This window comes from Sphingomonas sp. PEI4 (genome assembly GCF_056679955.1).
Genome location: NZ_CM155258.1, coordinates 1,679,653 through 1,791,255 on the forward strand (window position 1 = coordinate 1,679,653; position 111,603 = coordinate 1,791,255).

114 protein-coding genes (2 of these 114 cut by a window edge) are annotated in these 111,603 nt (G+C 65.6%); 49 read left to right on the plus strand and 65 right to left on the minus strand.

Features of this window, described 5'->3' with window-relative positions; translation table 11 throughout:
• Both thrB and rnhA read left to right on the plus strand, forming a co-directional pair.
• Positions 1–70, plus strand: the final stretch of a protein-coding gene (thrB, locus tag AC1MLZ_RS07630) for a homoserine kinase (protein WP_480961106.1). The gene continues 881 nt to the left of window position 1, outside the view; the window shows 70 of its 951 coding nt (coding positions 882–951); its start codon lies beyond the left edge, outside the window; it ends in the stop codon at positions 68–70.
• Entirely contained in the window at positions 67–531 is a 465-nt protein-coding gene (gene rnhA, locus AC1MLZ_RS07635) for a ribonuclease HI (RefSeq protein WP_132735670.1), read from the plus strand. Before thrB ends, rnhA begins: the two co-directional genes overlap by 4 nt.
• A gap of 111 nt (positions 532–642) precedes the next feature.
• Here the strand turns inward: rnhA and AC1MLZ_RS07640 are convergent, their stop codons facing one another.
• From AC1MLZ_RS07640 to AC1MLZ_RS07650, 3 genes are all read right to left on the minus strand, one after another.
• A complete protein-coding gene (locus AC1MLZ_RS07640) occupies positions 643–867 on the minus strand; it encodes a hypothetical protein (protein ID WP_480961107.1) in 225 nt (74 codons plus the stop codon).
• Between the two features lie 62 nt (positions 868–929).
• On the minus strand, positions 930–2,030 hold the full coding sequence (locus AC1MLZ_RS07645; RefSeq protein ID WP_480961108.1) for an NAD(P)/FAD-dependent oxidoreductase: 1,101 nt from the start codon (positions 2,028–2,030) through the stop codon (positions 930–932).
• Complete coding sequence (locus tag AC1MLZ_RS07650; RefSeq protein WP_480961109.1) at positions 2,027–3,031, minus strand: alpha/beta hydrolase; 1,005 nt, start codon at positions 3,029–3,031, stop codon at positions 2,027–2,029. The genes AC1MLZ_RS07645 and AC1MLZ_RS07650 overlap by 4 nt, the downstream gene beginning before the upstream one ends.
• A gap of 19 nt (positions 3,032–3,050) precedes the next feature.
• Between AC1MLZ_RS07650 and AC1MLZ_RS07655 the strand changes: the two genes are divergently transcribed.
• The 8 genes from AC1MLZ_RS07655 to AC1MLZ_RS07690 are packed head-to-tail and all read left to right on the plus strand — an operon-like array spanning position 3,051 to position 10,677.
• Positions 3,051–3,524, plus strand: coding sequence for an A24 family peptidase (locus AC1MLZ_RS07655; protein ID WP_480961110.1), 474 nt, complete (start codon positions 3,051–3,053; stop codon positions 3,522–3,524).
• 49 nt (positions 3,525–3,573) lie between these two features.
• A complete protein-coding gene (cpaB, locus tag AC1MLZ_RS07660; RefSeq protein ID WP_480961111.1) occupies positions 3,574–4,626 on the plus strand; it encodes a Flp pilus assembly protein CpaB in 1,053 nt (350 codons plus the stop codon).
• A gap of 1 nt (position 4,627) precedes the next feature.
• Positions 4,628–6,250 (plus strand): type II and III secretion system protein family protein, encoded by a 1,623-nt coding sequence (locus AC1MLZ_RS07665; RefSeq protein WP_480961112.1) that lies wholly within the window; start codon positions 4,628–4,630, stop codon positions 6,248–6,250.
• Between the two features lie 34 nt (positions 6,251–6,284).
• Entirely contained in the window at positions 6,285–6,914 is a 630-nt protein-coding gene (locus tag AC1MLZ_RS07670) for a CpaD family pilus assembly protein (protein ID WP_480961113.1), read from the plus strand.
• Entirely contained in the window at positions 6,914–8,203 is a 1,290-nt protein-coding gene (locus AC1MLZ_RS07675) for a CpaE/TadZ family protein (protein WP_480961114.1), read from the plus strand. Before AC1MLZ_RS07670 ends, AC1MLZ_RS07675 begins: the two co-directional genes overlap by 1 nt.
• 56 nt (positions 8,204–8,259) lie before the next feature.
• The gene (locus tag AC1MLZ_RS07680; protein WP_480961115.1) at positions 8,260–9,231 is read left to right on the plus strand and encodes a type II secretion system F family protein; all 972 of its coding nucleotides are present in this window, start codon (positions 8,260–8,262) and stop codon (positions 9,229–9,231) included.
• A 10-nt stretch (positions 9,232–9,241) separates the two neighbouring features.
• Positions 9,242–10,234 (plus strand): type II secretion system F family protein, encoded by a 993-nt coding sequence (locus AC1MLZ_RS07685; protein WP_480961116.1) that lies wholly within the window; start codon positions 9,242–9,244, stop codon positions 10,232–10,234.
• A 53-nt stretch (positions 10,235–10,287) separates the two neighbouring features.
• Positions 10,288–10,677 carry a hypothetical protein gene (locus AC1MLZ_RS07690; RefSeq protein WP_480961117.1) on the plus strand — a complete coding sequence of 130 codons (390 nt, stop codon included), beginning with the start codon at positions 10,288–10,290 and terminating at the stop codon, positions 10,675–10,677.
• A gap of 252 nt (positions 10,678–10,929) precedes the next feature.
• On the opposite strand, the gene ppdK is transcribed toward AC1MLZ_RS07690, so the two are convergent.
• The 3 genes from ppdK to AC1MLZ_RS07705 all read right to left on the minus strand — a co-directional run bounded on the left by ppdK (position 10,930) and on the right by AC1MLZ_RS07705 (position 17,213).
• Complete coding sequence (gene ppdK / locus AC1MLZ_RS07695; protein WP_480961118.1) at positions 10,930–13,593, minus strand: pyruvate, phosphate dikinase; 2,664 nt, start codon at positions 13,591–13,593, stop codon at positions 10,930–10,932.
• 73 nt (positions 13,594–13,666) lie between these two features.
• Positions 13,667–16,147: a glycine--tRNA ligase subunit beta gene (glyS, locus tag AC1MLZ_RS07700; protein WP_480961119.1), complete on the minus strand. Its 2,481-nt coding sequence runs from the start codon at positions 16,145–16,147 to the stop codon at positions 13,667–13,669.
• 226 nt (positions 16,148–16,373) lie between these two features.
• A complete protein-coding gene (locus AC1MLZ_RS07705; protein ID WP_480961493.1) occupies positions 16,374–17,213 on the minus strand; it encodes a glycine--tRNA ligase subunit alpha in 840 nt (279 codons plus the stop codon).
• A gap of 189 nt (positions 17,214–17,402) precedes the next feature.
• On the opposite strand from AC1MLZ_RS07705, the gene AC1MLZ_RS07710 reads away from it, so the two are divergent.
• The 4 genes from AC1MLZ_RS07710 to AC1MLZ_RS07725 all read left to right on the plus strand — a co-directional run bounded on the left by AC1MLZ_RS07710 (position 17,403) and on the right by AC1MLZ_RS07725 (position 20,576).
• Positions 17,403–18,269 carry a TraB/GumN family protein gene (locus AC1MLZ_RS07710; RefSeq protein WP_480961494.1) on the plus strand — a complete coding sequence of 289 codons (867 nt, stop codon included), beginning with the start codon at positions 17,403–17,405 and terminating at the stop codon, positions 18,267–18,269.
• A gap of 250 nt (positions 18,270–18,519) precedes the next feature.
• Entirely contained in the window at positions 18,520–19,209 is a 690-nt protein-coding gene (locus AC1MLZ_RS07715; RefSeq protein ID WP_480961120.1) for a 50S ribosomal protein L25/general stress protein Ctc, read from the plus strand.
• 192 nt (positions 19,210–19,401) lie between these two features.
• Complete coding sequence (pth, locus tag AC1MLZ_RS07720) at positions 19,402–19,974, plus strand: aminoacyl-tRNA hydrolase (protein WP_480961121.1); 573 nt, start codon at positions 19,402–19,404, stop codon at positions 19,972–19,974.
• Entirely contained in the window at positions 19,971–20,576 is a 606-nt protein-coding gene (locus AC1MLZ_RS07725; RefSeq protein WP_480961122.1) for a TIGR02466 family protein, read from the plus strand. Before pth ends, AC1MLZ_RS07725 begins: the two co-directional genes overlap by 4 nt.
• A gap of 160 nt (positions 20,577–20,736) precedes the next feature.
• On the opposite strand, the gene AC1MLZ_RS07730 is transcribed toward AC1MLZ_RS07725, so the two are convergent.
• Positions 20,737–21,804 carry an NAD(P)-dependent alcohol dehydrogenase gene (locus tag AC1MLZ_RS07730; protein WP_480961123.1) on the minus strand — a complete coding sequence of 356 codons (1,068 nt, stop codon included), beginning with the start codon at positions 21,802–21,804 and terminating at the stop codon, positions 20,737–20,739.
• Positions 21,805–22,139: 335 nt separating this feature from the next.
• Here AC1MLZ_RS07730 and ychF point away from each other — a divergent pair, with 335 nt between their 5' ends.
• Positions 22,140–23,237, plus strand: coding sequence for a redox-regulated ATPase YchF (gene ychF / locus AC1MLZ_RS07735; protein ID WP_480961124.1), 1,098 nt, complete (start codon positions 22,140–22,142; stop codon positions 23,235–23,237).
• A 22-nt stretch (positions 23,238–23,259) separates the two neighbouring features.
• Here ychF and AC1MLZ_RS07740 read toward each other — a convergent pair whose 3' ends face one another.
• The 4 genes from AC1MLZ_RS07740 to AC1MLZ_RS07755 all read right to left on the minus strand — a co-directional run bounded on the left by AC1MLZ_RS07740 (position 23,260) and on the right by AC1MLZ_RS07755 (position 25,204).
• A complete protein-coding gene (locus AC1MLZ_RS07740; protein ID WP_480961125.1) occupies positions 23,260–23,661 on the minus strand; it encodes an excalibur calcium-binding domain-containing protein in 402 nt (133 codons plus the stop codon).
• Positions 23,662–23,772: 111 nt separating this feature from the next.
• Positions 23,773–23,964: a hypothetical protein gene (locus tag AC1MLZ_RS07745; RefSeq protein ID WP_480961126.1), complete on the minus strand. Its 192-nt coding sequence runs from the start codon at positions 23,962–23,964 to the stop codon at positions 23,773–23,775.
• A 111-nt stretch (positions 23,965–24,075) separates the two neighbouring features.
• The gene (locus AC1MLZ_RS07750; RefSeq protein ID WP_480961127.1) at positions 24,076–24,816 is read right to left on the minus strand and encodes a hypothetical protein; all 741 of its coding nucleotides are present in this window, start codon (positions 24,814–24,816) and stop codon (positions 24,076–24,078) included.
• A gap of 148 nt (positions 24,817–24,964) precedes the next feature.
• Positions 24,965–25,204 (minus strand): hypothetical protein, encoded by a 240-nt coding sequence (locus tag AC1MLZ_RS07755; protein ID WP_480961128.1) that lies wholly within the window; start codon positions 25,202–25,204, stop codon positions 24,965–24,967.
• Between the two features lie 98 nt (positions 25,205–25,302).
• On the opposite strand from AC1MLZ_RS07755, the gene AC1MLZ_RS07760 reads away from it, so the two are divergent.
• From AC1MLZ_RS07760 to AC1MLZ_RS07775, 4 genes are all read left to right on the plus strand, one after another.
• Positions 25,303–25,671, plus strand: coding sequence for a hypothetical protein (locus AC1MLZ_RS07760; protein ID WP_480961129.1), 369 nt, complete (start codon positions 25,303–25,305; stop codon positions 25,669–25,671).
• Positions 25,672–25,722: 51 nt separating this feature from the next.
• On the plus strand, positions 25,723–27,432 hold the full coding sequence (locus AC1MLZ_RS07765) for a hypothetical protein (protein WP_480961130.1): 1,710 nt from the start codon (positions 25,723–25,725) through the stop codon (positions 27,430–27,432).
• Positions 27,433–27,591: 159 nt separating this feature from the next.
• Positions 27,592–28,896 (plus strand): alkaline phosphatase family protein, encoded by a 1,305-nt coding sequence (locus tag AC1MLZ_RS07770; protein WP_480961131.1) that lies wholly within the window; start codon positions 27,592–27,594, stop codon positions 28,894–28,896.
• Positions 28,897–28,910: 14 nt separating this feature from the next.
• Positions 28,911–29,372: a MaoC family dehydratase gene (locus AC1MLZ_RS07775; RefSeq protein WP_480961132.1), complete on the plus strand. Its 462-nt coding sequence runs from the start codon at positions 28,911–28,913 to the stop codon at positions 29,370–29,372.
• Between the two features lie 259 nt (positions 29,373–29,631).
• Here AC1MLZ_RS07775 and AC1MLZ_RS07780 read toward each other — a convergent pair whose 3' ends face one another.
• The 5 genes from AC1MLZ_RS07780 to petA form a co-directional block, all read right to left on the minus strand.
• Entirely contained in the window at positions 29,632–30,327 is a 696-nt protein-coding gene (locus AC1MLZ_RS07780; RefSeq protein ID WP_480961133.1) for a hypothetical protein, read from the minus strand.
• 253 nt (positions 30,328–30,580) lie between these two features.
• Positions 30,581–31,129 (minus strand): adenine phosphoribosyltransferase, encoded by a 549-nt coding sequence (locus AC1MLZ_RS07785; RefSeq protein WP_480961134.1) that lies wholly within the window; start codon positions 31,127–31,129, stop codon positions 30,581–30,583.
• Positions 31,130–31,277: 148 nt separating this feature from the next.
• Positions 31,278–32,120 (minus strand): cytochrome c1, encoded by an 843-nt coding sequence (locus AC1MLZ_RS07790; protein WP_480961135.1) that lies wholly within the window; start codon positions 32,118–32,120, stop codon positions 31,278–31,280.
• A gap of 21 nt (positions 32,121–32,141) precedes the next feature.
• A complete protein-coding gene (locus AC1MLZ_RS07795) occupies positions 32,142–33,464 on the minus strand; it encodes a cytochrome b (RefSeq protein WP_480961136.1) in 1,323 nt (440 codons plus the stop codon).
• Between the two features lie 10 nt (positions 33,465–33,474).
• Complete coding sequence (petA, locus tag AC1MLZ_RS07800) at positions 33,475–34,041, minus strand: ubiquinol-cytochrome c reductase iron-sulfur subunit (RefSeq protein WP_480961495.1); 567 nt, start codon at positions 34,039–34,041, stop codon at positions 33,475–33,477.
• A 203-nt stretch (positions 34,042–34,244) separates the two neighbouring features.
• Here petA and AC1MLZ_RS07805 point away from each other — a divergent pair, with 203 nt between their 5' ends.
• The 3 genes from AC1MLZ_RS07805 (at position 34,245) to AC1MLZ_RS07815 (ending at position 36,323) form a co-directional block, all read left to right on the plus strand.
• Complete coding sequence (locus AC1MLZ_RS07805; RefSeq protein WP_480961137.1) at positions 34,245–34,694, plus strand: tRNA (cytidine(34)-2'-O)-methyltransferase; 450 nt, start codon at positions 34,245–34,247, stop codon at positions 34,692–34,694.
• Positions 34,695–34,882: 188 nt separating this feature from the next.
• The gene (hemF, locus tag AC1MLZ_RS07810) at positions 34,883–35,725 is read left to right on the plus strand and encodes an oxygen-dependent coproporphyrinogen oxidase (RefSeq protein WP_480961138.1); all 843 of its coding nucleotides are present in this window, start codon (positions 34,883–34,885) and stop codon (positions 35,723–35,725) included.
• A gap of 4 nt (positions 35,726–35,729) precedes the next feature.
• Positions 35,730–36,323, plus strand: a complete 594-nt coding sequence (locus tag AC1MLZ_RS07815; protein ID WP_480961139.1) for a GNAT family N-acetyltransferase — start codon at positions 35,730–35,732, stop codon at positions 36,321–36,323.
• 122 nt (positions 36,324–36,445) lie between these two features.
• Here the strand turns inward: AC1MLZ_RS07815 and AC1MLZ_RS07820 are convergent, their stop codons facing one another.
• Both AC1MLZ_RS07820 and AC1MLZ_RS07825 read right to left on the minus strand, forming a co-directional pair.
• Positions 36,446–37,186: a hypothetical protein gene (locus AC1MLZ_RS07820; protein ID WP_480961140.1), complete on the minus strand. Its 741-nt coding sequence runs from the start codon at positions 37,184–37,186 to the stop codon at positions 36,446–36,448.
• Between the two features lie 8 nt (positions 37,187–37,194).
• Positions 37,195–38,016, minus strand: coding sequence for a hypothetical protein (locus AC1MLZ_RS07825; RefSeq protein ID WP_480961141.1), 822 nt, complete (start codon positions 38,014–38,016; stop codon positions 37,195–37,197).
• A 118-nt stretch (positions 38,017–38,134) separates the two neighbouring features.
• Here AC1MLZ_RS07825 and lipB point away from each other — a divergent pair, with 118 nt between their 5' ends.
• The 3 genes from lipB to AC1MLZ_RS07840 all read left to right on the plus strand — a co-directional run bounded on the left by lipB (position 38,135) and on the right by AC1MLZ_RS07840 (position 40,131).
• Entirely contained in the window at positions 38,135–38,803 is a 669-nt protein-coding gene (gene lipB, locus AC1MLZ_RS07830) for a lipoyl(octanoyl) transferase LipB (RefSeq protein WP_480961142.1), read from the plus strand.
• An 88-nt stretch (positions 38,804–38,891) separates the two neighbouring features.
• On the plus strand, positions 38,892–39,158 hold the full coding sequence (locus tag AC1MLZ_RS07835; RefSeq protein WP_055881015.1) for a hypothetical protein: 267 nt from the start codon (positions 38,892–38,894) through the stop codon (positions 39,156–39,158).
• A gap of 268 nt (positions 39,159–39,426) precedes the next feature.
• Complete coding sequence (locus AC1MLZ_RS07840; RefSeq protein ID WP_480961143.1) at positions 39,427–40,131, plus strand: hypothetical protein; 705 nt, start codon at positions 39,427–39,429, stop codon at positions 40,129–40,131.
• Positions 40,132–40,253: 122 nt separating this feature from the next.
• Here AC1MLZ_RS07840 and queE read toward each other — a convergent pair whose 3' ends face one another.
• From queE to parE, 7 genes are all read right to left on the minus strand, one after another.
• Positions 40,254–40,886: a 7-carboxy-7-deazaguanine synthase gene (gene queE / locus AC1MLZ_RS07845; RefSeq protein ID WP_480961144.1), complete on the minus strand. Its 633-nt coding sequence runs from the start codon at positions 40,884–40,886 to the stop codon at positions 40,254–40,256.
• 2 nt (positions 40,887–40,888) lie between these two features.
• Positions 40,889–41,590, minus strand: a complete 702-nt coding sequence (gene queC, locus AC1MLZ_RS07850; RefSeq protein WP_480961145.1) for a 7-cyano-7-deazaguanine synthase QueC — start codon at positions 41,588–41,590, stop codon at positions 40,889–40,891.
• A gap of 186 nt (positions 41,591–41,776) precedes the next feature.
• Positions 41,777–42,679 carry an Hsp33 family molecular chaperone HslO gene (hslO, locus tag AC1MLZ_RS07855; protein ID WP_480961146.1) on the minus strand — a complete coding sequence of 301 codons (903 nt, stop codon included), beginning with the start codon at positions 42,677–42,679 and terminating at the stop codon, positions 41,777–41,779.
• Positions 42,680–42,854: 175 nt separating this feature from the next.
• Positions 42,855–43,772 (minus strand): ornithine carbamoyltransferase, encoded by a 918-nt coding sequence (gene argF / locus AC1MLZ_RS07860; protein WP_480961147.1) that lies wholly within the window; start codon positions 43,770–43,772, stop codon positions 42,855–42,857.
• Between the two features lie 139 nt (positions 43,773–43,911).
• A complete protein-coding gene (locus AC1MLZ_RS07865) occupies positions 43,912–45,102 on the minus strand; it encodes an acetylornithine transaminase (RefSeq protein ID WP_480961148.1) in 1,191 nt (396 codons plus the stop codon).
• 112 nt (positions 45,103–45,214) lie between these two features.
• The gene (locus AC1MLZ_RS07870; RefSeq protein WP_480961149.1) at positions 45,215–46,408 is read right to left on the minus strand and encodes a hypothetical protein; all 1,194 of its coding nucleotides are present in this window, start codon (positions 46,406–46,408) and stop codon (positions 45,215–45,217) included.
• Positions 46,409–46,416: 8 nt separating this feature from the next.
• Positions 46,417–48,423 carry a DNA topoisomerase IV subunit B gene (gene parE / locus AC1MLZ_RS07875; RefSeq protein ID WP_480961150.1) on the minus strand — a complete coding sequence of 669 codons (2,007 nt, stop codon included), beginning with the start codon at positions 48,421–48,423 and terminating at the stop codon, positions 46,417–46,419.
• Between the two features lie 159 nt (positions 48,424–48,582).
• Here parE and AC1MLZ_RS07880 point away from each other — a divergent pair, with 159 nt between their 5' ends.
• Positions 48,583–49,437, plus strand: a complete 855-nt coding sequence (locus tag AC1MLZ_RS07880) for an outer membrane protein (protein WP_480961151.1) — start codon at positions 48,583–48,585, stop codon at positions 49,435–49,437.
• A 703-nt stretch (positions 49,438–50,140) separates the two neighbouring features.
• Here AC1MLZ_RS07880 and AC1MLZ_RS07885 read toward each other — a convergent pair.
• A complete protein-coding gene (locus AC1MLZ_RS07885; RefSeq protein ID WP_480961152.1) occupies positions 50,141–50,902 on the minus strand; it encodes a GcrA family cell cycle regulator in 762 nt (253 codons plus the stop codon).
• Between the two features lie 65 nt (positions 50,903–50,967).
• On the opposite strand from AC1MLZ_RS07885, the gene AC1MLZ_RS07890 reads away from it, so the two are divergent.
• Both AC1MLZ_RS07890 and AC1MLZ_RS07895 read left to right on the plus strand, forming a co-directional pair.
• Entirely contained in the window at positions 50,968–51,822 is an 855-nt protein-coding gene (locus AC1MLZ_RS07890) for an ABC transporter permease (RefSeq protein WP_480961153.1), read from the plus strand.
• Positions 51,804–53,093 (plus strand): serine hydrolase, encoded by a 1,290-nt coding sequence (locus AC1MLZ_RS07895; RefSeq protein ID WP_480961154.1) that lies wholly within the window; start codon positions 51,804–51,806, stop codon positions 53,091–53,093. The genes AC1MLZ_RS07890 and AC1MLZ_RS07895 overlap by 19 nt, the downstream gene beginning before the upstream one ends.
• 161 nt (positions 53,094–53,254) lie before the next feature.
• Here the strand turns inward: AC1MLZ_RS07895 and AC1MLZ_RS07900 are convergent, their stop codons facing one another.
• From AC1MLZ_RS07900 to AC1MLZ_RS07985, 18 genes are all read right to left on the minus strand, one after another.
• Entirely contained in the window at positions 53,255–53,782 is a 528-nt protein-coding gene (locus AC1MLZ_RS07900; protein ID WP_480961155.1) for a GNAT family N-acetyltransferase, read from the minus strand.
• A 41-nt stretch (positions 53,783–53,823) separates the two neighbouring features.
• Entirely contained in the window at positions 53,824–54,606 is a 783-nt protein-coding gene (locus AC1MLZ_RS07905; RefSeq protein WP_480961156.1) for a LysR family transcriptional regulator, read from the minus strand.
• 157 nt (positions 54,607–54,763) lie between these two features.
• Positions 54,764–55,162 carry a Co2+/Mg2+ efflux protein ApaG gene (apaG, locus tag AC1MLZ_RS07910; RefSeq protein WP_480961157.1) on the minus strand — a complete coding sequence of 133 codons (399 nt, stop codon included), beginning with the start codon at positions 55,160–55,162 and terminating at the stop codon, positions 54,764–54,766.
• Positions 55,159–56,364 carry a trans-sulfuration enzyme family protein gene (locus AC1MLZ_RS07915; RefSeq protein WP_480961158.1) on the minus strand — a complete coding sequence of 402 codons (1,206 nt, stop codon included), beginning with the start codon at positions 56,362–56,364 and terminating at the stop codon, positions 55,159–55,161. The genes apaG and AC1MLZ_RS07915 overlap by 4 nt, the downstream gene beginning before the upstream one ends.
• Positions 56,365–56,572: 208 nt before the next feature.
• Positions 56,573–57,670: a glycosyltransferase family 2 protein gene (locus AC1MLZ_RS07920; protein WP_480961496.1), complete on the minus strand. Its 1,098-nt coding sequence runs from the start codon at positions 57,668–57,670 to the stop codon at positions 56,573–56,575.
• A gap of 7 nt (positions 57,671–57,677) precedes the next feature.
• Entirely contained in the window at positions 57,678–58,724 is a 1,047-nt protein-coding gene (leuB, locus tag AC1MLZ_RS07925) for a 3-isopropylmalate dehydrogenase (RefSeq protein ID WP_480961159.1), read from the minus strand.
• A gap of 40 nt (positions 58,725–58,764) precedes the next feature.
• Positions 58,765–59,496: a DNA repair protein RecO gene (gene recO, locus AC1MLZ_RS07930; RefSeq protein ID WP_480961160.1), complete on the minus strand. Its 732-nt coding sequence runs from the start codon at positions 59,494–59,496 to the stop codon at positions 58,765–58,767.
• 58 nt (positions 59,497–59,554) lie between these two features.
• The gene (locus tag AC1MLZ_RS07935; RefSeq protein WP_480961161.1) at positions 59,555–60,532 is read right to left on the minus strand and encodes a polysaccharide deacetylase family protein; all 978 of its coding nucleotides are present in this window, start codon (positions 60,530–60,532) and stop codon (positions 59,555–59,557) included.
• A 78-nt stretch (positions 60,533–60,610) separates the two neighbouring features.
• The gene (gene uvrC, locus AC1MLZ_RS07940; RefSeq protein ID WP_480961162.1) at positions 60,611–62,536 is read right to left on the minus strand and encodes an excinuclease ABC subunit UvrC; all 1,926 of its coding nucleotides are present in this window, start codon (positions 62,534–62,536) and stop codon (positions 60,611–60,613) included.
• A 313-nt stretch (positions 62,537–62,849) separates the two neighbouring features.
• Entirely contained in the window at positions 62,850–63,170 is a 321-nt protein-coding gene (locus tag AC1MLZ_RS07945) for a DMT family transporter (protein ID WP_480961163.1), read from the minus strand.
• Positions 63,171–63,326: 156 nt separating this feature from the next.
• Entirely contained in the window at positions 63,327–63,899 is a 573-nt protein-coding gene (locus tag AC1MLZ_RS07950; protein ID WP_480961497.1) for a F0F1 ATP synthase subunit B family protein, read from the minus strand.
• Positions 63,900–63,936: 37 nt separating this feature from the next.
• Positions 63,937–64,431: a F0F1 ATP synthase subunit B family protein gene (locus AC1MLZ_RS07955; protein ID WP_480961164.1), complete on the minus strand. Its 495-nt coding sequence runs from the start codon at positions 64,429–64,431 to the stop codon at positions 63,937–63,939.
• Between the two features lie 57 nt (positions 64,432–64,488).
• Entirely contained in the window at positions 64,489–64,716 is a 228-nt protein-coding gene (locus AC1MLZ_RS07960; RefSeq protein ID WP_055873230.1) for a F0F1 ATP synthase subunit C, read from the minus strand.
• 39 nt (positions 64,717–64,755) lie between these two features.
• On the minus strand, positions 64,756–65,514 hold the full coding sequence (locus AC1MLZ_RS07965; RefSeq protein ID WP_480961498.1) for a F0F1 ATP synthase subunit A: 759 nt from the start codon (positions 65,512–65,514) through the stop codon (positions 64,756–64,758).
• Between the two features lie 70 nt (positions 65,515–65,584).
• The gene (locus tag AC1MLZ_RS07970; protein ID WP_254686477.1) at positions 65,585–65,905 is read right to left on the minus strand and encodes an AtpZ/AtpI family protein; all 321 of its coding nucleotides are present in this window, start codon (positions 65,903–65,905) and stop codon (positions 65,585–65,587) included.
• Between the two features lie 445 nt (positions 65,906–66,350).
• Complete coding sequence (locus tag AC1MLZ_RS07975) at positions 66,351–66,710, minus strand: YdbL family probable chaperone protein (protein WP_480961165.1); 360 nt, start codon at positions 66,708–66,710, stop codon at positions 66,351–66,353.
• 37 nt (positions 66,711–66,747) lie between these two features.
• Positions 66,748–66,924 carry a YnbE family lipoprotein gene (locus AC1MLZ_RS07980; protein ID WP_082444354.1) on the minus strand — a complete coding sequence of 59 codons (177 nt, stop codon included), beginning with the start codon at positions 66,922–66,924 and terminating at the stop codon, positions 66,748–66,750.
• A 47-nt stretch (positions 66,925–66,971) separates the two neighbouring features.
• A complete protein-coding gene (locus AC1MLZ_RS07985) occupies positions 66,972–70,127 on the minus strand; it encodes an intermembrane phospholipid transport YdbH family protein (protein ID WP_480961166.1) in 3,156 nt (1,051 codons plus the stop codon).
• A gap of 86 nt (positions 70,128–70,213) precedes the next feature.
• On the opposite strand from AC1MLZ_RS07985, the gene radC reads away from it, so the two are divergent.
• The 3 genes from radC (at position 70,214) to AC1MLZ_RS08000 (ending at position 71,681) form a co-directional block, all read left to right on the plus strand.
• Positions 70,214–70,918 (plus strand): RadC family protein, encoded by a 705-nt coding sequence (gene radC, locus AC1MLZ_RS07990; RefSeq protein ID WP_480961167.1) that lies wholly within the window; start codon positions 70,214–70,216, stop codon positions 70,916–70,918.
• An 82-nt stretch (positions 70,919–71,000) separates the two neighbouring features.
• A complete protein-coding gene (locus tag AC1MLZ_RS07995; RefSeq protein ID WP_480961168.1) occupies positions 71,001–71,213 on the plus strand; it encodes a hypothetical protein in 213 nt (70 codons plus the stop codon).
• Positions 71,214–71,279: 66 nt separating this feature from the next.
• Positions 71,280–71,681, plus strand: coding sequence for a BLUF domain-containing protein (locus tag AC1MLZ_RS08000; RefSeq protein WP_480961169.1), 402 nt, complete (start codon positions 71,280–71,282; stop codon positions 71,679–71,681).
• Positions 71,682–71,751: 70 nt separating this feature from the next.
• Here AC1MLZ_RS08000 and AC1MLZ_RS08005 read toward each other — a convergent pair whose 3' ends face one another.
• Complete coding sequence (locus tag AC1MLZ_RS08005) at positions 71,752–72,204, minus strand: EF-hand domain-containing protein (protein WP_480961170.1); 453 nt, start codon at positions 72,202–72,204, stop codon at positions 71,752–71,754.
• A gap of 231 nt (positions 72,205–72,435) precedes the next feature.
• On the opposite strand from AC1MLZ_RS08005, the gene purB reads away from it, so the two are divergent.
• Complete coding sequence (gene purB, locus AC1MLZ_RS08010) at positions 72,436–73,734, plus strand: adenylosuccinate lyase (RefSeq protein ID WP_480961171.1); 1,299 nt, start codon at positions 72,436–72,438, stop codon at positions 73,732–73,734.
• 583 nt (positions 73,735–74,317) lie between these two features.
• Positions 74,318–74,581: a hypothetical protein gene (locus AC1MLZ_RS08015; protein ID WP_480961172.1), complete on the plus strand. Its 264-nt coding sequence runs from the start codon at positions 74,318–74,320 to the stop codon at positions 74,579–74,581.
• A 216-nt stretch (positions 74,582–74,797) separates the two neighbouring features.
• On the opposite strand, the gene AC1MLZ_RS08020 is transcribed toward AC1MLZ_RS08015, so the two are convergent.
• The 3 genes from AC1MLZ_RS08020 to dnaK all read right to left on the minus strand — a co-directional run bounded on the left by AC1MLZ_RS08020 (position 74,798) and on the right by dnaK (position 78,785).
• The gene (locus tag AC1MLZ_RS08020; protein WP_480961173.1) at positions 74,798–75,250 is read right to left on the minus strand and encodes a TM2 domain-containing protein; all 453 of its coding nucleotides are present in this window, start codon (positions 75,248–75,250) and stop codon (positions 74,798–74,800) included.
• Positions 75,251–75,625: 375 nt separating this feature from the next.
• Complete coding sequence (gene dnaJ / locus AC1MLZ_RS08025; RefSeq protein ID WP_480961174.1) at positions 75,626–76,756, minus strand: molecular chaperone DnaJ; 1,131 nt, start codon at positions 76,754–76,756, stop codon at positions 75,626–75,628.
• A 121-nt stretch (positions 76,757–76,877) separates the two neighbouring features.
• On the minus strand, positions 76,878–78,785 hold the full coding sequence (gene dnaK / locus AC1MLZ_RS08030; protein WP_480961175.1) for a molecular chaperone DnaK: 1,908 nt from the start codon (positions 78,783–78,785) through the stop codon (positions 76,878–76,880).
• Between the two features lie 168 nt (positions 78,786–78,953).
• Here dnaK and AC1MLZ_RS08035 point away from each other — a divergent pair, with 168 nt between their 5' ends.
• Positions 78,954–79,391 (plus strand): copper chaperone PCu(A)C, encoded by a 438-nt coding sequence (locus AC1MLZ_RS08035; protein ID WP_480961176.1) that lies wholly within the window; start codon positions 78,954–78,956, stop codon positions 79,389–79,391.
• A 41-nt stretch (positions 79,392–79,432) separates the two neighbouring features.
• Complete coding sequence (locus tag AC1MLZ_RS08040) at positions 79,433–79,852, plus strand: vgr related protein (RefSeq protein ID WP_480961499.1); 420 nt, start codon at positions 79,433–79,435, stop codon at positions 79,850–79,852.
• A gap of 159 nt (positions 79,853–80,011) precedes the next feature.
• On the opposite strand, the gene AC1MLZ_RS08045 is transcribed toward AC1MLZ_RS08040, so the two are convergent.
• The 5 genes from AC1MLZ_RS08045 to hrcA all read right to left on the minus strand — a co-directional run bounded on the left by AC1MLZ_RS08045 (position 80,012) and on the right by hrcA (position 83,465).
• On the minus strand, positions 80,012–80,251 hold the full coding sequence (locus tag AC1MLZ_RS08045) for a hypothetical protein (protein WP_480961177.1): 240 nt from the start codon (positions 80,249–80,251) through the stop codon (positions 80,012–80,014).
• A gap of 107 nt (positions 80,252–80,358) precedes the next feature.
• Positions 80,359–81,582, minus strand: a complete 1,224-nt coding sequence (locus tag AC1MLZ_RS08050) for a threonine synthase (RefSeq protein WP_480961178.1) — start codon at positions 81,580–81,582, stop codon at positions 80,359–80,361.
• A 130-nt stretch (positions 81,583–81,712) separates the two neighbouring features.
• The gene (locus AC1MLZ_RS08055; RefSeq protein ID WP_480961179.1) at positions 81,713–81,838 is read right to left on the minus strand and encodes a hypothetical protein; all 126 of its coding nucleotides are present in this window, start codon (positions 81,836–81,838) and stop codon (positions 81,713–81,715) included.
• Between the two features lie 17 nt (positions 81,839–81,855).
• Positions 81,856–82,395, minus strand: coding sequence for a nucleotide exchange factor GrpE (grpE, locus tag AC1MLZ_RS08060; protein ID WP_480961180.1), 540 nt, complete (start codon positions 82,393–82,395; stop codon positions 81,856–81,858).
• A gap of 26 nt (positions 82,396–82,421) precedes the next feature.
• A complete protein-coding gene (gene hrcA / locus AC1MLZ_RS08065; protein ID WP_480961181.1) occupies positions 82,422–83,465 on the minus strand; it encodes a heat-inducible transcriptional repressor HrcA in 1,044 nt (347 codons plus the stop codon).
• Positions 83,466–83,683: 218 nt separating this feature from the next.
• Between hrcA and rph the strand changes: the two genes are divergently transcribed.
• Both rph and rdgB read left to right on the plus strand, forming a co-directional pair.
• Entirely contained in the window at positions 83,684–84,400 is a 717-nt protein-coding gene (gene rph, locus AC1MLZ_RS08070) for a ribonuclease PH (protein ID WP_056055360.1), read from the plus strand.
• Entirely contained in the window at positions 84,397–85,032 is a 636-nt protein-coding gene (gene rdgB, locus AC1MLZ_RS08075; protein WP_480961182.1) for an RdgB/HAM1 family non-canonical purine NTP pyrophosphatase, read from the plus strand. The genes rph and rdgB overlap by 4 nt, the downstream gene beginning before the upstream one ends.
• A 30-nt stretch (positions 85,033–85,062) precedes the next feature.
• On the opposite strand, the gene AC1MLZ_RS08080 is transcribed toward rdgB, so the two are convergent.
• Entirely contained in the window at positions 85,063–85,620 is a 558-nt protein-coding gene (locus tag AC1MLZ_RS08080) for a CAP domain-containing protein (RefSeq protein ID WP_480961183.1), read from the minus strand.
• Between the two features lie 43 nt (positions 85,621–85,663).
• Here AC1MLZ_RS08080 and hemW point away from each other — a divergent pair, with 43 nt between their 5' ends.
• Positions 85,664–86,836: a radical SAM family heme chaperone HemW gene (gene hemW, locus AC1MLZ_RS08085; RefSeq protein WP_480961184.1), complete on the plus strand. Its 1,173-nt coding sequence runs from the start codon at positions 85,664–85,666 to the stop codon at positions 86,834–86,836.
• A 76-nt stretch (positions 86,837–86,912) separates the two neighbouring features.
• On the opposite strand, the gene AC1MLZ_RS08090 is transcribed toward hemW, so the two are convergent.
• Positions 86,913–88,127, minus strand: coding sequence for a penicillin-binding protein activator (locus AC1MLZ_RS08090; protein ID WP_480961185.1), 1,215 nt, complete (start codon positions 88,125–88,127; stop codon positions 86,913–86,915).
• On the opposite strand from AC1MLZ_RS08090, the gene rsmI reads away from it, so the two are divergent.
• From rsmI to AC1MLZ_RS08110, 4 genes are all read left to right on the plus strand, one after another.
• Positions 88,126–88,989: a 16S rRNA (cytidine(1402)-2'-O)-methyltransferase gene (gene rsmI, locus AC1MLZ_RS08095; protein WP_480961186.1), complete on the plus strand. Its 864-nt coding sequence runs from the start codon at positions 88,126–88,128 to the stop codon at positions 88,987–88,989. The two genes, AC1MLZ_RS08090 and rsmI, sit on opposite strands and share 2 nt — an antisense overlap.
• A 116-nt stretch (positions 88,990–89,105) precedes the next feature.
• Positions 89,106–89,504 carry a YraN family protein gene (locus AC1MLZ_RS08100; protein WP_480961187.1) on the plus strand — a complete coding sequence of 133 codons (399 nt, stop codon included), beginning with the start codon at positions 89,106–89,108 and terminating at the stop codon, positions 89,502–89,504.
• A 176-nt stretch (positions 89,505–89,680) separates the two neighbouring features.
• Entirely contained in the window at positions 89,681–90,634 is a 954-nt protein-coding gene (gshB, locus tag AC1MLZ_RS08105; RefSeq protein WP_480961188.1) for a glutathione synthase, read from the plus strand.
• A 142-nt stretch (positions 90,635–90,776) separates the two neighbouring features.
• Positions 90,777–91,382: a DedA family protein gene (locus AC1MLZ_RS08110; protein ID WP_480961189.1), complete on the plus strand. Its 606-nt coding sequence runs from the start codon at positions 90,777–90,779 to the stop codon at positions 91,380–91,382.
• A 2-nt stretch (positions 91,383–91,384) separates the two neighbouring features.
• Here AC1MLZ_RS08110 and AC1MLZ_RS08115 read toward each other — a convergent pair whose 3' ends face one another.
• Positions 91,385–92,284: a tyrosine recombinase XerC gene (locus tag AC1MLZ_RS08115; RefSeq protein WP_480961190.1), complete on the minus strand. Its 900-nt coding sequence runs from the start codon at positions 92,282–92,284 to the stop codon at positions 91,385–91,387.
• 62 nt (positions 92,285–92,346) lie between these two features.
• Between AC1MLZ_RS08115 and AC1MLZ_RS08120 the strand changes: the two genes are divergently transcribed.
• From AC1MLZ_RS08120 to AC1MLZ_RS08130, 3 genes are read left to right on the plus strand one after another with little or no spacing between them, the layout of a single operon-like run.
• Complete coding sequence (locus AC1MLZ_RS08120; RefSeq protein ID WP_480961191.1) at positions 92,347–93,807, plus strand: diguanylate cyclase domain-containing protein; 1,461 nt, start codon at positions 92,347–92,349, stop codon at positions 93,805–93,807.
• 42 nt (positions 93,808–93,849) lie between these two features.
• Positions 93,850–96,021, plus strand: coding sequence for a primosomal protein N' (locus AC1MLZ_RS08125; protein ID WP_480961192.1), 2,172 nt, complete (start codon positions 93,850–93,852; stop codon positions 96,019–96,021).
• Between the two features lie 46 nt (positions 96,022–96,067).
• Complete coding sequence (locus AC1MLZ_RS08130) at positions 96,068–97,144, plus strand: acyltransferase family protein (protein ID WP_480961193.1); 1,077 nt, start codon at positions 96,068–96,070, stop codon at positions 97,142–97,144.
• A gap of 6 nt (positions 97,145–97,150) precedes the next feature.
• On the opposite strand, the gene AC1MLZ_RS08135 is transcribed toward AC1MLZ_RS08130, so the two are convergent.
• The 6 genes from AC1MLZ_RS08135 to AC1MLZ_RS08160 all read right to left on the minus strand — a co-directional run bounded on the left by AC1MLZ_RS08135 (position 97,151) and on the right by AC1MLZ_RS08160 (position 102,732).
• Entirely contained in the window at positions 97,151–97,405 is a 255-nt protein-coding gene (locus AC1MLZ_RS08135; RefSeq protein ID WP_480961194.1) for an ATP synthase F1 subunit epsilon, read from the minus strand.
• A 133-nt stretch (positions 97,406–97,538) separates the two neighbouring features.
• Entirely contained in the window at positions 97,539–99,014 is a 1,476-nt protein-coding gene (gene atpD, locus AC1MLZ_RS08140) for a F0F1 ATP synthase subunit beta (protein ID WP_480961195.1), read from the minus strand.
• Positions 99,015–99,018: 4 nt separating this feature from the next.
• A complete protein-coding gene (locus AC1MLZ_RS08145; RefSeq protein WP_480961196.1) occupies positions 99,019–99,582 on the minus strand; it encodes a hypothetical protein in 564 nt (187 codons plus the stop codon).
• Positions 99,583–99,596: 14 nt separating this feature from the next.
• Positions 99,597–100,502 (minus strand): F0F1 ATP synthase subunit gamma, encoded by a 906-nt coding sequence (locus AC1MLZ_RS08150; protein WP_480961197.1) that lies wholly within the window; start codon positions 100,500–100,502, stop codon positions 99,597–99,599.
• A 141-nt stretch (positions 100,503–100,643) separates the two neighbouring features.
• Positions 100,644–102,173 (minus strand): F0F1 ATP synthase subunit alpha, encoded by a 1,530-nt coding sequence (gene atpA, locus AC1MLZ_RS08155; RefSeq protein WP_480961198.1) that lies wholly within the window; start codon positions 102,171–102,173, stop codon positions 100,644–100,646.
• A 4-nt stretch (positions 102,174–102,177) separates the two neighbouring features.
• Positions 102,178–102,732, minus strand: a complete 555-nt coding sequence (locus AC1MLZ_RS08160; RefSeq protein ID WP_480961199.1) for a F0F1 ATP synthase subunit delta — start codon at positions 102,730–102,732, stop codon at positions 102,178–102,180.
• Between the two features lie 313 nt (positions 102,733–103,045).
• Here AC1MLZ_RS08160 and AC1MLZ_RS08165 point away from each other — a divergent pair, with 313 nt between their 5' ends.
• Positions 103,046–103,723, plus strand: coding sequence for a dienelactone hydrolase family protein (locus AC1MLZ_RS08165; RefSeq protein WP_480961200.1), 678 nt, complete (start codon positions 103,046–103,048; stop codon positions 103,721–103,723).
• 260 nt (positions 103,724–103,983) lie between these two features.
• Here the strand turns inward: AC1MLZ_RS08165 and AC1MLZ_RS08170 are convergent, their stop codons facing one another.
• A complete protein-coding gene (locus AC1MLZ_RS08170) occupies positions 103,984–104,829 on the minus strand; it encodes an oxidoreductase (RefSeq protein ID WP_480961201.1) in 846 nt (281 codons plus the stop codon).
• Between the two features lie 113 nt (positions 104,830–104,942).
• Between AC1MLZ_RS08170 and ada the strand changes: the two genes are divergently transcribed.
• Positions 104,943–105,971 carry a bifunctional DNA-binding transcriptional regulator/O6-methylguanine-DNA methyltransferase Ada gene (gene ada, locus AC1MLZ_RS08175; RefSeq protein ID WP_480961202.1) on the plus strand — a complete coding sequence of 343 codons (1,029 nt, stop codon included), beginning with the start codon at positions 104,943–104,945 and terminating at the stop codon, positions 105,969–105,971.
• A 3-nt stretch (positions 105,972–105,974) separates the two neighbouring features.
• Here ada and AC1MLZ_RS08180 read toward each other — a convergent pair whose 3' ends face one another.
• Positions 105,975–107,537, minus strand: coding sequence for a hypothetical protein (locus tag AC1MLZ_RS08180; protein WP_480961203.1), 1,563 nt, complete (start codon positions 107,535–107,537; stop codon positions 105,975–105,977).
• A gap of 101 nt (positions 107,538–107,638) precedes the next feature.
• Positions 107,639–109,141: a S1C family serine protease gene (locus AC1MLZ_RS08185; RefSeq protein WP_480961204.1), complete on the minus strand. Its 1,503-nt coding sequence runs from the start codon at positions 109,139–109,141 to the stop codon at positions 107,639–107,641.
• 135 nt (positions 109,142–109,276) lie between these two features.
• Here AC1MLZ_RS08185 and AC1MLZ_RS08190 point away from each other — a divergent pair, with 135 nt between their 5' ends.
• Together AC1MLZ_RS08190 and AC1MLZ_RS08195 are read left to right on the plus strand one after the other, a co-directional pair.
• Positions 109,277–110,827 (plus strand): TadA family conjugal transfer-associated ATPase, encoded by a 1,551-nt coding sequence (locus tag AC1MLZ_RS08190; RefSeq protein WP_480961205.1) that lies wholly within the window; start codon positions 109,277–109,279, stop codon positions 110,825–110,827.
• Between the two features lie 478 nt (positions 110,828–111,305).
• Positions 111,306–111,603, plus strand: the beginning of a protein-coding gene (locus tag AC1MLZ_RS08195) for a hypothetical protein (RefSeq protein ID WP_480961206.1). 923 nt of this gene lie beyond the right edge of the window; only the first 298 of its 1,221 coding nucleotides appear in the window; the start codon lies at positions 111,306–111,308; the stop codon falls past the right edge of the window.

Below are 111,603 nucleotides of genomic sequence, written 5' to 3' on the forward strand. Positions count from 1 at the left end.
GACGCGCAAGGATCCGCTGGCGTACTGGCGGCGGTTCGAGGCGTATCGCAAGGACGATCTATTCGCATGACTGACGACACCGACGTTTCCATCACCAAGGTCGAGATCTTCACCGACGGCGCGTGCAAGGGCAATCCGGGGCCCGGCGGCTGGGGCGCGGTGATCCGCATGGGCGCGCACGAGAAGGAGTTGTCGGGCGGCGAGACGCCGACGACCAACAACCGGATGGAGATGACCGCAGCGATCGAGGCGCTCAACGCGCTGACCCGGCCGTGCGCGGTGACACTGTATACCGACAGCAAATACGTGATGGACGGCCTCACCAAGTGGGTGAAGGGCTGGCAGCGCAACGGCTGGAAGACCGCCGACAAGAAGCCGGTGAAGAATGCGGAGCTGTGGCACGCGCTCCTGGCGGCGGTGGCGCGGCACAAGATCGAGTGGCAATGGGTCAAGGGCCATGCCGGGCATCCCGAGAACGAGCGGGCGGACAAGCTGGCGAGCGATGCTGCGGTGGCTGCCGGACGACGCTAGGCCCGTCGCTGCCCCCTCCGTCACCTTCGCGACACCTCCTCCTGGCGGAGAGGATTGTGAGGGTTACGCGCCTACCACGTCGCCGAATTGCGTGTCCGTGCGCATGTCCCGTCATGACGGATCGCGGTTCATCGTCAGGCTGATGATGACGATGCCGGCATGCGGCGGCCTTGCCGGACGTGGCAGGCGGACGATGCGGCGGCCTGAACGATACGCTGCCAAGGTCGTTGCCTTCGCGCGCCGCGTCGCGTCGACGGCATGCCAGCCGACCACTGCGAGCGCGACTTGCGCGGCATCGATGATCGCGACGCTCGACTGACGGCCGCGATCCCGCATCCTTTCCCAGGACCGCTGCAACCCGGTTTGCATCATATCAATCGACGGCAATTTCGCTGGATTTAGCGGTGCTCTTGAAAACGACTTGGCGAGTAGCGAGTCGCATCGATCGCCGCGATCGCGGGATCCGGGGTGGTACGGAGCAGGAGACTCGCGGCGAGCAACGATGCACCGGGCGCGGTCTGGATGCCGAAGCCGCCCTGCCCTGCGCACCAGAAAAACCCGGGCATGCAGGCGTCGAAGCCGTAAACAGGCAGGCGATCGGGTGCGAACGTGCGCAGCCCTGCCCAACGTCGCTCGACCGCGGCGACACGCCAGTCGACGACCTTTTCGAACCGGTCGACCGCGATGGCGATGTCGATTTCCTCGGGCGCGGCGTCGCACGGGTCGGTCGGGGTTTCGTCGTGCGGGCTAAGCCATAGCCGGCCACCGGGTTCGGGTTTGAAATAGAAGCGGCCGGCGATGTCCGCGACGTGCGGCAAGCCAGCGGGTGCGCCGGGATCGGTGCGGAGTTGCGCCATCGTACGACGATACGCTTGCAAGCCTAGCGGACGTACGCCGGCACGGACAGCGACCGTATCGGCCCAGGCGCCCGCCGCGTTGACGAGCGTGCTCGCACGGAAGCGGCCGGCCTTCGTCTCGATCGTCCAGACGCCATCCGCGCGCGTTGCGGCGATCAATGCGGCATCGGTGACGAAATCCACGCGCGCACGCCGAGCCGCGGCGATGCCGTCAGCATGCAGACGAGCGACATCGATATAGGCGCAACTCGCCTCCTGCACGCCGAGCGTCCATGCGGAGCGAAGGCCGGGGATGAACGCGGCCGGATCAACGCGGTGAAGGACGACATCGCTATCCGCGAACTCCGCGAGGAACGCGTCCATCGCGGCCTCGTCGTCGGCGCGCCCGATATGCAGCGACCCGAGCGGTGCCAGATGCCCCCCGGCCTGGAGGAACGAGCCCGAGGCGGTGGTAAGCGGCTGGATATCGGGGCCGCCATAGGTTTCCGACCAGAACGCCGCCGAACGTCCGGTCGCGTGATAGCCGGGCGCATCCTCGGCCTCGAGAACGAGCGTGCGTGCCTGCGATCCGATCGCCGCAGCGAGGCTGGTGCCCGCCATGCCGGCGCCGACGATCGCGATATCGTACACGGCCGCCGTCATCGCGACGACACACACGCGGCCAGGAACGAATCGATCGCCGACAGCGCGCGATTGCGCACCGGATCCGCCTCCCGCAGGATTTCGTGCGCGGATTCCGGGCCGAAGCGAACGACTTGCGCGTCCGGCAAGCGGGCAGCGAGGCGGAGCGCGGCGCGTGAATCGACCAGCTTGTCGGCCTCGGCGACCAGCATCAGCACCGGCGTCTCGATCGACTCGACGCGCGGATCGACGGCAAGTGCGGCGGCGCCCGCGAACCCTTGTGCGAGCCACGCCCAACTCGGGGGGCCGAGCACCAGTTCGGGATGTTGCCGCTGCCACCAGCCTTCGTCGGCGTAGCGGTCGACGTCGTGCGTCAGCAGCGTTTGTCGCGACGCGACCGAACCGGGGCGCTCGTTGCTGCGCCATGCCGCGCGGGCCGGGTCGCCGCGCATTGCCATCCAGTGTGCGACCATACCGCTGAACGCCGCTCCGAGTGGCGCTTTCAGTCCGATCATCGGCGCGACGAGGATCGCGGCATCGGGCCGGATCGTGCGATTCGCGAGCGCCCGCATCACCATCATGCCACCCATCGAGTGACCGAGTATGGCGCTGGGCAGGTCGCCGTCCGCGATCCAGTCCGCCCAGAACGCGGCGAGATCCGCGTCGAACACGCCGTAATCGCTTGCATGGCCGACATGTGGATTGGCCGACAACCGTCCCGAACCACCCTGCCCGCGCCAGTCGAACGCAGTGACCGACCAGCCTTCGGCATGGAAATGTGCGAGCGTCTCCAGATATTTCTCGAAGATATCACCGCGACCGGTCTGGAACAGCAGGCGCCCACGGGGGCTGGCCGCGGGCCAGTCAAAACGCCGCAGTTTCCAGCCATCGGGCGCCGTCCACCACCCCACGCGCGCATCGCCGGGAATCGCACGACGCACGACCTGGAGGGCGTCCGACCCGGCGAAGGTCCCGGAACTGGGAAGGAAATTACCGGGGACGGTTACTTTTTCGAAAGCCATCTCCGTTAGGACCTAGCCGATGGGGTGGAACATTGCTCTTCCAATTTTGATCGTGATACTCGGTGGCCTGCTGGTTTCCGCCGGGATCCAGGACGTGCGGACGCGCGAGATCGCCAATTGGAAGAACGCGGCGATCGCGCTGCTGGCCCCCGCCTGGTGGTACGCGAACGGCCTGGACGTCTGGCCGGGCATGGCGCTCCAGGTCGGTTGCGCGCTGGTGGTGTTCGCCGTGTTCCTGCTCGCATTCCACTTTGGGATGATGGGTGGCGGCGACGTGAAGCTGATCGTCGCGCTGGCGCTGTGGCTTCCGTTCCCGGCATTTCTGTCGATGCTGATGGTCATGTCGATCGCAGGTGGCGTCGTCACGATCGTGATGATGATCGAACACAGAATCAAGAAAAACTCCGGACAGATCGAAGTTCCATACGGCGTAGCGATAGCATTCGCTGGGCTTCTTTCGATCCGCGAACCACTCCTTAATCAGTTTCAGTGATGATTAATGTCGGAACACACTCCCGGCGCCTGAAAGGCACGATGTAGTCATGGATAGTCGCAAGATCGTTTTGCTGGTTGGTGCGCTGATAGTCGCAGCCATCACGGCATTCTTTGCCAGGACACTCATCGCCGGGAGCTCGGCGCCGCAAGCGGGTGCCGCCGTGGTCGCCGCGCCGGTCATCGACGGGCCCGAAGTTCTGGTGGCAACACGCTCGCTGCCGGTCGGGACGATCCTGGATGCGACGGCGCTGAAATTTCAGCCCTGGCCAAAGGAGCTGGTCGACAACGCCTATTACCTGAAGGACAAGACCAACCTCCAGTCGCTGCAAGGCACGGTGGTGCGCAGCATCATCACGGCAGGGCAGCCGGTGACGCAGGGCTCGCTGGTGAAGCCCGGTGACCGTGGGTTCCTGGCCGCCGCACTCGGACCGGGCATGCGGGCGGTGACCGTCCCGGTGTCGGCGCAGGCTGCGGTCGCTGGCTTCGTGTTTCCCGGTGACCGGATCGATCTGGTCCTGACCCAGACGGTCGCCGGTGGTGGCGAAGGCCAGCCGCTGAAAGTCTCCGAGACGATCATGCGCAACATCCGCGTGCTCGCCACCGACCAGCGCACAGACAACCTGGTCGGCGAGGACGGCAAGACGAAGGTGCAGGCGTTCTCCAACGTGACGATCGAGGCGACGCCGAAGATGGCGGAGCAGGTCGCGGTCGCACAGACGCTGGGGACGCTGTCGCTGTCGCTGCGCTCGATCGCGGACAATTCTGCCGAACTCGAAGAGGCAATCGCCTCGGGTGCGGTGACGGTACCGGACGGCAACGATCCCAAGGCCGAGAAGGCGATGATGGTTCGGCTTGCGAGCCAGCCCTCCGCCGGCGCCGCCACCTACCAGACCGGAGCTGACGTCTCGCGTTATCAGCGCAGCAGCGTACCGGGCAAGGAGGCTCAGGGTGGTGGGATGAGCGGCGGGATGGGTGGACCGCCGATGCAGGGCGTGCCGGTCGCGCCATCCGCTGGCGGCGCGGTTGCCGTCCAGGGACCGGTCGTGCGGGTCGCCCGCGGCAACGCATTGACCGTCGTTCCGGTCGGGGGGAAGAATTAAGATGCGTATTGCAACCACGCTCCTCGCAACGCGGCTCGGCAAGCCCCTCGGTTGGCCGCTCGCGGTCGCCCTGGTCGCAGCGACGGCAGCACCGTCCGTTCCTGCCCTGGCGCAGCGCGGCAGGGGGATCACAGCCGCAGCCGGATCGCCGATCGTGCAGGTCAACACCGGCCGCGGGCGGCTGGTGACGTTGTCGCAGCCGATGACCGATCTGTTCGTTGCCGATGATGCGATTGCCGATGTCCAGGTACGCTCGCCGACCCAGCTCTACGTGTTCGGCAAGAAGACCGGCGAGACCACGATCTCGGCCACCGCAAGGGGTGGTGCCGTCGTGTATTCGGCAACCGTCCGCGTCGGCAATAACCTCGATTCGGTCCAGCAGATGCTGGGCCTGGCAATGCCCGAGGCACAGGTCGTCGCGACGCCGATGAACGGACTGATCCTCCTGACGGGCACGGTTGCGGCACCCGAGGATGCGGCCGAGGCCGAGCGTCTGGTGCAGGCGTTCGTGGGCGAGTCGACCAAGGTGCTGTCGCGCCTGAAGACCGCGACACCGTTGCAGGTGAACCTGCAAGTGCGCGTCGCCGAAGTCACACGCAGCTTCGTCAAGAACATCGGGGTGAACGTCCAATCCTTCGATCGGACCGGTGGATTCAAGTTCGGACTGGGGCAAGGACGAGACGCCACGATATTTGCACCTGGTGGCGGAATGTTCGTTGGCGGCGCGACACCGTCGGCCGGCAACACGGGTGTGGCCAAGGGCGCGTTGGGGTCTACATTCGGCCTTGCCGGCAGATTGCTGGGTGTCGACCTGCTCGCCGCGATCGACCTGGGCGAGACACTGGGTCAGGTGACCACGCTCGCCAACCCGAACCTGACTGCCTTGTCGGGTGAGACCGGCACGTTCCTGGCAGGCGGCGAAATCCCGATCCCCCTGGCGCAGGCGCTTGGCACGATCTCGGTCGAGTACAAGCAATACGGGATCAGCCTGGCCTATACGCCGACTGTGTTGTCCGATGGCCGCATCTCGTTGCGCGTGCGTCCGGAAGTGTCGCAGCTCGATTATGCGAACGCCATCACATTGAGCGGTACGCGCGTCCCCGGCATCACCACGCGGCGGACCGAGACCACCGTCGAACTCGGGTCGGGCCAGAGCATGATGATCAGCGGCCTGCTGTCGAACGGCAACAACAACACCTATGACAAGACTCCCGGCCTCTCGAACCTGCCGATCATCGGCGCGCTGTTTCGCTCGAACGCCTTCCAGCGCAACGAGACCGAGCTGGTCATCGTCATCACGCCGTATCTGGTGAAGCCGGTCAACAACGCCAGCGACATCGCCTTGCCGACCGACGGCGCACGCGCGCCGACCGATCTCGACCGGGTGCTGCTGGGGCGGCTGAGCGCGACCGACGGCGGCCCGCGCCCGGTTCCGACCGTTGCGCCACCGACTTACGCGCGTCCTGCCATCGGAGCGGCCGCACCCGTCATGCCAGTACCCCGCAGCGACGTGCCCCGCAGCGACGTTCGCCGAAGCGAAGCCGACGCCGCCCCGGCCGTTCAGGCCAAGCGCGATGCCAAGCCGAAAAAGGGTGTCGTGCCCGCCCCCGGCTTCTCGAATTGAGCCCGTCATGCGCCCAACGCACCAAGGATTTCCGATGATCAACAAATCGATCCTAGCGCCCCTCGCGTCCGCGCTGCTGCTCGCGGGCTGCATGGGAACGGAGAATCGCGGTCTCGAATCGGTCCATCAGCCGGTCGTCAGCCGGTCCGACTATGCGCTGGACCTTGGCGTCTCGGGTGGTGCGCTGTCCCCCGGCGAAGAACGCCGTCTGGCCGGCTGGATGACGACGATGCGGCTCGGATATGGCGACCGGGTCGCGATCGACGATCCTGCGGGCGAAGGCCCCCGCGCGCATGACGACGTCGCCGCGGTCGTCGCAGGATACGGCTTGTTGTTGAGCGACGACGCGCCGGTGACGCCCGCGGCCGTCACCCCCGGAACGATCCGCGTGGTGGTCAGCCGGATGCGGGCCGCCGTGCCGCGCTGCCCGGACTGGTCGCGCGATTCGACCAATGAATTCGAATCGAACACGTCCTCGAACTATGGCTGCGCGGTCAATCGCAACCTGGCGGCGATGGTCGCCAACCCTGCCGATCTGGTGCGCGGTGCGCCGGGCACGGAAACGACGGATACAGCGGTCTCGTACAAGGCGATCGATACGTATCGCAAGCGAGCCCCCAGCGGAGCCGGTGGCATCGCCGCAACCAGCACGGGAGGAAAGTGATGAACGCTCCCTGGAAACCGGGCGGGATCGCCCACCGCGAACCCTTCGTCGCCTATGTCTGCGACGAGACGACCGCCGAGGCGTTGCGGCCGATCGCGAGCGAACTCGGCTGGCCGGTCGAGAAGATCCACAAGGGTGGCCTGCGCAACGCGATCCAGTCGCTGTCGGTGTCGGCCTCGCCGCAGATCCTGTTCGTCGACCTTGCCGAATCGGGCGATCCGCTGAACGACATCCATGCGCTCGCCGAAGTGTGCGAGCCGGGTACCGTGGTGATCGCCGCGGGCCAGGTGAACGACGTCCGCCTGTACCGCGACCTCGTCGCCAGCGGCATCCAGGACTATCTGCTCAAACCATTGCATCCGGACATGCTGCGCGAGGCGTTCGGCCATGCGCAGGCACTGCTGAATGCGCCCAAGCACGTCGAGGCATCGCCGGAGCGCCCGCACTGCTCGGTCGGCGTGATCGGTACGCGGGGGGGCGTCGGGGCGTCGACGATCGCGACGTCGATCGCGTGGCTGCTCTCGGACAAGGAGAAGCGCTCGACCGCGCTGCTCGATCTCGACGTGCATTTCGGCACCGCCGCGCTCGGCCTCGATCTTGAACCGGGACGAGGGCTTACCGATGCGATCGAGAATCCGAGCCGGATCGACGGACTGTTCATCGAGCGGGCGATGGTCAAGGCATCCGAAAAGCTGTCCGTGCTCAGCGCCGAGGCCCCGATCAGCACGCCGCTGATCACCGACGGTGCGGCCTTCTATCAGTTGCAGGCAGAGATGCGCGCGGCGTTCGAATGCACCGTTGTCGATCTCCCGCGCGCGATACTGATCCAGCATCCGCATCTGATTAGCGACGTAAAGCTGGCGGTCATCGTCACCGACCTGACGCTGGCCGCCGCGCGCGACACGATCCGCATCCTGTCGTGGATGAAATCGAACGCGCCGCAGACCGAGCTGTTCGTGGTCGCCAACCGGGTTCATCTCGGCGGGCAGCTCGAGATCACGCGCAAGGATTTCGAAGGCTCGATCGAGCGCAAGATCGACTATCTCGTGTCGTTCGATCAAAAGCTGGCTGCGCAGGCGGCCAAACTGGGCAAGCCGCTGGTCGAGACCGGGAAAAGCTCCAAGACCGTCGCGCCGATCGTCGCATTGGCGAGCGCCTTGGCAGTTGCCGTGGCGGACTGCGGCGTCGACGGCACGACTGGGCTGAAGGGCAAGTCGCTGATGGGCAAGTTCGGCGAACTGCGGGGGCTGATCCCGAAGCGCGCCGCGAAACAGGCAAAGGCAAAGTGACCATGCGCGTCCGATCCGGAACGCTTGGGCCTGCCGCTAACGGGGACCGCTAGGCCATGCCGCTGTTGCCGTTGCTGCTCGTCATGATCGGGGCCTGCATGGTGCTCGGCATGGTGGCGTTCGCATTCGCGGGGCCATCGGCCGGACGAGCGAAGTCGCGCCGGATCGCGTCGCTGCGCGAACGTCATGGTGACGCGCTGGTCGTCGCGGAAGCGCAGATGCGGCGCATCTCGAACAACCGCGATACCAAGATCGATATCGCGTTCGGCCGCATCCTGCCGAACCCGGTGCTGCTCGCCAAGCGACTGGCGATGACCGGCAAGGACTGGACGGTCGGGCAATACGGCATGGCGACTGCGGGGATCGCGGTGGTTGTCGCGGTGCTGATGCTGCTCAAGGGCATGCCGATACTGCTGGCTTTGTTGTTCGGGCTGTTCGTCGGCGTCGGCCTGCCGCATCTCGTGGTCGGCAAGACGATCAAGCGGCGGATCGGCAAGTTCACCGTGAAATTTCCGGACGCGATCGAACTGCTGGTACGCGGGCTGCGCTCCGGCCTACCGATCAGCGAGACGATCGGTGTCGTCGGACAGGAACTCGACGGGCCGGTCGGCGAAGAATTCCGTTCGGTCAGCGACAAGATGAAGATCGGCCGGACGATGGACGCCGCATTGCAGGAAACCGCCGATCGCCTCGGCACGCCGGAGTTCCAGTTTTTCGTCATCACCATCGCGATCCAGCGCGAGACGGGTGGCAACCTGGCGGAGACGCTGGCGAACCTTGCCACCGTGCTGCGTCAACGCGGCCAGATGAAGCTCAAGATCAAGGCGATGTCTTCGGAGTCCAAGGCGTCCGCGTACATCATCGGCGCGCTGCCGTTCATCGTGTTCGGGCTGATCTATTTCGTCAACGGCACCTACATGCAGAACTTCTTCGTCGATCCGCGGCTCATCGTCACGGGCATAGGGGGGCTGATCTGGATGGGGATCGGCGCCTTCGTGATGAGCAAGATGATCAACTTCGAGATCTGAGGGATACGACATGGGCGAGACCGCCGGACCTACCCTGCTCGGGATCGACGTACTCTGGGTCGCCACGATCCTGTCGGGCGTCGCCGCATTCGCGGTGATGATCGCGATCTACGCGGTGATGACCGTCAACGATCCGATGGCCAAGCGCGTCAAGGCGCTGAACGACCGGCGCGAACAGTTGAAGGCGGGCATCACCGCGTCGACCAAGCGTCGCGCCAAGCTGGTCCAGCGCAACGATACCGCCGACCGGATGCGCGGCATATTGTCATCGATGAAGGTGCTGCAGGACAGCCAGGTCAAGGCGGTCCAGGTCAAGCTGATGCAGGCCGGCATCCGCTCGAAGGAATGGGCGCCGGCGGTGATCTTCGGCCGGCTGGTGCTGCCGATCGTACTCGGCGGCGCGATGCTGTACTGGGTGTATGGCACTGACGGCTTCGCGACCTGGGGTCCGCTGAAGAAATACGGTCTCGTCGCGACGACCTTCATCCTGAGCTACAAGGCGCCCGATCTGTATCTGGACAACAAGGTTAAGAAACGTTCGGACGCGATCCGAAAGGGGCTCCCCGATGCGCTAGATCTGCTGGTGATCTGCGCCGAAGCCGGGCTGACCGTGGACGCTGCGTTCCACCGCGTCGCGCGTGAACTCGGCCGTGCCTATCCCGAACTGGGTGAGGAGTTCACGCTGACGGCGATCGAGCTGGGCTTTCTGACCGACCGGCGCAGTGCGTTCGAGAACTTTGCCCTGCGCGTGAAGCTGGATGCGGTGAAGGGCGTCGTGACGACGATGATCCAGACGGAGAAATACGGCACGCCCCTCGCATCTGCGTTGCGCGTTTTGTCTGCCGAGTTCCGCAACGAACGGATGATGCGCGCCGAGGAAAAGGCCGCGCGGCTGCCCGCGATCATGACGGTGCCGCTGATCCTGTTCATCCTGCCGGTGCTGTTCGTCGTCATCCTGGGGCCGGCGGCATGCTCGATCTCGGACAACCTGATCAAGGGCTGAGGCAACCGCTGGGCCGGCGGATCGTTGAGCTGCCGTAACAGGAGGGTTTTACGATGCCGTTGTTTTCCACACCTACGCAGTTCGCGGCGCTTGCGCTGGTATTCGTTGCCGGCTGGCTGTTTGGGTTGGCGAGCCATCCGGGGGGGAAGAAGTGGAAGGCGCGCTATCTGGCCGAGCGTGACGCGCATGCTTTGGTGAAGAAGGATGGCGATGTTCGGGCGGCGGCGGCTGAGAAGCGGGCGGTCGAGGCTGAGCGGGAGAATGCCCGGTTGGTGAAGGCGGCTTCGGTTGCGCCGGTTGCTGCTCCGGTTTTCGAGCGTCAGCCGGTTGTCGAGACGTCGCGGCCTGGAGTGCTGTCGGCGGCGCGGCCGGCTTATGCTCGGCCGGCGTATAATGCCGATGGGACCAAGCGTGGCTGGTTCGATTTCGATCGGCGTCGGTAAGTTGCAGGGGGTAGGTTAGCCCCTGCCTCCTTGTTCTCCCGCGAAGGCGGGAGCCCAGACTGGGTCCCCGCCTTCGCGGGGACACAGTTGGGGATAGGGAATTTCCTCCCAACTCACTCCGTCATGCCGGGCTTGTTCCGGCATCCACCGTTCCGCATTGACGACAAGCCGTTGGGTTCGCGGATGGGTGGACCCCGGAACTAGTCCGGGGTGACGGAGGAATAAGGGGCTTATATGCCCATACCCCTTCGGCTACTTCTTCGACAACGCCGCTTGTGCTGCTGCTAGGCGGGCGATCGGCACGCGGTACGGGCTGGCCGAGACGTAATCCAGGCCGACTTTTTCGCAGAACGCGATGCTGGCGGGATCGCCGCCGTGTTCGCCGCAGATGCCGAGCTTGATGCCCGGCCGCGTCTTGCGGCCGCGTTCGGCGGCGATTTCGATCAGTTCGCCGACACCCTCGACGTCGATGCTGACGAACGGGTCCTTCGCGTAGATGCCCTGCTCGACATACGCGCCGAGGAAGCGCGAGGCGTCGTCTCGGCTGACGCCTAGAGTCGTTTGGGTCAGATCGTTGGTGCCGAACGAGAAAAACTCGCCGACTTCCGCGATGTCGCCTGCACGGAGCGCCGCGCGAGGGAGTTCGATCATCGTGCCGACGAGATACTCGATCGTGCGGCCCTTTTCGGCGAACACGGCCTGGGCGGCCTTGTCGACGACCGCTTTCATCAGTTCGAGCTCGCGGCGGGTGGCCACCAGCGGGATCATGACCTCGGGGATCGGTGCCGCGCCGGACTTCTCGGCGACGTCGACCGCCGCCTCGAAGATGGCACGCGCCTGCATCTCGTAGATTTCGGGATAGGTGACGCCGAGACGGCAGCCGCGATGGCCTAGCATCGGGTTGAACTCGTGCAGTTCCGCCGCGCGGCGCTTCAGCGTGTCGATGTCGACGCCAGCCGCAGCGGCGACTTCGGCGAATTCGGATTCCTCGTGGGGGAGGAACTCGTGGAGCGGCGGATCGAGCAGGCGGATCGTCACCGGCAGGCCCGCCATGACCTCGAGGATTTCCGTAAAGTCCTTGCGCTGTTCGGGGAGCAGCTTTTCGAGCGCGACGCGACGCCCCTTCTCGTCCGAGGCGAGAATCATCTGGCGGACGTTGGTGATGCGGCTGCTCTCGAAGAACATGTGCTCGGTGCGGCAAAGCCCGACACCCTCGGCGCCGAATTCGCGCGCGACGCGGCAATCTTCCGGAGTCTCGGCGTTGGCCCGGACCTTGAGGCGGCGGACCTCGTCGGCCCACACCATCAGCGTGGCAAAATCGCCCGACAGCTCGGGCTGCACGGTCGCAACCGCGCCGATCATCACTTCGCCGGTGGTGCCGTCGATGGTGAGCAGATCGCCCTCCTTCACCTCGCGGCCGCCGCAGCGCATGATCTTCGCCTTGGCGTCGATCGACAGCGTGCCGGCGCCCGAAACGCAGGGGCGTCCCATGCCGCGTGCCACGACCGCAGCATGCGATGTCATCCCACCGCGCGCGGTCAGGATGCCCTTGGCCGCGTGCATGCCGTGGATGTCGTCGGGCGAAGTCTCGGTCCGGACGAGGATCACGGCGACGCCGTCGGCGGCCTTCTTCTCGGCGGCATCGGCGTCGAACACGACCGCACCCGAGGCCGCACCCGGCGATGCGGGGAGACCCTTGGTGAGCACGTCGCGGTGCGCCTTGGGATCGAGCGTCGGGTGGAGGAGCTGGTCGAGCGCCATGGGCTCGACGCGCAGGATCGCTTCCTCGCGGGTGATGAGGCCTTCGTTCGCCATGTCGACCGCGATCTTCAGCGCGGCCTTGGCGGTGCGCTTGCCGGCGCGGGTCTGGAGCATCCAGAGCTTGGTCTTCTCGACCGTGAACTCGATATCCTGCATGTCGCGGTAGTGGTTTTCGAGCGTGTCGAACACGTCGGCGAGCTGGTGATAGACCTCGGGCATCGCCTCTTCCATCGACGAGGCCTTCGCGCCGGCGTCTTCGCGCGCGGTCTTGGTGAGGTATTGCGGGGTGCGAATGCCGGCGACGACGTCCTCGCCCTGCGCGTTGATCAGGAATTCGCCGTAATAGGCGCGGTCGCCCTTGGACGGGTCGCGCGTGAACGCGACGCCGGTGGCCGACGTGTCGCCCATGTTGCCGAACACCATCGCCTGGATGTTGACCGCGGTGCCCCAGCCGCCGGGGATGTCGTTGAGGCGGCGATAGACTTTCGCCCGCTCGGACTGCCACGAGCCGAAGACGGCGCCGACCGCGCCCCAGAGCTGATCGTGGACGTCCTGCGGGAAAGGCTTGCCCCAGAGCTTCTCGACGAGGCCCTTATACTCCGCGACGAGTTTCCGGAGATCGTCGGCCGACAGTTCGGTGTCGAGCGTGAAGCCCTGGTCTTCCTTGGCGATCTCCAGCGCTTCCTCGAACGCGCCGTGATCGAGTTCGAGGACGACGTCGGCGTACATCTGGATGAAGCGGCGATAGCTGTCCCACGCGAAGCGCGCGTCCTCGGACGTGGCGGCGAGGCCTTCGACGGTCTGGTCGTTGAGGCCGAGGTTGAGGACGGTGTCCATCATCCCCGGCATCGAAGCGCGCGCGCCCGAGCGGACCGAGACAAGCAGCGGGTCGGCGGGATCGCCGAACGTCTTGCCGGTCACGCCCTCGATATGCGCGAGGCCGGTGGCGACCTCGTCGCGCAGGCCTTGCGGGAACTGGCCGCCCTCGTCGTAATAGACCGCGCAGAAGTCGGTCGAGATCGTGAAGCCCGGCGGGACCGGCAGGCCGATCGACGCCATCTCGGCAAGGTTCGCGCCCTTGCCGCCGAGCAGGTTCTTGTCGCCCTTGCCGCCATCCGAAACACCGCCGCCGAAGCGATACACATATTGGGTCATGGTCGGTCCTCTAAGTGCTTGTTTTGCGCGGGTGATCGGGAAAGAAGGTTAGGCCGGGTTAGGCCAAGACACATCAGCCCTCGATCCGAGAAAAGTCTGCCACATTGTGCACTGCGGCGCGGACTCGCTCAAGTAGCGCGAGACGGGCGGAGCGCTTGGCGGGATCGGCGTCGTTGACGATAACGCTATCAAAGAACGTATCGATCGGCGCGCGGAGCGAGGCCAGCGCGGCCATCGCCGCGGCGAAATCCTCGCGCGCGATCGCGGCGGTGGCGCGGGGTTCGGCCGAGTCGAGCGCGGTGTGGAGCGCACTCTCTGCCGGTTCGGGCGTGTAGGACAGCGAAATTTGCTCCCTCTCCCCTGCGGGGAGAGGGTCGGGGTGAGGGGCAGTACCGGGCGCTGCACTGCTTGGCAGCCCCTCTCCCCGGCCCTCTCCGCGCCCCTGCCCTTGGGGGAGAGAGGGAGCAGAAGGGGCTTCCTTCTTCAGGATATTGGCGGCGCGCTTGTAGCCGGCGAGCAGGTTCGCGCCGTCCTCGGTGGTGACGAACGCCTGGAGCGCGTGGACGCGCGCGAGCAGGCGGACGAGATCGTCCTCGCCCCCGAGCGCGAACACTGCGTCGATGAGGTCGTGGCGGACGCCGGCTTCGCGTTGCTGGACTTTGAGGCGGTCGGCGAAGAAATCGAGGACTTCCTTATTTATCAGGCCGCCCTTTATCTTTCCGGTTATCCGAATGAGTTCCGCGGTTAGCTTGGTATCGTGCGATGGATTGATTTGAATTCTACGCTCTACCCGCACCAAAAATTCATCATCGAAAACTTCGTGATTTTTGACATAGTCAATAATGTCGCTTCGTGTTTTATTTTCTCGTTCGCTAACTACGAGCGCTGCGGAAGCTTTGGTTACGATATCGACAATAAGAGGCGAGCTAGCAAAACTTACGACACGCCTAAAACTGAATCGCAATTTCGAACTTAGGATAAGAGAAATTACTCCGAGCGCAGCACGGCGAAGTGCAAATGGATCACGGGACCCGGACGGACGCTCATCCATAAGCATAAACGATACTATGGTATCCAGCTTGTCCGCCAAGCTTACCGCGACCGTTACCGGGTCGGTGGGGACGTCGTCGCCTTGGCCGACCGGCTTGTAGTGGTCGCGGATGGCGGTGGCGACGGACGGGTGCTCGCCCTGCGCGGCGGCGTAGTAGCCGCCCATCAGGCCTTGCAACTCGGGGAACTCGCCGACCATGCCGGTTACGAGGTCTGCCTTTGCGAGGCGGGCTGCGCGTTCTGCGAGGGCGGCGAGTTCTTCTCTCCCCTCCCGCTCGCGGGAGGGGTCGGGGGTGGGCTCGCGCTCACCTGCTGGCGTGGCGTTGGTGGTGAGCGCGAGCCCACCCCCCGGCCCCCTCCCGCTTGCGGGAGGGGGGGCAGAAGTTACGATGCCCTCTTCTACCAGCCACTTGGCGAGCTTTGCTACGCGGTCGACCTTGTCGGCCACCGTGCCGAGTTTTTCGTGGAAGACGATCTTCGACAACTTCTCGGCCTGCTCTTCGAGCGGGATCTTGAGGTCGGTGTCGTAGAAGAACTTCGCATCCGACAAGCGTGCCGCGAGCACCTTGCGGTTGCCCTCCACGATCTTCGCGCCGCCGTCGTGGGCGGCGATGTTAGCGGTACAAACGAAGGCGTTGGCCAATTTTCCGTCGGCCCCGCGGCAGACGAAATATTTCTGGTTCACGCGCGCGGTGAGCTGGATCACCTCGGGCGGGACGTCGAGAAACGCGGGATCGAACTGGCCGAGCAGGGGAATCGGCCATTCGGTGAGGCCGGCATTCTCCGCGACGAGACCCTCGTCCTCGATGAGTTCGAGGCCGGCCTGCATCGCGGCTTCGCGGGCGTGGTCGCGGATCAGCGTGGCGCGTTCGTCGTGGTCGACGATGACGTGGCAGGCGCGCAGTTTCTCGACATAGTCGTGCGCGCCACCGATCGTGATCTGGTACGGGTGGTGGAAGCGGTGGCCGAGCGTGGCGGCGCCGCTCTCGATGCCGGCGATCTCGAACGGCACGATCTCTTCGCCGAGCAGCGCGACGATGCCTTGCAGCGGGCGGACCCAGCGGAGCGATTCGGTGCTGGCGGAGGCGTCGCTCCAGCGCATCGACTTCGGCCACGGGAAGGCGCGGACGATCGCGGGGATGGCCTCTGCGAGCACGGCTGCGGTGGTGCGGCCGGGCTTCTCGGTGACCGCGAAGAGCGTGCCGTTGCGGTCTATCAGTTGCTCGCGCGTTAGGCCGGTTTTCCGCAGGAACCCTTCGAGCGCCTGTGGGGGGGCGGAAGTCTTGGGGCCCTTCGTTTCCTCGGAGACGGCGGCGGTTTCCAGCGGCAGGTCGCGGGCGATCAGCGTCAGGCGGCGCGGGGTCGCGTAGGTGACGATCGCGCTGGTGGCGATGCCGGCCTTGGCGAGCTCGGCGGTGAACAGCTTGGCGAGATCTTCACGCGCCTTGGACTGCATCCGGGCGGGGATTTCTTCGGAGCGGAGTTCTAGGAGGAAGTCGGTCATTTGGGTTCGCACGCGAAGAAGAAGGAGTTGGGTTCACGCGGAGACGCGGAGACGCGGAGTAGAAGGGGAGAGAGGCTTATAGCGCTGCGCGCGGCTATTCGACGCCGCAGGCGTCTTTCATCGCCATGCTGGATGCTGGGAGCCCGAACGCGGAAGCGCGACACGTCGCCTACCTTCTGCTCCGCGTCTCCGCGTCTCCGCGTGAACACATCTTCTAGCAGGCGCATCATGCCGCCCATCCGTGCTTGTCCATCCAGGCGGCGCAGGCGCCTTTGGCTAGGTCTCGGACGCGGCCCATATAGGCTTGGCGTTCCGCGACCGAGATTACGCCGCGGGCTTGCAACAGGTTGAAGATGTGGCTGGCTTTGATCGCCTGCTCGTAGGCTGGGATCGGGAGCTTGTGGTTCAGGCTGTTCTCGCATTCGGCGACGTGCTTGCGGAACTGGTCGAAGAGCGAGTCCGTGTCGGCGATCTCGAAGTTCCACTTCGACATCTCCTGCTCGTTCTCCAGGAACACGTCGCCGTACGTCACCCCGGCATCGTTGAACGCGAGGTCGTAGACGCTGTCCTTATCCTGGATGTACATCGCCAGACGCTCCAACCCGTAGGTGAGTTCGCCGGCGACTGGCTTCATGTCGAAGCCGCCCATCTGCTGGAAATAGGTGAATTGCGTCACCTCCATGCCGTCGCACCAGACCTCCCAGCCTAGCCCCCAGGCGCCGAGCGTCGGGCTTTCCCAGTCGTCCTCGACGAAGCGGATGTCGTGCTTCAGCATGTCGATGCCGATCGCCGCGAGGCTGCCGAGGTAGAGTTCCTGGAGGTTCGCAGGCGATGGCTTCAGGATGACCTGGTACTGGTAGTAATGCTGGAGCCGGTTGGGGTTCTCGCCGTAGCGGCCGTCCGTGGGGCGGCGGCAGGGCTGCACGAAGGCGGCGTTCCACGGCTTGGGCCCGAGCGCGCGGAGCGTCGTGGCGGTGTGGAAGGTGCCCGCGCCCATTTCCATGTCGTAGGGCTGCAGGATCAGGCACCCGTGTTCGCTCCAGTAATCGTGGAGCGTGAGGATCATGCGCTGGAAGCTAAGAGGCTTTGTCAGGTGCTGGGTCACGCGCGGGCTTTGGCGGATGGGGGTGCGGGAGGCAAGTGGTGCGTTAAGGTTCGCGCTCCTACATGGGGGCGAACTCACGGTAAGGATGCCCTCCCCTTGAAGCTGTTTTCGAAGATCGTTTCGTTCCGATCCGCCTTGTCTGCGCTGGCGATGGCGTTCGCCCTTCCCGCTTGCGCTCAGGTCGCGCCTAAGCCGGTGCAAGCCTCGAACGATGCCGATCCGGCGCTTTGGGTGGTGAAGGACAAGGACACGACGATCTACCTGTTCGGGACGATCCATGTGTTGAAGCCCGGCACGACGTGGTTCGACGAAGCGGTGAAGATGGCGTTCGATCGGTCGCAGCAGGTGGTGCTGGAGCTGGTGATGCCCGATCCCGCCAAGATGCAGTCGCTGGTGATGGCGACGGGGGTGTCGAAGGACGGGCCGACGCTGACCGAGCAGATCCCGGCGGACAAGCGCGCGGCATATGCGAAGGCGGTGACCGATCTGGGGCTGCCGGCGAATGCGTTCGATCGGTTCAAGCCGTGGCTGGCGGCGACGAACCTGTCGATCGCTCCGCTGTCCAAGCTTGGGTATGATTCGGCTAATGGGCCTGAGCAGGTGATTACGGCAGCGGCGAAGGCTGCGGGGAAGCCGGTTACGGGCCTGGAGACGGCGGAGCAGCAGCTGGGGTATTTCGGGGGGCTGTCTCAGGCGGCGCAGATGCAGTTTCTGGGGAGCACGATCGACGAGCTGCCTAAGCTGGAGGCGACGATGGCGACGATGGTCGATGAGTGGGCGAAGGGGGATCCTGAGGCTTTGGCCAAGGAGATGAACGAGAGTTTGAAGGACTCGCCGGAGGTGGCGAAGGTGTTGCTGGTGGATCGTAACGCGCGTTGGGCTGAGTGGGTTGCGAACCGGATGAAGACGCCTGGGACCGTGTTTGTGGCGGTGGGTGCGGGGCATCTGGCGGGGAAGGACAGCGTTCAGGCGCAGTTGGCCAAGCTTGGGGTGAAGGCTGAGCGGGTTCGGTATTGAGCTTCTTACCCTCTCCCTCCGGGGAGAGGGAGGGAGGCGCGCTTGCGCCGGAAGGGTGAGGGCACGCGCTTTTGGCTGACCGTGCCCTCACCCTCCCACTGCTTCGCAGCGGGCCCCTCCCTCTCCCCCGAGGGGAGAGGGGTATTATTGCTTTTGCCCCCTACTTCCGCTATGCGCCCGCGCTTCCGGTCCATGGTCATCCCTGGAGGCGTGGGCGGGAAGGACAACAAACGAGTTTCGGAGAATACAGATGAGCGACCAGTTGACGCTCGCAGCCGAGACGCGTGACCGGGTTGGCAAGGGAGCCTCCCGGGCGCTGCGTCGTGATGGCCGCGTGCCTGCCGTGATCTACGGCCTGAATCAGGAACCCACCTCGATTCACCTCGAAGAAAAGGCGCTGATGAAGGCGCTGATGACCGGCCACTTCATGAATTCCGTCGTGATGGTCAACGGCGTGCGTACGCTGCCGAAGGACGTCTCGTTCCACCCGGTTTCGGATCGCCCGATCCATGTCGATTTCCTGCGCATCGGCGAGCATTCGACCGTCACCGTCGCGGTGCCGATCGTGTTCGCGGACGAGGATGACGCACCGGGCATCAAGAAGGGCAAGGGCGTCCTCAACATCACGCGTCACGAGATCGAGCTGATCGTCGACGCTTCGGACATCCCGAGCGAGATCGTGATTTCGCTTGCTGGTCTGGAGATCGGTGATTCGATCCACATCAGCGACGTGAAGCTGCCCAAGGGCGCGACGCCATCGATCGACGACCGCGACTTCGCGATCGCCACGATCGTGCCGCCGACCGTTCCGACGGTTGCCGACGATGCGCTCGATGCCGAAGTGTCGGAAGCTCAGGCTGCCGAGGCTCTCGAGCCGACCCCGGTCGAGCCTAACGACGATAATAACGACGACGACAAGATCACCACGCAGAAGAACTGAGGGTTTAGACCTTCGTCTTCGGATGATCTGGCGGGCGGGATGGCGACAAGCTTTCCCGCCCGTTTTCGTACCACCGTCATGCCGGGCTTGTTCCGGCATCCACCGTTCCGCACATTCGATAGGATTGAGCGTGCGGAACGGTGGGCCCCGGCCTCCGCCGGGGTGACGGAATGTTTGTGACTGGGAATTAAGATGCAGATCTGGGCGGGACTCGGCAATCCGGGGGCGCAATATGCGATGCACCGGCACAATGTCGGGTTCATGGTCGCCGACGCGATCGCCGAGGTGCATGGCTTCGGCGCGATCAAGAAGCAGTTCCAGGGGTGGACGCAGGAGGGGCGGATCGGCTCCGAGAAGATCCTGCTGCTGAAACCCGCAACCTTCATGAACGAGAGCGGCCGCGCGATCGGCGAGGCGTTGCGCTTCTACAAGCTCGGCGTCGAGGCGCTGACGGTGTTCCACGACGAACTCGATATCGCGCCGTTCCGCGTGAAGGTGAAGACCGGCGGCGGGACCGCGGGGCATAACGGGCTGCGCTCGACCGATCAGCATCTGGGGCCGGACTTTCGCCGCGTGCGATTGGGGATCGGGCATCCGGGGCATAAGGATCGCGTCACCGGCTATGTGCTCGGCAATTACGCCAAGGCGGAGATCGAGCCGTTATCCGACATGCTCGGCGCGGTGGCTGCGGAGGCGAAATGGCTGACGGAGGGCGACGACGTCCGCTTCATGAACGACGTCGCGTTGAGGATGCAGGACCAATGACCACTCGTTCGCTGTTTGCCACGCGCTTTTACGAGGCTGATCTCGGTGACGACGATCTGGTCGAGGAACTGGAGGATGCCGCGCTCGAACTCGCCAAGGCCGATCGTGCGGGTGTCGCCTGGTCGAAGGCGCATGGGTATCGTGGATATACGTCGTATGCGTCGCTGAACGACCTGCCGTTGCGCGATCCTCGGTTCGGGGATCTGGTGCGGTTGCTGAACAAGCATGTCGCGGCGTTCGTGAAGGATTGTGCGTTCGACCTGGGCGGGCGGAAGTTGAAGCTCGATAGCTTCTGGGTGAACGTCCTGAAGCCGGGTGGCGCGCATTCGGGGCATATTCACCCGCATAGCGTCGTGTCGGGGACGATGTACGTGGCGATTCCGGAGGGGGCTGGCGCGCTCAAGTTGGAGGATCCGCGATTGCCTATGATGATGGCGGCGCCGACCCGGCTGGAGGACGCGCCGGAGGATCTGCGGACGTTCGTTTATGCCGAGCCTAAGCCTGGGAGCGTGTTTCTTTGGGAGAGCTGGTTGCGGCATGAGGTCGTGCCGAATGCCGCCAAGGGCGAGCGGATTAGTATCAGTTTTAATTATCGGTGGTGAGCGGCGGGCGACGCCCTGCCCCCGACGTTTGTTTTCCTGCGAACGCAGGAACCCAGGGTTAAATGGTGCGACGTTCCTGACCCTGGGCTCCTGCGTTCGCAGGAGAACGGTAGCGCTTATTTAGCAGGGACGGCACTCGGCGAGCGCCGCCCCTGCCCAATCAGCCCGCCGTCGGCATCGAGGCCATGTCGATGACGAAGCGGTACTTCACGTCGCTCTTCACCATGCGCTCGTAGGACGGCTCGATCTCGTCCATGCGGATCATCTCGATGTCCGAGACCAGGCCGTGCTCGTTGCAGAAATCGAGCATCTCCTGCGTCTCGGCGATGCCGCCGATCAGCGAGCCGGCGATCGCGCGGCGCTTGAAGATGAGGTTGCCGACCGAGGGCGACGGATGCGGATGCTCGGGGACGCCGACCAGCGTCATCGTGCCGTCGCGCTTCAGCAGGGCGGTGAACGCGTCGAGGTTGTGGCTCGCCGCAACGGTGTTTAGGATGAAGTCGAAGCTGTTGGCGTGTTCGGCCATCGCGTCCTCGTCCTTCGAGACGATCAGGTCCTTTGCGCCGAGACGCTTGGCGTCCTCGCGCTTGTTCGGCGAGGTCGAGAACACATAGACCTCGGCGCCCATCGCGTTGGCGATCTTGACGCCCATGTGGCCGAGGCCGCCGAGACCGACGATGCCGACCTTCTGGCCGGGGCCGACCTTCCAGTGCTTCAGCGGCGAGTAGGTGGTGATGCCGGCGCAGAGCAAAGGCGCGACCGCGGCGAGATCGCGCTCGTGATGCGTGACCTTCAGGACGAAACCCTGATCGACAACGATGTGATCCGAATAGCCGCCGAACGTGTGACCGCCGAGTACGGGATCGGGGCCATTATAGGTGCCAACGAAGCCGGTCGTTTCGCAATATTGCTCCTCGCCGTCGGTGCAGGACGGGCAATGGCCACAGCTGTCGACCATGCAGCCGACGCCGGCGATGTCGCCGACCTTGAAGTTCGTCACGTCGTCTCCGACGGCGCTGACGCGGCCGACGATTTCGTGGCCGGGGACGCACGGGTAGAGCGTGCCGCCCCATTCGCCTCGCACGGTGTGGAGATCGGAATGGCAGACGCCGCAGAACAGGATGTCGATCGCGACGTCGGTCTTGCCGGGCGCGCGGCGCTCGAACGAGAAGGGTGCTAGCGGGGTGTCGGCGGATTGCGCGGCGAAGCCGTTGGCAGTGATGGTCATGGGTATTCCCGATCTTTTGGTAGCTAAGACAAGGATATACCGCATGAGGATCGAGATATCTACCGAGCGGTAGGGTGATTTTGCTGCAATGCGGCAATCGAGTGAGTCGATCATGGCCTGGCGTGTTGAGTGCGCCTGCCCCAAGCGTCCGTCACCCCGGACTTGTTCCGGGGTCCACCGTGCCGCGTACTTACGTCTTTCAAGCGTGCGGAACCGTGGATGCCGGAACGAGCCCGGCATGACGGGGGGTGATGGGCGAATGCTGGCCTTCCTGCCCGCCCTGTCCTAAAGCGCGCGCACATTCTTACACCCCAATCTCAAACTAAAGGCATATCATGGGTTTTCGCTGCGGCATCGTGGGGCTGCCGAACGTCGGCAAGTCCACTCTCTTCAACGCGCTGACCGAGACGGCCGCGGCGCAGGCGGCGAACTATCCGTTCTGCACGATCGAGCCGAACGTCGGCAACGTCGGCGTGCCCGACAAGCGGCTCGATGCACTGGCCAAGATCGCCGGATCGCAGAAGATCATCGAGACGCAGTTGGGGTTCGTCGACATCGCCGGGCTGGTGCGCGGCGCGTCGAAGGGCGAAGGGCTCGGCAACCAGTTCCTCGGCAACATCCGCGAGGTCGACGCGATCGTCCATGTGCTGCGCTGCTTCGAGGACGGCGACGTGACGCATGTCGACAACAAGGTCGATCCGATCGCCGACGCCGAGACGGTCGATACCGAACTGATGCTGAGCGACCTCGAAAGCCTCGAGAAGCGCGTGCCGAACCTCGCCAAGAAGGGCATGCAGGGCGACAAGGAAGCCAAGATCGGCGCCGCCGTGCTTGGCCAGGCGCTCGAACTGCTGCGCGAAGGCAAGCCCGCGCGGCTGACCGTGCCGAAGGACGAGGACGAGGCGCGGGTGTTCGCACAGGCGCAGCTGCTGACCGCGAAACCCGTCCTTTACGTGTGCAACGTCGGCGAGGGCGATGCGGCGGACGGCAACGCGCTGTCGGCGCGGGTGTTCGCGAAGGCGGCGGCCGAGGGTGCCGAGGCGGTCGTGGTGTCGGCGGCGATCGAGGCGGAGATCGCGACGATGCCGGCCGAAGATCGCGGCGAGTTCCTCGGCGAGCTGGGGCTGGAGGAGACCGGCCTCGCGCGCGTCATCACCGCCGGGTACAAGCTGCTCCACCTGCTGACGTTCTTCACGGTCGGCCCGAAGGAAGCACGCGCCTGGACCGTCCACGCGGGCGCGACCGCGCCTCAGGCTGCGGGCGAGATCCACGGCGATTTCGAAAAGGGCTTCATCCGCGCCGAGACGATCGCGTTCGACGATTTCATCTCGCTCGGTGGGGAATCGAAGGCGCGCGAGGCGGGCAAGCTGCGCGCGGAAGGCAAGGCGTACGTCGTCCAGGACGGCGACGTGATGCACTTCCTGCATAGCTGAGGGTTTGGCAGCGGCGGTGGGGTCAGCGATAGTTTTCGCAGGCTATCCCGTCGCCGTCACCGTCCATGCCGGCACGATAGCCCGGCTGGCCGCGGTGGAGCGGCGCGGCCCCCGCCGCGCGCACTTCACGACATCCGCTGTAGAAGACCGAGCTTTTCGACCCGCCGCCGGTTGAATGGCGGGCCGATGGCGATGATCCAAAAGCCGGTCGAGCGACGTTGTAGGGCTCGGCATCGAAGACTGGCCGGGTTGGCGCGGCGACATGACGCCGCAACGTCGGCGGCACGGCAACCGCCGTATCCGGCGCCGCTTTGGTATCGGCGATAGCGGGGGATGGAGTCGATGTCGGCGCCGTGGCTTTCCAGACACCGGCAAACATCAATGTCGAGGCGATCGCCGTGACCGCGATAAAGGAACGCTCCATGGCGCCACCATACGGGCGTAATGGTTGACGAATATTTATCGGTGGCTGCTGTCTTCGGGGTGAGACGGCAAAGGCGCGATGTCTCCCATGGAGAGGACAGCGGAAGGGCGGCTAATCTCTTCGGAAGCAAAGAATGCAGACGGGGATCGGAGATAGCGCGATCAGTGCGAACACGATTGACCCGCCTACGTCACCTCCAAGTTCAAATCCAAAGAACGCAAACGTAAACCATACCATTGCGATGATGACGAGCGTGTAGCAGATCGCCGCGATCCGAGCCGAGATGTCTGCTTTGCCGGTCATCTTCGCGACGATACCGAATGAATGACCGTCCGCAATAGGGAGCGGCATACTTCCCTTTAAACGTCCGTCATTGGGCGTTCTGGTCTCAGCTTTCCCATTTGGGAACGGCGATCAAGACGGCCCGCTCGTCTCGACTGGCACGGCGAACGTCACGAACCGCAAAGGCCCGTCATTCGCTTCGCACCAGCTAACGAAGTCTCGATCGCCCGATTGTTTGAACCGCTGCCATGCCGTTGCCGCTTCAAAAAGCTCGGTGAGTTCAGTCTGCTTGGTTTTGCGCCATAGCGAATGTTCGACTTCAAGAAGCATCCGTAGCGCCTCCGCCAAATCGCACGCATCCTCGTCCGCCGGGCCGAGATACCCATAGTATGGAAGCTCGTGTTGGTTCTTCTCGGCGTGTACGCTGACCCAATCGATGAACGCATGCCGCGCCTGCTGAAAGGAAGGGTCAAGCGTGACGGATCGGCGGAACGCATCGAGCGGCAGCGGGTCCCCGTCTTCACCGCGACAATACTTTCCCGCAAGGTAATGGGCGAACGACGAGCCCGGCTCACGCGGCAGCCACTCCCGTATGGTCGGGCCGACCACATGGGTAAGCAACTCGTTCGAAATCAGAAGCCCCTGATCCGCAAAATCGGTAGCGCGATTGGACACCCAGCTAACGAACGACTTCCGCTTCTCGAAGTCCCAACGCTCAACATCGAGTACGAATGAATGAAGCGCTTCCATTGCCGCTCTGCGCAGGCCCTTCGCACGGAAATCGAGGTAACGCTGGAACCCAGCCCAGTCAGGCTCTGACAACGGACTGCTTGCCATCATTTGGAGCCTGTTGAGATCCTTTGTGACTGGCATGGGCCTCGTCCTTGGAGCGCCTGCCACCCGGTCGTGATCGACGAAAGCAGCGAAGCGGTAGCTCGCGCCATAAGCCCAAGACTGGCCTCATTGCTGAACGTCCGCAACCCGGATCGAAAAAAGCCGGGCGAATGGCTGAGCTTGGGCGTTAGCCGTCGGTCTTGGTGTGATCAGGCAAGGCCAGCGGCCGTCTTGCGGCCTTGCGACCTGCTGCGGCGACTATGACGGCGCTGGACAGGAGGATGCCGGATACGAGGGCGCCGACCGACAGCAGGCCGACGGTTGTGACCGAGGCGTCGAATGTCGTGCGTTTGCCGATCCGGATCGAGACTTTGGCGGCGGGGGTGCCCAGGGTTTTGGTTCGTTCGGGGTGCGTTGGGGTCTTCATGGGCGAAGGCTGAACCTTTCGCGGCTTTCGGGCAAGGCTGCGGTTTGCGCGGAGACTGCGTAGTTGTGGCGGGCCGTGCGGGGGGTTAGACCGGGGGCATGCTCGCGCGCCTGATCCTGGCTTTGCTCCTTGCTGCTTTTGCGTTTCCTGCGGTGGCGCCGGCGGCGTGTCATGATGCGTCTGCGCCTCGTGGGAAGGCTGTCGTCATGGACATGGCCGGGATGGATATGCGCGCGCAGGAGGCCATGTCGGATCACGGGTCGGAGCATCGGCCGGATCACGAGGCGCCCGATCGGAAAGCTACGCCACTGCATGGCTGTATCGGGTGCGTGCCGCCTTCGAACTGGAATGGCGCTCGGGTTCTCGGCGTGGCGTTGCGGGAGCCGGCTATGGTGACCGAGCGGGTGCCGGTGCTGGATCTTGGGGCTGGCGTCGCGCCGGCTTTGCGGCCTCCGCGAGAGGCTTGATCGTCGGGTGCTGACGCGCCGTGATTTTCAGGCTTTTCCAAGGATATACTAATGACTCGATCGAGGTTTCTCGCGGCTGATGCCGCGGGGGCGAGGTTTCTCGCGGCTGATGCCGCGGGGGCGAGGTTTCTCGCGGCTGGTGCCGTGAGGGCGATGCTGCTTGCGGGCGGTGTCGTGGGGGCGATGCTGCCCGTCGGCGCGGTGGCGCAACATTCCATGTCCATGCCGGGCATGACGATGCCGGATGCGGCCCCCAAGAAGACGGTGAAGAAGGCCAAGTCGCAGCCGGTGGCTAAACGGGCGGGTGCGCGTTCGGCTGCCCCGGCGGCTCGTCCGTCGCAGTCTGGGGGGGCTGTCGATCATTCGACGATGGACCATTCGGCGATGGGCCACCCTGCTCCGGTCGCGCCGCCGACTCCGGCCGCGCCGTCTGCGACGCCGGACGCCATGCCGGGGATGGATCATGCGCAGATGGATCACGGGGCAATGCCCGGGATGGCGATGGATCATGGGGCGATGGGGCACGCGATGATCGTGGACCCCGTCTATCGCGCGGCGTCCGATGCGGCGGTGGCGAAGATGCCGGCGGGTTCGGCGATGGCCGGGATGGCGATGGGGACGTCCGCCGGCTTCTACAGCCAGGGTAGCGGTACGTCGCGGCTGCCGGCCGCCGAGGGGCCGATGCGTGGGTATATGACGCAGGCGGGCGAGTGGATGCTGATGGCGCATGGCTATGCGTGGGGCGTCGCGACCGACCAGGGGGGGCCGCGCGGAAGGAGCGAGGCGTTCGTGCAGTCGATGGCGATGCTGATGGCGGATCGCGATCTGGGCGACCGCTGGCATATCCAGCTGCGGGCTATGAACAGCCTCGAGCCTTTGATGGGTGCGCGCGGCTACACCAATTTGTTCGCGACGGGCGAGCTGGCGAAAGACCGGCCGCTGGTCGATCGGCAGCATCCGCACGACCTGTTCATGGAGCTTGCCGCCAAAGTCGACTACCGACTCGGGAACGGGGCGACGCTGTTCCTGTATGGCGGGCCGGTCGGCGAGCCGGCGCTGGGGCCGAGCGCGTTCATGCACCGGGGGTCGGCGCGGTATCAGCCGATGTCGCCGATCACGCATCACTGGTTCGATTCGACGCACATCACCTACGGCGTGGTGACGGCGGGGTATGCGACGCCTGCTTTCCAGCTGGAGGCTTCGGCGTTCAAGGGCCGCGAGCCGGACGAGCATCGCTGGGGGATCGAGACGCCGCGGCTCGATTCGTGGAGCGTGCGGGGGACGTGGACGCCGTCGCCGTTCTGGGCGGTGCAGGTGAGCCATGGGCGGCTGAAGGAGCCCGAGGCGCAGCATCCGGGCGAGGACGAGAACCGCTCGACCGCGAGCGTGCAATATGCGCGGGGCGGGCTGGCGACGACGTTTGCGTATAGTCTCAAGGACCGGGTGCCGGGGGAGAAGCTGAGCGCGTTCCTGGCGGAGGTTACGTATGAGCTTTCGGCTCGGCATGCGGTGTTCGGGCGGGTCGAGAACGTGGCGAACGACGAGCTTTTTCCCGATCACGACGATCCGCTGCATGATCGGAAGTTCCGGGTGACGAAGGCGGAGGTCGGGTATGCGTACCGGCTGCCGATCGTCGGGCCGCTGGGGTTGGCGCTCGGGGGGACCGTGGCGGCGTATGCCAAGCCGGCGGCGCTGGAGGCGGCGTATGGGAAGACGCCGGTGAGTTGGACGCTGTTCAGCAAGCTGGCGGTGGGGTTGTAGACGACCTCCAATGTTTCCCCGCGAAGGCGGGGACCCAGTCTGGGCTCCCGCCTTCGCGGGAGAACAAGGAAGCGGGAGAGGAGCCGCGAACGGGTTTCCCTCACCGGTCGTGCCGAGTAGGGATCGCGCGAAGTCGGCACCTGCTCGGGACGAACGGTTATGATGAAGACGACTGTGCTCGCATTTCTGGGGCTGGCACTCGCCGGGTGTGCGTATCCGTACACGCCCCCTGCCCTTGCGCCGATCACCGCGCCCGCCCCCGCCTCGACGGTGGCGGCTGCGATGCTGGGCGAGGCTCGGGCGCCGGTTACGATTCTCGTGTCGATCGACGGGTTCCGTCCGGACTACCTCGACCGCGGCGTCAGTCCGAACCTCAACCGGCTGCGCGCCGACGGGGTGTTCGCGAGCATGCGGCCGTCGTTTCCCAGCGTCACCTTTCCCAATCACTGGACGCTGGTGACCGGGCTGCGGCCCGATCGCAGCGGGATCGTGGGTAACAAGATGGAAGATCCGGCGCGGCCGGGCGAGACATTCACGATGGCGACGGACGATCCGTTCTGGTGGAACGGGAGTTCGCCGATCTGGGTCGATGCGGAGAAGGCGGGGATCCGGACCGCGACGATGTTCTGGCCGGGCGCGAACATCGCGGTCGGCGGCACCGCCAAACCGAACAGTCATGGTGCGATTGAGGGCGGTACGCGGCCGGAGGACTGGCAACAGTTCAACCAGCAGGTGTCGGGTACGCAGCGGGTGAACGCGGTGCTCGACTGGATGCGGCGACCGGCGGCCATCCGGCCGAAGCTGGTGACGCTGTATTTCGATACGGTCGACAGCGCGGGTCATGCGGGTGGGCCGGACAGTGCGGGCGTGACCCAGGCGGTGGCGGATGTCGATGCGAGCATCGGCGCGCTGGTCGACGGGTTGGCCGCGCTTGGGCAGCCGGCGAACCTGGTGATCGTCGCGGATCACGGGATGGCGGCGACGAGCAGCACGCGCGTCGTGGCGCTCGATACGATTGCGGACAAGGCCGACTATCGCACCGTCGAGATGGGGCCGTACGCGACCTTGTTCGCGGTGCCGGGGCATGAGGCGGCGCTGGAGGCGCGGTTGCTGAAGCCACACGATCACCTGCAATGCTGGCGGAAGGGGGAGATTCCGGCGCGGTTCCATTATGGGCGCAACCCGCGGGTGCCGAGCTATCTGTGTCTCGCCGATGTCGGCTGGCGGGTCGATGCGAGTGCGCCGACCAAGGCTTCGGCCGGCGGGATGCACGGCTATGACAACATGGCGCCGGAGATGCGCGCACTGTTCATCGCCAACGGGCCGGCGTTCGTTCGCGGCAAGACGATCCCGAGCTTCGACAATGTCGCGATCGAGCCCTTGCTGCGCGATCTGATCGGGTTGCCGGCCGAGGCGGGGCTGGACGGCACCGCTGCACCCTTCCAAAAGGTGATGCAACGATAAGAGGAGAGGCCTGCGTGCAGTATTTCGAGGATATCGAGGTCGGTCGGACCGCGTCGTTCGGGCGCTATGAGGTCACCCGCGAGGAGGTGATGGACTTCGCCGCGAAATACGATCCGCAGCCGTTTCACTTGTCCGACGAGGCTGCTGCACAGACGCATTTCGGGCGGTTGTCGGCGAGCGGCTGGCATACGTGCGCGATGGTGATGTCGATGGTGGTCGCGAACCTGAAGGAGAACCGGCAGGCTGGGCTCGGGTCGCCGGGGATCGACGAACTGAAATGGGTGAAGCCGGTGTATCCGGGGGACACCTTGCGCTGCGAGACCGAGATCCTGGAGAAACGCGTGTCGGCGAGTCGGCCCGAGATGGGGATCTTCAAGAGCCGGATGCGGGTGTTCAATCAGGACGACGTGATGGTGATGACGTTCGTGTCTAACGGACTTGTAGCTACACGCCCCACGGACGCGCCGGTCGGTTGATTAGCGGGCGGCTGGGTATCGGTCAGACGGCGTAATAATCCATGCGAAGGCGCGAAGGCGCAAGAGAAGGTTTGTTCGCGCGGAGGCGCGGAGGCGCGGAGAGATTTTTTGAATGGCAACGCTTCGGGTGAGCTTCGCTGCCATCACAGAGGCTCGCCGCCCGTGCCCTAAACTACTCTCCGCGTCTCCGCGTCTCCGCGTGAAACCTCACCCTTCTCTTCGCGCCTTTGCGCCTTCGCGTGAACCAAACCTTCTCCAGCTATTGCGCTGGACGGCCGCCGCCGCGGTTGCCGCCGCCCTGACGTCCACCGCCGAAGCGTTGGCCGCCGCCGCGGTTGCCTCGGAATGCACCGTCGCCGCGATTGCCGCGGAAGCCGCCTTGGGCCTGGGGCTGCCGTGGACTCGTGACCTGGCCGGGCTGCGCGGGCTGGCCGGGTTGACCGAACTGGCCGCGACCGGGACCACGGCCGCGATCGGGGCCACGACCAGGACCGCGGTTGCCGAACTGACCCTGACCGGGCGTGCCGGGATTGCCCTGATAGCCTGGGCGGTTGCCGCGCCAGCCATTGTCGCCGCGACCACCGCGGTTGCCGAAGCCGCCCCAATTGCCACGGCCGCCGTCGTTGCGGTTGCCGCGATATTGCTGGCGACCCTGCCAATAGCGCTGTTGGTTGCCGTTCCAGCGATGCGGGCGACGGTAGCGATCGTAGACGTAGACGCCCGAGCCGGGATAATAATAGTCACCGCTCCAGCCGTAATAGGAATTCAGGCCGCCATAGCCCGCGAAGCCGTCATAGCCCGCGCCGTAATAGCCATTGCCGTATCCGCCGCCATAATAGGGGTCGCTGGCATAGCCGACGCCCGCGCCGCCATAGCCGTAACCGTCGGTGCAGCCCGCGACGCCCAATCCGAGACCCAGGGCCAGGCCGATAATGCCGAAGCGCTTCAAAAACATGGATGTTCTCCCGTACGTGGAGAGCGGCCACTACGCGCCGCCATTCATCGCACAACGGAGTCCTTATGTCGCAAGTTCCATGAATGGGGTCTGACGGGATTTGGCTTCCGGGAGCTTGAACAAGCCCGGAGGCCCTCCCCTGACTATTCCCTCGCGAACGCGGGGGTCCAGGGTAGCGGTGCACCACGGTATTTAACTGGGCCCCCGCGTCCGCGAGGGAACAAGACTGGTGGGCTCTCGCGTAAGCGCGTGGTCAGTGCCCGGGAAAGTGGATCAGGGCGGTTGCTTCGATGCCGTCCGAGCGTAGCGCGTCTGCCCCGCCTAGCTCGGGAAGGTCGACCAGGAACTGCGCCTGCGTGACGACCGCGCCCGCCTTGTGGAGCAGGCGGACCGCCGCGCGGGCGGTGCCGCCGGTGGCGATCAGGTCGTCGACCAGCAGGACGCGCGCGCCGGGGGCGAAGGCGTCGGCGTGAATCGCGATGCGGTCGGTGCCGTATTCGAGTGCGTAGTCCTCGGCGATCGTGGCGCCGGGGAGCTTGCCGTCCTTGCGGATCAGCAGGACGCCGGCCTTGAGCGGTGCGGCGAGTGCTGCGGCGAAGAGGAAGCCGCGGGCTTCGATGCCGGCGACCAGATCGACGGGGCCGGAAACCGCTGCGACCATGCGTTCGATCGCGGTAGCCCAGCCCTGCGGGTCTAGCAGCAAGGTCGTGATGTCGCGGAACTGGATGCCAGGCTTGGGGAAGTCCGGGATGGTGCGGATCAGGGCCTTGAGATCGGCATTCTGCTCGGCGAAATCGGACATGGATCGTTCCCTTCTTCCGCGCGGAGGCGGCGGATGGGCCGAAACGCGAGCGCCGCGTCCCTGCCAAAACGAAAGCGGCGGATCGGGCTTGTCACCCGTCCGCCGCTCCCTCTATCCGTGCGCCCTTACCGCGGGAGCCTAGCCACCATCAATGCTTCATGTCGCGCCAGACGTTCTGGTATGCGCCCCAGGCGAGGCCGCAGAAGATCAGGATGAAGATGATCGACGCGAACCCGGCGGCATGGCGTGCCTCCAGATTGGGCTCGGCGGTCCAGGTCAGGAACGCGGAGACGTCGGTCGACATCTGATCGATCGTCGGCTTGGTGCCGTCCGCATAGGTCACCTGACCGTTGGACGTCAGCGGCGGCGGCATCGCGATGTTGAGGTTCGCGAAATACGGATTGTAGTGGAGGCCCGGCGGCGTCTTGATGTCCGGGAATTCCTTCAGCAGCGCGGCCGGCTGCCTCGTATAGCCGGTCAGCAGCGAGTGGACGTAGGCGGTGCCCTCCTCGCGTGCCTTGGTGATCAGCGAGAGATCGGGCGGCAGCGCGTTGTTGTTCGCGGCGCGGGCGGCGATCTCGTTCGCGAACGGCGACGGGAAGCGATCCGATGGGATGTTTTTCCGCGTTGCCGGTTCGCCGGTTTCAGGATTGATCGAGGGCTGTTCGATCACCCACTGGTTGGCGATCGCCTTAACCTCGGGCTCCGAATAGCCGATCTTTTCCAGGTCGCGGAACGACACGAGGCGCAGCGAGTGGCAGGCGGCGCAGACCTCCTTGTAGACCTGGAACCCGCGCTGGAGCTGGCGACGGTCGAACTTGCCGAACACGCCGTTGGAGGCGAGCTCGAGTTCCTTCGGGTGCTTGTGCGCGACGCTCTCTGCGGTCGGCGCGACGGGATCGGTGATGACCCCCGCCACGCTGCCGAAGAGCGCGATGCCGAGCACCAGCACGAAGGCCGCGCCGACCAGGGATGCGATGAGACGAACCATGTGTGTGTCCTCTAGTTCGTATCAGTGCGCGGCGTGCGGCGTGGAGGGCGGCGCGGACGCCGTCGACAGCGCGGTCTGGGCCGGGCTCGTGCCACCATGGTTGGCCAGGACGGCCTCAGTGATCGAGTTGGGCAGCGGCCGCGGACGCTCGGAGCGCGAGATGATCGGCAGGATGATCAGGAAATGCGCGAAGTAATAGGCCGCGCAGATCTGGCTCAGGATCACGTAGGTCGCCGTTGCCGGCGCGCCACCGCAATAGCCGAGCACGAAGATGTCGACGACCAGCACCCAGAACGCGATCCGCGCCTTGGGGCGATAATTGTTCGAGCGGACCGGTGAGCTGTCCAGCCAGGGCAGGAAGAACAGCAGCAGGATCGAGCCGAACATCGCCAGCACGCCCCAGAGCTTGGCCGGCAGGATGAAGTCCGCGGTGAAGGCGCGCAGGATCGCGTAGAACGGCCAGAAATACCATTCGGGGACGATGTGCGCGGGCGTCGAGAGCGGGTTTGCCGGGATGTAATTGTCGGCGTGGCCGAGATAGTTCGGGAAGAAGAACAGCAGCCCTGCGAACACCAGCAGGAAGATGCCGAGCCCGAAGCCGTCCTTGGCGGTGTAGTAGGGGTGGAACGGCACGGTGTCCTGTTCGCCCTTCACGTCGACGCCGGTCGGGTTGTTCGAGCCTGGGATGTGCAGCGCCCAGATGTGCAGGATGATGACGCCCGCGATCACGAACGGCAGCAGGTAATGCAGCGAGAAGAAGCGGTTGAGCGCGGCGTTGTCCGGCGCGAATCCGCCGAGCAGCCAGATGCGGATGGTGTCGCCGACCAGCGGGATCGCCGAGAAGAACCCGGTGATGACCTGCGCGCCCCAGAAGCTCATCTGGCCCCAGGGGAGCACATAGCCCATGAACGCGGTCGCCATCATCAGCAGGAAGATGACCACGCCGAGCAGCCACACCATCTCGCGCGGCGCCTTGTACGAGCCGTAATAGAGCCCGCGGAAGATGTGCGTGTAGACGACGATGAAGAACATCGAGGCGCCGTTCGCGTGGGCGTAGCGCAGGAACCAGCCGGCGTTGACGTCGCGCATGATGCTCTCGACCGAGTCGAAGGCGACCGCACCGTTGGCGGCGTAATGCATCGCGAGCACGATGCCGGTGATGATCTGGATCGCGAGCGCGGCGCCGGCGAGGACACCGAAGTTCCAGAAATAATTGAGGTTGCGCGGCACCGGATATCCGGCGCCGACCGCGTTATAGACGAGCCGGGGAACGGGAAGCCGCTCATCCAGCCACCGCGTCAGCGGCAGCTTCGGTTCGTATTGCTTGGCCCAGGGAAAGCTCATGGTGTTTTCCTCAGCCTACCGTGACGACGGTGTCGGAATTGAAGGCGTAATCCGGCACGAGCAGGTTGGTCGGTGCGGGGCCTTTGCGGATGCGCGCGGCGGTGTCGTAGGCCGAGCCGTGGCACGGGCAGAAATAGCCGCCGAACGGGCCCTTGTTCTCGCCCTCGCCGGCGCCGAGCGGGACGCAGCCGAGATGCGTGCAGACGCCCAGCGTGATCAGCCAGTTCTTCTTGCCCGCCTTGGTCCGCTCCTCGAGCGTCTGCGGATCGCGCAGCGTCGAGATATCGACCGCGTCGGCTTCCGAGATTTCCTTGGGCGTCAGGTTGCGCACGAACAGGGGCTGCTTGCGAAAGCTGGTCTTGATCGCCTGGCCGGGGAGGATCTTCGACAGGTCGATCTCGGTGGTCGACTGTGCGAGCACGTCCGCCGAGGGGTTCATCTGGTTGATCAGCGGCAGGACGATCGCGACCGCGCCCACGCCGGCGAACGAGACGGCTGCGATATTGATGAAATCACGGCGGCGAGGGTCATGGGCCTCTTCGTGAAACGGCTCTGGCGATTCGCCGGGAGGAACCATGTCGTCGACTGTCGCCATTCATCTCGCCCTTGCACGTTATTTTTTTCGTGGCCGACTGGGCTTTCGGTTTCGCGAAACCATATGCCCATTCCGCCCGACCGTCCCCACGGAGGCTGCGATCTGATAGACGGCGGGACGACGGTTTGCCAACTGCATTTTGCTTTGGGTTACCCCTGGGACCTCGCTGCGCTAGGGGATCGGGCATGCGTATTGCCCTCTACCAACCCGATATCGCCGGAAATGTCGGCGCGATCCTGCGCACCGCGGCGTGCATGGGAATCGGCGTCGACCTGATCGAACCGATGGGATTCACCTGGAGCGATAAGGCCGTCGCGCGCTCGGGCATGGACTATGTCGGCGTGGTCGACGTGGTGCGGCATGTCGATTGGGAGGCGTTCCTGGGACAGGTGCAGGGGCGGATCGTGCTGTTGACGACGAAGGGCGCGGTGCGGCTGGATGTGGCGGAGTTTCGCGAAGACGACGTGTTGTTGATGGGGAGTGAGGGGGCCGGGGTGCCTGATGAGGTCCACGCGCGCGCCGATGTGCGCGTGCTGATCCCGATGCGGCCTGGGTTGCGGTCGATGAATATTTCGGTGGCGACGGGAATCGTGGCGGCCGAGGCGCTGCGGCAGACGGGTGGCTGGCCAGCTTAGCGATGGCACGTGGTGCTTCCCCACATACGCCGTCATCCTGACGAACGTCAGGATTCAGAGCCGGACAGAGCGACGCTTGGTACTCTGGATCCTGACTTTCGTCAGGATGACGGAAATTCGAGAACGGTCGCGCTTCCAGGCGGTCTGCCCCCTCCCCGTTGCGGGGAGGATTTGGTAGAGACCCCGGCATGATCGAACTCGACCCCCAGCAAGCCGCCGCCCGAACATGGTTCGAGTCCCTCCGCGATCGCATCTGTGCGGAGTTCGAGGCGATCGAGCGGGAGGCGGGCTCCGACGCTTCGTTCCAATACACCCCGTGGAACCGGAGCGATCCGTCGGGCGAGCCCGGCGGCGGTGGCGTGATGGGCGTCATGAAGGGCAAGGTGTTCGAGAAGGTCGGCGTCAACGTCTCGACCGTCGGCGGCACCCTCGAAGGCGACTTCGCCAAGTCGATCCACGGTGCGGGCGAAGACCCGCGGTTTTTCGCGACCGGTATCAGCCTGGTCGCGCACATGGCGAACCCGCACGTGCCGGCCGTCCACATGAACTGCCGCTTCCTCAACACCACCAAGCGCTGGTTCGGTGGTGGCGGCGATCTCAACCCGCCGCTGCCGATCGAGGAGGATACCGCCGACTTCCACGCGACGATGAAGGCGGCGTGCGACGCGCATGACCCGGCGCACTACCCGCGCTTCAAGGAATGGGCGGAGACCTATTTCTACATCCCGCACCGGAAGGTCAGTCGCGGCGTCGGCGGAATTTTCTTCGATCATCTCGATGGCGATTTCGAGACCAACTTCGCCTTCACGCGCGATGTCGGCGAAGCGTTCCTGGACGCCTATCCGCGGATCGTGCGGCGGCGGATGGATACGCCGTTCACCGCTGCCGACGAGGCACGGATGCTCGAATGGCGCGGGCGCTACGCGGAGTTCAACCTCGTCTATGATCGGGGCACTTTGTTCGGGTTGAAGACCGGCGGCAACATCGACGCGATCCTGATGAGCCTGCCGCCTCGCGCTACGTGGTCGTGATTCGGTGGCGCTGATCCCGGTTGCCGACGACGTCCTCGCGACGATCGTCACGACGCTGGAGATGCGCAAGCGGCCGCCGCTTCGGCCGAGCCCGGGGTCGCGGTTGCGGCTGGTGAAGTGGGAGCGGCCGACGCTGGACAAATACCGCGCGCTGTTCCGGCGGGTGGGCAGCCCGTGGCTGTGGTTCTCGCGGCTGGTGATGGCGGACGATGCGCTGGCGGCGATCGTGCATGATCGGGGAATCGCGGTGTATGCGGTGCTCGATCCGGCGGGGATCGAGGTCGGGATGCTCGAACTCGATTTCCGCGAGGCGGGTGCGTGCGAGATCTCGTATTTCGGGCTGATCCCGGAGTTGGCTGGCCAGGGTCATGGACGGTGGTTGATGGCGGAGGCTTGCGCGCGGGCCTGGACGAAGGGGGTAGAGCGGGTGTGGCTGCATACCTGCACGCTCGATCACCCGAGTGCGCTGGGCTTCTATCGGGCGCAGGGGTTCGTGGCGGTGAAGCGGACGATCGAGACGTTTCCGGATCCTCGGGCGACGGGGGTGCTGCCGGTCGAGACGGCACCGCAGATTCCGTATCTGGGGAAGCGGGGGTAGTTCCCCCACTCCGTCACCCCGGACTTGTTCCGGGGTCCACCGTTCCGCAAACCAAGCTTTGTCGAGTGTGCGGATCGGTGGATGCCGGAACAAGCCCGGCATGACGGGGGTGGTGGGGCAGCCTACCGCGCCAAGCGGCGATAGGCGGAGATGGCGATCAGGGCCATCGCTACACCCGCTGCCATTGCAGCCACCGCGGCGCCAGCGTCGACGATCGCGAGCGCCACCGGGTTGGCCTCGCCCGCCTCGCGCAGGGCACGATCCAGCATCATGAACGGCGCGCCGGCGATCCAGCCACTGATGTAGCTGAACGCCGCCAGCCCCATCAACGGCAACCCGGAGCCGCGGCTGAGCAAGAAGCTGCGGCGGATCGCGCCGAGCGCCCCGAGCGGTGCCTCGGCGAAAAGGGCGGGACCGGTCAGCATCGTCCGGCCGAGGATGTAGAGCCCGGGAATCGCGTACAGCAACAGCCCCGCCCCCGCCGGCAGCGACACGATCACCATCGCCAGCAGGAAGCGCGGGAAGATCCGCAGGCAGCGGGTCAACGCCTGCCGCAGATCGAGATGCTCGCGATCGAGATAGAGCGCGTAGAACAAGGACGTGCCGAAGAAGCTCATCACATAGGCAAGGAGGTACCAGCCGCCATGCGCCGCCGCCCAGGTCTGCACCGCATCGGCCCAGACCATCGCCTGCGCCTCGTTATTGCTCGCCGCAGCGTCCGGCATCGGCGGATCGGGAACGACCAGCGCCAGCGCGAACGCGGGCAGGAACAGGAACGGCGCGGCGATCCGCAGCAACAGGTCGCGGTCGCGCTTGAACAGCGTCCAGGCATCGGTGAGGACGGTCGCGAAATCGAGCTTCATCGGGGATTTCATTCCTGGGGAAGTTTCTCTCTGACCGCGACATAGAGCTGCGCGGTGAAGACCGCGGCGAGCGCGGTGAAGACGGTGGTGACGATCGTCGCGACGATTCCCGACAGGAAGGTCGCGGTTGCTATGCCCTTCGCGCCGAGCGCGAGGCGGAAGATGATCCCGGTCACCGACTGCGCGGCCCAGGTGGATACGAGCATGACGATCGCGAACAGGATCAGCACGCCGATGATCCGCCACGTCAGCCCCTTGGTCAGCCGGAAGGAACGGCGGATCGCACCGATCCCGCGGCGCTCGTTGAGGATGACCGGGTTGAGCAGCACCAGCCGCGCGCCGATCCAGATCGCGATCAGCAGATAGGCCAGCCCGTACAACGCAGTGAACCCGGCCGCGCCGGCGCTGGGCGGCGTCATCTGCGCGCTCGATCCGCTGGCGGCCGCGGCGAAATTGAAGCCCGACTGCATCAGGATGATGACTGGCGGTATGACGAGGAGCACCGCGACGAGCGTGATCAGCACGGTGATGCCGAGCGCCGGCAGCACGCGCGCGCCAGCCTGGCGGCGTGCGGATGCGGCATCGGTGGCGGGATCGGTCCCGATCGCGACGATCGCGAGTTGCGACCAGAGCATCGCGACCAGCGTCCCGATCGCCAGCACGCCGCCGATCAGTGCAAAGCTCATCGTCCCCGGCGTCGAGAACGCGACATAGCCGTCGCGGATCACGCTGGGCACGACCATGCCGAGCAGCGCGATAGGCGCGATCATGCCGGTGCGCCCGTTGAGCACTTCGACCGTGCGGTCCCAGACCGTCCCCATCTTCACCATGCGCCTTGCTCCCCAGCTGATCTCGGCTCGCGGGTTAGCCCAAGCCCCTGCACTTGACCACATGGTTGCGACACGCGCCGGAGTTGCAACTTGGGGCGCGGGTGCGCAATTGGGATCGGTGACCACCTCCCTCCCCTCCGATATCGAATGGCGGACCAGCGCCGGCCTGACGCCCTATGCCGACGCGCTGGCCGAAATGGAGGCGCGCGCGGCGGCCGTCGGGACAGGCGATGCGCGCGAACTGCTGTGGATGCTCGAGCATCCGCCGGTCTATACCGCGGGCACCAGCGCAGAGCCGGGCGACCTGATCGATGCGCGCTTTCCGGTGATCCCGACCGGACGCGGCGGGAAATACACCTATCACGGGCCGGGACAGCGGATCGGCTATGTCGTGCTCGACCTGACCAAGCGCGGGCGCGATGTCCGCCGCTATGTCCACGCACTCGAATCCTGGGTGATCGCGGCGTTGGGCAAACTCGGCGTCGAGGCGTTCGCGGTCGATGGCCGGGTCGGGATCTGGACGCTCGATCGGGGCCGGGAGGCGAAGATCGGCGCGATCGGGGTGCGGGTCAGACGCTGGGTGACGCTCCACGGCTTCTCGGTGAACGTCGACCCCGATCTGTCGCACTTTGGGGGTATCGTCCCCTGCGGCCTGCCCGAGTTCGGCGTTACCAGCCTGCAATCGCTCGGTATTTCGGCCGACCTTGCAACCTTCGATGCGGCCTTGGCGTTGACGGTCGATGCTTTCCTTGAAACAGTTTCTTGTTCTCAAGAAAACGAGGCTTGAGGACAAAGCGTTATCGGATTAATGTCCACTACGATTTGGGTATTAAGGGCGAGCAGCCAGCCAAATCCTCTATCTAGGGAGCTTCCACATGCGTGCACTCATTTCCAAGGTCCTGACCGGTTCGCTGATCGCCAGCGCAGCACTTGCCGTTTCGGCTTGCGGTCCGAAGACCGAGACGACCACCGACAACACGATGGTCACCGACATGAACGCCACTGAAGGCATGGACACCATGACCGACAACATGACCGCAGTCGACGGCGCGTCGAACGGTGGCATGATGGCCAACGACACCATGATGGCGAACGACACGATGATGTCGAACGACACCATGATGACCAACAACGCAATGTAATCCGGTGGAGATTACCCGCTTCGGCAGGTAGTTTCCAACAGGTTACGCGCTGTGAAGGGCCGCCCGGGCAACTGGGCGGCCCTTTTCCGTTGTGAGCATTATACCCCCGATTTGGCTCTACCGCTCGTCGTTCCGGATGCGACGAATCGAGTTTTGAAGCCCGGTGCAGGCGATGTGGTCGCGGTCGTCGGAAAAGGTTAAAATCGCTTGGGAGTTTTCACGAAACGCTTTAGATTCGGTCCCTTGGAATGCCCCTGGGGAGGTTGGAATGAAAGTGTTGCGTACCGCGCTCGCGCTTTGTGTGGCGTCGAGCGGGCTCGTCGCCGCGCAGTCGGCGTCGGCGCAGTTCTTTTTACAGTCGCGCGATTTCTCGGCTGCGGCAGTGACGGGTGAAGAGGCCGATCTCGGCCAGGCACTGCCGGGCGCGACGTCGGCGGAAATGCGGGCTGCGCTGGTGTGGCATATGCGCGCCGCACTCAACGTCGCGGCGCTGCAGTGCCAGTTCGAGCCGACCCTGCTGACCGTGCCGACGTACAATTCGATCCTGGCCGACCATAGCGAGGAGCTGAAAGGCTCGTTCGACACGCTGACGAAGTACTTCCTTCGCGTGAACAAGGCGGCGGGGGCGAGGGCCGGCCAGACCGCACTCGACCAGTTCGGCACGCGCACCTATTCGAGCTTCGCCACGGTCGCTGCCCAATATGGCTTTTGCCAGACCGCCGCATCGATCGGTCGCGACGCGATCTTCACGCCGCGCGGCCATTTCTCGGAGGTCGCGCTGGCGCGATCGCGGGAGCTGCGCAACAGCCTGATCCCCTGGGGCGAGCAGCGTTTTCCACGTCGCATCGGCCGCGACACGGCGGCGATGCCGCGCCTCGACGTGATCTGCTGGAACAAGAAGGGCGAATGGGTCACCAAGAAGTGCGGCGCACAGAACTGGCCGCCAGCAGGCGTCGGGATCGCCGGGCGGTAAGACGCTACCACCTGTAACTTACGATCATGCCTGGCCTCATCCCATCACCTCAACGAAAGTTGAGGTGACGGGCCGGGGGAAGAGAAACGGGTTGAAGGGCCTGCCCCGCCCTCCCGAATGCCTCAGCGCAGACCCAGCAGCTTGTGTGTCTGGAGCGAGAGGCGCCATTGCGGCCGCTGCATCACCATATCCACGCACGCCTCCCGGTTCGCGTCCGCGTGCGGATCGTCGAGCGGCTGGAGCAGCAGATTTGCAAAGTCCCAGGTTTCGACGTCGGCGATGTCGGTGCCCGGCTGCGGCCAGACCAGCTTCAGTTCGTCGCCGGTGCGTTGGACGACGATGCTGCCGGCCTTGGGGCTGATGCAGACCCAGTCGATCCCCGGATGCGCTCGAATCGTCCCGTTGCTCTCCATCGCGATCCGGAAGCCAGCGCCGTGCAGCGCCTCGACGATCGCGTCGTCGATCTGCAGCATCGGCTCTCCACCGGTGAGTACGACGAACCGATCCGTCGTCCCCTCGCCCCAAAACCCCGCGACCGCATCCGCCAACGCCTGCGCATCGGCAAACTTGCCGCCGCCGAGCCCATCGGTGCCGACGAACTCGGTATCGCAGAACTTGCACACCGCAGTTGCGCGATCCTGTTCGCGGCCCGACCAGAGATTGCACCCGGCAAAGCGCACGAACACCGCACGCCGACCCGCGTTCACGCCCTCGCCCTGCAGCGTCAGGAACATCTCCTTGACCGCATAGCTCATGGTCAGATGGGCTTCACGGCGTAAACGGTAGGATCGGCGATCCCGGCCTCGTCAAAACCGCGTGACCGAAGCCGGCAACTGTCGCACTCGCCACAATGCTTGGCATCGGACGTTGGGTCGTAGCAGGACCAACTCAGCCCAAGGTCGAGCCCGAGCCGCGTACCTTCGCGGACGATATCCGCCTTCGTCATGTGCTGGAGCGGCGCCTGGATGCGGAACGGGTCGCCCTCGACACCGGCCTTGGTAGCGAGTTCGGCCAGACCCTCGAACGCCGCGATGAACTCGGGGCGGCAATCGGGATAGCCGGAATAATCGAGCGCGTTGACGCCGATATAGATGTCGCGCGCGCCTGCCGCTTCGGCCCAGCCGAGCGCGAGGCTGAGGAAGATCGTGTTGCGCGCGGGAACGTAGGTAACGGGAATGCCGCCGCCGTCCTCGGTACCGGCGCCGTCCTTGGGCACGTCGATGTCGGCGGTCAGCGCGGAGCCGCCGAACGCGGACAGGTCCATCGGCAGGACGATATGGCGCTCGACACCGATCGCGTCGGCGATCCGGCGTGCGGCGGCGAGTTCGACGCGGTGGCGCTGGTTATAATCGAATGACAGCGCGAGCACGCGCTGTCCGGCTTCGCGCGCCATCGCCGCGGATACCATCGAGTCGAGGCCGCCGGATACAAGGGCGACCGCATAAGGGGAGGATGTCATGATGCGGAGTCCGCTAGGCCAGCAGCGGCCAAAAAGAAAGGGCCGCTCGGTGGAGCGGCCCCTGAGGTTGGCGCGGATCCGCGCCATAAGGGAGAAAAAAAGTGCTGAATAAGAGCACGTCCTACCCTATACCGAACATACGTAAAGAGGGCGTTAATTTCTTACCTATTTAGGTTGACGAAGACGTTAAGCGCCTACGGGTACAGGAAATTTCGTCGCGCAGAAGGCGCAGTCGACGATGATGAAGCCGGTCTCGTCCGCCATCGACTGCCGCTCCTCCAACGGGAATTTCGAGATCACGCCTTTGATATAGTCGGGATCGCAGCGACACCCGCGCGTGATCGGAATGTCCGCCAGGATGCGGACATCCTCTTCTTCGTTGAACAGGCGCCAGACCAGCGTTTCCAACGGCAGGGTCGCATCGGTTAGTTCGTCGACACCCATCGTGTTGCCGAGCGTGGCGACATGCTCCCACTCCGGATGGTCGAGCTTGGTATGCAACCGTTCCCGGCCATCCTCGCCTTCGGGGAGGTGCTGAAGGAACAGTCCGCCGGAAATGCAGCGACCGTCGGCGCCCTTCGCCATGCCGGTGCGGATCATCGTCGGGATCTGCTCGGACTGCGTGAAATAGCTCCGCGCGGCCTGCGACAGCGTGTCGCCATCGAGCGGGACGATGCCCTGATAGCGCTCGTTGCTGCTCGCCATGTCGAACGTGATCGCGAGATAGCCGGCACCGAACAATGCGAACAGCGACGGCTCGGCGGGCGCTTCGGCGAGCCTGTCGGCGTCGTATTCGATGTAGCCGCGTACTTCACCGCCACGGTAATCGCAGACGAGCAGCTGCACGACGCCGTTGTCGGTGCGCGTCTGCATCGTCAGCTGGCCGCTCGAATCCTTGAGCGTCGAGCCGATCAGCGCGGCGAGCGTGAGCGCTTCGGCGAGCAATTTCTCGATCGCGGGGGGATAGGCGTGCGCGGCGAGCACTTGGTCGAGCGCGGTGCCGAGACGGACGATCCGGCCGCGGGCGTTGCGGGCGGGAATCGCGAAGGCCAGCGCGCGGTCGAGATCGGTCATGTTGGGGTCGTTCATCGGAGGAAAGATGGGGAGCGGACGCGAAGGGTCAACCCGATCCCCCCTCCGTCACCCCAGCGAAAGCTGGGGCATCCCCGTTGGCGGGCGTCGTGGCTCGAACAGGGAGATCCCAGCTTTCGCTAGGATGACGGAGGGGGCGGCTGACGTAAAACGGCGTGGTACCACCACCCCTTCAACCGATCTGCCCGAAGCACCAGCGCAGTACGGACTTCTGTGCATGCAGGCGGTTCTCCGCTTCCTGCCAGATCAGCGACTGCGGGCCGTCGATCACGTCCGACGTGACCTCTTCCTCGCGGTGCGCGGGCAGGCAGTGGAGGAACTTCGCGTCGGGCTTGGCCATCGCCATCAGCGCGGCGTCGACCTGGTACGGCGTCAACGCCTTCAGCTTGGTTTCGGCATGTGCCTGACCCATCGAGATCCAGGTATCGGTGACGACGATGTCCGCGCCTTCGACCGCCTCGCGCGGATCGGAGACGACGCGCGCCCTGCCCGACGACCGCGTGATGGCCTCTTCCTCGGGCTGGAACCCCTGTGGGCACGCTGCGACGACATCGAACTGCATCAGCCCCGCGGCCTCGACGATCGAGGCGAGCACGTTGTTGCCGTCGCCGAGCCACGCGACCTTAAGGCCGGGGAGCGCCTTGCCGCTCTCGATGATGGTCAGCAGGTCGGCCATGATCTGGCACGGATGCGACGCGTCGGTGAGGCCGTTGATGACGGGGACGCTGGCGTAATGCGCCATTTCCTCGATCTTGGCGTGATCGTCGGTGCGGATCATGATCGCGTCGACATAGCCCGACAGGATGCGTGCGGTGTCGGCGATCGACTCGCCGCGGCCGAGCTGCATCGAGCCGCCGTCGGATACGATCGAGGTGCCGCCTAGCTGGCGGATCGCCATGTCGAACGAAAAGCGCGTGCGGGTGGAGCTCTTCTCGAACACCATTGCGAGCGTATGGCCGGCGAGCGGCGCGTCGGCGTCCGCGCGGCCTTTGGTGAAGCCCGCGCGTGCGGCTTTGCGATCGAGCGCGTCGGCGAGCATCGCGGCGATGCCAACAGCTCCGGCATCGGTCAAATTCAGGAAATGGCGCATAATTCCTCCCCGGCACGGGGAGGGGGACCGCTCGCACAGCGAGTGGTGGAGGGGGACCTCCACGGGCGCTGCGCTGCGGGGAAAGCCCCCTCCACCATGCTTCGCATGGTCCCCCTCCCCGTACCGGGGAGGATTTAAGTCAATCGTCGGCGGCGGGCACGTACACGCGTGCCGCTGCCGACAGCTTCTCGATGCACTCGGCGATATGGCTCTCGTCGATCACCAGCGGCGGCAAAATTCGGACGACGTTCTCGCCCGCCGACACAAGCAACAGATTGTGGTGATCGCGTGCAAACGCCACGAACGCGCGGCTGTCGCTCTTCAGCTTCAGCCCGAGCATCAGCCCAGTACCGCGGACGCTGTCGAACAGGTGATCGTGGTTCGGGATCATCTGTTCGAGCCCCTGCCGCAACCGGTCGCCCATCGCCGAGACGTTCTCGAGAAAACCGTCCTCCAGCATTACGTCGAGCACGGCCTCGCCCGCCGCCATTCCCAAGGGATTGCCGCCATAGGTGGAGCCGTGCGTGCCGGCGACCATGCCCTTGGCTGCTTCCTCGGTCGCGAGGCACGCGCCGAGCGGAAAGCCGCCGCCGATACCCTTGGCGACCGCCATGATGTCCGGCGTGATGCCGTACAGCTCGTGCGCGAAGAACTTGCCGGTACGCCCGTAACCGCACTGGACCTCGTCGAGCACCAGCAACAAGCCGTGCTCGTCGCACGCCTTGCGCAGGCCGGTGAGGAACTCATGGCTCGCCTGGCGGATACCGCCCTCGCCCTGGATCGGCTCGACGAGGAAGCCCGCGGTGTTGTCGTCGATCAGCGCGAGCGCGCCTTCGAGATCGTTGAACTTTGCATAGGCGAACCCGGGCAACAGCGGCTCGAACCCGTCGCGCATCTTCGCCTGGTTGGTCGCCGAGATCGCGCCCAGCGTACGCCCGTGAAACGCGGTGTCGAACGTGATCAGCGTGTGCCGCTGAGGGTTGCCGTTGGCGAAATGATAGCGCCGCGCGGTCTTGATCGCACACTCGACCGCTTCCGCGCCGGAATTGGTAAAGAACACGGTGTCCGCGAAACTGTTGTCGACGAGGCGCTGCGCGAGATGCTCGCCCTGCGGCGACCCGTACAGGTTCGACACGTGCATCAGCGTCGCGGCCTGATCGGCGATCGCCTTGGTCAGATGCGGGTGCGCGTGGCCGAGCGCGTTGACCGCGATGCCGCTGGCGAAATCGAGATATTGCTGGCCGTCCTCACCGAAGAGGTACGCGCCCTCGCCTCGGACCGGACGCACGCCACACCGCGGGTAGACGGGCATGAGCGGGGTGATGGTCACGACGGCAGCTCCTTCAAACAGCGAGGGCGACCCTTAGCGGCCGCCCGAACCGCCTGATACGAGCCCGCGCCGCTCTGAGCAACACCGCTTGCAATGAGCGCTCTGGAAGCAATCACGGTGCGGGTTGGCTGACGGTCTTCGGCGTGGCAGCCGGTTCGGTGAGATCGAGTGACTCGAGCCTCGACTGAGAGGCACGAACGGGCATTCTGCTATCCGATCCGGCTACCCAGAACGCGGTTCGCGAAAATCGCTCGACACGCAACAGGCCAGGGTCGTTCGAGCCGAGAGCGAGTGGCGCATAGCGACGTCCACCTACCATCTTCTGGACTGGGCCAACCCACCAGCGTTGCAATTTCGGGCTTTCCCTGATGACGTCGATATCGCCGACTGTCCCGTCGGGCTTGATCCAGTAGCTTAGATCGACCCATTGCCCATCTACGTCGCGCGCGCTGCTGCGAAGATTGGCGGACGTGCCTACCGGCGCATCGATCATATCGAGCGTCGGTGCATACACCAGCAAGGGCGTCTTCAAGCCGAGCGCCTTATAGCGCGCGACGACTCCCTCTACGCCCGACATATCGCCTTTGCGGGCCGCACGCAGCGCCGTGACCGACTGCAAGGCATCGCGGAACGGCTGCAGCGCGGGTTGCGTAGTTGTTGCGAGATCGCGAATTGCGGTCTTTAAAGCGGTGCCGGACAGCCCCGTCTGGCGGTCTTCCGCGTCGAGCAGCAAGACGATCCGGAAACGTGCAAAGCCTTCGACGATCAGGTTGCCGGTTTCGTGAGCAGACTTCACGACCGAACGATAGCGATTGAGCGCGGTGTCTGCCTGGCCGAGCCTGGCGAACATGTCCGCCAGCTCGAGACTGCCCGAGAGTACGTGCGGGTCGCTGTCCGGCAACCCCGACTTCAACGCGCTATAGCCGTCGAGCGTGGACATCCGGTAACTTTCCCCTTCGCCCAGATGTGCGGCGATACGGCCATTCGCGCGGAACAGACCCGCCACCGCGATAGGGTAAGTCTTGGAGAACCGTCGATTGCGACCGATAGACTTCATCAACGTCTCGCGAGATCCCGCGATATCGCCTTTCACGAACTGATTGTCGGCGTGTGCAAGCGTCGCGCGCATATCGTCCATCGGCGGACATCGTTTCGCGAGACACGCCTCGAGCGCGGACCGCGTTTCGGGCAGCGGACGCCCTATGACGACAATCTCTCGGTTCGCACCCGTATCCGACGCTACGGGCTGGACCGTTGCCTTTGCGGACGGCGCACTGGCGGGCGCGGCCTGCGCGAGAAACAGCATCAGAACTATCACGCGTCGATCGCTTCCTCGTCCATCCGACCGGCGTTTTCCTGGATGAAGGCGAAACGGTGGGCCGGGTTGTTGCCCATTAGGCGGTCGACGAGGTCCTTCACCTGCGCGCGCTCCTCATATTCCTGGGGGAGGGTGATGCGAAGCATGCCGCGGGTGGCCGGGTCCATCGTGGTTTCGCGGAGCTGACTCGGGTTCATCTCGCCGAGGCCCTTGAAGCGGCCGACGTCGACCTTCTTGCCCTTGAACACGGTCCGTTCGAGTTCGGCGCGATGCGCATCGTCCCTCGCGTAGATGCTCTTGGTGCCGACGGTCAGGCGGTAGAGCGGCGGCTGTGCGAGGTAGAGGTGCCCGCGGCGGACGAGTTCGGGCATCTCCTGGAAGAAGAACGTCATCAGCAGCGTGGCGATGTGCGCGCCGTCGACGTCGGCGTCGGTCATGATGACGATGCGTTCGTAGCGGAGCGTGTCGGGGGTGCAGTCCTTCCGGGTGCCGCAACCTAGCGCGAGCGTGAGGTCGGCGATTTCCTGGTTGGCGAAGATCTTGGCGCTGGTGGCGGATGCGACGTTGAGGATCTTGCCGCGGATCGGGAGGATCGCCTGCGTTTTCCGGTCGCGCGCCTGCTTGGCCGAGCCGCCGGCCGAATCGCCTTCGACGATGAACAGTTCGGTGCCTTCGGGCGAGTTGGCGGAGCAGTCGGTCAGCTTGCCTGGCAGGCGGAGCTTTCGCGCGGAGGTGGCGGTCTTGCGCTTGACGTCGCGCTCCTGCTTGCGGCGCAGGCGTTCGTCCATCCGCTCCAGCACATAGTTCAGCAGCGCCTTGCCGCGCTCCATGTTGTGACTGAGGAAATGGTCGAAATGATCGCGGACCGCCTTTTCGACGAGACCGGCGGCTTCGGGGCTGGTGAGGCGATCCTTGGTCTGGCTCTGGAATTGCGGTTCGCGGATGAAGACCGACAGCATCAATTCGCTGCCGACCATTACGTCGTCCGCGCTGATATCCTTCGTTTTCTTGTTGCCGACGAGGTCGCCGAACGCGCGCAGGCCGCGGACCAGCGCCTGGCGGAGGCCCTGCTCGTGCGTGCCGCCGTCGGGGGTCGGGATGGTGTTGCAATACCAGCTGTACGAGCCGTCGCTCCACAGCGGCCACGCGACTGCCCATTCGACTCGGCCCTGGGTTTCGCCGTTCGCGCTCGGAAAATCCTGCGAGCCGGAGAAGAAGTCGGACGTCGCGCATTCGCGGCCGGCGATCTGGTCGCGGAGATGGTCCGCGAGACCGCCGGGGAACTGGAACACGGCCTGCGCGGGCGTGTCATCCCCGATCAGGTCGGGTGCGCAGTGCCAGCGGATCTCGACGCCCGCGAAGAGGTACGCCTTCGAGCGGACGAGCTTGTAGAGGCGTTGCGGCTTGAAGTTCAGTTCGGTCCCGAAGATCTCGGTATCGGGCGTGAACGCGACGCTGGTGCCGCGGCGGTTGGGCGTTGGGCCGAGATGCTCGATCGGCCCGAGCGTCAGACCTTTCGAAAAGCGCTGGCGGTAGAGTTGCCGATCGCGTGCGACCTCGACGACGGTGTCGGACGACAGCGCGTTGACCACGCTGATGCCGACGCCGTGCAGGCCGCCCGACGTCGCATACGCCTTGCCGGCGAACTTGCCGCCCGAGTGTAGCGTCGAAAGGATCACCTCCAGCGCGGATTTGTCGGGGAATTTCGGGTGCGGATCGACCGGGATGCCGCGGCCATTGTCCACGATCGTCAGGCGGTTGTTCGCCTCGAGCGTGACTTCGATCCGCGTAGCGTGGCCGGCGACAGCCTCGTCCATCGCGTTGTCGAGCACTTCGGCGGCGAGGTGATGCAGCGCGCGCTCGTCGGTGCCGCCGACGTACATGCCGGGGCGGCGGCGTACGGGTTCGAGGCCTTCGAGCACCTCGATCGAGGACGCATCATAGGTATTCGCAGCGGTTTTCCCGCCAGACGCGCCCGGAGACGCGAACAGATCTTCAGCCATGGGAGGAACGTAGCCGCTGGCTTGCGACAAAGCCACAGGCTCTGTTTGTTCTCCGTGTTACCGGAAAGCCACATTGATGTAGATTGTTGCAGTACCGGGATAAATTTCGGGCGATGCGCCGTTTATGAAAAACCTGTCATGAAGTTTCCGGGAGTGAATATGAGCAAGACGATGATGGTGGCGCTCGCTGGCGCCGCTACGCTGGGGTTCGCGGCACCTGCCGCTGCGCAGGAAGTTACCGCCGATGCGCCGTTCAGCGGCATCTATTTCGGTGCAGCCGGTGGGTATGACGTGCAGCCGAACGACGCCGGATCGTCGATCCTGTTCGATCGCAACCTTGATGGCCGGTTCGGCGATGCCGTAACGACCGCGGCTGGCGCCAACGCGTTCTCGCCGGGCTTCTGCAACGGCGCAGCGACCAGCAGCACCGCGCCTGCCGTCGGCGGCCGTGGTTGCCGCAAGGACAAGGACAATACCGCGTATTACGCACGCGTCGGCATCGACCAGCAGCGCGGCAACATCGTGATCGGCGTCGTCGGCGAGTTCGGCAAGTCGAACATCCGCGATAGCGTCACCGCGTTCTCGACGACGCCCGCCTTCTACACGATGACGCGCGACCTCGCCTGGGAAGCCTCGATCCGCGGCCGTGTGGGTTATGCCGTCAACACGACGCTGTTCTATGGCACGTTCGGTCCAGGCTATGCCCGCATCAATCGTGATTTCTATTCGAGCAACACGGCCAACGCCTATGCGCAGAGCGGCAAGAAGAACCAGTTCGGCATCACCGGCGGCGGTGGCATCGAGCAGAAGCTCGGCAAGAACATCTCGGTCGGCATGGAATACATGTTCCACCAGTATCAGGACGACGACGCGCGCGTTCTCGTGACGCGCGGTACGCAGCCGGCGAACAACCCGTTCGTGCTGGCGCCGAACACGGCCGGGACGGCGTTCAAGCGGTCGGATGATAACTTCCGGTGGCACAGTGTGCGCGGCACGGTGGCGTTTAGGTTCTGAGGCGAAGAGCGGCCTACGCCAAGCTGGCGCAGGACTCGCCCAAGCCCGGCCGGCGCGGCTAGCCGCGGCCGACGACATGGGCTTTGCCCATGGCTAGCGTGATATGAAGAAGGCCGCGACCTCAGGTGAGGACGCGGCCTTCTTCTTTTGCGCGCTCGATGCCTCGATGAATGATCTGCTCACCCCGTCATCCTGACGAAAGTCAGGATCCAGAGCGGGATACGTCGCCTTCGATATCCTGGGTCCTGACTTTCGTCAGGATGACGGGCGTGTTGCGGAGGCGTGGCCGACACTATCGCCCTACCGCGACCAAAAGCACGTTCCGGCGCTGAGCACGTTGGTTTCACAACCCTGTTTCCCCGCGAAGGCGGGGACCCAGACTGGGCTCCCGCCTTCGCGGGAGGACAAGGAGCAGCGAGCCCCACAACTCTGTAGCTAAAAGTGGTCCACCCCGGCGGAGGCCGGGGCCCAGTTGGGAAACGCTGCTAAACGGGCGGAGCACTCGGTAACCGCGACCTTTCCAACTGGGCCCCGGCCTTCGCCGGGGTGGTAGCAGTTTTGAAAAAGGCCGCTTCCTCACCCGAGGAAGCGGCCGATTTAAAACACCCTAGCCATGGGCAAAGCCCATGCCGTCGGCCGCGGCTAGCCGCGCCGGCCGGGCTTGGCGAGTCCTGCGCCAGCTTGGCGCAGGCCGCCCTGCGCCTCACCTAGGCCGCGGACCACCAAACGGCAGTGGTGGAGTCGGACGGCGATCGCGACGGGGCAACTGTGCCTGGTACGCGTGGCCACAGTGATCGACGCAATACGGGAAGCCCGGGTTCACCGCCTTGCCGCAGAAGTGGAAGTCGGGCTCGCCGGGATGGCCGAGCGGCCATTTGCAGATGCGGTCGTTCAGTTCGAGCAGGCTCGTCTTGTTCGCCATCTCGGCGGACGGCTTGGCGGGCACGAGGCGACGCGGCGGGGCTGGCGTGCTTGGCGGCTGCTGCTCACCGGGCGCCTGACGGAGAAAACCGCCGGGGCCGACAGAACGCAGGATCGGCTGAGGCGCACGCACGGGCGCGACGACCGCCGGAGCAGCCTCGTCCTCGTCTTCATCCTCGTCGTCCTCGGGCTCTTCAGCGACCGGCTCGGGCTCGACCGGTGCTGCGGGCTTGGCCGCTGCCACGACGGGCGGTGCGACCGGTGCGGGCTTGGGGGCCTCGACCTCGACCGGTTCCGGCGCAGCGACCGGCTCGGGAGCCGCTGCTGCTGCCGCCGACGCTGATGCTTCGGCCGCAGCCGCCGCCTTCGCCTCGGGATCGTTCGGCTTCACCGGCGACGGGCGCGCCTGCAATTCGAGGCGGTGCGCCTTGCCGATCACGGCGTTGCGGCTGACGCCACCCAGTGCTTCGGCGATCTGGCTGGCGGTCTGCCCGGCCTCCCACATCGTCTTGAGCGTCTCGATGCGCTCGTCGGTCCAGGACATGTTCGTTCCTCAGTCTTGCTCAGCCGGGTTGCGGGCGGCAGCGGCAGCGATTACCCGCAACCCCTATGAGCAGCCAGCCCCCAATCGGTGAAATCCATTCGGCGGTGCGATCCGCCCCCGGCGTCCCCGTCATAAAGAGCGTGAACTGGGAGGGATTGCGAACCCTCTATATCAAGGAGGTGCGCCGGTTCTTCAAGGTGCAGCTTCAGACGGTGTGGGCGCCGGCGATAACGACGCTGTTGTTTCTGATCGTATTCACCATCGCGACGGGTGCGAAAAGCCCGGTTCCGGTCGATGGCCAGATCGTCGCCTTCGCCGATTTCATCGCGCCGGGGCTGATCATCGCACAGGGCATGATGGGGCCGGCCTTCGCCAATGCGAGCTTCTCGCTGCTGGTCGGCAAGATGCAGGGCACGATCGTCGATTATCTCCAGCCGCCTTTGTCGACGGGCGAGTTGCTGGCCGCGCTGGTCGGTGGCGCGGTGACGCGGGCGGTGATCGTCGGGATCGTCGTGTGGGCGGCGATGGCGCTGTATCCGGGCGTGCACGTGACGCCGCATGCGCCGCTCGCGATCATCTGGTTCGGGTTGCTGGGCGCGACGTTCCTCGCGCTGCTGGGCGTGCTGACGTCGATCTGGGCGGACAAGTTCGATCATGCGGCCGCCGTCACCAATTTCGTGATCGCGCCGTTGTCGCTGTTGTCGGGGACGTTCTATTCGGTCGACAAGCTGGCGCCGGCGTTCCGCGCGTTCAGCCATGCCAACCCGTTCTTCTACATCATCTCGGGCTTTCGTTACGGGTTCCTCGGGATCGCCGACTCGCCGGTGATGATCGGCGGGATCGTGATCCTCGTGATCGATCTCGTGCTGGCGACGCTCTGCTACCGGTTGCTGAAGAGCGGTTGGAAGCTGAAGAACTGATGCGAGGCCTCGCGCTCTGGCTGGTGGCGTTGGCGGTGGCCTTGCTGCCGGTCGGTGCGGTGGCGCAGGACGCGGTGGCGGACCCGGCGTTGCGGGCGAAGGCCGATGCGCTGGTCGCGATCCTCGATGGGCGGGCCGCGTATGACACATATTTCGCCGCGAGCTTCCGCGAGAAGGTGCCGAAGGCGCAGTTCGCGACGATCGTCGAAAAGCTGAAGGCGACGCTGGGAGCGCCGCGGAAGATCGAGTCGCTGGCGGCGACCTCGGCGTGGAGCGCAGATCTGGTCGTGGGATATGCGCGGGGGACGGCGAGCGTTCGGCTGGTGATCGACCCCGAGGCGCCGCATGCCGCGACCGGGTTGCTGATTACCGGCACGGGCGCGCGCGACGATAGCCTGGCGAAGGTCGAGGCGGAGTTTTGGGCTCTGCCGGGGGCTAGCGGGTTCGGGCTGTATGCGCTCGACGAGGGCAAGCCTGTGCCCATCCTCGAATACCGGGCGGATGTCGCGGCACCGCTCGGGTCGGCGTTCAAGCTTTGGGTGCTGGCGGAACTGGCGCGTCAGGTTGCGGCGGGCGAGCGGCATTGGGAGGACGTCGTGAAGGTCGGGGCGCCGTCCCTGCCGTCCGGCGTGTTGCAGACCTGGCCGGCGGGGTCGCCCGCAACGGTGCAGACGCTGGCGACGATGATGATCTCGATCAGCGACAACACGGCAACGGATACGCTGCTGACGACGCTCGGGCGCGCGAAGGTCGATGCGATGGCGGAGGCCGCGGGCGGCAGCGTGCCGGTGATGACCACGCGCGAGATGTTTGTGCTGAAGGGCGATCCCGCGCTGACGAAGGCTTGGGCGGCTGGCTCGGTAGACGAGCGGCGCGCGCTGCTGGTCGACAATGCGGTGAAGATCTCCACGGCCAAGCTGGATCCGACCGTGTTCGCGGGGAAGCCGGTGGCGATCGACAGCGTCGAATGGTTTGCGAGCCCGGCGGCGATGGCGGGGCTGCTCAATCGGTTACGCGGGGCGGATGCTACGACTCGGGCGGTGCTGGGGGTGAATGCGGGAGTCGATCCGGCGATCGCCAAGCGGTTTGGGTATGTCGGGTTCAAGGGCGGCGGTGAGCCTGGCGTGCTGAGCTTGAACTACCTCGTCCAGGCGAAGAACGGGCGTTGGTATGCGGCGACCGGGAACTGGCACCGGGCGGATGATGCGGTGAACGAGGTTCGGTTCGCGGGACTGATGGGGCGGGCGTTGGCGCTGTTGGCGGCGCGGTAGGCATAGCGGGCGTTCCAAGAAGGCCCTTGTACGCTGATCGAGTACCGACGAACGCCAAACCATGCCGTTCCCCCGCGGAGGCGGGGGTCCAGGGTAACTGACGGTAGCGTTTGTGATCCTGGGCTCCTGCGTTCGCAGGAGAACGGCTTATGGAATGAGGCTCAGGCCCGCCCGGCCGCCTGCCAGCTATCCGCGCAGAGCCCGTAGATCAGGCTGTCGCGCAGGCCCAAATGTGTTTCCCATTCGTCGCGGAGCAGCCGCTCGCGACGGAACCCCAAGCGCTCCAGCAGCAGAATCGACGCGGCGTTCTCGGTATCCGCATCCGCGAATACCCGGCTCCGACCTTCCGCGAACAGCCGGTCGATCACCGCCGACACAGCCTCCCGCGCGATCCCTCGCCCCCATGCCTCCCGTGCGAGGATGAAGCCGATCTCGGTCACCCCTGCCCCGTCAGCCTCGCTGCCCGAGACCCAGCCGATTGCGCGGTCGTCGCCGGTGCGGGTGATCGCCCAGGTGCGCTGGTTGCCGGGCGCGGCTTCCTCGGCGAGATAGCTGCGGACATCATCGACGGTGCCGAGCGGACCATCGGCGGAATAGGCCATCAACTCCGCATCGGCGAGCATCGGGTGCAACGCAGTCGCATCGCCCTCGACGAGCGGACGCAACCGCAGCCGTCGCGTCTTCAACACCGGCGATACGCCAGCGCGCCGCGGTCTACGTCCGGATTGCCTCACGCGGTCAGGGCATCCACGAGCGCGCGGACTTTCTTCTGGCGCCACTGCGGGAGCGGGGCGACGAGCCAATAGCCGCCCTTCGATGGCTGCGACTCGCCGATCAGCCGCACGCGGGCCTGCGCCAGATCGCGGCGGGCGAGCAGTTCGGGAACGGTCGCGCGGCCAAGCCCCGCCGCCGCCGCATCGATCGCGAGTCCGGCATCGGTGACGCGGACCAGCGCCACGCCATCCTCGCCACACCAGGCGATCGCCGCCTCGCTGTCGACGCCGGGCGCGGAAATCGTCACCATGCCTTCGGATTCTAGCGCCTCGCCCTCATGCTCGCCCGGGCCATCGCCCCAGCGGATCGCGAGATCGAGATTGGCTTCGGTGAAGTCGACATTCTCGTCCGCGGTGATCAGCACGAACCGCAGTTCGGGATCCGCCTCGGCGATCTGCGCAAGCCGCGGCATCAGCCACTTCTCGGTCAGGTCGCGCGGCGCCGCGATCGTCAAGGATTTCGACGACTGCCCAGCCTGCATCGCGCGCACGGCCTCCTCGAACTGGAGGAACCCGCCGCGGAGCGCGCCGAGGCCAGCCTCAGCCTCGGGCGTCAGTTCGAGCCCGCGCGTGGTGCGGCGGAACAGCACGACGCCGAGCGTATCCTCCAGCGCCCGGATCTGCTGGCCGACCGCCGCCGGCGTGACCGCGAGTTCGTCGGCGGCACGCGTGAACGACAGATGCCGCGCCGCCGCGTCGAGCACGCGCAGGCCGTTGAGCGGGAGATGCGTGCGCTTCATTGGGCATGCCCTATGCTCATTGTCCCACCCTCGCCCGTCATCCCAGCGGAAGCTGGGATATTCATGGGGCGGGCGTGGCGACTGCCAACGGGGATACCCCAGCTTTCGCTGGGGTGACGGGCTCTTGGGAATCCGGGACTAGTATTGGCGACGCGCATCAATTCAGCACCGCGGGCGCGAACAGCGAGAAGCGGGGGATTTCGACGTCGAAGATCGCGCCATCCTCGCGGACCATGCGGTAATTGCCGTGCATCGCACCCGACGGAGTCGCGAGCGGGCAGCCCGAAACGTAATCGAAGCTCGCGCCTGGTTCGATTACCGGTTGTTCGCCGACCACGCCTTCGCCCTCGACCGAGTGGCGCGCGCCGCGGCCGTCGGTGATGACCCAGTGGCGGGTGAGCAACTGGACGCTCTCGTCGCCGTCGTTCTCGAGGCGGATGTGATACGCCCAGAACCAGCGGCCGCGCTCGGGCTCGGACTGTTCGGGCAGGTAGCTGACCGACACGCGCACCGTCACCCCATCGGTCGTCGCCGCGTTGGGGAACAGCGCCTTCACAGGCCCGCCTGACGCAGCGCCTGGTCGAGATCGTCGATCACGTCCTGCGCATCCTCGAGCCCGACGTTGAGGCGCAGCAGCCCCTCGGTCACGCCCATCTCGATCTGCTTGTCGGGCGAGACGCTGGCGTGCGTGGTCGAGGCCGGATGCGTCATCAGCGAGCGCGAATCGCCGATGTTGTTCGAGATATCAACGAGTTCGAGCGCGTCGAGCAACGCGTGCGCCTGCTCGCGACCCTCGACCTCGAACGCGAAGATCGGGCCGCACGCGTCCATCTGGCGCTTTGCCAGTTCGTATTGCGGATGGCTCGGCAGGCCCGGGTGCAGCACGCGGGGGACGCGGCCCTCCAGGAATTGGCCGACCTTCATCGCGTTCTCGGACTGGCGGCGGATCCGCAGGTCGAGCGTTTCGAGGCCCTTGAGCACCACCCACGCATTGAACGGCGACAGCGTCGGGCCGGTGTTGCGCGTGAAGGGCAGCAGCGTGTTGGTGATGAAGTCCTCGGTACCACAAACGGCGCCGGCGAGCACGCGGCCCTGCCCGTCCATCATCTTGGTCGCGCTGTACGCGGTGACATCCGCGCCGAACTCCATCGGACGCTGCAAGGCCGGCGTCGCGAAGGCGTTATCGACCACCGTCGTGATGCCGCGTTCGCGCGCGATGTCGCAGATCGCCTTCAGGTCGGCGATGTCCATCGTCGGGTTGGCGGGCGTCTCGAAGAAGAACACCTTCGTCTCGGGGCGAACCGCGTCGAGGAATGCCTGCGGATCGCGCGCATCGACGATCGTCGTGGCGATACCGAACTTCGGCAGCAACGTATCGGTGAGCCAGCGGCACGAGCCGAACGCCGCGCGGCCACCGACGAGGTGATCCCCGGTCTGGAGCTGGCACAGAAGCGACGCGGTCATCGCCGCCATGCCGGTTGCCATCGTCCGGCACGCCTCGGCGCCCTCCAGCAGCGCGATCCGCTCTTCGAGCATCTGCACGGTCGGGTTCTGGAGGCGGGAATAGGTCATCCCCTCCTGCTCGCCGGCAAAGCGCGCCGCGGCGTCGCCCGCCTTGTCGTAGCAATAGCCCGAGGTGAGGAACAACGCCTCCGACGTCTCGCCATATTCGCTGCGGGCGGTGCCGCCGCGGATGGCGCGCGTCGCGGGACGCCAATTCTGGGTGATCGAACGATCCTGGCCGGTCTTGCGCTTCATGCGCGCCGCTTTGCCGGGGGGGAGCGGCGATGACAAGCCTTGCGGGTGTGTGAGGGCATGAAGGGTGTCTCAATCCTCCCTCGCCAGGGGGAGGTGGCGCCGAAGGCGACGGAGGGGGAGGACCACGCAACCCCCGTGTCGTTTCCCTCCCCCTCCGTCTGGCAAGCGCCAGCCACCTCCCCCTTGCGGGGGAGGATCAGGAATGGGTTCAGTACCGGCCCCAGGTGAATTTCGTGGACAGCGCGTAGTTCCACACCGCGCCGACCAGCACGCCCATCAGTGCCGATGCCGCCCAGGCACCGTCGCGCATCTCGTACAGGAACGCGGCGATGCCGACGTTGGCGACCGCGCCGACCGAGCAGATCACCGCGAACGACATCCAGCCGTCGACCAGTTGACGCCATCCTTTTAGCCGCCGGTCACGGTATGTCAGTGTGTTATTGAGGAAGAAGTTGAAGGTCAGCGCAGCCAGCGTCGCGACGATCTCGCCAACCACGAAATTCGCGCCGATCCCGACGAACAACGCGGTCAGCACGGCCATGTGGATGCCGACGCCGAGCACGCCGATCGCAGAAAACATCGCGAACCGCACCGGCACGACCCGCCCGAACATCCGGTCGTAGATCGCGATCAGATATTCCATCGCAACGACGTGATCGAGCTTGCTCTCGCCCTCGGTACGGCAGCGGAAGGTGTACGGGACCTCGACGAAGCGGAGCGGTGTCGGTGACGCCGTCAGCAGGTCGAGCAGGATCTTGAAGCCGATCGCCGACAGCGACGGCGCAAGGCGGCGGACGATGTCGGTGCGGATCATGAAGAAGCCGCTCATCGGATCGTTGAGGTCGCACTTCAGCACGCGGCGCGACAGCTTGGTGGCGAGCGCCGACTTGGCGACGCGGTCGCTGTCCCATTCCCCGGTGCAGCCGCCGCTGACGAACCGCGAGCCGATCGCCACGTCGGTCTCGCCGTCCTTGAGCAGATCGAGCATAGCGGGAAGCCGCGTTTCGTCATGCTGGAGATCCCCGTCGATCACCGCGACGACCGGCGCGGCGGTGGCGCACATGCCCTCGATGCACGCCGACGACAGCCCGCGCCGGCCGATCCGCTGGATCACGCGCACGCGCTTGTCGAGCCGGGCAATCTCGCGCGCGGCATCGGCGGTGCCGTCGGGACTATCGTCGTCGACGAAGATCGCCTCCCAGTTGCGCCCGACCAGCGCCTGGTCGAGCTTGGCGATCAACGTCGGAACGTTGGCCTTCTCGTTGAACGTCGGGATGACGATCGCGAGTTCGAGAAGGTCGGGGATCACCGGGTCAGCCGAGTTCGGCGAGAATGGCGTCGCCCATCGCGGAGGTCGACAGCGTCCCGCCGAGATCGGGCGTACGCGCGCCGCCGAGGATAGCGGCCGCGACAGCGGCCTCGATCCGCTCCGCCGCTTCGGGCAGGTCGAGCGAGTGGCGCAACATCATCGCGGCGGACAGGATCGCCGCGCACGGATTGGCCTTGCCCTGCCCGGCGATGTCGGGCGCGCTGCCGTGGATCGGTTCGTACATGCCCTTGTTCGAGCCGTTGAGCGCGGCGGACGGCAGCATACCGATCGAGCCGGCGCACATCGACGCTTCGTCCGAGAGAATGTCGCCGAACAGGTTGCCGGTGACGATCACGTCGAACTGGCCCGGATTACGCACGAGCTGCATCGCCGCGTTGTCGACGTACATGTGGCTGAGTTCGATGTCGGGATACTCGGCCGAGACTTCGATCACGACGTCGCGCCAGAGCTGCGAGGTTTCGAGCACATTGGCCTTGTCGACCGAGAGCAGCTTGCCTTTCCGCGTGCGCGCCGTCTCGAAGCCGACGCGGGCGATGCGCGCGATCTCGGCTTCGTCGTAGCGCATCTCGTCATGGCCTTCGCGCAGGCCTTCGGCGGTGGTGCGGATGCCCTTTGCGCCAAAATACACGTCGCCGGTCAGCTCGCGGACAATGACCATGTCGATCGACCGAGCGATCTCGGGACGGAGCGCAGAGGCGTCCTCGAGGCCGGCGAACAGCTTGGCCGGGCGAAGGTTGGCGAACAGGCCGAGGTCCTTGCGCAGACCGAGAATGGCCTGCTCGGGGCGGAACTGGCGTTCGAGCGTATCGCAGTCGGGGTCGCCGACCGCACCGAACAGGATGGCATCGGCGCGGCGGGCGAGCTCGAGCGTCTCGGGCGGCAGGGGGTGGCCGACCGCCTTGTACGCGGCGCCGCCGACGAGGCCCTCTTCATAGGTGAGGTCGAGGCCGAGCGCATCCAGCACGCGACGCGCCTCCGCCGTGACTTCGGGTCCGATGCCGTCGCCGGCCAGTATCGCGATCAAGGGCATGTGCGTTCCTCCTGCGCGGCCCTTGCCGGGCAGTGCGCGCTCACGCAACCGCCCTTTTCAGACGATCCACCAGCCGGTCGCGCGCCGCCAACGGATCGGCGCGGCGGTCGACGAGGATGTCGCGGGCGAGGAAATGTCCCGTAAGACGCAGGCCATCGAAGATGTCGGGCCACACCGCTTCGCCGCCCGCCAGGAGGAAGTCGGGTAATCGCAGCAACTTGGTCTCATACCCGAACGCCGCCCCGCGCGAGACCGCCGCGCCGCTCTTGGGCGACACGAAACCGAGATCGTCCTCAGCTCCTGTCGCGACGCAGCGGTCCAGGTCGAGCCCGAACCCCAGTTCCGCCAGCACCAGCAATTCGTACCGCACCAGCGCCGCCGCCCAGCCGCGGGCGGATGGCGCGCTTTCGATCGCGCCGAGCACACCGTCGAGCGCATCGTGGATCTGCGGATAGGGCTGCGCTTCGGGGAGTGCGGCGGCGGCCAGCGCGGTCGCCCATTCGAGCGCACCCGCGGCGAGCGGTTCGCCGTGGAGCGTCGCGCGGCTGTGGATCAGCTCGGCGGTCAACGAGGCGAGTTGCTCGCCGGTTCGCGCGCGCCACTCACCCTGGATGACGTTCGCCTGGAGGAGCACGGGGCGCATCGCGCGCGACCGACCGCCGCGGACGTAGCCGGGCTGGACCCCGTCGTTCCGGGTGAGCGCACGCACGATCGCCCCATGCTCGCCATGCTGGCGGACGGCGACGACAATGGCGGATGCGCGGAGGTGCATGGCGTCCTTTAGCGCCCTCCGGCGGGGAGTGGCAGGGCCCGGCGATCAGCGGCGGACGTCAGCGTTGCCGCGACCGGGGGCGCTCGGAAATCCAGTTGGACCAGAGTTGCTCGGCCTGACGCCAGCGGGTGCGCAGCGGATCGGGGCCGAGCGGCACGTCCGGCTGGCCGAGCGCCAACACCGGCCGATCCGCGAAATGCGTGGTCGGCAGCACGTCGCGCAGCTCGGCAAGCATGGCGCACAACGCCTGGAAGCGACGGACGTGCATCCCGTTCGCGCGCGTGCCGCGGCGGTTGGCGAGTTCGAAACCGTGCGAGACGATCGTCACCGCCGCATGATGCGACGCTGCGGCATGTTCGAGCGCGTCGTAGCTTTCCCCCGCGGACAGCGCGCACAGCTGGAAGGTACGGATCCGTCCGCGCAGATCCTCGATCACGGTTACGGGCACCTCGACCAGATCGCTGTCGGGCGACCATCGAACCGGTGAGATCTGGCGTGGGGGTAGTGATATCCGGCTCGATCCCGGCGATTCGGAGCCGTTGTGGCTGCTGTCGTAGCGGAAACCGAGCGCCCCGAGCGCGGTCAGCGTATCGTCGTTAGCTGCATAGCTGCCAGCGCGGAACGCGATCGGCGCAGGCGCGCCGGCCTCGACCAGCAGGTTGGTGGCGCGGACGAGCAGATCGGTCTGTTCGGCGAGGCTGTAATCGAACAGCGCGAACCGATCATGTGCGGCGCCGTGGTCGCCCGCCTGCGCGCTCGTCCAATTGGGGTGAAGGTGAAGCTGTACCTCCTGCCCGGCTTCGAGGATCGTCTCGATCATACGGCGCACAGGTGTCGGTCCGAAGGTGATCGCGGGCATCGGATCGACGAAGAAACACGCCTTCAGATCGTGCCGTGCCAGCTCTGCCAGCTGGTAGCCTAGTCCGACGCCGGCCGGCTCCAGCGACCGTGCATAGATCGCATCGACGTCGAGCCCCGAAACGTGATGCCGCCACGCGAACTCGGTGTCGACGGTAAGAAACACGGGCGTGGTCACGAGACCATTCGTAACAAATGGTGATGAAGATTGCGTTTCATTTCTTCACGGTCGCTCCGCATGCCATCACCCGCCGGCTCATCGCGAGTGATAGAAGTCGTACACCTGTTGCGCGACGCCCGCTGACACCCCCGGTGCCTGTTGCAGGTCCTGCAGGCTCGCATTGCGGACCGCGCGGCCGGTGCCGAAGTGCATCAGCAGCGCCTTTTTCCGCGCGGGGCCGATGCCGGGGACCTCGTCTAGCGGGCTGGCGCCGATCGCCTTGCTGCGCTTGTCGCGGTGGACGCCGATCGCGAAGCGGTGGACCTCGTCGCGCAGGCGCTGGAGGTAGAACAGGACCGGCGCGTTGACGGGGAGCTGGAACTCGCGGCCGTCGAGCATGTGGAACACCTCGCGGCCATCGCGGCCGTGCTCCGGGCCCTTGGCGATGCCGACCAGGCACACGTCCTCGACGCCGAGGTCCTCGAGCGCGGCCTTGACCGTGTTGAGCTGGCCCTTGCCGCCGTCGATCAGCACCAAGTCCGGCCATTCGCCGGAATCGCGATCGGGGTCTTCCGCCTGCGCGCGCGAGAAGCGGCGGGTGAACACCTCGCGCATCATCGCGAAATCGTCGCCCGGGGCGGTATCCTTGTTCTTGATGTTGAACTTTCGATACTGGCCCTTGCGGAAGCCTTCGGGCCCGGCGACGACCATCGCGCCGGTCGCGGCGGTGCCCTGGATGTGGCTGTTGTCGTAGATCTCGATGCGTTCGGGCGGCTCGGCGAGGTCGAACAGGTCGGCGACCTCGCGCAGGAGCTTGGCCTGGGTGGTCGATTCTGCCTGGCGGCGTTCGATCGCCTCGACCGCGTTGCGCTTGGCCTGGTCCATCAGGCGGCGGCGATCGCCACGCTGCGGGACTTGCAGCACGATCTTGTAGCCGGCGCGTTCGCCCAGTGCCTCGACGAGGAGTGCGCCTTCGGGGAGGTCTCGGTCGAGCAGGATCTGCTTGGGCGGGGGGACTTCCTCGTAGAACTGACCGAGGAAGCTGGTCAGCACCTCGTCCTCGGGGACATCGTTGGTGTGCTGCGGGAAGAAGCTACGATGGCCCCAATTCTGGCCGCCGCGGATGAAGAACGCCTGGATGCCGATGAGGCCGTCCTTGCACGCCATCGCGAAGATGTCGGCGTCGCCCACGCCCTCCGCGTTGATCGCCTGCGTGCCCTGGATGAAGGTGAGCGCGCGGAGTCGGTCGCGGAGCAACGCCGCGAGTTCGAAGTCCATGTTCTCGGCGGCGGCCTGCATCTGTGCGCCGAGCTTGGCCTGCACGCCGGTCGACTTGCCGCCGAGGAAGGCTTTCGCGTCCTCGACCAGCTCGTTGTAGGCGGCTTCGTCTATGCGGCCGACGCACGGCGCGGAGCAGCGCTTGATCTGGTAGAGCAGGCACGGCCGGTCGCGCGTCTTGAAGAAGCTGTCGGTACAACTGCGCAGGAGGAACAGCTTCTGCAGCGCGTTGAGCGTGTTGTTGACCGATCCCGCGCTCGCGAACGGGCCGTAGTAATTGCCCTTCGCGCGGCGGGCTCCGCGGTGTTTCTGGACGCGGGGGAAGGCGTGATCGTCGCGCAGGAGGATGAACGGGAAGCTCTTATCGTCGCGGAGCAGCACGTTGTAGGCGGGGCGGTAGCGCTTGATGAGCTGCGATTCGAGCAGCAGCGCCTCGGCCTCGTTGTTGGTGGTGACGATGGTCATCGACCGGGTCTGCGAGACCATCCGCTGGAGGCGCTTCGTCAGCCGCTCGACCTGGACGTAGTTCGCGACGCGGTTCCGAAGCGCGCGCGCCTTGCCGACGTAGAGCACGTCACCACGCGCGTCCTGCATGCGGTAGACGCCAGGGCGGATCGGCAGCGTGTCGAGCACGTTCCTGATCGCCGCGACGCCCGCGGCCAGGTCAGGCGTCTCGCCGCCACCCCGGACTGCGAACGTGGATTTGTCTTCGTTGAAACGGTCGGGGGAATTTGGGGAGGACATCGCTCAGGAATCTAGGGAGTGCGAGGGGGTTATGCCAGCGCAAGGCAGTGATGTTCACGCGAAGGCGCGATGGCGCGAAGAGAAGAAGGTATGTTCACGCGGAGACGCGGAGCCGCGGAGAGAAGATGCGAGCAGTGCAGCGTTCGCCCTCAAACTGCCGAAGGCTTATATCATCGCTAAGATGCAGCCGCCCCGTGAGCCTCACATCCAACACCTCCGCGTCTCCGCGTCTCCGCGTGAACCAACCTTCTCTTCGCGCCTTTGCGCCTTCGCGTGAATCAATCTCCCGCGCCCTGCGGGCGAAGGCAGAGGGTCAGGCTTGAGCGAAGACCTTGGTGCCGACGATGCCGACCACCGTGAGTGCCATGAAGCAGGCCTGGATGCCGCTGACCTTGTCGCCGAACAGGATGACGCCGCCGATGATGACGCCGATCGCGCCTGCGCCGGTCCAGATCGCGTAGGCGGTGCCTGCGGGGAGGCCGCGCATGGCTAGCGCGAGCAGGCCCATGTTGACGAAGCTCAGGACGATCGGGACGCTGGAGGCCTGCCACGTGGCGAGGGTGGCTGCCCATTTGAGGCTGAGCGCCCAGCAGATTTCAGTGACGACGGCGACCGCGAGGATGAGCCAGGACATGAGTGTTCTCCAACGGGCTCAGATTGGAGACTCGGCCGCCGGAAACCCGGGAAGAGACGACCGTCAAAAATGTTAGTGCGGGAGGGACACGTGCCCTCACCTTCCCACTGCTTCGCAGCGGGCCCCTTCCTCTCCCCCGAGGGGAGAGGGGAAGACTTAGTTCAGACGGGCTAGGCTGGAGATCGAGCGGTCGACCATTGCGCGGTCGGCGGCTGCGTCATGGTGCTCGGCGATGAGGATGCCGGCAGCTTTCGCCGCAGAATCCGCCGCCCGCGCACGGACCTCCGCGATCGCGGCGCGTTCGGCGGCGGCGATCTTGTCTTCGGCCATCTTCGCGCGACGGGCCATAAGGTCCTCGGCACCGGCCTTTGCCTTGGCGATGATCGCCGCGGCTTCAGTATGTGCGTGGGCCTTCATCGCTTCGGCTTCGACGTGCGCGGTCTTGGCCTTGGCCTCATACTCGGTGCGAATCGCTTCGGCTTCGGCACGGAGCGCCTTGGCTTCGTCGAGCTGCGTGCGGATCCCGGCGATGCGCGTGTCGAGCATCTTGCCGATCATCCCCGGAACCTTCTTCCAGATCATCAGCAGGATGACGACGATCATCGCCACCGCGACCCAGCCCGTCGAGGTCAGGCCGAGGGCGGTCGGATCGGCGACGTGTTCGACGCCACCGGGCGCGGTCGTGTGGCCCTGGATGCCCTGGTTGTCGATCGCACCCTCGGGCGCCATGCCCTCTTCGTGGATGACCTTTGCGGCCGAATCTGGATTAGCCATGCGCCGTCGTCCTGCGTACCGCGTCGCTCGCCGCATCCAGGCTGACCTGGAGCCCTGCGACCTTGGCGGCCAATTGCTGTGCTGCCTCGGCGGCGACACCCTGAAGGTTCGAGAGCGCCTCGGCCTTTGCGTTCGCTACCGCCAGGTCGTGATGACCCAGACGCTCGGCGAGTTCGGCGTCGGCCGCATGCACCTGCTGCTCGAAGGCGAGCGCCGCACGTTTCGCGGCAGCCGCCGTCTCGGCCTGCGCCGCGGTACGCGCCGCGTCCATTTCGGCCTGCCAGTTCGCCTGGACCGTATCGGCCTGCGCACGGGCAGCGACCGCCGCCGCCAGATCGCCTGCGATCTTGCCTTCGCGCGAGTCCACGTTGGACACGATCTTTGGCACCATTCCCTTGCCGATCCCGAAATACAGGATGCCGAAGGTGAGGAGCAGCCAGAAGATCTGCGAGGCGTAGGTGGCGGCTATCTGGGCAATCTGAGGCATTGGTCTGTCCTGCGTTAATCCGGCCGGGCGCGGTTGCCCGGCCAAATCAGCGAGTGGTTAGGCGACGAACACCAGGATGATCATGGTGACGAAGGCGAGCAGACCGAGAAGCTCGGCTGCTGCGAAACCGATGAACAGACGGCCCTGCTGGCTGTCGGCTGCGCCCGGGTTGCGCAGGGCGCCGGCGAGGAACTGTGCGAACACGTTGCCCACGCCGAGGGCTGCGAGGCCCATGCCGATCGCTGCGAGGCCGGCGCCGATCATCTTTGCTGCTTGTGCGTCCATGATAAATTCCTTTTGAAAATCAGTTAGGTAATGGAAAACTTAGTGAAGGTTTACGGCATCGTTCAGATAGACCGACGTCAGCAACGCGAACACGTATGCTTGGATTGCGGCGACCAGCAGCTCGAGCAGCGTGATGCCGATCATCAGCAACATGCTCGGCGCGCTCACCAGACCGATATACATCCCGCCGAGGTTCAGGCCGTTGATCACGAACGCGGCCAGCACCTTGAGCAGGATATGCCCCGCGGTCATCGCCACGAACAGTCGCAGACCGAGCGAGAACGGACGCACCAGGAACGACATCAGCTCGACCACGAAGATCAGCGGGATCATCAGCGCCGGCGTACCGCTCGGCACGAACAGCGAAAAGAAGTGGAAGCCGTGCTTGCCGAAGCCGACGACCAGAACGATCGCGAAGCTGATCAGCGCCAGCACGCCGGTGACGGTCATGTGGCTGGTCACGGTGAACGGATGCACGCCGGGAACGATGCCGAACGGGAGCAGGCCGATGATGTTCGCGAACAGGATGAACATGAACAGCGAGAAGACATAGGGCACGAAGCGCTTGCCGCCGGGGCCGACATTCTGCTCCAGCATGCCCGAGATGAAGCCGGTAAAGCCCTCGACCGCCATCTGCCAGCGACCGGGCACGAGCTCGCGCTTCATGCCGCCGATCATGAACGCCCAAAGCGCGACCAGCGTCACCACCATCCACAATGCGGAGTTGGTGAACGACAGGTCATAGCCACCAACGATCCAGTGCGAGCCGAACGCCGGCTCGATCAGGAACTGGTGCATCGGATCGATCTTGCCGCCCTGTTCTGCCGCCACGTGGAATCCCTGCCGTCTTGATACGACAAACGCCCGGTTACTCCGGGCGCTCGCCTGAAATTCGAATGATCTGCCTGAACGCGACCGCTATCCCGAGGAACAGCAGCACGATCAGCCCCCAAGGGCCAGTGCCGAACCAATGGTCTATCAACCACCCGATCAGCGCACTGCCGACGAGACTCCCTATAAGAGCGGAAATGACGCGATTGCCTTGCGAGTATCCCCGCTCGGCATCCGCCCCCTTCTGCCCCTTTTTCAGTGTTTCCCGAGCCTTGACCTCTCTCAATCGCTCATCGAGCGCGGAAAGTCGCGGATCGTCAACACCCTGGGGGTCCTGTCCGGGTTCGATCTCCGCCACGCATAGCCCTCCACCTGATTTCGCATCGGGGAGGAAACACACAGCGACGAGCGATCCCGCCAAGGCGCGGTCCGTTTAGAAAAGGGGGGGGTGCAAGTCAACCGGTGTGACAAGGGCGTCATTAATGGGCCCGTTCGATCCTCCCCTGCCAGGGGAGGTGTCGCCGAAGGTGACGGAGGGGGCGGACACGGAGCATAGGTTTCGCTTGCCTCCCCCTCCGCCAGGCTGACGCCTGCCACCTCCCCTGGCGGGGGAGGATTTAAGAGCTGGACGTCGCAACGGCCGCGCGCTTCGTCATCCCGGCGAAAGCCGGGACCTCGCGCCACGGGGGGAAGCTCCTGTCTTCGTCACCCCGGGCTTGTTCCGGAGTCCACGGTTCCGCACAGTCACGACTATCGAGTCCGCGGAACCGTGGATGCCGGAACGAGCCCGGCATGACGGGGGTTCAAACGCAGCGCGAATCGCGTTCGGGGGCGCCGGCGGTGCGCGTCTTCCACACCCCGTTGGGCGTCTTGTACTTTTCGCCGGGATTGGTCTGCAGGATCAGGTTGCACCCGCTCGTGAACGCGAGCTGCTCGACCGTCGCGCCACTCGCCTGCGCCTTCTGGGTGTACGCCGACTTGCGCTGGATATTGATGTTGTTGACCAGCGCGCGCAGGTTGCCGCTCGCCGCCCCGACGAGGCCGAGATAGCCGTCGGGCTGCTCACCGACTTCGCCACCCGCGCGCGCTGCAGCGTAAGCCGGGTCGCGCTGGGCGGATGCCGCCACCGAAAGGCCGCCGAGAGCCACGGCTGCGGCAAACATGACACTGATCCCGCCTCTGCCTGCAAAAACGCTCATCTTAGAATATCCCCGGATTCTGCTGGATCAACGATTTCGCCTCGCCATCGAGACGATAGACCACTTCCTGCGTGACGTTGATGTTGAGGTTGATCTCGATCGGCTTGTCTGGTGCCGACACGTTGATGCAGCCCGGCAAGGCGGCCGTCAGCCCGATAATCGCAATCGTCCTCGTCATCCTATGCAAGATCGGCCTTTGCTCCTGCTTGTTCAATCCTGTTTCGGTCATGGCACGATCCTGCTTGCGGGAGGCTGAATGGTTGGGGGTTTCGGAGGAGGCGGCGCCGACTGCTGCTGGATAAGTGCGGGCAAGTTCCGCTGGATCAGCCGTTTCGGGTCATAGAAGCTCTGCGCCGAGTCGAGCAGCCCGCGGAAGGGCGCCTTGATGCGGATGTTGAAAATGAAGGGCAGTTTCTGGAGCCGGCGGACGATGAAGTTCGCTTTCGCCCCCTCGCCCTGGCTGATCCCGGCAAAACGCACATCGGTGACCATCTCGCCCGCGAGCGGCCCGTTCATGCCGACCCGCAGCGACTGGTAACGGAGTGATTTCAGCGCCTGGAACGCGATGTTCGCCCAGATGCCGAGGTCCTTCTGGCTGAGATCGCCGACATAGGCGAGCGTGCCGCCCCCCGGCCGCACGCGCAGATCACCGCCCTCGATCCGGCCACCGCTCTCGTCGAAGATCATCGGCAGGACGCCGTCGAAGATCCCGGTCGCATCGAGATTCTTGAAATCGAACTGTTGCAGGAACTGGTCGGCCGCCATGTTGGCGACGTGGAACGTCATCCGGCGCTCCTTTGGTGCGGAGAAGTCGAGCAAAGTCGGGTCGAGTGCGAGCGATCCGCCGGCGAATGGCCAGGAACCACCCTCGACCTGCACGCGCGCACCGGGCAGCGTCTGGTAGCGGATCGTGCCGTCGGTGACCGGGATGCCGGGGTTGAGCGTGCGGATCGTCGCCACCTGCCCCGGCGCGCTCTGGAGATTGAGCAGGTCGGTGAAGCGGATCTCGGTGGCGATGCCGGTGACCGGGCCGAACGCGGCGGCGAGATCGGTGCCGGCGGTGCGGAACACGCCCGTGCTGGTCACGCCAGCGGGGCTCCAGGCGATATGCCCCTCCCCGCTGACCGACCCGTTGACCTCGGCGATCACGCCGAAGGTGAGCGGGGTAAGCGCGTCGGGTTGCAGTCTGTCCTTGGCGAACGCGATCGCGGGTACGTCGAGGTCGGCCTTGCCCGCACCGGCGCCGAGCGCGTGGGTCAGCGTGACGTCGGCGACCTTGGTGTTGGTCGTCGGCTCGAACAGCGTCCCCGCCGCGGTGATCGTGCCGTTGACCAGTGCGAGCGTAACGGTGCGCGCGGCAAGCGGCTTGAACCGAGGAGACGGCGCGGCATCGGATACGCCCATCGCGCCGGTGAGCTTGAGCGCGCCGCCGACCAGCGTCCACTCGCCCGCCGCATTGCCGAGCAGCAGGGGGACATTGGCGATCTGCCCCGATGCGTCGGTGAACGCGCCCGCCACACCCTGTCCCGTCATACGGCCCGTGACGGTGCCGAAATCGAGTCGCGTGACGCGCTCGGGCGCACCGATCCGCGTCTGCACGCCCTCGATCTGGAAGCCGCGACCGGCTAGCCGCACTGTCGCTCCGGCGGTCGCGAGCGTGATCGGGGTGGTGCCGAGTCGTCCGCTCAACTTCGCCGCAGCGATATTCGCGCCACCGCTGATCCGCGCGCCATTAACTTGCACCAGCGCGCCATCGATCGGGCACAGGGTCAGGCGCGACGGATCGAGCACCAGCCCGGATGTCGCGAGGCGCTGGACGGCGAGCGGCGCGCAGCCAGTGTTGACGACGAGCCGCCCACGACCATCCCACAAAGCGGCGACCGGCATCGACAAACCGTCCACGCGGCCGTTCGCGATCGGACCGTCGAGCGTTGCCTGCGTGGTGATCGAGGTCGCGCCGCCGGGCGTCGCGCTGAACGTCACCGGGGTCAGCGCCAGCCGAGCGCCCCCAGCCGCATAGGCGGCAATCCGCGCCACGCCGCGGATCGCCGCGCCCGGTTTCGCCTGCGCAAGCGACACGCGCGCCTCGGGCAAGCCGCCGCCCTGCAACGCCAAGTTCGTGTCCAGCCGCACGCCACCCTTCGGCCAACCGAATGCAACGCCACTCCCGCCGCCGAGCGCCACGCGCGCGCCGCTGGCCGAAGCGAGCGCGAGGCGGGACAGCACCGCCGAGCCGCGCCCGTCAGCGAGCCGCACCGACACGGTGCCGTCTGCTGCGAAACCACGTCCCGCGCGCTCGATGGCCTGCGCCATGGCGACCGCGAGTGGCGCGACGGGCGTTCCCGCTACCGTACCGCCAAGACCGCCCACGTCGGCGAGCCGCGCCTGCGCCACGGCCGCGCCGCTCGCCCTCACGCGTCCGTCGAATGCGATCTGCTTGCCGATCCGGTAAGCGCCCGCGATCGAAACGCGCCGTGCCTGCCCTTCCGCGGTGCGGACGGTATCGGCGGCGATGTCCGCCTTGCCGCTGGTCGCGGCCGCGCTGCCGGTGAAATCGAGCGTGCCCCCTGCCCCTGCCAGCGCGATCCCCGGTGCGCGTGCCGCCCCGGTCTTGAGCGTCGCCTTGCCCTGCCAGCGGTCGAGCGCGGCCGAGAGCCCGACGTCGAGGTCCGCAACGATATGATCCGCCCGAGTCGTCCCGCAGGCGAGTCGCGACACGCGTACCGGCCCGGTGATCGTCGGTTTCGCCGTGTCGATCCGCAGCTTCACCGTCGCCGCCAGCCGGTCGATCACGCACCCGCCGACATCGAGCCGCTCGCTGATCGCCGCCAGCGTACCGCGAAACCCGTCGTCGAGCTTGCCCGATCCGGCGAGCTTTAACCCGACGACACCCTGCGGAGTCTCCAGCCGCATCCGCCCATCGGCGACCGCCACGTCGAGCGCGGGCAGCGAGAACGGCTTGCCGGACGATGCCGGCAGCATTTTGTCGATCGCGCCGAGCGACACCTTGCCGTCCACCAGCCGCCCGCGCAGCCGAACCTTGCCCGCGCGCACGCCCACCAGATACGGCCCCGACAGCCCGACTCCGGTTCGCGTCTCGACCCAGTCCGCGACCAGATCGGGATGCGCCGGATCGCCCAGCACGACGTTCGTCAGCCGCTGGCCACCCAGCGCGAGGTTGGCGATATCGTACCGCGCAGGCACGCCGGCCTTTGCCAGTTCGCGATCGATGAACCCTTCCGCGATCGGCTTGCGCGCGAGCCACAGCGCGATCAACCCGGCGAGCAGCACCAGCGCCACAATCAGCATGATACGCCGGACAGGCACCGGACGGCGAGGATTGGGGCCGGGGTCGACCCCCGTCTCGCTCGTCTCGATCACCCACTCACTCCGCCATATTCGAGCCTCCTGCATAGGCGGGAGCGGGGGCGTCATGCAATTGCGTGTGGATGTGCTAGCGTATCGATATGGCCGAACCGGACGACGACGCCACTGTCTTGGGGAACGATCTGAAGGGCCATCGAGGGCGCCTCCGCAAACGCCTGTTCGAAGGCGGCAGCGACGCGTTGCTCGATCACGAACTCATCGAATACCTGCTCGCGATCGCGATCCCGCGCGGCGATACCAAGGCACTCGCGAAAGCTCTGATGCGCGAGTTCGGCGGGATCGGCGGGGTGCTCACCGCGGACGCCGAAGCGCTAGGCCGGGTGAAGGGCATGGGCGAAATCTCGACCGCGGCGATCAAGATCGCGCACGCCGCCGCGATCCGCCTGCTCCAGTCGCACGTCAGCGACCGCCCGGTGCTCGCCAACTGGCAGGCGCTGCTCGATTACCTCCGCGCAGACATGGCGCACCACGCGATCGAACGCTTCCGCGTGTTGCACCTCAACACCAAGAACATGCTGATTCGCGACGAGGTGATGAGCAAGGGCTCGATCGACCAGGCCGCAGTGTACGTCCGCGAAGTCATCCGCCGCGCGATCGACCTGGGCTCGGCATCGATCATCCTCGTCCACAATCACCCGAGCGGAGACCCCTCCCCCAGCCGCGCCGACATCGACATCACCCGGACGATCGCCGAGGCGGGCAAGCGGCTCGGCATCACGGTTCACGATCATATCGTGATGGGCACCGGCGGCCATGTCAGCTTGCGCGCGCAAGGATTGATCTAGCGCAAGGCAATAACGCTGTAAGTTCCCTGTAACGCCGAGCCGTTTTGCCCGCGCCTTCGTTATGCCGTCAAAGGAGTTGCACGTGGATAAAAAGGTACAGGAAGAAGCCTCGACGGTGACGGCCGAACACGGACAGGTCATGGTCGATGGACCCGACGGCGTTGCGGTGTCGCTGACTCCCGAAGCCGCCGCCGAAACATCGGATCGATTGCTCGACGGCGCCACCGAGGCGCAGGGCCAGATCTTGGCAGAAACCCGCGCAGCCGAGGAACGAGCCACCCGCAAGGGCAGTTGATCCACCGCAAGACACCGTGCCGCGTTTCCTAGTAGCCGTCTGTTACGAAGACAGACCGGAGACCCGATGCGCCAAATTCTCTACGTGAGTTCGAGCACGGTTGCGGGCGACAAGGCCGATCTCGTTGGAATATTGGAACAGTCGCGCCATAACAATGCGATAGACGGGGTCACCGGTTTACTATGGTCGGACGGTACGCGGTTCTTGCAGGTGATCGAAGGCCCCACTGAAAGCATCGACTCGACGTTCGGGCGAATATTGAACGATCGTCGCCATCACAGTCTGTCATTGCAGCACAATATTTCGATCCGCGACCGTCAGTTCGGTGGATGGACGATGGCGCACCGCCGCGCGACGGATCCGGTGGACGCCTATGACGCCCGCATGCGGCGGCTTCTCGCTCGCGCCTCGGACGCCGTCCGCAATCCGTTCCTGTCACTGATGGCGACAGGATCACTCGGCACCTGACCAAAGGGCCGCCGACCAGTTTCGGCGGCCTCGTGTCACGCGACGACGGTATTCACCCGGCCGGTGTAGTTCAGCCCTGCGACAGGAAGCTGGTGACCTCGGTCTTCGTCAGCAACTTGTTCTTGTCGGTATCGGCCTGCGCAAACGCGGCGGAGACCCACTTCTTCGTCTCGGGCGCATCCGGCTTGGTCTTCGGATCGGTCTTGCTCTTCAACGCAACCATCCAGCCGCCAAACTCCGCATTGCTGAGCTTGCCGTCGCCGTTCTTGTCATAGGTCGGAAATTCGGTGTCGACGACCTGTGCGACTTGGCTGCCCGTCGCCGGCTGTTCGCGCGCCGCGGACTGCATCGGCACCGCATCGGTCGGCGTGCCTTGTTGTCCGGATGCAGCGCCATCGGCGGAAGCGCCCGACGAGACAGCAGCCGCGCCGGATGGGGAGCCCTGTTGCGGACCCGTCGTGGTTTGCGCCAATACCGGTGCGGCAATCATAGCCACGCCTGCGATCATAGCAAATTTCAACATTGCATATCTCCGATGCAGTTCTACGCCTATACTGACGGTCTGTTGTATCGAGACAGACCTAGTCTCGATATTGCCGACCATCGACTATATGTATACGCCCGCAGATCGCGAATCATAACCCCTCGGCGGTGATTTGAACCTTCCCCTGCGTCCTGCTACCGCGTTTCGCATGCAACCGCGGGCCATATGGCACGCGACGCGCCCTACCCTTCACGCTTCCGAGGAAACCCGATGGTCCCCCGCTATTCCCGCCCCGACATGGTCGCGATCTGGACGCCCGAAGCGCGCTTCAAGATCTGGTTCGAGATCGAGGCGCACGCCACCGACGCGCTCGCCGAACTGGGCGTAGTTCCCAAGGAAGCCGCCGCCGCGATCTGGGCAAAGGGCGCGTTCGAGGTCGATCGGATCGACGAGATCGAGCGCGAGACCAAGCACGACGTGATCGCCTTCCTGACCAACGTCGCCGAGCATGTGGGGCCGGAAGCGCGCTTCATGCACCAAGGCATGACCTCATCGGACGTGCTCGACACGTGCTTGGCCGTACAGTTGGCCAAGGCTAGCGACATCCTGATCGCCGATCTCGACGCGTTGCTGGTGGTGCTCGAACGCCGCGCGCGCGAGCATAAGATGACGCCGACGATCGGCCGCAGCCACGGCATCCACGCCGAGCCCGTGACGTTCGGGCTGAAGCTGGCGCAGGCGCATGCCGAGTTCGCCCGCAACCGGGCGCGGCTTGTGGCGGCGCGCGAGGATGTCGCGACCTGTGCGATCTCGGGCGCGGTGGGGACGTTCGCAAACATCGATCCGTTCGTCGAGGAGTATGTCGCGGGCAAGCTCGGCCTGTCGGTCGAGCCCGTTTCGACGCAGGTCATCCCGCGCGATCGCCATGCGATGTTCTTTGCGACGCTGGGCGTGATCGCCAGCTCGATCGAGCGGCTCGCGACCGAAATCCGTCATTTGCAGCGCACCGAAGTGCTCGAAGTCGAAGAGTTCTTTTCGCCGGGCCAGAAGGGTTCGTCGGCGATGCCGCACAAGCGCAACCCGGTGCTGACCGAGAACCTCACGGGCCTCGCGCGGATGGTGCGCGGGTACGTCACGCCGGCGATGGAGAACGTCGCACTGTGGCATGAGCGCGACATCTCGCACTCGTCGGTCGAGCGATATATCGGGCCAGACGCGACGATCACGCTCGATTTCGCGCTCGCGCGGCTGACCGGGGTAATGGACAAGCTGGTCGTGTACCCCGAGCGGATGTTGAAGAATCTCAACAAGATGGGCGGGCTGGTGCATTCGCAGCGCGTGCTTCTGGCGCTGACTCAGGCGGGCGTGAGCCGCGAGGACGCGTATCGCCTGGTGCAGCGTAACGCGATGAAGGTGTGGGATTCGGACGGCGCGCTGTCGCTGCTCGAGTTGCTGAAGGCGGATCCGGAAGTGACGCTTTCGGATGCCGAACTGGAGGACAAGTTCGACCTCGGCTATCACCTGAAGCACGTCGACACGATCTTCGCGCGCGTGTTCGGCGCTGCGTAAACGCCCGCGCCTCCCCCCAATTCCTCCGTCACCCTGGGCTCGTTCCGGGGTCCACCGTTCCGCAAACTTGAAGCCCTTGAGTTTGCGGACCCGTCGATGCCGGAACAAGCCCGGCATGACGGAGTGGTGGAGGATGCGTACCCTGCGTACCGAACCACCCCAAAGTGCACGCAATGCAATTGCGATTACGTGTTACAAAATTGCGACAACGCGCAACTAAGCCCATATCCCGCTTGCCGGATATTGTTCCGGCATCGGAGACCTACCCATGCGCATGTTCGAAACCGTGACCAGCACCATGCTGGCGATCGCGGCTCAAGCGCTGGTGGTCGGGGTGGTCGTAACCGCCTTCTGATCCATCGGCCCGCCCGCCCCCTTCCCAGGGGGCGCGGCTAGGCCGTCGGAGCAGCGCGAGATCCGCCAATATCTGGTGGCATGCCCTGCGCTTTGGCTCGCCGCGCTTCTCAGAAAACTGGCCATTCTAATTAAATAACGCGATCCCAGAGCCTTAGGCGTTTGGCATCATTAATGCAGTGACACAGACATGGCGCAGTTCGGCGTCATCCTCTGTGAAAGGCATTCCATGTTCCAGTCCCACTCGTTCCGCCCTGCCGCTCTGCTGGTAGCGAGCATCGTCGCGCTCGGTGGCGCCTCCGCACCCGCATTCGCAGCGGGCGACAAGCCAATTTCCGTCACCATGCCCGCCAGCGTCTTCAAGGACGACACCAGCCGCGTCTGCATGCCGCGCACCATTCTGGGTCGCAAGGTCGACAAGACGCTGCCCGAGACGATCTGCGAGACCCGGTCCGAGTGGAACGCACGCGGCGTCACCATCCGCACCAAGTGAAGGCGGCGGTAATTCTGACCAAGCAAACGGCAGCTCTATCGATCCTCCCCGCAAGGGGGAGGTGTCGCCGAAGGTGACGGAGGGGGAGGACACGGAGCGGGGGTTGTCCCTTACCTCCCCCTCCGTCTGGCAAGTGCCCGCCCCCCCCCTGGCGGGGGAGGATTTAGGGCCGCCGCTGGTTGCTCTCGCCTCGGCTAAAAACGAGATCGACGGCGGTTACCGCGTCCGCGGATAGCGTGCCGCGAATTCCTCGTCCGACATCATCAGATAGCGGATCGTGTCGATCAACGCCCAGGGTGCGCTGATGACCAAGCCGACCACGGTGATGCTCAGCACCAGCATGACGATCCCGGAGCTGGTGCGCCCGAGATAGAAGCGGTGGATGCCGAGCGTGCCGATCACGAACGCCATGACCGCGGCGACGTATTTGTTGCGGTCGTTGGTCGGGAGCACCTCGGGTGGAACGGCGCGACGTGGGCCCGGCGCGGTCGGCATCGGGAAGACGCTGAGCGCACGGTCGTTGGCCGCTTCGAAATCGACTTCCAGGCCGATCGCCGGTTCGCCGCGATGCGCCCAGTCCTCGCGGGCGAACCGGTAGCGCTGTCCGTCCTGCCCTGCGACGAGCCCTTCGCCCGTGCGGGGATCGACGCCTAAAACCTGTCCGCGCATATCATTCCTCGGTGTTCGGGCTTCATTCTGGCGGATCATGCGGATGAGGCAAGTACGAACTCGTGCTTCCTGCGATCAAGCCCTCTCGCCCAAGTGACGGCTAGGGTATTCCCGTTGGTTGTCGTTTCGACCTGAACGGGGAGATCCCAGCTTTCGCTGGGATGACGGGAGATGCGTGCGTCGCCCGACAAAGGCTCGTCACCCCAGCGAAAGCTGGGGTATCCTTGTTGGCTGGCGTTGCGACCCGAATGGCGAGACTCCAGCTTTCGCCGGGATGACGAATGGGAGCGCGGGCGTCATCGTCCTACGACAGTCACGGCTGCAAGTGGCCGACTGTCGCGTACGGGCCGACACTACCGCCGGCCCGTCTTCATATCACTCGCCCGCGAAAACGCCCTTGAGCTTGGCAAAGAAGCCTTGGCTCGCCGGGCATTCGTCACCGGTTTCCGTTTCGCGGAACATCTCGAGCAGTTCCTTCTGGCGGTTGCTGAGGCGCGTGGGGGTTTCGACGTCGATCTGGACGACGAGGTCGCCGTGGCCGCGTCCTTGCAACACCGGCATGCCGGCGCCGCGTTGACGGAGCTGCTTGCCCGACTGGATACCGGCGGGGATCTTCACCTCGTGCGTGCGACCGTCGAGGCCGGGGATCGATAGCGAGCCGCCGAGCGACGCGACCGTGAAGCTGATCGGCGCGCGCGCGAACAGTGTCGTGCCCTCGCGTTCGAACAGATTGTGCTTGGTCACATGGAGGAAGATGTAGAGGTCGCCGGCCGGTGCGCCGCGTGCGCCTGCCTCGCCTTCTCCGGACATGCGGATGCGGGTGCCTTCGTCGACGCCGGGGGGGACGTTGATCGACAGCGTCTTGGTCTTGTCGACACGGCCTTCGCCGCGGCAGTCGGGGCATGGGTCCGCGATGACTTGGCCGGCGCCGTTGCAGACCGGGCAGGCACGCTCGACCACGAAGAAGCCCTGCTGCGCGCGGACTTTCCCGTGGCCGCCGCAATGCTGGCAGGTTTTCGCACGCGTACCGGCCTTCGCGCCGGAGCCGTCGCACGTGTCGCACTGCGCGGAGACGTCGACCGTGATCTCGGTCGCCTTGCCGTGGAACGCATCGTCAAGCGAGACTTCCATGTCGTAGCGCAGGTCGGCGCCGCGCCGTGCCGCCGAACGACCACCGCCGCGCTGTGCGCCGCCCATGAACTCGCCGAAGACGCTTTCGAAGATGTCGCTGAAGCCGCCGAAATCCTGTGCGCCGCCACCGTTACCGGGGCCGCCGTTCTGGAATGCGGCGTGGCCGAAGCGATCATACGCAGCGCGCTTCTGCGGGTCCTTGAGGCACTCGTATGCCTCGCTGACGGCCTTGAACTGCGCCTCGGAATCCTTGCAGCCGGCGTTCTTGTCCGGGTGATATTTCATCGCGAGCTTGCGGTAGGACGACTTGATCATCCCCGCATCCGCGGTCCGCTCGCATTCGAGCAATTCGTAATAGTCTGTCTGGGTACTCATTGCGGCCCTCTTAGCCCTCTCCCCTCCGGGGAGAGGGTTGGGTGAGGGGCAGTTCCGGACGACAGCGCGCGGAACGGCCCCTCACCCCGGCCCTCTCCCCGAAGGGGAGAGGGAGTTTCGGTTACGCCTTCGGGTTGTCGTCGACTTCCGAGAACTCGGCGTCGACGACATCGTCGTCCTTCTTCGCCGCGTCGCCATCGGCCGAAGGCGAAGCGTCCGCCTGGGCCTGCTTCTCGTAGATCGCCTGGCCGAGCTTCATCGCGACCTGGGCGAGCGCAGTGCTCTTCTCAGTCATCGCATCCGCATCGTTGCTCTCGACCGCAGCCTTGGTCGCGTCGATCGCAGCCTGGATCTCGGTCTTGAGCGCATCGTCGACCTTGTCACCATTGTCGGCAAGCTGACGCTCGGTCGTGTGGATAAGCGACTCGGCGTTGTTCTTCGCCTCGGCGCCCGCACGACGCTTCTTGTCCTCTTCGGCGAAGGTCTCGGCGTCGCGGACCATCTGGTCGATGTCACTGTCCGAAAGACCGCCCGATGCCTGGATGCGGATCTGCTGCTCCTTGCCGGTCCCCTTGTCCTTGGCCGAAACGCTGACCAGACCGTTCGCATCGATGTCGAACGTGACTTCGATCTGCGGCACGCCGCGCGGTGCGGGCGGAATGCCGACGAGATCGAAATTACCGAGCATCTTGTTGTCGGCCGCCATCTCGCGCTCGCCCTGGAACACGCGGATCGTCACCGCGCCCTGGTTGTCGTCGGCGGTCGAATAGGTCTGCGACTTCTTGGTCGGGATCGTCGTGTTGCGATCGATCATCCGGGTGAACACGCCACCCAGCGTCTCGATGCCGAGCGACAGCGGCGTCACGTCGAGCAGCAGCACGTCCTTGACGTCGCCCTGCAGCACGCCGGCCTGGATCGCGGCGCCCATTGCGACGACCTCGTCCGGGTTTACGCCGGTGTGCGGCTCCTTGCCGAAGAACTGCTTCACGACTTCACGGACGCGCGGCATGCGCGTCATGCCGCCGACCAGCACGACTTCCGAGATGTCCTCGGGCTTCAGACCGCCGTCGGCGAGCGCCTTGCGGCAAGGCTCGAGCGTGCGCTTGACCAGGTCCTCGACCATCCGCTCCAGGTCGGCGCGGGTGATCGACTTCACCAGATGCTTCGGGCCGTTCTGGTCCGCGGTGATAAACGGCAGGTTGACCTCGGTCGTCTGTGCCGACGACAGCTCGATCTTCGCCTTCTCGGCCGCTTCCTTCAGACGCTGCAGCGCCAACTTGTCCTTGGCGAGGTCGATGCCCTCGGCCTTCTTGAACTCGTCGGCGAGGAACTGGACGATCTTGTTGTCGAAATCCTCACCGCCCAGGAACGTGTCGCCGTTCGTGGCCTTCACCTCGAACACGCCGTCGCCGATTTCCAGCACCGAGATATCGAACGTGCCGCCGCCGAGATCGTAGACCGCGATCGTCTTGCCGTCCTGCTTGTCGAGGCCGTAAGCCAGCGCCGCCGCAGTCGGCTCGTTGATGATGCGAAGCACTTCGAGACCGGCAATCTGGCCGGCGTCCTTGGTCGCCTGGCGCTGTGCGTCGTTGAAGTAGGCCGGCACGGTGATGACCGCCTGCGTGACCGTCTCGCCGAGATACGATTCGGCGGTTTCCTTCATCTTCTGCAGCGTGAACGCCGAGATCTGCGACGGCGAGTAATCCTTGCCGCCCGCCGAGACCCATGCGTCGCCGTTCGGCCCGCGCGAGATCTTGTACGGGACCAGCTCGGTGTCCTTCTTGGTGATCGGATCGTCGAAACGACGGCCGATCAGGCGCTTCACCGCGAAGATGGTGTTGTCGCCGTTCGTCACTGCCTGGCGCTTGGCCGGCTGGCCGACCAGTCGCTCGCCGTCCTTGGCGAATGCGACGATCGACGGCGTGGTGCGCGCGCCCTCGGAATTCTCGATGACCTTGGGCTTGCCGCCTTCCATGACGGAAACGCAGCTGTTGGTCGTGCCGAGATCGATACCGATTACTTTAGCCATGAGTTCTGATTAGCCCCTCACTTGAAACGAAAATACGAAACCGGTTCCACCCCGTTACGGCAGTGGAACCTTTCTGATGATGGGCGCGATATAGGTGGCCTCGCGCTTGCCGCAAGATTGTACCCGTCATAGGATGCACAAGTGGTCGGGCCCGGAGAAAAGTAACCTATGCGTATCGTTTTCGGACTGGGTGTTGCGGCGATGACACTGGCGTCGTGTTCGCAGCCGAAGGAACTGGCCGTGGACGGCGCCTACATCCGGCTGGGCGCGGTGACGGGACGCCCGGCGGCGGCGTATTTCACGGTGCATGGCGGGCCTACTCCGGCGACGCTGATTTCGGCCACCACCGACGTCGCGATCAAGGCCGAGATGCACGAGACGACGGCGAAGAACGGCGTGACCTCGATGGCGCCGCTCGCGCGCGTCGAGATCCCCGCGAACACCGATGTCGCATTCGCACCGGGCGGACGGCACGTGATGCTGTTCAACATGAACCCGGGGATCAAGCCGGGCGCGCGGGCGATGCTGACGTTCGCGTTTGCCGACGGGACTCGGATTTTGAGCAACGCGAACGTCGTGGCCGCGGGAACTCCGGCAGGGAAGTGAAGCGCGGGCTGACCGAGGGGGAGACGGTGCTGGCGGCGTCGATGTTCGGTGGCGCGATCGACTATTCCCAGGTCAGCCTGTCGCGGCGCAAATGGGCGTTCTTCCAGCCGCGCGATACGGTGATGGCACCGCGCGGGTGCATCCACTTTCATCCCAAGGGCGACGTGTGGTGCGACGATTTCGCGCACGCGCACCTGACGCTGCAAGGGCTGTTCATCCACGAGATGACCCACATATGGCAGCATCAGCGCGGCGTGTTCCTGCCCTTGGCGCGGCATCCCTGGTGCCGGTACGACTATGCGTTCCGGCCGGGGGTGGCGCTGCATCGCTATGGGATCGAGCAGCAGGGCGAGATCGTGCGGCATGCGTTCCTGTTGCGCGCGGGGGCGAAGGTGGCGGGGGCGCCGGCGTTGGCGCAGTATGAGACGGTGTTGCCGTTTACGCCGTCGGCGCTGACCTAGACGCATCGCAGTTATAGTTGGGACCAGGCCAAGCCCACCCCGTCACCGCGGACGTGTTCCGGGGTCCACTGTCCCGCGAACTCAAAGGCCGATGAGGATGCGGAACGGTGGATGCCGGAACAAGTCCGGCATGACGAACGGGCACAAACCGATCCGACCTCAGAGCCAGCTACGACCATCCGGCCCGGCACACCCGTAAGGCGGCAACTGCCCCGGGAAGCGCGCCTGCAACTTGTGGCAGCCCCAGGCGCGCATCGGCCCCGGCGCATAGCCGTTCAGCGCGATGCCCACCTCGTCATACGGGCTCTCCGCGCGGGCGACGTACATGTACCAACGGCCGCTAAACATCACCGCGGCCGCGATCAGCACGACGCAAACGACCTGGACGATTTTCTGCATTGAAGACCCCTTTCGTAAAGAAGGGCGCCCCGTTGCAGACAACATGGATCAATTTCAACCAACGATCCGATAGATCGCAAACCACCGGATCGGCAGAAATCCGCCGGTTACAGCGCGTCGAAGTCGATAGGTCGTGTTCTATCAAGCGCTTGCGGCGCTTCGGGCATCGGATATTTCAACCCGGTCGCGCAGTTGAAAAGAACGACCTTGTCATCCTCGTCGACCAGCCCGGTGTTCAGCGCCTGATGATACGCCGCCAGCGTCGCGCCGCCTTCAGGACACAGCAGCAGCCCGTCCTGCTTCGCCGCCGCATCGACCGCCTTCAGGATCGCCGGATCGCCGACCGCCAGCGCCTGTCCGCCGCTCTCGCGAACCGCGCGCAGGATCAGGAAGTCGCCGACCGCTTTAGGCACGCGGATGCCTGCTGCGACCGTGCTCGCGTCCTCCCAACGCTCGGCATGCTCCTCGCCAGCCTCGAACGCGCGGACGATCGGCGCGCAGCCGCTCGCCTGTACCGCGAACATCTTGGGCCGCTCGGATCCGATCCAGCCGAGCTTCTCCAACTCGTCGAACGCCTTCCACATCCCGATCAGCCCGGTGCCACCGCCGGTCGGGTAGAAGATCGCGTCCGGCAGCTTCCAGCCGAACTGTGCAGCGAGCTCGAGCCCCATCGTCTTCTTGCCTTCTATCCGATAGGGCTCCTTCAACGTCGAGAAATCGAACCAGCGGCCTTCCGCGGCGCCCTTGCCGACGATCGCACCGCAATCGTCGATCAGGCCGTTGACCCGCCAGACGCGCGCGCCCTGCATCGCGATCTCGCGGACGTTGATCTCGGGCGTGTCGTCCGGGCAGAACACGATCGTCTCGATCCCGCAGCGCGTGGCGTAGGCGGCGAGCGCCGCGCCGGCGTTGCCGTTGGTTGGCATCGCGATCTTGGTGACGCCCAGCTCCTTCGCCATCGCAACCGCCATGACGAGGCCTCGCGCCTTGAAGCTGCCGGTCGGGAGGCGGCCTTCGTCCTTGACCAGCACGTTGGGACCGCCGGACTTGGTCAGCGGCACCAGCGGCGTCTCGATCTCGCCGAGGCTGACGATGTTGGACGTGTGGCGGACAGGGAGAAGTTCGCGCCACCGCCACAGATCGGTCGGTCGCGCCTCGATCGTATCGCGCGAGATTGTCGACCGCACAGTGTCGAGGTCATAGCGCACGAGCAACGGTCGGCCAGCCCGCGATAGCCCATGAAGCTGGTCCGCCTCATACCGCTCGCCGGTGATCGAGCATTCGAGATGCGTAACGAAAGTCTGGCGATCGGTGGTGAGGTTCTGGTTCATATATTGATCCTACCGATCCCAATATCCCCCGTCACCCCGGACCTGTTCCGGGGTCCACCGCTCCGCAAACCAAGCGATCGTGATCACGCGGCACGGTGGATGCCGGAACAAGCCCGGCATGACGGAGCGGTTAGAGAAATATGAAGAGGACACCGGTCAGCAAAACGACAACAGCCAGCCAGATAAAAAGCTGCTTCCGCGTATCCGGGATAGCGGCGCCCAGTCCCTCGATCAGCACTCCGACGAGATCGTGCACGCCGCTCTCCCTATACGCTAGCCAGCCTTGGCGACGCCAACCATGGCTGGACGCAACAGGCGGTCCTTGATCATGTAGCCGGCCTGCATCTCCTGGACGATCGTCCCGGCAGGCTGATCGCTGGGCATCTCGAGCATCGCCTGGTGCTTGTTGGGGTCCAGCATCTGGCCTTCCGACACGATCTTGGTGATGCCGTGGCGCTGGAACACGCTCTCCAGCTCGCGGCCGGTGGCATCCAGGCCAGTGACGAGGCCCTTCATCTTGTCGTCGGCGCGCAAGTCCGCCGGGATCGCCGACAGGCCGCGTGCGAGGTTGTCGGCGACCGACAGCATGTCGCGCGCGAAGGCGGTTGCGGCATAGACGCGGGCGTCCTGCGCTTCCTTCTCAGCGCGACGACGAACATTCTGGATCTCGGCCTGCGCGTAGAGGACGTTCTGCTTGGCCTCGGCGAGCTGGTTCTCAAGCTCGGCAACCCGGTCGTTCGCGGCGACCTCGGGTGCGTCTTCAGCGGTCTCTTCGCGCAGGTCTGCAGGCGTGTTCTGGTCGATGTCGGACATTGCTTTCCCTATAAAATTTGGCCCGCTCAACCCATCAACCGGGCGAGCGTTGCAGCCGTGAAATCCACCATGGGCACGACGCGCGCATAGTTCAACCGCGTGGGTCCGATGACGCCCACCACGCCGACCACCCGACCGTCGAGACCTCGAAACGGTCGTGCGATGACCGAAGATCCTGACAACGCGAACAATTTGGTCTCCGCGCCGATAAAAATCCGCGTCGAATCACCGGCCCGCGCGCTGTCCAAAAGCGACGCGACTTCCTGCTTTCCTTCGAGATCGTCGAGCAGGTCGCGGACCCGGTCGAGATCGGCGGCAGCCGCCGCATCGATCAACCGCCCCTGCCCGCGCACGATCAGCACCGGGCGGCGATCCGCATCTTCGCTCCACACCGCGATGCCCGCCTCCACCAACGCGCGCGCCGCGCCGTCGAGCGCAGCCTGACCGTCCGCCAACTCGCGCTCGATCCGACCGCGTGCCTCGGCCAGCGTCAGCCCCCCGAGCGTCGCCGACATGTAATTGCCCGCTTCGATCAGCGTGGACGGCGACATGCCCTTGGGCAGCGCGATCACGCGATTCTCGACCGAGCCGTCCTCGCTGACCAGTACCGCCAGCGCCTGCTCGGGCGACAGCGCGACGAACGCGATCTGGCGGAGTTTCAGCTCGCGCTTGGGCACCATCACCAGCCCGGCACACGCCGACAGTCCCGACAGCGCGAGCGTGGTGGCGGCGAGCGCCTCCTCGACCGGGCCACCGACCCCGGCGCGCGCCTCGATCGTCTGGCGCTCCTCGAACGACGGCTCCATCGCCTGCATCATGCCGTCGACGAACAGTCGCAACCCGCGATCGGTCGGCATCCGGCCCGCGCTGGTATGTGGGCTCGCGAGCAACCCTAGGCCTTCGAGTTCGCCCATTACACCGCGAATCGATGCTGGAGATAGGCTAAGGCCAGTCAGTTGCGCGATCGTCTTCGACCCGACCGGCGTACCGCTGGCGAGATAGCTGTCGACGACCGCACGAAAAATGTCGCGCGCGCGATCGGTCAGTTCGGTGACGGGGGGCGTGGCCATCGCTTTGATCTAAGGCGGATCGAGCGTCGCACAAAGAGGTAATGCCCCGCCCCTCCTCCGTCATCCTGACGAAAGTCAGGATCCAGAGTAATCGAGGGCAGTCCTTCGTGGCTCTGGATCCTGACTTTCGTCAGGATGACGAGGAGGGAGGCTGGCGAGCGACCAAACGAAAGGCTAGGCAGCGCACAACCACTCACTCCCGCTTTTAGGAATACATCATGCGCCCATCCGGCCGCGCCCCAGACCAGATGCGTGCGATCACGATCGAGCCGCGCTTCACCAAGCATGCGGAAGGCTCCGTCCTGATCGGCTTCGGCGACACCAAAGTGCTCGTCACCGCCAGCGTCGAGGAGAAGGTGCCGCCGTTCATGCGCGGCAAGGGCGAAGGCTGGGTGACCGCCGAATACGGCATGCTCCCGCGCGCCACCAACACACGCAACAACCGCGAGGCCGCCAAGGGCAAGCAGTCGGGTCGCACGCAGGAAATCCAGCGGCTGATCGGCCGTTCACTGCGCGCGGTGGTCGACCTGAAGCTGCTCGGCGAGCGCCAGATCGTGATCGATTGCGACGTGATCCAGGCGGATGGCGGCACGCGCACCGCGTCGATCTCGGGCGGCTGGGTCGCACTGCGGCTGGCGATCGACGGGTTGCTAGCGAGCGGCAAGCTGACCGCCGACCCGCTGACGCAGAAGGTGGCCGCGATCAGCTGCGGGATCTACCAGGGCAATCCGGTGCTCGACCTCGACTATATCGAGGATTCGGGCGCGGATGCGGACGCGAACTTCGTGCTGCTGGAGAACGGCAACATCGCCGAGGCGCAGGCGACCGCCGAGGGCGCGACCTATGACGAGGAGGCGCTGCTCCGCCTGCTGCGTCTCGCGCGGATCGGTTGCACGGACATCTTCGCGGCACAGGCCAAGGCGGTCGCCAAGTGAGCGGCGAAGGCAAAGAGCCGCAGGCGATCCGCAAGCTCGCGCCGGGCAAGCTGGTCATCGCTAGCCACAACAAGGGCAAGGTCCGCGAGATCGCCGCTCTGCTCGAAGGGCGTGGGCTGGAGGTCGTTTCGGCGGCCGAACTCGACCTGCCGGAACCCGTCGAAACGGGCACCACCTTCTTCGCGAACGCCGAACTGAAGGCGCGCTCGGCCGCCGACCTGTCGGGCTACCCCGCGCTCGCCGACGATAGCGGGCTGTGCGTCGATGCGCTGGGCGGCGATCCAGGCGTCTACACGGCCGACTGGGCGGAAACCCCGAACGGTCGCGACTGGATGATGGCGATGCAGAAGGTCGAGGACGCGGTCGCCGCGAAGGGTCCCGACGCCACGCGGGGCGCGCACTTCGTCAGCGTGCTGGCGCTCGCATGGCCCGACGGTCACGTCGAATGGTTCGAAGGCCGTGCAGAGGGTACGCTGACCTGGCCACCGCGCGGAAATGTCGGGTTCGGCTACGATCCGGTGTTCGTGCCGCTCGGCTACGACCAGACCTATGCCGAACTCCCGCACGAGACGAAGAACGCGATCAGCCACCGCAACGAGGCGTTCAAGCTCCTCGAAGCCGCGGTGTTCTGACATCCAACCCCTCTTCCTTTGGAAGAGGGGTTAAAACGACCGCTGGCCGATCACGTTGCCCGGCGGCGAATAGCGGCACACCAGATAGTCGTCGGTCTTGTTGCTCGCGATCGCACACCCGACCGCGGTCGAGTTGCGCCAGACGATCTGCGTGTAATGGCCGACGTCCTCGAACTTGCCGGTGCGGCTGAAGTCGGGCGTCACGCCGTTGATGAAGTCGCGCTTCTCCGCGACCCAATGGCCCACCATCTCGGCATAGGTGTAGGCGTAGCGCGTACCCGTCCAGAGATTCTCGCCCTCGCGCGTGCGGTCCTGCGGCTGGTGTGCGTGCGCGAACTTGCCCGTCCGCGCCAGCTCCTCGGCATAGCCACGTGCAGTCGTCGCCAGCGTGTCGCTCCATACCAGCGGCGGCACGCCGACCCCGGCGCGCGCGGCATTGTGGCCCGTCATCATCGCTCTCTTGAGCAAGGCTGCACCGCGCGGCGCCGGCGCCTGCGTTTCACGGCGTTCGACGACTCGCTCGGGGCCTTGCGCACAGCCCGCCATCAACAGCGCCGCCGCGACCGCCAAACCCATCCGTGCCGTCATTGCGCTTCCTTCGGCTGCCCCGTGCGACCATATGCGCGAGATAATGCCCATCTTCGAAACACCAAGCCCCCGGTCTGATTCCCCGGGCGACCTCGCGCTCTACGTCCACTGGCCGTTCTGCGTGTCGAAATGCCCGTATTGCGATTTCAACAGCCATGTTCGCGAGGAGGTGGACCAGGCAGCCTGGCGCGCCGCGCTGCTGACCGACCTTGCGCATGAGGCGCGGGTGTTGCCAGGGCGAAAGTTGCAGTCGATCTTCTTCGGGGGTGGCACGCCCTCGCTGATGCCGCCGGCAACCGTCGCGGCGGTGCTGGATGCGGCGGAAAAGGCCTGGGGGTTCGCGGACGGGATCGAGATCACACTGGAGGCTAATCCGTCGTCGGTCGAGGCGGCGCGGTTCGCCGATCTGGCGCGCGCTGGCGTGAACCGGGTTTCGCTGGGGCTGCAATCGCTGGATGATACCGCGCTGAAGTTCCTCGGACGGGCGCATGACGTGAACGAGGGGCAGGCTGCGCTGGCGACCGCGCAAAGCGTCTTTCCGCGCGTCAGTTTCGACCTGATCTATGCGCTGCCTGGTCAGCGGCTCGACGATTGGCGCGCGGAACTGGCGCGCGCGCTGAGCCTTGGGACGGAACATCTCTCGCTGTATCAGTTGACGATCGAGGCCGGCACGCGGTTCGCGACCGAGGCTCTCGCGGGACGGATCGTGATCCCTGACGGCGATTCGGCGGCAGATCTGTTCGAGGCGACGCGCGCGGATACCGCGGCGGCGGGGTTGCCGGCGTACGAGACGTCGAACCATGCGCGGCCGGGGTCGGAGAGCCGCCATAACCTCGCATATTGGCGCTATCAGGATTATGCCGGAATCGGGCCAGGCGCGCATGGGCGTCGCGGCGGGCTGGCCACGGTGCGGCGGAAGAAGCCGGAGAACTGGCTGGCGGCGATCGAGCGGAATGGCCACGGGATGGAGGTGGAGGACCCGCTGACTCCCTCCACACGCGCGACCGAGGCTTTGCTGATGGGGTTGCGATTGGCCGAAGGGGTGGATCTGGACCGGATCACGGCGCTGAACGCTGGCGTAGTGCCGGTGGATCTGGCGGCGGTTGCTCGGTTGGAGACGCTAGGGCTGATCGTGCACTCGCCGGGCCGGTTGCGGGTTACCGAGGCGGGCGCGTTGCTCCTCGACGCGATCCTGCCGGAAATCGTTACCGCCTAGAGCTTGTTTCCCCGCGAAGGCGGGGACCCAGACTGGGCTCCCGCCTTCGCGGGAGAACAAGGATAGGAACGCTGCCCTACTTACCGAACCCGGCCGGCGCGGGCGAGACGACCGTCGTGGTGCCGCCGCGGATTTCCTTCACCTCGAGCGCGCGCTCGGCGACATTGTCGCGACCGAAGCGGAACGCGCCGTCGATGCCGGCAAAGCCGTCGCCATCACGCAAGCGAGCGACCGGGAACGGCGTGCCGGGCTTCCAGTCACGCGCGATGCGGACCGTCAGCAGGACGGAGTCGTAACCGAGGCTCGACAGGCGGTACGGCCCCGCCCCGAAGCGGGCGCGGTATTTGGTCGCGAATTGGCGGTACAGCGTGTCCGAGACGCTCGCATACCACGCGCCGGACAGCGCGGGCTTGGCGGCGATCCCCGCGTCCGAATTCCAGAGTTCGGTGCCGAGGATCCGCGTCGACGCACCGCTGCCGCGCTTGACGAGCGCCGCCGCGGAGGCCGCATTGGCGCCGCCGTCGGCGATCAGTACCGCATCATAGGGTGCCTTTGCCGCAAGCCGCGTGACGGCGCCCGAGACGCCGCCTGGGCCCCGCGCATATGTCTGGAGCGAGACGACTTGCCCGCCTGCGCCTTCGACCGCGCGGAGGAACGCGGTCGAGGCGCGCTCGCCGTACAGGCCGTTGGGGACCAAGCCGGCGAAGTTGCTGACCCCGCGTTCCTTGGCGAAATCGACGACGCGCGCGATCGACTGGGTCGGGACATAGCCCATCAGGTACGCGCCGTTGCCCGCCACGCCGAGGTCGTTGGAGAAGCTCAGCACCGGGATGTTCGCGGCGCGGGCGATCGGCGCGACCGCGCGGACGTCGTCGGCGAGCAACGGTCCGAGGATCAGCTGTGCGCCCTCGGCGATCGCGCGCTGCGCGGCGGCGGCGGCACCGGTGGCGGTGTCGTAGTTGGTGATCCGCACACGCTGGTTCTGCGTGTCCAGCAGCGCGAGCATCGTCGCGTTGGCGATCGAGGTGCCGACACCGGCGTTGCTGCCCGACAGCGGCACGAGCAGCGCGACACGGTTGCGCTCGGCGTCGCGCGGGATGCCGGTCTCGACGCCGATCGTCGGGCGATCGACTGGGCGCGTGGTCGGGCGCTGCTGCGACGGCTCGACGGGACCACGCGGGACGATCGTCTGGCACGCGCCGAGCAGGCACGCCGCGGCAAGCGTCGCCCATCGCCCGAATGTGCCCATCGAAAGCGGGCCGGATTGCCCTATCGTCGTCGCGTCTGCCATGACCGTCCCTATGAACCCTGAAACTCTTCTCGATCCCGGCCTCTACATCGTCGCGACCCCGATCGGCAATCTTGGCGATCTGTCGCCGCGCGCCGCCGACATCCTCCGCCGCGCCGATGTGATCGCGGTCGAAGACAGCCGCGTGACCGCCGGGCTGCTCCGTCATATCGGCACCAAGACGCCGATGGTGCCGTATCATGACCACAGCGCGGAAGGCGTGCGCCCGGCGCTGATCGCGCGGATGGCGACGCAGGCGGTGGCCTTGGTGTCGGACGCGGGAACGCCGCTGATCTCCGATCCAGGCTTCAAGCTGGTGCGTGATGCGCGCGCGGAGGGGCATCTGGTGGTGACGATCCCCGGACCGTGCGCGGCGGTGGCGGCACTGACGCTGGCGGGGCTGCCGACCGACCGGTTCCTGTTCGTGGGGTTCCTGCCGTCGAAGATGCATGCGCGGGCGGAGGCGATCGCGGAGGTCGCGACGATCCGCGCGACTCTCGTCATGTATGAGTCGGGGCCGCGGCTCGGCGCATGTCTGGCGGCGCTGTTGGAGGGGCTCGGCGACCGCGAGGCAGCGGTGACGCGCGAGATCAGCAAGAAGTTCGAGGAGGCGGTAACGGGGACGCTATCGACGCTCGCCGCGCGCTATGCGGATGCGCCGCCGCGCGGCGAGATCGTGATCGTCGTCGCGCCGCCAGGCGAGGCTCCGCCTGCGAGCGCGGAGGACGGGGATACGGCGCTGGTCGAGGCGTTGACGCGCCTGTCCACAGGGCAGGCGGCGAGCGAGGTAGCGAAGAAGCTCGGGCTCGACCGCAAAGCGCTTTATGCGCGGGCACTGGAATTGAAGGCAGAGTCGAAGACCTGATCTCCGCTCCTGCGTGCGGGAGGCGCGCCACTCGTTCTCCCCTCCCGCTTGCGGGAGGCGCCACTCGTTCCCCCCTCCCGCTTGCGGGAGGGGTCGGGGGAGGGCATGTCATTGACGTGCCGCCCCCGCCCTCCCCTAGCCCCTCCCGCAAGCGGAAGGGGACGCACGACCGAAAGGCTGCGGAGGCGACCGGGCGTCGCGGGGAACGGCTCGCCGGCTGGTGGCTGCGGTTGAAGGGCTGGAGCATCCTCGATCGCCGAGTCCGCACGCCCGCCGGCGAGGTCGATCTCGTGGCGAGAAAGGGCAATCTGATCGCGTTCGTCGAGGTCAAGACGCGCGCCACCGCCGCCGAACTCGACTTCGCGATCGACGAACGCCGCCTTGCCCGCGTTGCTGCGGCGGCGGAGTATCTGATGCCGCGCTATGCCGGGCCCAGTGACGATATCCGCGTCGACGTCATCCTGCTCGCGCCGGGTACGCGGCCGCGGCATATCGAGAATGCGTGGATCGGGTAGCGACCTACAAATCTCCGTCATCCTGACGAAAGTCAGGACCCAGGGTAATTGAGGGCATCCTTCATGGCTCTGGATCCTGACTTTCGTCAGGATGACGGAGTTACCGAAGCGACGCCGCCCGGTGACTTCGCGTCCGCCCGCGCCTACATGCGCTCGACCGAACAGAAGGAAGACGCATGAGCCTCACCGTCGCCGTCCAGATGGACCCGCTCGACAGCATCAACATCGCCGGCGATTCGACGTTCGCGCTGATGCTCTCCGCCCAGGAGCGCGGCCATACGCTCTTCCACTATTCCGCCGAGGACCTGAACTACCGCGACGGCAAAGTCTGGGCCAAGGCGCATCCGGTGACCGTGCAGCGCGTCGTCGGCGATCACTTCAGCGTCGGTGAACCCGTGAACCTAGACCTCGGCGACGAGGCCGATGTCGTCCTCATGCGTCAGGATCCCCCGTTCGATCTCGGTTACATCACGGCGACGCATCTGCTCGAGCGGATCGCCCACAAGACGCTGGTGGTGAACGATCCCGCGCAGGTACGGAATGCGCCCGAGAAGGTGTTCGTGCTCGACTACCCGCAGTTCATGCCGCCGACCTTGGTCACACGCTCGCTCGACGAGGCGCGTAAATTCCTCGCCGAGCACGGCGCGATCGTCATCAAGCCGCTGCACGGCAATGGCGGCAAGGCGATCTTCAAGGTCGAGTCGGACGGCGCGAACCTGTCCGCGCTGATGGAGGTCTTCAACATGACGTGGCGCGAGCCGCACATGGTGCAGGCGTTCCTCCCCGACGTGGCGAAGGGCGACAAGCGCATCGTGCTGATCGACGGCGAAGTCGCGGGCGCGATCAACCGGCTGCCGGGTGAAGGCGAGATCCGATCGAACCTCGCGGTCGGTGGATCGGCTGAGAAGTCGGTGCTGACCGACAAGGAGCGCGAGATCTGCGCGGTGCTCGGGCCCGAACTGAAGAAGCGCGGGCTGCTGTTCGTCGGGATCGACGTGATCGGCGGCACGTGGCTGACCGAGATCAACGTGACATCGCCGACGGGAATCGTCGCGATCGAGAAATTCGACGGGACGGACGTTGCCGGCATGATCTGGAATGCGATCGAGGCGAAGGTGGCGACGCGGTAAGCGTTTTACTCTGCGCTTATACTCGAAAACCAACCTAAGCTTGTTTCCCCGCGAAGGCGGGGACCCAGACTGGGCTCCCGCCTTCGCGGGAGAACAAGGAGCCCGCGGAACACATCCGGCATCCCGGCAGTATGTGATACCCATGACCGAATTTATCCTCGATCTCATCGCCTGGGGCGGATATTTCGGTATCTTCCTGTTGATGGCGCTCGAGAATATCGTGCCTCCCGTACCCTCCGAAGTCATCATGGGTCTGGGCGGCATGGCGGTCGCGCGCGGCAACATGAGCGTCGTGCCGCTGATCGCCTGGGGCACCGCGGGCTCGGTCGTCGGCAATTACTTCTGGTATTATATCGGCCGCAACATCGGCTACGAACGCTTCCGCCCGTTCATCGAGCGCAACGGCCGCTGGCTGACGATGGAATGGTCCGACGTCGAGAAAATCCACCGGTTCTTCATGAAGCGCGGCGGCTGGGTGATCTTCGTATTCCGCTTCATGCCGACCTTCCGCACCGTCATCTCGCTGCCCGCGGGGATGACGTGCATGCCGATCTGGCAGTTCGTCATATGGACCGCGGCGGGCAGCGCGATCTGGAATACCGTGCTCACCTATGCGGGCATCCTGCTCGGCTCGCATTTCTCCCAACTCGACCGCTATGTCGGCCCGGTCGCGGTGGCGACGTTCGTCGTCATCATCATCGGCTATGTATGGCGCGTCGTCACGTGGAAGCCGAAAGGCTCAGCCTGATTTTAGGCCCGCGGATGCGCGTTGCGGTACACGTCCATCAGATGCGCGGCGTCGACCTGCGTATAGACCTGCGTCGAACTCAGGCTCGCATGGCCGAGCAACTCCTGTAGTGCACGCAGATCCGCCCCCCGCCCCAGCAGATGCGTCGCAAAACTGTGGCGCAGCGCATGCGGCGTCGTCCGGTCGCCAAGCCCCAAGCGCGCGCGCGCAGCCTGCACCGCGCGGCGAATCATCACCGGGGACAATGCCCCGCCCTTCGCCCCCCGAAACAGCGGCACGTCGCGCGCGACCGGCCAGGGCGTCTGCGCGACATAGACCTCGATCGCGGTGCGGACCTGCGGCAACAGCGGCACCACCCGCGTCTTCTCACGCTTGCCCGTCACCCGGATCGTCTCGCCGAGCGGCAGGATCTCGCCCCGCAACGCCAGCGCCTCGCCGATCCGCAACCCTGCCCCGTACAGCAGCATCAACACTGCCCAGTCTCGCGCACCGATCCACGGCTCCGCCGCGTCGTCCGCCACCTCTTCGGCCAACGCCACCACCTCGGCCGGCGAGATCGGTCTCGGCACGCCCGCCTTGACGCGCGGCCCCCGCATCCGCGGTTGCTCGGCGCCTTCGTTGGCCCAGGCGAGGAACCCGCGCACCGCCGACAATTCGCGCGCTGCCGACGCATTGCCCAATCCGGCCTCACGACGTTGCGTCAGATACGCCCGCAGGTCCGTTGCCGTCACGCGTACAAGCGCACCGCGGGTGATCCGCTCCCCCCAATGCCCGACCAGAAACGCCGTCAGCCGTTCCGCCGATGCACGATACGCCCGTACCGTATGCACCGATCGCCGACGATCGCGCGCAAGGTGATCCGCCCAAAGCATCGACGGCGGCAGGGGATCGTCATGGTCCATCGTTGGACACTAACGCGTTCCGCCTGCAAAGAAAATTAACCTCCCGTGCGATATCGAGTGCCATGTCCCCTGCCGATCCCACGTTCGATATCTTTGCAGATGAAACGCGGCGCGTGGCGGCGCTTCACGCGCTCGCCTTGCTGGACAGCGAGCCCGAACGCGAATTCGATGCGCTCGTCGCACTGGCAGCGGAGACGCTGGGGTGCCCGACCGCACTGATGACGCTCGTCGACAGCGATCGACTCTGGATCAAGGCCGCAGCCGGCGGCGCACGCGGCGAGATCAGCCGCCACATCGGCATGTGCGCCTACACGATCCAGACCGAGGACCCGCTCGTCATCGAAGACCTCGACGGCGATTTACGGTTTGCAAAAAATCCGCTCGTTATGGCGGAAAGGGGCGCCCGGTTTTACGCAGGCGCGCCGATCCATGCGATCGATGGCGCGGGCGAGCGGCATGCGATCGGCACCATATGCGTCATCGATACGGTGCCGCGCAGCCTGAACGCTGCGGGCCGTCGCGCGCTGACACATCTGGCGACGCTGGCCGAGACAACCATCGCTGCACGGTCTGCCGCGAACCAGGCGATCGCGATCGCCGTTACCGCCGACAAACAAGCTGCAGCACTCGCGCGCCAGGATCGCATCTTTCGCCAGGCGGAGCGGATGGCGGCAATGGGCTCGTGGCGTACGTCGCTCGATCATCAGGACATGGGTTGGTCGGAGGGCGTCTTTCACATCCACGGGCTGCCGGTCGGCCCCGTGCCCGACATGGACGCGGCGATGAGCTTCTACCCCCCGCACGCCGAAGAGAAGCTCAACGCGTCGATGGCCCACACCCTGGCGACGGGGATGCCGTTCGATATCGAGGTCGACTTCACGACCGCACAGGGTGAGCCGCGCCGCGTACGTGTCCTCGGCGAGCTCGAGAACGACGGCGATAAGCCGATTGGATTCGTCGGCGTGTTCCAGGACGTGACCGACCGCTACGCCCTGGAAACCTCGTTGCGACGCACCGCGGATACCGATTCGCTGACCGGCATCGCCAATCGCGCCGCATTCGACCGGGCGCTCGATTCGGCGATGACGCGTGCGCATGCCGATGGCACGCCGCTGCTGCTCGCGCTGGTCGATCTCGATGGATTCAAGGCGATCAACGACACGCTCGGCCACACCGCAGGCGACGACGTGCTGCGCGTGGTCGGCCATGTCCTGCAGGCGCCCTGGCTGAAGGGAAGCTTCGCCGCACGACTGGGCGGCGACGAGTTCGCGTTGCTGATCGACAATCCGGGCTTGGTCGCGCAACCGAGCCACGTCTGCGCGCGGCTGGAGGAGGCGTTGCGCTTTCCGATCGCGCTAAACGGCCTTGCGATGGTCAGCGCCGGCACTGTCGGGATCGCCCCGCTGGAGCCCGATTGCCACGCGATCCGCGACTTCGTCCACCACGCCGATACGATCCTGTACGCGGCGAAACGCGCACGGGTCGGCGAACGTCGCCGGACGGACAGGCGCAACGCGGCGTAAGACGGTTCACGCGGAGTCGATCCGCCCCCATATGGGTGCACGATGTCGTCCCGCGCCCGTGTCCTGATCCTCAACGCCGCCCTCGGGCCGCTCGACTACCGCGTGCCCGCCGGCATGGAGGTCGAGCCGGGCTCGATCGTCGTTGCCCCGCTTGGGCCCAGGCAGTTGCTCGGCGTGGTCTGGGAGGCGGAACGGATGCCGTCCGACGCGGAGGTCGGCGACAACCGGTTGCGCAACCTGCTGGCGGTTGCGGACGTGCCCCCTTTGGGCGCGCCGCTACGGCGACTCGTCGAATGGACCGCAGATTACTATCTGGCACCGGCAGCGTCGGTATTGCGAATGACGCTCGCCTCCACCTCGGCGCTGGAGGGCGCACGCACCGCAGTCGAATATCGGACGACGGGAGTCGTACCACCGCGCCTGACCCCGCAACGCGAGCAGGCGCTGGAACGGATCGGCGATCGCCAAGGCCTGATCCGCGAACTCGCCACGCTGGCCGAAGTCAGCGACGCGGTGATCCGCGGCTTGGTAAAGGTCGGCGCGATCGAGGCGGTCGAGGTCAGCATCGACAGCCCCTACCCCGTGCCCGACCCGCTGCATCACGAGCCTACACTGTCCGAGGACCAGCGGGCGGCAGCGGATGCGCTCGTCGCGGGCGTTGCGGAGCACGCATTCCACCCCACGCTGCTCGACGGCGTCACCGGCTCGGGCAAGACCGAGGTGTATTTCGAGGCGGTCGCGCAGGCAATCCGCGACGGCCGCCAGACGCTGGTGCTGCTCCCCGAAATCGCGCTGACCGAGCCGTTCCTCAAGCGCTTCCACGACCGGTTCGGGTGCGAGCCGATCGCTTGGCATTCGGGCCTGCGTTCGACCCAGCGGCGGCGCGCATGGCGTGCGATCGCAAGCGGCGAGGCGCTGGTGACGGTCGGCGCTCGCTCCGCGCTGTTCCTGCCCTATCGCGATCTCGGGCTGATCGTCGTCGACGAGGCGCATGAGACGAGTTTCAAGCAGGAAGAGGGCGTGCATTATCATGCGCGCGACGTCGCGGTGATGCGCGGCAAGTTCGAGGGATGCCCGGTCATCCTCGCCTCGGCAACGCCGGCGATCGAGACTCGCCAGCAGGTCGTTACCGGGCGCTATGCCGAGCTGAAACTGCCCGGCCGGTTCGGTGCGGCCGAGATGCCAACGATCGAGCCGATCGACCTGATCAAGGAACCGCCCGAACGCGGCCGCTGGCTGGCACCACGGCTCGTGAAGGCGATGCAGGCAACGCTGGAGCGCGGCGAGCAATCACTGCTGTTTCTCAACCGCCGCGGCTACGCGCCGCTGACGTTGTGCCGGACGTGCGGGCATCGTTTCCAATGCCCGAACTGTACCGCGTGGATGGTCGAGCACCGCCTCACGCGACGGTTGGCGTGCCATCATTGCGGGCATGCCGAACCGACGCCGCGGGTTTGCCCGGAGTGCAAGGGCGAGGATACGCTCGTCGCCTGCGGGCCGGGGGTCGAGCGGATCGCCGACGAGGTGACCGCGCTCTTCCCCGAGGCGAAGACGGCCGTCGTCACGTCCGACACGATCTGGTCGCCTGCCAAGGCGGCGGAGTTCGTCGGGCGGATGGAGGCCGGCGATATCGACATCGTCGTCGGCACGCAGCTCGTGACCAAGGGGTATCACTTCCCCAACCTGACGCTCGTCGGCGTGGTCGATGCGGACCTCGGGCTTGATGGCGGCGACCTTCGCGCGGCCGAACGCACCTTCCAGCAGATACGGCAAGTCTCCGGCCGCGCCGGCCGCGGCGAGAAACCGGGACACGTGTTCATCCAGACGCACAGCCCCGGCGCGCAGGTGATGCAGGCGCTGATTACCGGTGATGCGGACGCGTTCTACGCGGCGGAGACGGACGCGCGGAAGGATGCGGGCGCGCCGCCGTTCGGGCGTTACGCCGCCATCGTGGTATCGTCCGAGGACCAGTCCTGCGCGCACGATACGGCGAAGCTGGTGGGGCGGAGCGCTCCGGAAGTCGAAGGCATGCACGTCTACGGTCCTGCCCCCGCGCCGCTCGCGATGTTGCGCGGACGCCATCGATACCGGTTGCTCGTCCACGCGCGGCGGGCGCTGGATGTGCAGGATGTGATCCGGGCGTGGCTGGGGAAGCTGGACTGGCCCTCGAAGGTGCGGGTGACGGTGGACGTCGACCCGTATAATTTCCTCTGAGTAGGCCGGCAACGCGCCCTTAACGATCGAGCGGTATGCTTCGCTGATGTCGTCGACCCGCATCGCACCCATCCAGTGGCTTCGCGCGCTTGCGGCGACGCTCGTGTTGATGATGCACGCGTCCGACATGATCGACTCGGGGCCAGTGGAACTAACCGGCAAGTTCGTACCGTCGGTTCCCAACCTCTCGGTGTTCGGGGCGAGCGGGGTCGACCTGTTCTTCGTCATCAGCGGGTTCGTCATGGCGCAGTCGCTGGCGACCGCGGACGCCGATGCGTGGCGGTTCCTCGCGAAGCGATGGTTGCGGATCGTGCCGTTGTTCGCGTGCGTCAGCGCGGTTTACATGATGATCATGCACGACCCTTTGACGGTACAGGCGGCGATCATGTCGATCACCGTCCTGCCGATCCTGGACGGGGTCAGCTATCATCTCCCCGCTTTGTATCCTGGGTGGACGCTGGGGTTCGAATTCGCGTTTTACGCGATCGTAGCCGTAGCAATGCTTTCACCGCGTCACCGTATCGAAACATTGCTCGCACTGACCGTTGCGTTCGCGCTGATGGGAAGTGTGGTTCACCCAGGTTGGGCACCCGCGCGATTGTTGCTGAACCCGCTGCTGCTCGAATTCGCGCTCGGCGTGGCCGTATGGATCGCATGGCACCGAGGGATCAGCGCTCGAATCGCATCACCTGCATTGGTATTGGGTGTTACGCTGTTGGCGATCGGGATCGCATTTGGGCTGGGCTTCTCGCTGCCGTTGCAGATCGACCTTGCGGTGGCGGGTGTGACGGGACTTGCCCGGACCTGGACGTGGGGTATGCCGTGGGCACTCGTGGTGCTCGGGGTAATTGATACGGTTGCCGAGGGACGGTTCGAACGGATCGTCGCGCATGTCGGCAATGCGTCCTATTCGACGTACCTGACTCATCCCTGCCTGATTGCGCTACTCTGGATGGTGGGAGGCTATATCCCGATCCTATCACCCTATGTGTTCGCACTGGCGTTCATCGTCGCGTCGACGATGCTGGGGCTGGCGGTTCATCGGTGGATCGAGAGACCGATGCTCGCGCGGTTACAAAGACGCCCGTCGGTATCGATCAGGCGAGCACCGGTGCTCGCCTGAGGAGGCTTATTCGCCGGCGTGCTCGGCGAGGACGGTCAGGCCCTTGTCATTCACCTCGGCGAAACCACCCCTGATAGCGATGATTTCCGGGGTAGCGTTCTGCGTGCGGTACACCTGGACGCCGCCGTCGTGGACCGTCGACATGAAGGGTGCGTGGCCTTCCAGAACGCCGAAATCGCCTTCGGCGCCGGGGACGACGACCATGTAGACCTCCTCCGAGCGGACGAGCTTTTCTGGCGTGACGAGTTCGAAATGCAGCATGTCTGGGTCTCACTCCCCTCCCGCATGCGGGAGGGGCCGGGGGTGGGCTCGCGCCATCAGCGTTGCGCGACGTGGAGAGCGGGTGCCCACCCCCCAGCCCCCTCCCGCTTGCGGGAGGGGGAGCAGTAGTAGCTTAAGCCTCGGAAGCCATCTTCTCGGCCTTGGCGACGGCTTCGTCGATGCCGCCGACCATGTAGAACGCCGCCTCGGGCAGGTGATCATACTCGCCCTCGACCACTGCCTTGAACGAGCGAACCGTATCCTCGAGCTGGACGAACTTGCCGCTGATGCCGGTGAAGACCTCGGCGACGTGGAACGGCTGGCTCAGGAACTTCTGGATTTTCCGCGCACGCTGGACAGTGAGCTTATCTTCTTCGCTCAGCTCGTCCATGCCGAGAATCGCGATGATGTCCTGCAGCGACTTGTACTTCTGCAAGGTCGACTGCACCGCGCGAGCCGTATCGTAATGCTCCTGGCCGACAACGCGCGGCTCGAGCAGACGCGAGGTCGAATCGAGCGGATCGACCGCCGGGTAGATGCCCAGCTCGGAGATCGCACGGTTGAGGTTGGTCGTCGCATCGAGATGCGCGAACGACGTCGCCGGGGCCGGATCGGTAAGATCGTCGGCCGGAACGTACACGGCCTGCACCGAGGTGATCGACCCCTTGTTGGTCGACGTGATGCGCTCCTGCAGCGCGCCCATGTCGGTCGACAGCGTCGGCTGGTAGCCCACCGCCGACGGGATGCGACCAAGCAGTGCCGAAACCTCTGCGCCCGCCTGCGTGAAGCGGAAGATGTTGTCGACGAAGAACAGAACGTCTTGGCCTTCGACGTCGCGGAAATACTCGGCGATCGTCAGGCCCGACAGCGCGACGCGAGCGCGCGCGCCTGGCGGCTCGTTCATCTGGCCGAACACCAGCGCAACCTTCGAGCCCTCCGACTGCGGATTGCCGTCGGCATCCTTGGCGATGACGCCCGCGTCGAGGAACTCGTGGTAGAGATCGTTACCCTCGCGGGTACGCTCGCCTACCCCTGCGAACACCGAGGTGCCGCCGTGGCCCTTCGCGATGTTGTTGATCAGTTCCTGGATCAGCACGGTCTTGCCGACGCCGGCCCCGCCGAACAGGCCGATCTTGCCGCCCTTCGCATATGGCGCGAGCAGGTCGATGACCTTGATGCCGGTGACCAGGATCGCGCTCTCGGTCGACTGGTCGACGAACAGCGGTGCCGAAGCATGGATCGGGGCGGTCGTCTCTGCGCCGACCGGACCACGCTCGTCGATCGGCTCGCCGATGACGTTGAGGATGCGGCCGAGCGTCTTCGGACCGACCGGAACGCGGATCTGCGAGCCGGTGTCGGTGACGGTCTGGCCGCGGGTCAGGCCTTCGGTGGCGTCCATCGCGATCGTGCGAACGGTGTTCTCGCCGAGATGCTGCGCGACTTCGAGAACGAGCCGGTTGCCATTGTTGCTGGTTTCCAGCGCGTTCAAGATCGCAGGCAGGTTATCGGGGAAATACACGTCGACGACGGCACCGATGACCTGCGAAATGCGGCCGGTGTTGTTCGTGATGCCCTCGGTAGGGCGGATTGCTTCAGCGGCGGTTGCCATCACTCTATCCTTGGGTCTTGCTGTTAGCCGGGCTGGTAGCCGGAGAACGGGTAAAAGTCACGTCGATGCGCTTGGGCGCACCGTTGGTCGAAGGCTCGATCGCCACCTTGGCGGGCGCCGCGTCGAGCGGCTGGCCGAGGCGGATCGCGCGCAAGAGCTCGGGCGACGCCTTGATCTTGAAGCGGCCGAGAAACTCGCCGACGGTCTGCGCGAGGCGCATCCGTGCGGTGGTCGCGTCGAGCGGATCGGTCAGCGTGAGCGCATAGGTCACGGTATCGATCGCCGCGGCGGTCTTTCCCGTAACAGCGACGGACGCCGTGTTGGGCTTTGCGGCGTTCGAATTGGAGAACATCCGCGGCTGGCCGGTCGCGGTGAAGCCACCGTCCTTTGCCGCATAAGCCCCAAGCCCAAAGCCTGCCTGGTTGATCGCGCCGATCGTCTCCTGCGGGGCACCGAACAGCCGATCCCAGCCCGACAGCGTCACGACGGAGGCGGCCTGCACCGCCTCCTGCTCGCGCACCGACGGTGCCGGCTTGCCGCAGCCCGCCAGCATCGCAGTCAGGGTCAAGGCGACCGCTACCCTCATTTCAGCGCTTCGGCACCCGAGATGATCTCGACCAGCTCGGTCGTGATCGCGGCCTGACGCGTGCGGTTATACTGGATCGAAAGGCGCGTGATCATGTCGCCGGCGTTGCGCGTGGCGTTGTCCATCGCGTTCATCCGCGAACCCTGCTCCGACGCTGCGTTTTCGAGCAGCGCACGGAAAATCTGGATCGCGACGTTGCGCGGCAGGAGATCGGCGAGGATCGCTTCCTCGTCGGGCTCGTACTCGGTCACGGCTTCGGCGGGGGCGTTGGGCCCACCCGCCTTCGCGCCTTCTGCGCCCGGGACGGACGAAATCGGCACGGGCACGATCTGGATCCCGGTGGGCACCTGCACCAGCGCCGAGACGAACTTCGCGTAGAACAGGTGCGCGACGTCGAACTGGCCTTCGCCGAAGCGCTTGATCAGGTCCTCGGAGATTTCCTGCGCGTCGCTAAACGCGAGCTTCTTGATCTGGCTCATCTCGTGATCGGCGAGAATGTCGTTCGGGAAGAAGCGCTTGATCACGCGCCCCTTCTTGCCGGCAACGTAGAATTTCACGGTCTTGCCCGCCGCGATCAGTTCCTCGGCCTTACGGCGAGCCGCACGGACGATGTTGGTGTTGAACGCACCGGCCAAGCCACGCTCCGACGTCGCGATGACGATCAGGTGGACCTGGTCCTTGCCCGTGCCCGCCAGCAGCGGCGACGCGCCCGGCGCGATGCCCACGCGCCCGGCGAGGCTCGCCATCACCGCTTCCAGCCGCTCGGCATAGGGACGCCCGGCAACCGCCGCGTCCTGCGCACGGCGCAGCTTCGCAGCGGCGACCATCTTCATCGCCTTGGTGATCTTCTGCGTCGACTTCACCGAGCCGATGCGGATCTTGAGGGCCTTAAGTGATGCCATTCTAGTTCGTCACCGTCCCTAAACCGTCATGCCGGACTTGTTCCGGTATCCACTCCTCCACCAGTCCTACGGGATCTGAGGCACGGTGGACCCCGGAACAAGTCCGGGGTGACGGTGTGTGTATGTCGTTTTCTACGCAGCTCAGGCGAAAGTCTTCGCGAACGCTTCGAGCGCTGCCTTCAGCTTGTCCTTTGCCTCGTTACCCAGGTCGCGGGTATCGCGGATCAGCTTCAGCACGTCGGCATGGTTCGCGCGCATGTCGGCCAGCAACGCCTGCTCATAGCGGGTCACGTCGGCGACCGGCACCTTGTCGAGATACCCGCTGGTGCCAGCGAAGATCGACACCGTCTGCTCTTCAAACGGCAGCGGCGAGAACTGTGCCTGCTTCAGCAACTCGGTCAGACGCGCACCGCGGTTGAGCAGCTTCTGCGTCGACGCATCGAGATCCGACCCGAACTGCGCGAACGCCGCCATCTCGCGGTACTGCGCCAGCTCGAGCTTGATCGAGCCCGACACCTTCTTCATCGCCTTGGTCTGAGCGGCCGAGCCGACGCGGCTCACCGACAGACCCACGTTGATCGCCGGACGCACGCCCGAGAAGAACAGGTCGGTTTCGAGGAAGATCTGGCCGTCGGTGATCGAGATCACGTTGGTCGGGATGTACGCCGAAACGTCGCCCGCCTGCGTCTCGATGATCGGCAGCGCGGTCAGCGAGCCGCCGCCGTTCGCGTCCGACATCTTCGCCGCACGCTCGAGCAGGCGGCTGTGCAGATAGAACACGTCGCCCGGATACGCCTCACGGCCCGGAGGACGACGCAGCAGCAGCGACATCTGGCGGTAAGCCACGGCCTGCTTGGACAGATCGTCGAAGCAGATCAGCGCATGCATCCCGCGATCGCGGAAATACTCGCCCATCGCGACGCCGGTGTACGGCGCGAGATACTGGAGCGGTGCAGGGTCCGACGCGGTCGCGGCGATGACGATGGTATATTCCATCGCGCCATTCTCTTCGAGCGTCTTGACCAGCTGCGCCACGGTCGAGCGCTTCTGGCCGATCGCGACATAGACGCAATACAGCTTCTTCGACTCGTCGTCGCCGGCGTTCGCGGTCTTCTGGTTGATGAACGCGTCGATCGCGATGGCCGACTTGCCGGTCTGGCGATCGCCGATGATCAGCTCGCGCTGGCCACGACCGACGGGCACGAGCGCGTCGATCGCCTTGAGCCCGGTCTGGACCGGCTCGCTGACCGACTGGCGCGGGATGATGCCTGGTGCCTTCACTTCGACGCGGCTGCGCTCGGCGGTGACGATCGGGCCCTTGCCGTCGATCGGGTTGCCGAGACCGTCGACCACGCGCCCCAGAAGCTCCTTGCCGATCGGCACGTCGACGATCGTGCCGGTGCGCTTGACGATGTCGCCTTCCTTGATCTCGGCATCCGAGCCGAAGATCACGACGCCGACGTTATCGGCCTCGAGGTTGAGCGCCATGCCCTGCACGCCGTTCGAGAATTCGACCATCTCGCCGGCCTGGACGTTGTCGAGGCCGAAGATGCGCGCGATGCCGTCGCCGACGCTCAGCACCTGGCCGGTCTCGCTGACCTGGGCCTCGGTACCGAAATTGGCGATCTGATCCTTGATGATCTTCGAGATTTCTGCGGCGCGGATATCCATTAGCTTAGCCCTTCATCGCGTGCGCGAGAGTGTTGAGACGCGTCTTGATCGACGAATCGATCATCTGGCTGCCGACGCGGACGACGAGTCCACCCAGCAACGATGGGTCGACGCTGAGGTCGACGGAAACTTCACGGCCGACGCGCTGGCGGAGCTGATGCTTCAGCTCGATCACCTGCTCGTCGGTCAGCGGATGCGCGGACGTCACTTCGGCAGCGACTTCACCGCGATGCTGCGCGGCAAGTGTACGGAATGCCTTGATGATCTTCGGCAACGCGCCCAGCCGGTGGTTCTCGGCGAGGACGCCGAGGAAGCTCTTGGTGGTCGCATCGACGCCGAGTTCGTCGGCGACCGCGGAGACCGCCTTCACGGCGGCGCCACGCGACACCATCGGGCTGGTCGTCAGCGTGCGGAAGTCCTCGGACTGCGCGAGTGCGTCGCGCACGTTCGCCAGGCTCGATTCGACCGCGTCGATCGTCTTCGCGTCACGCGCGAGTTCGAACAGGGCCAGCGCATAACGCCCGCCTAAGCTCGCCTGAATACCGCCGGATGTCTCCACGGAACCTCTATCCTCGCCTGCAACGAATAACCGACCCAACGGGAGAGAGGGCGCGAAAGCACCTCTCCTGGGACGCGGCGCGGGTAGCATCGGGTTCGCGTATTGGCAACCCGGCGGGAGAGCCGGAGGTGCGGGTTTGTGACTGTTTTGTCATTCGCCTCGGGGCGACCACCCTTCCTATGTCATCACCGCGCAGGCGGGGATCCATATCCTCCGGACCCGACGCTTTCGCCGCACGGCCTGCCACTATGGGTTCCCGCCTCCGCGGGAATGACGATAATGGGCGGGCATAATATCATACGAGGACCTGAGAATGACCGGCACGATGGAAACGATGACGATGTCCGACGGCGTGACCGTCGCGGTCTATCACGCGCAACCGACCGGTGATCGCCGGGGCGGTCTCGTGTTGGTGCAGGAGATCTTCGGGATCACCGACCACATCCGTGACCTGTGCGACGAATACGCCGCCGACGGTTATGAGGTCCTCGCCCCTGCCCTTTTCGATCGCGAACACCCCGGCTTCGAGGCGGACTATTCAGGCGACGGCCTCGCGCGCGGTGTCGAACTCGCGCGGCAACTCCACCCGTTCGAACTGTCGCTGAAGGACGTCCAGACCTGCATCGACACGCTCGCCCCTGCCGGGCCGGTGTTCGTGGTGGGCTATTGCTATGGCGGTTCGGTCGCGTGGTTCGCCTCGACCAAGCTTACCGGCGTCGCGGCGGCGAGCGGCTATTACGGCAGCATGATCCCCGCCGCTGCGGACGAGGAGCCGAAGGTGCCGGTGATCCTGCACTTCGGCCGCCACGACCACGGCATCCCGATGGAAGGCGTCGAGCAGGTCATCGCGAAGGATTGGCCGAACGCGACGGTGTATGTCTACGAAGCGGGCCACGGGTTCAATTCGGACCGCCGGAAGGATTATCACGAGCCTAGTGCGGACCTCGCGAAAAAACGCACGCTGGATCTGTTCCGCGCGAATGGCGGTTGAGCCACAACCAACACCACCCCGGCGAAGGCCGGGGCCCAATTGGAAAGGTAGCAATAATTGAGGGATGCGCTCAGTAGCGACGTCCCCCAATTGGGCCCCGGCCTTCGCCGGGGTGGTGGTGGTGGTGGCAGAGGTCTCACGGGACAGTAGGCGCTACTGACGTGAAGACAGCCCCTGCTTCCTTGTTCTCCCGCGAAGGCGGGAGCCCAGTCTGGGTCCCCGCCTTCGCGGGGAAACAAGGCGCCGTCGGTCCGCCGAGATCACCCTTGCGGAAAATCCGCCCCCAAGCTTTGCGCCTTGCGCGCCTCGATCTCCTTCAGCCGCTCCGTCAGCTTCGCCGTCACCGCATCATACCCGAAAGCCCCCAGCACCAGATGCCGCGGCGGGTTCGCATCCTCGGTCAGCGTGATCATCGCCTCGCCAGCCCGCACCGGATCGCCCGCCTGGGTCCCGCTGATATCCCGCGTACCGTCGAGCCGCTTGCCCGCCGTTTCCGCATAATCGGCGATCTTCACCGGCGTCTGCTTCAGCGAGCGCCCGGCCCAATCCGTCCGGAACGGCCCCGGCTCGACGCAGGTCACGGCGATCCCGAGCGGCTTCACCTCGGCGAGCAGCGAGTCCGACCAGCCCTCCACGGCATGCTTCGACGCGGCGTAATAGCCCGAGCCCGGAAACCCGACCAACCCGGCGACCGACGTGATGTTGATCACATGCCCGCTCTTCTGCCCCCGCATGATCGGCAGCACCGCGCGGGTCAGCGCAAACAACCCGAACACGTTCGCATCGAACTGCGCGCGGATCTCGGACTCCTCGCCCTCCTCGACCGACGCCTGATAGCCATAGCCCGCATTGTTCACGAGCACGTCGATCCGCCCGAACTTCGCCTGAGCCTGCGCGACGGCATCATCGATCTGCGCCTGATCGGTCACGTCGAGCGACAGCGCGAGTGCACGATCCTCGGCGCCCTCCGCGAGATCGGCCACCCGACCCGCATCCCGCGCGGTAACTACTGCACGCCAACCGCGCGCGAGCACGAGCTTGGCGAGTTCGCGACCAAAACCGGTCGAGCAGCCGGAAATGAACCAGACGGGCGTGTCGGAGGCCATGAGACATCTTTCTTTATGGGTATGCGCAGCAGAACGGCCGGGCCGCCCATTCGGGTCCGCTTTGATCGCAAGCCGCGGGATGCGCGCGCGTCGCGACCGGCTATACCGATCCAATGAGCACCGCCCCTGACGACGACACCGCCTGGACCGCGTTCGAAGCCCGCGACCGGGCATGGGACGGCCGGTTCGTCGTCGGCGTGAAGACCACCGGCATCTACTGCAAGCCAAGCTGCCCCGCGCGCCACCCCAAGCGCGAGAACGTCGCCTTCCATGCCGACCCGCCGAGCGCCCGCGCCGCCGGCTTCCGCGCGTGCCTGCGCTGCACTCCGGACGAAGTCGGCCGCGACCGCATCGCCGTCGCGGCGGCCGTCGCGCTGCTCGAAGCCACCGATGACCGCCTCTCGCTCGACGCGGTCGCCGCCAAGGTCGGCTACGCCCCGCACCATTTCCACCGCCTGTTCAAGCGCGCCACCGGCGTCACTCCCGCCGCCTATGCGCGCGCGCTGCGCACCGGCCGCGCGGCCGACGCCTTATCGGAGGATTCGACCGTGACCGCAGCGATCTACGGCGCCGGCTATTCCGCCCCGAGCCGCTTCTACGAGGCCGACGCGAAACGGCTCGGCATGGCGCCCAGCGCCTGGGCGCGCGGCGGCGAAGGCGTCACGATCCGCTGGACCACCGCCGACACGAGCCTAGGCGCGCTGTTCGTCGCCGCGACCGACAAGGGCCTGTGTCGCGTGTCGTTCGACGAAGATGCCGACGAACTCCGCCGCCGCTTCCCCAACGCCACGATCGAACCAGGCGACGCAGCCCTCGCCGAGCTGGCAGCGCAAGTCGTCGCTGCCGTCGAATCCCCCGAACGCGACCAAGACCTCCCGCTGGACGTCCGCGGCACCGCCTTTCAGGAAGCTATCTGGCAAGCATTGCGGCAAATCCCGCTCGGCGAAACCCGAACCTACAGCGAACTCGCCGCACTCGCCGGCCGCCCCGCCGCAGTCCGCGCCGCCGGCACCGCCTGCGGACAGAACCCCGTCTCTATCGTCATCCCCTGCCACCGCGCGCAACGGATCGGCGGCGCGCTCGGCGGCTATGCCTACGGCCTCGATCGCAAGCGCGCGCTGCTCACCCGCGAACGCGATTGAGCGTCAACCGGCCGGAGGCGTATCCGCCGCCTCGCCCGGCGCCTGGCCGAGCGAGCGCAACGCTTCGGGCCCGATCTTACCCGATTCCAGGATCGTGATCAGACGTGCCGCGGGATTGTCCGCCGGCAGATGCGGATTGAAGGCGAGCGGACGCAAGGTCCGTTTGGCATCGTCCGCATCGCCGTCGCGTATCTCCTGCGTCGCAACCCGGAATCGCAGGCCCGGATCCTGCGGCACCAGTTCGAGCGCCCGCTTTACGCCGGTGATCGCCGCCTTGGTCGGCGGCGCTCGCTGCGTGCGGAAGCTGTCGTAATACAACGACAACGCCTCCGCATCGTCGAGGGCGAGGCGGTTGGCCTTGACGATCCAGCTTCGCGCTTCCTTCCACGCTTCAGGATCCTTGGCGGAGCCGGCGCTCGCGCGGCGCAAATGGATCCTCGCCTTGTACAGCAACGCCTGCGCCATCTTCGGGTCAGCCGCCAGTGCGCGGTCCGCAGCCGCCTCGGCATCGTCGTCCTGGACCGCGTCATAGGCCATCTCCGCGAACCAGCCCTGCGCCACGGCATCGTTCGGATAGGCTGCGGCGATCGCCTTGGCGCGCGTGTAGATCGGCTGCGCTGCCTGTCGATTCACACCGCGTTCGGACTCCATGCGAAGGTTCATCAGCGCATCGGCACCCGCGCTCAGTGGCTCGACCGTGATCTTCGTATCGGGCAGGCGCGAATAGGCGATCTTGATGCCGGGGATGGTCGACCGCGCGAGATAGGCGTCGAGCGCCCGATCGAGCGCGCGCAGATCGCCGAACGCTGCCCGTGCCGCCGCGACGCTGGGAACGCCCTTGTTCAACGCATCGAGATAGCGCCCGAACGTCGCGCCACGCGCCGGATCGAACATGATATAATGCGTCAGCAACCAGCCGCGCGCATACAGCGAGCCGCGTTCCTCGTCCGACAACCGGCGCGATCCGGTATCGAACAGGCGTTCCGCCGACAGTCCGCGCGTCCTCAACAGACTATACGCCCGGTGCTGGGCCGCGACCCCGACCATCACGCCGTCCTTTTCGAACCGCGCGGTCGAGACGAACTCGGCATAGCCCTCTGAGAACCAGGCGGGGTAGGCCGCGGCGAACGTACCGAGCAGGAAATGATGCGCGTATTCGTGGAACAGCACGATCTGCGGCCGCAGATTGGCGTCCCCGCCGCCGGAGCGCGGCGTGAAGGCGATCGATCCGTTCACACGCGGCACGTAGAACCCCGCGACGTTGGCGCTGCCCCTGCCCATCAGCTTGCGGACGTCGCTGGCGTCGTCGACGACGTACACGGTCACCCGGTTGGTGCCGGCTTCGGCGATCGGGACGCTGACGTTGTGCAGGATACGCATCACGCCGTCGAACTGCTCGAGTTGCGTCGCGGTCTTGCGCAATTCCTTCTCGCCGACGCTGGAATAGACGACGAAATGGTCGGATATCGCCCGCAACCACTTCGCCTCCGACGCGGTCGATGCAGATGAAGCGCTCGCGGCGACCACTACCGACATACCGCGAACCCATCCCACGGCACTGGTCATTCCGCCCCCTTTGCCAAGCTTCATGCCGACCGGTTGCTTCGGCCCCTGGCGCAACCGAGCAGATTCCGGGGCGGTAATCTATCCGTTTTGTCCGATATCGATCATTTTGCCGACTTGCAGGAATAGACCAGCTTCTCGTTCGGCAGCGGCGGCAACACCGCACGAACCGCCGCCTGTTGCCCCGCAAGGCGCGCCAACGCCGCATCGTCCATGTTGCACACGTTCGGCACGACACCCCGAGCGGTCCGCGCCGCGTCCATTCCCGCCGCCGACATCAGATAGCGTGTATTGGAATAGACGCGCGTAGCCGGATCGAAGGACAGCACGGATACCGTCTGCTCGGCGTCCGGCACCAGTACGCGATCCCATCGGCCATTCGCGCCGACATATTGCGTCTTGCCGTTCATGCAGCCTTTCGCACCCCAATCGATCGGCACGTCCTCGCTCGACGAGATCGTGATCCGGCTGCGCTCCGGGATCAGCGTGCACATCAGTTTTCCGAGCGCCGCATCGGGCGTGGATACCCGGGCTTTCGGCAGCGCGGACAGCGGCACGTCGACCTCGCCCGAAGGCCGCAATACGAACACGATTATCGCGACCAGCACGCTCAAGCCACCGATACCCAGCGCCCACACCGCCTGCCGCCGCTGCCCCCGCGATTCGAGCAGCCCCGCACTCCCGATCACCAGCGCTCCGGCGACCAGCAGCAGCCCGGCAATCGCCATGACGTTCTCACGCGCGCGCCCAGCCTCGGTCCGCGCCTTCTCCAGCGCGACCTCGCGGGTCATCGCATCCTGCGTTGCCGCGTCACGCTTGGCAGACGCCGCATCGGCGGTGGCGCGTGCGTCCGCGTCCGCATCCTGCCGCAAGCGATCCTCGATCGAGGTGCATCCCGTCCCGATCGACGCGTAAGGCTGTTTTGCATCATGCAGGAAACCGGCGAGCTCGGTATCCGCGATCGCGAACCCGAACGTCGAATCGCCCTCCTCGCCGCGCGTGATCGCCGAGTTCACCCCGATCACCCGCCCGCACCGATCGAGCAGGGGACCACCCGAATTACCACGCGCGATGCTGGCGGTGTGCAAAAGCACCTCGACATTGCTCAGCACGCGCCGCCCCGAGAGCACGCCCTCCGACCGCACCGGAGTCATCGGCCGGATATAATCCGCCGCCGATCGCGCCGTCGCCAAGTCGACATTCCCCGGGAAGCCCAGCGACACCACCGCATCGCCCTCGCTCATCGGCCCGGTATACAGCGCACTCGGCGGCAGGCGCGCGCCGGTGAACTCGATCAGCGCCAGGTCGCGCTGCGAATCATAGGCGATCACCTTGCCCTGATACGATTTGCTGCCCTCGGTCGGGACGATGCCGACGACGATGTTGTCGGGATAGCGCTCGGCGAGATCGACGACGTGCGCGTTGGTGACGATCCGGTTGGGCGCGATCGCAAAGCCGCTGCCGTGGCCGAAGCCGACCACCTGGTCGTCGACGACCGCGATCGTCACGACGCGCACCACGCCGCGCCCGGTGGCGGCGATATCGTCGGCCGAAGCCGAGCTGGCCAACCCGAAGGTGAGCGCGAGAAGAAGCAGCAGGCGGATCATGCGCCTGCCTTCGGGGAGTTCGCGGCGGCGATCAACCCTCGGTGCTCAAGGCGCGCCGCATACCGGTCCGGTTTGGTTAGCGAATTATCAAGCCTTGGCGCCTAACCCGTTGGGCAATTATCCGGGGATTTGGGCATGAGCGCATTCGGGCGTCGTAATGGCATCAGCGGGGGGCAAGCAGCCCGGCCCGCATTCGGCGTCGCACGACCTATGCAAGGGGGTCCTATGCAAGGCGGCGGTTCTGCGCCGCGCCCCGAGCCCGAAGGCGGTTCGCAATTCCCCCCGATCGATTCGATGCCAATGCCCGGCGAGATCGACGGCTTCGGCCCCGGCACGATGCCCGGTGCGCAGATGGACGCGATGCAGCGCCTCTCCGACCGCCAGAACGCCAGTGGCGAGGCCGGCAACAGCCGCGTCGAGGGCTTCGAACAGTCGATCCACAAGATCAAGGAACAGGTTCTCCCGCGCCTGCTCGAACGCGTCGATCCGGAGGCTGCAGCGACGCTGAACAAGGACGAGCTCGCCGAGGAATTCCGCCCGATCATCGGCGAAGTGCTCGCCGAACTGAAGCTGACGCTCAACCGCCGCGAACAGTTCGCGCTGGAAAAGGTGCTGGTCGACGAGTTGCTCGGGCTCGGGCCGCTGGAAGAACTGCTGGCCGATCCGAACATCACCGACATCATGGTGAACGGCCCCGACCAGACCTATGTCGAGCGCAAGGGCAAGCTCGAACTCGCACCGATCCAGTTCCGCGACGAGGAGCATCTGTTCCAGATCGCGCAGCGGATCGTGAACTCGGTCGGCCGCCGCGTCGACCAGACCTCCCCGCTTGCCGATGCGCGTCTGAAAGATGGCTCCCGCGTCAACGTGATCGTGCCACCGCTGAGCCTGCGCGGTACCGCGATCTCGATTCGTAAATTCTCGGCGAAACCGATCACGCTCGACATGATGGCAGGCTTCGGCTCGATGTCGCCCAAGATGGCGACCGCACTGAAGATCGCGGGTGCCTCGCGGTTCAACGTCGTGATCTCCGGGGGTACCGGCTCGGGCAAGACCACGATGCTCAACGCGCTATCGAAGATGATCGACCCCGGCGAGCGCGTGCTGACGATCGAGGACGCCGCCGAACTTCGCCTGCAACAGCCGCACTGGCTGCCGCTAGAAACCCGCCCCGCCAACCTCGAAGGCCAAGGCGAGATCAGCATCCGCGATCTCGTCAAGAACGCGCTGCGTATGCGTCCCGACCGGATCATTCTCGGCGAAATCCGTGGCTCCGAGTGTTTTGACATGCTCGCGGCCATGAACACCGGTCACGACGGCTCGATGTGCACGCTCCACGCCAACTCCCCGCGCGAGGCCTTGGCGCGTATGGAGAACATGGTGATGATGTCCGACATCAAGGTGCCCAAGGAAGCCATCTCTCGGCAGATCGCGGACTCGGTCGAGCTGATCATCCAGGTGAAGCGCCTGCGCGACGGCTCGCGCCGCGTCACCAACATTACCGAGGTGATCGGGATGGAAGGCCCGGTGATCGTCACGCAGGAGTTGTTCAAGTTCGAGTATCTCGATGAGTCGGCGGATGGAAAGATTCTCGGCGAATACCGCTCGATGGGGCTCAGGCCGTACACGTTGGAGAAGGCGAAGCAGTTCGGGTTCGACCAAGCGTATCTGGAGGCGTGCCTGTAAGGCCTCCTCCACCTTTTACCGCCACCCCGGCGAAGGCCGGGGCCCGGTTGGAAAGGTGGCAATAACGAAGCGCTGTCCGCAGCCATCACCGTTCCCCGACGGGGCCCGGCCTTCGCCGGGGTGGTGGACTTCCGGTCGTTGCAGCACTTCTAGTTCCCCCGCGAACGCGGGGGCCCAGGAGCCGCAAACGACACCGCCCCGTAACCCTGGGCTCCCGCCTTCGCGGGAGAACCGCGGTGGTTCGAGCGGCGGCTAGGCACTCGCAAGCGCGGATTTCATCAATTCTCCCCGCCAAAGGGGGCGCTGGAGGCGACGGAGGGAGCGGACACCGAACAGAGGTGGTCGCCGACCTCCCCCTCCGTCAGGCTGCGCCCCCCCTTTTGCAGGGGAGGATCGAACGGCGTTCCGCCTGAACAGCGAACTCGATCGCCAAGCCCCCGCTTGTACGGAACCACCGACACGCTAGGGATCACCCCACATGCGCCGCGCCCTCTTTGCCCTCGTCCCGCTGCTGGCGGTCCTCATCGTCTCCGCACGCGAACCCGCGAAAACCGCGCCCGCAGCCAACGTCTCCCCCGCCGCCCGCGACCGCGGCGTCTACCATCTTGCCGACGATGCCGAAGGCCGCTGGGTCCCCTTCGATCTCACTCCCGGCAACCAGATCCGCTTCACGATGCAGCTCGAAGGGCGCAACGTCACCGCCATTTTGGATACCGGCGTCAGCTACACCCTGCTCGCCAAGGCTTCCCCGGCAGTCGACACCGCCAAGGTCGTCG

Coding starts and splice junctions, on each gene's coding strand:
- AC1MLZ_RS08000 (WP_480961169.1), top strand. CDS start 71,280: ATGCGCCAAATTCTCTACGTGAGTTCGAGCACGGTTGCGGGCGACAAG.
- radC (WP_480961167.1), top strand. CDS start 70,214: ATGGCCGAACCGGACGACGACGCCACTGTCTTGGGGAACGATCTGAAG.
- AC1MLZ_RS08130 (WP_480961193.1), top strand. CDS start 96,068: ATGTCGTCGACCCGCATCGCACCCATCCAGTGGCTTCGCGCGCTTGCG.
- AC1MLZ_RS07725 (WP_480961122.1), top strand. CDS start 19,971: ATGACCACTCGTTCGCTGTTTGCCACGCGCTTTTACGAGGCTGATCTC.
- AC1MLZ_RS07945 (WP_480961163.1), bottom strand. CDS start 63,170: ATGTCCTGGCTCATCCTCGCGGTCGCCGTCGTCACTGAAATCTGCTGG.
- hemF (WP_480961138.1), top strand. CDS start 34,883: ATGATCGAACTCGACCCCCAGCAAGCCGCCGCCCGAACATGGTTCGAG.
- AC1MLZ_RS07870 (WP_480961149.1), bottom strand. CDS start 46,408: ATGCTGTTTCTCGCGCAGGCCGCGCCCGCCAGTGCGCCGTCCGCAAAG.
- queE (WP_480961144.1), bottom strand. CDS start 40,886: ATGAGCTATGCGGTCAAGGAGATGTTCCTGACGCTGCAGGGCGAGGGC.
- AC1MLZ_RS08190 (WP_480961205.1), top strand. CDS start 109,277: ATGAGCGCATTCGGGCGTCGTAATGGCATCAGCGGGGGGCAAGCAGCC.
- AC1MLZ_RS07755 (WP_480961128.1), bottom strand. CDS start 25,204: ATGAAGACCCCAACGCACCCCGAACGAACCAAAACCCTGGGCACCCCC.
- AC1MLZ_RS07965 (WP_480961498.1), bottom strand. CDS start 65,514: ATGCACCAGTTCCTGATCGAGCCGGCGTTCGGCTCGCACTGGATCGTT.
- AC1MLZ_RS07820 (WP_480961140.1), bottom strand. CDS start 37,186: ATGAAGCTCGATTTCGCGACCGTCCTCACCGATGCCTGGACGCTGTTC.
- pth (WP_480961121.1), top strand. CDS start 19,402: ATGCAGATCTGGGCGGGACTCGGCAATCCGGGGGCGCAATATGCGATG.
- AC1MLZ_RS07745 (WP_480961126.1), bottom strand. CDS start 23,964: ATGACCGGCAAAGCAGACATCTCGGCTCGGATCGCGGCGATCTGCTAC.
- AC1MLZ_RS07790 (WP_480961135.1), bottom strand. CDS start 32,120: ATGGTTCGTCTCATCGCATCCCTGGTCGGCGCGGCCTTCGTGCTGGTG.
- AC1MLZ_RS08180 (WP_480961203.1), bottom strand. CDS start 107,537: ATGACCAGTGCCGTGGGATGGGTTCGCGGTATGTCGGTAGTGGTCGCC.
- cpaB (WP_480961111.1), top strand. CDS start 3,574: ATGGATAGTCGCAAGATCGTTTTGCTGGTTGGTGCGCTGATAGTCGCA.
- AC1MLZ_RS07740 (WP_480961125.1), bottom strand. CDS start 23,661: ATGGAGCGTTCCTTTATCGCGGTCACGGCGATCGCCTCGACATTGATG.
- recO (WP_480961160.1), bottom strand. CDS start 59,496: ATGCACCTCCGCGCATCCGCCATTGTCGTCGCCGTCCGCCAGCATGGC.
- glyS (WP_480961119.1), bottom strand. CDS start 16,147: ATGACCGACTTCCTCCTAGAACTCCGCTCCGAAGAAATCCCCGCCCGG.
- AC1MLZ_RS07880 (WP_480961151.1), top strand. CDS start 48,583: ATGAGCAAGACGATGATGGTGGCGCTCGCTGGCGCCGCTACGCTGGGG.
- AC1MLZ_RS07780 (WP_480961133.1), bottom strand. CDS start 30,327: ATGTTTTTGAAGCGCTTCGGCATTATCGGCCTGGCCCTGGGTCTCGGA.
- AC1MLZ_RS07760 (WP_480961129.1), top strand. CDS start 25,303: ATGCTCGCGCGCCTGATCCTGGCTTTGCTCCTTGCTGCTTTTGCGTTT.
- argF (WP_480961147.1), bottom strand. CDS start 43,772: ATGCGCCATTTCCTGAATTTGACCGATGCCGGAGCTGTTGGCATCGCC.
- AC1MLZ_RS07975 (WP_480961165.1), bottom strand. CDS start 66,710: ATGTTTGCCGCAGCCGTGGCTCTCGGCGGCCTTTCGGTGGCGGCATCC.
- AC1MLZ_RS07650 (WP_480961109.1), bottom strand. CDS start 3,031: ATGGCTTTCGAAAAAGTAACCGTCCCCGGTAATTTCCTTCCCAGTTCC.
- AC1MLZ_RS07655 (WP_480961110.1), top strand. CDS start 3,051: ATGGGGTGGAACATTGCTCTTCCAATTTTGATCGTGATACTCGGTGGC.
- hrcA (WP_480961181.1), bottom strand. CDS start 83,465: ATGGCCACGCCCCCCGTCACCGAACTGACCGATCGCGCGCGCGACATT.
- AC1MLZ_RS07670 (WP_480961113.1), top strand. CDS start 6,285: ATGATCAACAAATCGATCCTAGCGCCCCTCGCGTCCGCGCTGCTGCTC.
- AC1MLZ_RS07685 (WP_480961116.1), top strand. CDS start 9,242: ATGGGCGAGACCGCCGGACCTACCCTGCTCGGGATCGACGTACTCTGG.
- AC1MLZ_RS08170 (WP_480961201.1), bottom strand. CDS start 104,829: ATGGCCTCCGACACGCCCGTCTGGTTCATTTCCGGCTGCTCGACCGGT.
- AC1MLZ_RS07640 (WP_480961107.1), bottom strand. CDS start 867: ATGCGGGATCGCGGCCGTCAGTCGAGCGTCGCGATCATCGATGCCGCG.
- AC1MLZ_RS08185 (WP_480961204.1), bottom strand. CDS start 109,141: ATGATCCGCCTGCTGCTTCTTCTCGCGCTCACCTTCGGGTTGGCCAGC.
- AC1MLZ_RS07785 (WP_480961134.1), bottom strand. CDS start 31,129: ATGTCCGATTTCGCCGAGCAGAATGCCGATCTCAAGGCCCTGATCCGC.
- AC1MLZ_RS07690 (WP_480961117.1), top strand. CDS start 10,288: ATGCCGTTGTTTTCCACACCTACGCAGTTCGCGGCGCTTGCGCTGGTA.
- AC1MLZ_RS07710 (WP_480961494.1), top strand. CDS start 17,403: ATGGCGTTCGCCCTTCCCGCTTGCGCTCAGGTCGCGCCTAAGCCGGTG.
- AC1MLZ_RS07715 (WP_480961120.1), top strand. CDS start 18,520: ATGAGCGACCAGTTGACGCTCGCAGCCGAGACGCGTGACCGGGTTGGC.
- AC1MLZ_RS08120 (WP_480961191.1), top strand. CDS start 92,347: ATGTCCCCTGCCGATCCCACGTTCGATATCTTTGCAGATGAAACGCGG.
- AC1MLZ_RS07825 (WP_480961141.1), bottom strand. CDS start 38,016: ATGGTGAAGATGGGGACGGTCTGGGACCGCACGGTCGAAGTGCTCAAC.
- queC (WP_480961145.1), bottom strand. CDS start 41,590: ATGACATCCTCCCCTTATGCGGTCGCCCTTGTATCCGGCGGCCTCGAC.
- AC1MLZ_RS08115 (WP_480961190.1), bottom strand. CDS start 92,284: ATGGACCATGACGATCCCCTGCCGCCGTCGATGCTTTGGGCGGATCAC.
- atpD (WP_480961195.1), bottom strand. CDS start 99,014: ATGGCAACCGCCGCTGAAGCAATCCGCCCTACCGAGGGCATCACGAAC.
- AC1MLZ_RS07665 (WP_480961112.1), top strand. CDS start 4,628: ATGCGTATTGCAACCACGCTCCTCGCAACGCGGCTCGGCAAGCCCCTC.
- petA (WP_480961495.1), bottom strand. CDS start 34,041: ATGGTTCCTCCCGGCGAATCGCCAGAGCCGTTTCACGAAGAGGCCCAT.
- AC1MLZ_RS07645 (WP_480961108.1), bottom strand. CDS start 2,030: ATGACGGCGGCCGTGTACGATATCGCGATCGTCGGCGCCGGCATGGCG.
- AC1MLZ_RS08125 (WP_480961192.1), top strand. CDS start 93,850: ATGTCGTCCCGCGCCCGTGTCCTGATCCTCAACGCCGCCCTCGGGCCG.
- AC1MLZ_RS08090 (WP_480961185.1), bottom strand. CDS start 88,127: ATGGCAGACGCGACGACGATAGGGCAATCCGGCCCGCTTTCGATGGGC.
- dnaK (WP_480961175.1), bottom strand. CDS start 78,785: ATGGCTAAAGTAATCGGTATCGATCTCGGCACGACCAACAGCTGCGTT.
- AC1MLZ_RS08035 (WP_480961176.1), top strand. CDS start 78,954: ATGCGTATCGTTTTCGGACTGGGTGTTGCGGCGATGACACTGGCGTCG.
- hslO (WP_480961146.1), bottom strand. CDS start 42,679: ATGAACGACCCCAACATGACCGATCTCGACCGCGCGCTGGCCTTCGCG.
- AC1MLZ_RS08165 (WP_480961200.1), top strand. CDS start 103,046: ATGACCGGCACGATGGAAACGATGACGATGTCCGACGGCGTGACCGTC.
- AC1MLZ_RS07770 (WP_480961131.1), top strand. CDS start 27,592: ATGATGAAGACGACTGTGCTCGCATTTCTGGGGCTGGCACTCGCCGGG.
- AC1MLZ_RS07750 (WP_480961127.1), bottom strand. CDS start 24,816: ATGCCAGTCACAAAGGATCTCAACAGGCTCCAAATGATGGCAAGCAGT.
- AC1MLZ_RS07765 (WP_480961130.1), top strand. CDS start 25,723: ATGACTCGATCGAGGTTTCTCGCGGCTGATGCCGCGGGGGCGAGGTTT.
- AC1MLZ_RS07960 (WP_055873230.1), bottom strand. CDS start 64,716: ATGGACGCACAAGCAGCAAAGATGATCGGCGCCGGCCTCGCAGCGATC.
- AC1MLZ_RS08080 (WP_480961183.1), bottom strand. CDS start 85,620: ATGACGGCACGGATGGGTTTGGCGGTCGCGGCGGCGCTGTTGATGGCG.
- AC1MLZ_RS07680 (WP_480961115.1), top strand. CDS start 8,260: ATGCCGCTGTTGCCGTTGCTGCTCGTCATGATCGGGGCCTGCATGGTG.
- AC1MLZ_RS07730 (WP_480961123.1), bottom strand. CDS start 21,804: ATGACCATCACTGCCAACGGCTTCGCCGCGCAATCCGCCGACACCCCG.
- AC1MLZ_RS08135 (WP_480961194.1), bottom strand. CDS start 97,405: ATGCTGCATTTCGAACTCGTCACGCCAGAAAAGCTCGTCCGCTCGGAG.
- gshB (WP_480961188.1), top strand. CDS start 89,681: ATGAGCCTCACCGTCGCCGTCCAGATGGACCCGCTCGACAGCATCAAC.
- rnhA (WP_132735670.1), top strand. CDS start 67: ATGACTGACGACACCGACGTTTCCATCACCAAGGTCGAGATCTTCACC.
- AC1MLZ_RS08020 (WP_480961173.1), bottom strand. CDS start 75,250: ATGCGCGGACAGGTTTTAGGCGTCGATCCCCGCACGGGCGAAGGGCTC.
- AC1MLZ_RS07950 (WP_480961497.1), bottom strand. CDS start 63,899: ATGGCGCCCGAGGGTGCGATCGACAACCAGGGCATCCAGGGCCACACG.
- AC1MLZ_RS08015 (WP_480961172.1), top strand. CDS start 74,318: ATGTTCCAGTCCCACTCGTTCCGCCCTGCCGCTCTGCTGGTAGCGAGC.
- AC1MLZ_RS08005 (WP_480961170.1), bottom strand. CDS start 72,204: ATGTTGAAATTTGCTATGATCGCAGGCGTGGCTATGATTGCCGCACCG.
- ychF (WP_480961124.1), top strand. CDS start 22,140: ATGGGTTTTCGCTGCGGCATCGTGGGGCTGCCGAACGTCGGCAAGTCC.
- AC1MLZ_RS07840 (WP_480961143.1), top strand. CDS start 39,427: ATGAAAGTGTTGCGTACCGCGCTCGCGCTTTGTGTGGCGTCGAGCGGG.
- grpE (WP_480961180.1), bottom strand. CDS start 82,395: ATGTCCGACATCGACCAGAACACGCCTGCAGACCTGCGCGAAGAGACC.
- AC1MLZ_RS07705 (WP_480961493.1), bottom strand. CDS start 17,213: ATGATCCTCACGCTCCACGATTACTGGAGCGAACACGGGTGCCTGATC.
- AC1MLZ_RS07795 (WP_480961136.1), bottom strand. CDS start 33,464: ATGAGCTTTCCCTGGGCCAAGCAATACGAACCGAAGCTGCCGCTGACG.
- rph (WP_056055360.1), top strand. CDS start 83,684: ATGCGCCCATCCGGCCGCGCCCCAGACCAGATGCGTGCGATCACGATC.
- AC1MLZ_RS08040 (WP_480961499.1), top strand. CDS start 79,433: ATGTTCGGTGGCGCGATCGACTATTCCCAGGTCAGCCTGTCGCGGCGC.
- AC1MLZ_RS07905 (WP_480961156.1), bottom strand. CDS start 54,606: ATGAAGCGCACGCATCTCCCGCTCAACGGCCTGCGCGTGCTCGACGCG.
- leuB (WP_480961159.1), bottom strand. CDS start 58,724: ATGCCCTTGATCGCGATACTGGCCGGCGACGGCATCGGACCCGAAGTC.
- AC1MLZ_RS07805 (WP_480961137.1), top strand. CDS start 34,245: ATGCGTATTGCCCTCTACCAACCCGATATCGCCGGAAATGTCGGCGCG.
- AC1MLZ_RS07835 (WP_055881015.1), top strand. CDS start 38,892: ATGCGTGCACTCATTTCCAAGGTCCTGACCGGTTCGCTGATCGCCAGC.
- dnaJ (WP_480961174.1), bottom strand. CDS start 76,756: ATGAGTACCCAGACAGACTATTACGAATTGCTCGAATGCGAGCGGACC.
- AC1MLZ_RS07915 (WP_480961158.1), bottom strand. CDS start 56,364: ATGAAGCGCAAGACCGGCCAGGATCGTTCGATCACCCAGAATTGGCGT.
- AC1MLZ_RS08045 (WP_480961177.1), bottom strand. CDS start 80,251: ATGCAGAAAATCGTCCAGGTCGTTTGCGTCGTGCTGATCGCGGCCGCG.
- AC1MLZ_RS07980 (WP_082444354.1), bottom strand. CDS start 66,924: ATGACGAGGACGATTGCGATTATCGGGCTGACGGCCGCCTTGCCGGGC.
- purB (WP_480961171.1), top strand. CDS start 72,436: ATGGTCCCCCGCTATTCCCGCCCCGACATGGTCGCGATCTGGACGCCC.
- AC1MLZ_RS08150 (WP_480961197.1), bottom strand. CDS start 100,502: ATGGCATCACTTAAGGCCCTCAAGATCCGCATCGGCTCGGTGAAGTCG.
- rsmI (WP_480961186.1), top strand. CDS start 88,126: ATGACCGTCCCTATGAACCCTGAAACTCTTCTCGATCCCGGCCTCTAC.
- AC1MLZ_RS08050 (WP_480961178.1), bottom strand. CDS start 81,582: ATGAACCAGAACCTCACCACCGATCGCCAGACTTTCGTTACGCATCTC.
- AC1MLZ_RS08110 (WP_480961189.1), top strand. CDS start 90,777: ATGACCGAATTTATCCTCGATCTCATCGCCTGGGGCGGATATTTCGGT.
- AC1MLZ_RS07890 (WP_480961153.1), top strand. CDS start 50,968: ATGAGCAGCCAGCCCCCAATCGGTGAAATCCATTCGGCGGTGCGATCC.
- AC1MLZ_RS07885 (WP_480961152.1), bottom strand. CDS start 50,902: ATGTCCTGGACCGACGAGCGCATCGAGACGCTCAAGACGATGTGGGAG.
- ppdK (WP_480961118.1), bottom strand. CDS start 13,593: ATGACCCAATATGTGTATCGCTTCGGCGGCGGTGTTTCGGATGGCGGC.
- atpA (WP_480961198.1), bottom strand. CDS start 102,173: ATGGATATCCGCGCCGCAGAAATCTCGAAGATCATCAAGGATCAGATC.
- hemW (WP_480961184.1), top strand. CDS start 85,664: ATGCCCATCTTCGAAACACCAAGCCCCCGGTCTGATTCCCCGGGCGAC.
- AC1MLZ_RS07675 (WP_480961114.1), top strand. CDS start 6,914: ATGAACGCTCCCTGGAAACCGGGCGGGATCGCCCACCGCGAACCCTTC.
- parE (WP_480961150.1), bottom strand. CDS start 48,423: ATGGCTGAAGATCTGTTCGCGTCTCCGGGCGCGTCTGGCGGGAAAACC.
- ada (WP_480961202.1), top strand. CDS start 104,943: ATGAGCACCGCCCCTGACGACGACACCGCCTGGACCGCGTTCGAAGCC.
- AC1MLZ_RS07955 (WP_480961164.1), bottom strand. CDS start 64,431: ATGCCTCAGATTGCCCAGATAGCCGCCACCTACGCCTCGCAGATCTTC.
- uvrC (WP_480961162.1), bottom strand. CDS start 62,536: ATGTCCTCCCCAAATTCCCCCGACCGTTTCAACGAAGACAAATCCACG.